This is a genomic window from Arthrobacter sp. SAFR-044 (assembly GCF_051965175.1).
Classification (GTDB): Bacteria; Actinomycetota; Actinomycetes; order Actinomycetales; family Micrococcaceae; genus Arthrobacter.
In genome coordinates this window covers 1-115343 of the sequence record NZ_JBQCMK010000003.1, presented here as the reverse complement: position 1 = coordinate 115343, position 115343 = coordinate 1, and the positions used below count along the sequence as shown (strand labels likewise).

Genomic DNA, 115343 nt, shown 5'->3' with positions numbered 1-115343 from the left:
GACAGCAAACACGCCGATGCTGATGGAGGAGTTCCAGGCCCACGCCTGGCCGCCTTGCAGGGCGCCGAGGATGAGCAGGCCGAGCGATCCGGCCAGAAGGACGGCGCCGCCGTAGTCCACCTTGTGTGTGGCCCGTTCCACGTTTTCGTGAAGGGTGCGGACCAGCATCCACCCGGCCAGCAGGCAGAGCGGCACGTTGACCAGGAAGATCCCGCGCCAGATGCCCAGCGCGGAGAAGACCCCGCCCAGGCTGGGGCCCACTACAGAGGAGATGGCCCAGACGCTGGCCAGGTAGCCCTGGACCTTGGCGCGTTCCTGCAGGGTATAGATGTCACCGGCGATGGTGACGGCGACCGGCAGTACCGCGCCGGCGCCGAGCCCCTGCAGGGCCCGGAAGGCGATCAGCGAGGGCATGCTCCAGGCGACGCCGCAGAGCACCGAGCCGAGGAGGAACAGGCCAATCCCGATCAGGATGATGGGCTTGCGCCCTGCCATGTCGGAGAGCTTGCCGTAGATGGGCACGGACACCGCCTGTGCCAGCAGGTACGCGGAGAAGAGCCAGGGGAAGGACGCGAAGCCGCCCACGTCGCGGACAATCGACGGTACCGCCGTCGCCACGATGGTGGAATCGATGGCCACGAGTCCCGTGGACAGCATCAGGGCGATGAGGATGGGACCGCGGTCGGAGCGGAACCCTACGCCGTCTTTTGCGTCGGTCATCCTAGACCGCCACCAAACCTGCGGACTGCGCCAGCAGCTCAACGGACCGCAGCCGCTCCTGGGTGCCGGGGCTCTGGTGCGCCACGATGAGTTCGTCAGCGTCGGCGTGCTTGCCGAAGCTGTCCAGGTAGTCGATCACGACGTCGGGTGTCCCCACTGCGGAGTAGGTCATCATTTGTGCCATGTGCCGGCCCTGGGGTGAGTCGAGGATCATGTCCGCCTCGTCGTCGGTGAATTCGCGGGTGCCGCCGCCGAAGAACAGGGAGACGCGCGCCCGCTTGGTGGCCTGGAACATGGCCTGCGCTTCGGAAGCGGAATCGGCTGCGATCACGTTGACGCCGGCGATCACGTGGGGGGCATCCAGCTGCGCGGACGGCTTGAACTCGCTCCGGTAGATGGCCACGGCGTCCTGCAGGGCAGCGGGGGCAAAGTGCGAGGCGAAGGCGTAGGGCAGGCCCAACTGGGCGGCCAGCCGGGCGCCGAACAGGGACGAGCCCAGAATGTAGAGCGGAACGTTGGTCCCCTTGCCGGGGGTGGCCTCCACGCCCTGGATGCGGGTGGGTCCGGTCAGGTATCCCTGCAGTTCCAGGACGTCCTGCGGGAAGCTGTCCGCGGACATGGGGTCGCGGCGCAGGGCGCGCATGGTGTTCTGGTCACTGCCCGGGGCCCGGCCCAGGCCCAGGTCGATCCGGCCCGGGTGCAGGGTTTCCAGGGTGCCGAACTGTTCGGCGATGGTCAGCGGGGAGTGGTTGGGCAGCATGATGCCGCCGGCGCCCAGCCGGATGCTTTCGGTGTGCGCCGCCACGTGGGCGATCAGCACGCTGGTGGCGGAGGAGGCGATGGAGGACATGTTGTGGTGCTCGGCGTACCAGACGCGCCGGTAGCCCAGCTTCTCGGCGCTTTGCGCCATGGCCACGCTGCCCGCCAGGCTCTCCGCCGCCGTCTGGCCTTTGCCGATGGTTGCCAGGTCAAGAATGGAGAGGGGAAGAGTCACGTCGGTTGCGGCCTTTCAGGAACGTTTCGTAAGAAGTCGCCGGCCGGATCGCGGCGGGCACTTGATGCATAACCACCGCGGGGCCCGGGTTATTTCGTCTTTGCCGGAATACTCAGCACACTGATGATGTTGCCGCCCCTATGAGCCATGATTCAACGAACCAGCTGGAACTGTCCGCAACCATCGACCTCAAGGACCTGGGAACCGTGCACCGGCTCGGTTTTGGTGCCATGCGCATCGTGGGTGACGGTGTCTGGGGTCAGCCCGCAGACCGCCGCGCGGCCGTGGCCGTGGTGCGCCGCGCCGTCGAACTCGGCGTCGACTTCATCGACACCGCAGATTCCTATGGCCCCAACATCAGCGAGGAAATCATCGCCGAGGCGCTGCACCCGTACAAGGAGGGCCTGAAGATCGCCACCAAGGTGGGCTTCACCCGCACAGGGCCCAACAAGTGGGTTCCCGTTGGCCGGCCGGAATACCTCCGCCAGCAGACGGAGCTGAGCCTGCGCAAGCTGAAGGTGGACACCCTGGACCTGCTGCAGCTGCACCGGATCGATCCCAAGGTGGACGCCGAGGAGCAGTTCGGCGTGCTGCGCGAGCTCCAGGACGAAGGCAAGGTCCGCGCCCTGGGCCTGTCCCAAGTGAGCGTCGAGGAGCTGGAGGCGGCCGGGAAGCACTTCACGGTGTCCACGGTCCAGAACCGCTACAACCTGACCGACCGCAGCTCGGAGGACGTGCTCCGTTACTCCGAAGAGAACGGCATCGGCTTTATCCCCTGGGCGCCGATTTCCGCCGGCGAGCTCGCGCAGCCGGGCGGCCCGCTGGATGAGGCCGCCAAGCGCCTGGGCGCCACTACCTCACAGGTGGCCCTGGCCTGGCTGCTGCGCCGCTCCCCCGTGATGATGCCCATCCCCGGCACCGGCTCCGTGCAGCACCTCGAAGAGAACATGGCCGCCGCCAACATCACGCTCGACGACGACACGTACGCTGAACTGGAAGCAGCAGGAAAGTAGCAAGCGGCTTCCAGCCACTCACGTCAGCAAAGACAGGAGAAACACCATGGCAAACATTTTGATGGTCGTATCGGCTGCAGATTCCCTCACCATGAAGGACGGCAGCGAACACCCCACCGGCTATTGGGCTGAGGAACTGGTGGTATCCCACCAGACCCTGACCGACGCCGGCAACACGGTCCACATCGCCACCCCCGGTGGCAGGAAGCCCACCGTAGACCAGGTAAGCCTGGCTCCCGAGTCGGCGGGCGGCGAGGAACGCGCCCAGGGCTTCCGCGACTACATCGCAAAGATCGACGGCGAGCTGGCGCACCCGCTGGTCCTCGCCGACGTCGACATTAACTCCTACGACGCCGTGGTGATGCCCGGCGGCCACGGCCCCATGGCGGACCTGTACAAGGACACCGACCTGGGCCGCATCCTGGTGGCTGCCAACAAGGCCGGCAAGGTCATCGCCCCGTTCTGCCACGGTCCCGCCGGGCTGCTGAGCGCAACGGACGACGACGGCACGTTCACTTTCAAGGGCCGGCGCCTCACGGTCTTCACCAACGAGGAGGAACTCGGCGGCGGCACCGGCGAGAACACCCCATGGCTGGTGGAGGACGCCCTCAAGGAGAAGGGCGCCGTGATTGAAAACGGTGCGGCCTGGTCCTCCAACGTGGTGCGCGACGGCAACCTCATCACCGGGCAGAACCCGCAGTCCAGCGAGGACGTGGCAAAGGAAGTCCTCGCGGCACTGTCGTAACCAGCCGGCATTGACGCACTAAAAGAGGGGGCCAGTCCGCGATGGACTGGTCCCCTCCTTGCGGCGCACGTCGTTGGGCGCCGCACTTCATGCCTCCTGGATCATCCGGCGCAGCCCCCGTTCCCGATGCTCGGGTCGATGGCCGTTATCTGCTTTTGCAGGTCTGCAAGCTGGGTCTGGAGGCCGGTTACGACCAGCTTCTGCGCATCAACCGCGTCTTTATTGGTCTTCTTCGTGGCCTGAAGGTCGCGGAGTTTTGCCTGGGCGGCGGTAAGCTGCGTGTCCACCGTATTGAGCTGGCTCTGCAAGGTCTTCAGTTTCGCTTCCGTGGCGTTGATGTCGTCGTTGAGCTGGTTGAGCTCGTCCAGCAGCGGCGCCACCCTGCCCTGCAGGGAAAGGACGTTGGCTTCAGCCGCAGAGATTTGGTCATTGAGGTCCGTAATCCGGGCAACCAGGTCGCTGCCGATCTGGTTTAGCGAGGCGATCTCACCGGTCTTCGTGGCAACGGCACTGTTCGCGGTATCAAGGGTGGCCTGGAGTCCGCTGATCTGGCTCTGCAGCGCGGAAAGCTCTGCGTTCTTGTCGTCTACTGCTTTCTTGGCTGCGGCCAGCGCATCGTTTGCCTGCGTCAAGGTGGCATTCTTCGCCTCGAGGACCGCCTTCTGGTCCGTGATGGCCTGCTGGGCCTGCTGCGAATTCTCTGCTAGGCCGGCTAGCTGGGCTGTCATACCGTTCACCACCTGCTGCTGTGCCGCCACTGCAGCTGCAGCGTCTTTTGCCGCCTGTTCCAGTGCCGGGAGCTGCCCCTGCAGGGTGTCCAGCTCGGCCTGCTCGTTGGTGACTGCCGAGTTTGCCTGGGTCAGGGCATCCTGCAGTGCTGGCAGCTGTCCCTGAAGGGTGACGATATCAGTCTGTTTTGCGGAAACTGCTGCATTTGCGGCGTCGAGCACCGCCTGAAGAGGCACAACGTTCTGCTGCAGGGCGCTGCTTTCCTGCTGCTTGGCCAGCAACTGGGAATTGAGGCTGTCCACCTGCTTCTGCAGGGTTACGAGGTCACCTTGAAGCCCGGAAATCTGTGTGTTCTTGTCGGTGATCTGGTTGTTCACTGTCGTCAGCTGGGCTTGAAGGGCGTCGCGCTGGGCGATCAGTTCCTTCTTGCCTCCGCCGTTGCCGTTGTTGTTGATCGCATCGATCTGCTTGTTGAGGGTTGCGATCTGCGACTCGAGACTGGACTTCTGCGTCTGCAGCGCAGTCAGGTCCTTTTGGGCCTGGGTCAACGCGGCCTGCGTCGTGGCCACCTGGCTCTTTAAGTTGTCAATCTGGCTCTGGAGGTTGGCGATGTCGGTGTTCACGGCAGCGATCTTGGCGTTGTTGTCGCTGACGGCCTTTGCAGCGGCCGCCGCGTTGGTCTGAAGGGTCCGCAGGTCCGCCTGAGCTGCAGCGATCTCGGCGTTCTTGGCGTCCAGGGCCGCCTTGGCGGTAGCGGCCGTGGACTGCAGGGCTGTGAGCTCCGCCTCTGCAGCGGCGATTTGGTCTGTCTTGGCGGTGACGGCGGCATTGGCGGCTGCCGCAGCGTCCTGCAGCCCCGCCAGCACGGTCTTGGCGTCATCCACCTTTTGCTGCTGGGCCTGCAGCTCTGCTGCAGCGGTGTTTCCGGCAGTCACCAGCGTGTTCAGCAGGATTTCGGCCTCAGATACCGCCGTCTCCGCAGCCTTCACATCGGAGGCAGCCTGGGCTGCCTTAGCGTTCAGTGCATCGAGGTCCGCCTGCGCCTGCTGGATCTGCGTTTCCTTGGCAGCAAGGTCGGAAGCCGCCTGGCCCGCAGTCTTCTGCAGCGCGGCAAGCTCCGTCTGGGCGGCCTCAAGGGACTGGGTGTTCGCTGCCTGCTGCGCCTTGAGATCAGCAAGCTTGGCCTTCAGATCAGCGGAGGCAGCTTGGGCCGCGGCGAGTTCATCCTGCAGCGGTGCCAGCTGGCTCGTCACGCTTGCCTGCTGTTTCTGCAGGTCGGCGAGGGAGCCCTCGGTGGTCTGCACCTGGAGGGTCAGGCTCGTTTGCTCGGCAGTCAGCCTGTCAACCTCTGCCTGTGCCGTTTGTTCCTGGCCGTCCAGCTGCGTCGCCTCCGCCTCCAGATCAGCCAGTGTTTTCTCCACGGCGGCCTTCTGCGCGTTCAAGTCATCCGCCTGTGACTGGAGCACCGCCCTCTCCGCCTGCCGGGCAGCAATGGCGTCGGCGTTCTTCCTGGCAGCGGCCTTCAGGAGGTTCTCCTGGACAAATCCCCGATGCGCGGTCTGGTTCACCACCCCCGTACAGATCCCAGTGGCGGACGTCGTCGCGGCGACGGCAGGCTGGACCAGCACCATGCTGGTGGTGAGCAGTCCGGGCAGGACCACAGCTGCAGCCAGGCGCCGAGACAGGGGGGATTTGGATGGGGAAGTGCGCATGCGAGCTCCTGATAAGACCGTTGCAGCGGTCCACTCTGGCCGCCATATAGCCCAACGGTAGGATCCGGCTACGGGGTAGAACACGCGTAATCACCACTTGTCTTTTTTCCCCAAGTACTCGCTTTCTGCTGTATGGGTGACAGGCACCTGTCCGGCGGAGTTATGACCGGCGAATATGACCGCCGCGGTCCTCCGGTGAACTGCCGTTACTCCCTGTATCCCCGGGTTTCACGGCCTTTGATTCCCCCTCCGCGGCTGCCGGATAGTGGCTGCAACGCGCACATCCCGTTGCATCTTCCACCCCCGTTCCAAGGAGGAACCATGGCCATCACCATCAGGCCGGCCGCCGTCGTGGCCCTTACCGTCTCAGCGCTGCTGGGGCTGGCTGCCTGCTCGGACCCCGGCGCTTCGGCGGCGACAGCACCGTCGTCGTCCGCCACGAACTCCGTCGGCAAAACCTTCAACCTGTCCCCGGAGCAGGACCGCTTCAAGGTCTCCGCGGACCCAGCCGCTGCTGCCCTGGTCCCGGAGGCGATCAAGGCCGACGGCAAGCTCACCGTGGTGACCACCGGCGGCGCGGCGCCGCTCAGCCTCTTCGCCACGGACAACAAAACCCTGATCGGCAGCGAGGTGGACATCGCCTACGCCGTGGGCGAGTCGCTCGGCCTGCAGGTGGAGGTCCTGCCGGTGGCGTGGGCGGACTGGCCGCTGGGCATCGAATCATCCAAATACGAGGCCGTCCTCTCCAACGTCACCGTCACCGAGGCGCGCAAGGAAAAGTTCGACTTCGCCACCTACCGCAACGACCTCCTGGGCTTCTACGCCAAGAGTGATTCCGGCATCGGCGGGATCAAGGAAGCCAAGGACGTGGCCGGCAAGCGGATCATCGTGGGCTCCGGCACCAACCAGGAAGCCATCCTGGTGCGGTGGGACGAGGAGAACAGGAAGAACGGCCTGGCGGCGGTCCAGTTCCAGTATTACGACGACGACTCGGCCTCGAGCCTGGCCCTTCAGTCAGGCCGTGCGGACCTGACGTTTGGGCCCAACGCCGCAGCCGCGTACAAGGCGGCGCAGGACGGAAAGACGAAGCAGGTGGGCACGCTGGAGGGCGGCTGGCCGCTGAAGGCCGAGATCGCGTTTACCACCAAGAAGGGCAACGGGCTTGCGGTCGCCGCGCAGGCTGCGCTGAACCACCTGATTGACGACGGCACCTACGCCAGGATCCTGGACCGCTGGGGCCTCTCCTCCGAGGCCATCGAGAAGTCCGAACTGAACCCGGCGGGCCTGCCGAAGAAGTAGGTATCCCGCCGACGAAGGAATCCCCGCCGGGTGTACCAGCGATCCGCTGGCGCCTGGCGGGGATTTTTATATGGCCCTACCAGACCGGCAGCGCAGGCACGGGGCCCGCCACCTCAACGTCTTCGGCGTCGCCGCGTGCCAGCCATTTCAAGAGGCCCTCCCGGTCTGACTCAACCCGCAGGGCGCCGTCGCCGATGACCCATTCATCGCGTTCCTCGGTAACTAGCGTCATCCCGGGCGCACCCTTGGCACGCATGGCACGCACCACGGCCTCGATGGCGTTCAGCAGCGAATCGGGGTCGGCCTCCTCGATGGTCCAGGCGGTGTCCAGGTCATGGTGGTGCACCACCACCTCGGCAATCCGCAGCGCCACAATGGAGGTTGCCGGCAGCTCCCGGCCACCCACCTTTACCTCCGGCGCCGCCAGCTCCCCGGTCAACCGCTGGGCTTCATCGGCGAAAGCGGTGGCCGAGTCCCGCACTTCAGCCAGGAGCTCCTCCCGCGGCATGGCAGCAAGGGTTGCGATAGCCTCCGCGCGCGCTTCAGGGGACGCGTACAGCTGGCGTTCCTCCCCGGAGGTGGCCCAGTCGATCAGCCCCACCAGGGCACGTCCGCTGGATGCGACGTGCGCGATGACGTGGGCACGGGTCCACCCTTCACACAGCGAAGGAGCAGCCAGCTCTTCATCGGACAAGGAGGAGACCGTGGCAAGGAACATGTCCGTCTCCCGGCCCAGGCGGGACAGGTCTGAGTGCAGCCGTGCTGGATTGATCATCCCGCCAGCCTAACCGCGGCGCCAGGCCCCCGGCCAGGGCTACGGGCCGCCTGGTTCATACTGGCCGCCTATGGACTAAGACGCGGCCTGCCAGCACCGGCGGGACGCCCTTGCCGCCGGGCGCATTGGGCCTGTTCCTGCCGGATCCATTGCAAAAACAGCCCCTTTGATACGCAGGAACGGAACAATGCACCCCCGGCGCGAAACCGGGCATTTCCCTCATATGCCGTACGTCACATTGCCTGTCAGGCTGGGTTGCCGAGGCCCCGGCGCGGATCCATCCGGTCGCCGCAACGACGCCTCCCCACCCGCCCCCTGAAAGGACCTGCGCCATGACGCTGCCGCACCCCCAATCCACGATCTCCGGAAACCCGGGAAAGGAGACCCGGACAGCCAACTGGGTGGCTTTCGTCATCTGCGCCGCCCTCCTGTTTGATGGCTACGACCTGGTGGTCTACGGCACCGTCCTTCCGGGCCTGCTCGCAGACGCGGGCCAGATCGGGCATTTCGATGCAGCCACCGCCGGGCTCCTGGGATCCTGGGCCCTCATTGGCGTGCTGGTGGGGTCGCTGGCATGCGGGGCGATCGGAGACTTCTTCGGCCGCCGCCGGCTGATGCTCGCGGGCATCGCCTGGTTCTCCCTGGGCATGTTCGCCACTGCCCTGGCCACGGACGTCACCGCCTTCGGCGCCCTCCGGTTTGCCACCGGGCTGGGCCTGGGCGTCGTTATCGCCAGCGCCGGCGCCACGATGGCCGAGTTCGCACCCGCGGGACGGCGGCAGTTCTACAACGCGATCGTCTACTCCGGGGTCCCCGCGGGCGGCGTGCTGGCGTCCGTCCTGGGCATCGCCTTCCTGGACAGCATTGGCTGGCGCGGCCTCTTCATCATTGGGTCCCTGCCCCTCCTGGTCATCCTGCCCATTGCCTGGCGGAAGCTTCCGGAATCCCCGCGATGGCTGCTGGCCCGGGGCCGGGAAGAGGAAGCCCTCGCCGCCGCCTGGCGCACCGGGGTGCCGCTCGCCGAAGAGCAGGTGATCCGGGAGGCCGGCGCCGCACCACGGAAGTCCGGGTTTGCCGCCGTCTTCTCCCGCCAGTTTGTCGTGGCATCCATCCTGCTGGGCCTGATGTCCTTCTGCGGTCTCCTCCTGACCTACGGGCTCAACACCTGGCTGCCCAAGATCATGGAAGGCTACGGCTACGGCCGGACCTATGCCCTCTTCTTCCCACTGGCCCTGAACCTCGGTGCCGTGGTGGGCGGACTGATGGCCTCCCGGATGGCCGACCGGAACGGACCGCAGCGGGTCATTGCTGCCACGTTTGCCCTCGCCACCATTTCCCTGGGGCTGATGACGTTCAGCTTCCCGTTGCCGCTGCTCTTCACCTTCATCGCCACTGCAGGGGTGGGAACCCTGGGCACCCAGGTGCTGGTCTACGGTTTCCAGTCCAACTACTTCACCACCAATGCCCGTGCGGCCGGCGTCGCCTGGTGCGCCAGCGTGGGCCGGCTGGGCGGGGTGCTGGGCCCGATCATCGGCGGCTGGCTGGCAGCGGCGGGGATCGGCGGGGCAACAGCCTTCTACATTTACGGGGCAGTGGCCCTGCTCGGGGGCGCCGTCACCGTCTTGGTACCGCGCCAACACGAGCTGCAGGAAGCCCTGCCCGCGGTTGAAGAGCAGCAAGATTACGTAGAAAAAGTATCTAAGTAGGGCTCTTTATGGTTACTCTATGACTCAATGAGGCCGCACAGCGCCTCACCCCGAATGATTGGAGAGGTGGCACCGCAATGGAGATCCGGCAGCTGAACTACTTCATTGCGGTGGCGGAGGAGCGGCACTTTGGCAGGGCGGCCAAACGCCTGCACATGGCGCAGCCACCCCTGTCCCAGCAGATCCGCCAGCTGGAAGAGCAACTGGGTGTCCAGCTTCTCAACCGCACCACCAGGCGGGTGGACCTGACGGCGGCGGGCCAGCTCCTGCTGGACCGCGGCCGTCAGATCGTCAACGACGTCGAGACGCTCCGGGCGGATGTCTACCAGGTGGGCAAGGGCGCCACCGGCGTCCTCCGGGTCGGCTTCTCCGGGTCAGCAACCTACGGCGTCATGCCCCGGATCGCGCGGCTCACCAAGCAGGTCCTTCCCGGCCTGTCGCTGGCGCTGAACGGAGAGATGCTGACGCCGTCCATGGAAGCGGGGCTGCGGAACGGGACCCTGGATGCGGCACTGCTGCGTCCCCCCGTTGCCTCCGAGGAGATCGACTACCGCGTCGTCACCCAGGAACCACTCGTCGTCGCGCTTCCCTCCTTCAGCGCCCTGGCGGTGGACCGGCCCGTGGCCATGCACGAACTGCAGGACCAGGACTTCATCGCCTACTCCCCGGAGTCCGTACTGAACCGCATTACCTCGGACCTCTGCCGCCAGGCAGGCTTCCAGCCGCGGATCACCCAGGTGGTTGGTGAAACCTCCACAATGCTGGCGTTCGTGGCCGCTGGCGGCGGCATTGCCGTCATGCCCTCCAGCGTGCGCGCCTTCCAGCTCGACGGCGTCGCGTACCGGGAAATCGACAATGCTCCGCCGGTGGAACTCGCCGTCGCCTGGCTGCGCGGCCACCGGTCCGCCCTCCTGCAAAACTTCCTGGACGTCGTGGGCACCGCAACTGCTGACGCCTCTGCTCCTGCTGATGAAAGGCTCCTCCCATCATGAAGATCGCAGCCATCGAGGCGATCCCCTACTCGATCCCGTACCGCCACCCGCTCCATTTCGCTTCCGGGTCCGTGCACGAGGCCGACCACGTCCTGGTCCGCGTCCACACCGATGACGGGCTGGTGGGAACCGCAGACACCCCGCCCCGCCCGTACACCTATGGTGAGACGCAGAAGTCCATCGTCGCGGTGGTGCAGGATGTCTTCGCCCCGCAGCTGGTGGGCATTGACGTCTTTGACCGGGAGAAGATCCAGGCCGTGATGGCGCGGACCGTCCACAACCAGACGGCCAAGGGCGCGGTGGACATTGCCGTGTGGGACGTCATCGGCAAAACCCTGGGGCAGCCCGTGACCAAGCTGCTGGGCGGCTACACCGACTCGCTGCGCGTCTCCCACATGCTCGGATTCAAACCCGCCGAGGAACTCCTGGCACTGGCCCTGGAGTTCCGGGAAACGTACGGCATCAACACCTTCAAGCTGAAGACAGGCCGCCGTCCGCTGAACCTGGACATCGAGGCCGCCAGGGTGCTGCGGGAAGGCCTGGGCGAGGACGCCGAGCTGTACATGGACGCCAACCGCGGCTGGACAGCCAACGAGGCCGCCGAGGTGCTGCGCCGCACCGCCGACCTCGGCCTGCAGTTCCTTGAGGAGCCGGACGACGCCCGCGAAATCCTGGGCCGCCGCCGCCTGGTCACCAACTCCCCCATCCCCATTGCCGCCGACGAATCCGCCGCCAACCTGGGCGAAGCGGCCCGCGAGATCCTTACCGGCGGGGCCAACCTCCTGTCCGTCAAGACCGCCCGGTCCGGCTTCACCGAAGCCGCCAAGATCGTTGGCATGGCCGAGGGCATGGGCATCGACGTCTACATCGGCAACCAGATCGACACGCAGGTGGGCACCGTGGCCTCGGTGGTGTTCGGCGCAGCCTTCGCCCACACCGCCAAGCGCGCGGCGGAGCTGTCCAACTACCTCGACATGACCGATGACCTGCTGGCCCGGCCGCTGGCGATCACCGGCGGCCGGATCCGCGTTCCTGAAGGCGCCGGCGCGGGCACTGACGTGGATGACGACAAGCTCGCCCACTACCGCACAGACTGACACCCATCCCTACCACCGAGAGGTCATCCATGAAGTACCTGGTCCATATGGACGTCAACCTGCCCGCCGGCATGCCTGCCGAAGAAGCCGCCGCAATCAAGGCCACGGAGAAGGCCTACTCCCAGGAACTGCAGCGCTCCGGCAAATGGCCCGAGATCTGGCGCGTGGTGGGCGAATACGCCAACTACTCCATCTTCGACGTCGAATCGAACGACGAACTGCACGGCATCCTGCAGGGCCTTCCCCTGTTCCCGTACATGGACATCACGGTGGTTCCGCTGGCCAAGCACCCGTCGGACGTCAAGTAACTACCGGTTAGTGCTGCGGCGTTGCCGGGTCAGTCCTTGGCCCGGAACGCCGCCGCGAGTTCGCTGCGTGACCGGATTCCCATCTTCCGGTACAGCCGCGTCAAGTGGTACTGCACCGTCTTTTCGGCCAGGAACAGGGCCCGGGCAGCTTCCTTGTTGGTTGCGCCCGCAGCTACCAGCTCGGCCACGGCCTGTTCCTGGGCGGTGAGCTGTTGATGGTGGCTGCCCACCGAAGAAAGCACCGGGTCCGCCGGGTCCGGCAGGTTCCCCACGTCCAGGCCGGTGGCCTTCAGCTCACGGTCGCACCGTTCCACGTACGTTGCCGCGCCGAGGGTGTCATACAGGTCCCGGGCAGCACGTAGCACCGAAGACGCCAGGCGGCGCTTTCCGGCCCGGCGCATGCTTTGCCCGAACGCGAAACTGATCCGCGCCCGCAGGTAGGGGCGGTTGAGCCCGCGGAGGTGCCCGAGCGCCGCCTCGAAGTACTCCCTCGCCGTGTCCGGGTCCCCCTGTGCGGCCAGCAGCCGGCCCCTGGCCCACGCCACGCGGGCCAGGTCGGAGGGGACTTCCCGCTCGCGGTGCACTCCTTCGAATGCGGTGAGGAACGTCTCTGCGGCGTCGAGCTTGTCAGTCATGACCAGCGCATTGACGTAGGTGTCCTGCCACGGCCAGAAGGACACCCGCTGATCGGTCCAGGGGTCCAGTTCGGCCAGCGGCTGCAGGGCGGCCAGGGCACTTTCGTAGTCGGCCCGTGCCTCGTGGAAGCGGGCGCGCGCCAGGCTGGCCGGGACCTGCATGGCCCGGTAGGTTCCCGGCTGCACCGCGGCCTGTGACACGTAGTAGCGTGCCCGGTCCCAGTCACCCCGCATGGACCACAGCTCGGCCGCCGTCCAGTACAGCAGCGGCCGGATCAGCGGCATCCGCGAGGTCTCCAGCCGCACGCTTGCCCGGGAGATGGTGGCGGCGGCCGCATCCCAGTTGCCCAGCACAAGGTGGGTGCGGGCCAGCCAGGCCTCGGCCCACAGGGAGATCCGCAGCGATCCCCCGCGGTATTCGGTGGGGGCGGCCGACTCAAAATTCACCAGCGCGGACTCGGCGTTGTCCAGGCGCAGGGCCAGCCAGCCGGCACCCATCTGCACCCGCTGCTTCTGCGCATTCTCGGCCGCCTGGGCAGAGGCCCGCTGGTAGGAAGCCTCGGCGTCCGCAATCCGGCCCTGGGCGTAAAGGCCCAGTCCGTAGATGGCCTCCGACTCGATGTGCGCCGGAGTTCCGGGCTCGGTCAGAGCCATGGCGCGTTCAGCCCAGCCGGTAATCATCGGACCGTCCCAGGAGGCCACCCCGTGGAGGACGAACCGCTGGGCCACCTGCGCTGCCGCGGCGGGTTCATGCTGCGGATTGCTGGTGCGCCAGGCCATCTCCAGTTGGCTTTGGGCGCTGTCATTCTGGCCGGACACCGTGGACAGGTACCCCAGCACCGAGGAGCGCAGGGGCGACGGCGGCAGGGCATCCACTGCCCCGGCCCAGGCCTGCGCCTGCGCCACGTTGCCGGAGCCCACCAGGGCATCGACGGCTTTCAGGAGCCGGAGGTTCCGGGCGCGGATATCGGGGGACAGCCGCGAGGCGGAGAACAGCGCGGTGGAGGCATCCTGCCACGCCCCGACCGTGGCCTGCCGCCGTGCGAATTCCTCCAGTTCGGCGGCCAGGGGTTCGTCGGCTGCCGGGGTGGCGGCAACGCGGTGGCCCAGCTGTTCGCCCTCGGACTGGACAACCTCGGCGGCCTTCCAGTGCAGGGCAATGCGCCGGCTGGGGACAATCTGTTCGTAGACCGCTTCCGCGGTGCCCGGTTCGAGGAAGGCGACGGCGGAGCGGGACTGGTCCACGGACAGTCCAAGCAGCCCCACGCGGTGCCCCTCATCGAGGGCCGGCATGACGGATTCCAGGCCGCCCACCCTGGCCACCTCAGCCAGCCCCGCGCCGGGGCCGAGCACCGCTGCGGCTTCCGCGGCGGCCACCAGGGCGGGGGACGCGGCAGCCAGGACACTGCGGACCCTGGCACGCACCCGGGAAGTAGGCGGCAGGGAAGGGAACCACGACTGCCAGGTCTCCGGGGGCAGTTCACGGAGCAGCTCCACGATGGACTGGGCTATCCCGCCGGTGTGCGTCACCAGGCCGTGGGCCGCCGTCGCACTGAGGTCCAGGCCGAACAGGCTCCGGGCCACGTCCTGGACCTGCTGCGGCGAGAGGGGCTCCAGCGGAATGCGGACCACCTGGTGGCCGGTGAGGAAGTCGAGCACGCCGGCGGGGACACGGGGCGCGTCTACAGGATTGAGGGTCAGCAGGAACAGGACCCGCTTGTCGTGCAGCCTGCGCATGACGAAGGTGAGGATGCGCAGGCTCTCCTCGTCGAGCTTGTGGACGTCGTCGACGGCGACCACCACGCTGCCGTGCGTCTGCAGGCCTTCGAGATGGGTGCTGAGGGTGGAGGCGTAGTTGACCACCTGGTCGGGGGTCAGGGAAGCGACGGGCCCCGGCGCGGGGGCCGGGCCGCCGTCGTAATCCTTTGCCGTCCGGAGCGGCAGGGTCCGCATCAGCTGGGAGTAGCCGGCCAGGGCGAACTGGGCCTCCCAGTCGTCCCCCATGGCGGACAGCACGCGGACGCCGCGGGCGGCCGTGCGGCAGTGGTCAAGGAAGAGTTCCAGGAGCGCGGTTTTGCCGGACCCGGACGGACCGGAGAGGACCACGGTTCCCACTTTGCCCTTGCGGACGGTGCGGAGAATTTCGAGCAGCTGCTCGAACGCCGCGGCCCGGCCCGCCAGCGGGAAGTCCTCCGCCATCTCGCCCTGGGTGGAGCCCGCTGTCATGGCCGCAATCCTACCGGAGCGGCCCGGGCGCCCCTGGTGCCGCGCGTCCAGCACCGGCCCCTACCCCAGGTCGCCGCCGGCCACCGGGAGGATGCTGCCGGTGAGGTAGGACGCCTCGTCCGAGGCAAGGAACACGATGGGCGCCGCCTGCTCGTCCAGGGTGCCGTAGCGCTTCATGAACGAGGACTCCACCGTCTGGTCAACGATGGTCTGGTACCAGTCCTTCTCAGTGGCGGATTCGGCGTCCGGCCCGCGCTTGACCTTACGCGGCGGGGCTTCCGTGCCGCCCGGGGCGGTGGCCACCACCCGGATGCCACGCCCGGCCACCTCCATGGCCAGCGACTGGGTCAGGGCGTTCACGCCACCTTTCGCCGCGGCATAGGGCACCCGGTGCATTCCGCGGGTGGCTACCGAGGAGACGTTCACGATCGTGCCGGAGCCCTGCTCGATCATGGCCGGCAGGACTGCCCGGCAGGTCCAGAGCGTGGGAAAGAGCGAGCGGCGGATTTCCTTCTCGATCTTGTCCTCGTCGTACTCCTCGTAGGGGCGGGCCCAGATGGTCCCGCCCACGTTGTTGACCAGGACGTCCACCCGCCCGTGGGCCGCGAGCGCGGCCTTGATGGCCTGGGTGGCACCGGCGAAGGTCTCCAGGTCTGCGGTGACAGCCGTGGCTGAGCCCCCCGAACCCGACGCCCTGGCGGCCTCGCCGATGCCGCGGGCAACATCGTGGACCAGGTCCGCGCGGTCCACCAGGACCACGGCGCCGCCCTCTGCGCCGATGCGTTCGGCCACCTTCTGGCCGATCCCCTGGGCGGCCCCGGTGACAACGGCGACCTTGCCGCCGAACCTGCCCGGGGTCACGTATTGCCCGGCGTACGGCGCAGCCATCAGCGGGCGGCCTTGGCGTCGATGGCCCCGGCCATGGTGTCCTTCGCGTCCTGGGCATGGGCGGTGATGACGGCGCGCAGGTGGTCCTTGTCGCCGCGTTCGAAGGCATTCACGATCTCAAGGTGGTCCTGGGTGACGCGTTCGAAGATCGGCGTGCCGGCCTCGAAGGCCGCGGCCATCTGGGCGTGGACGTCCAGGCGCCGGTAGGACTCCAGGAGCATCGGGTTGTCGCAGACCATGAAGAGGTACTCGTGGAATTCCTCGTTGGTGCGCGCGAACTCCTCGGGGTCGGTGATGTTCCCGCCCTGCACCGAGCCGGTGGTGGCTTCCGCGAGCCGGCGGAACTGGCGCAGCTGCTGTTCACTGAGCCTTCCCAGCAGCAGTTCGCTGACCGCAAGCTCTAGGCCCATGCGGGCGTCCAGCTGGGCGAAGCTGTCCTCCTTGCGGAAGTCCAGCCGGCCGGTCTCCAGCGAGGACACGGCCTCGCCGCGGCTCATGGTGTCGCCTTCGGCCTGGATCTTCCCGGCCGGTGCGGGGGCGCCGGTTTCGGCGTCGCCCCCGGTGGTCTCCTTCGGCGCGAAACGTTCGAAGTAGAAGTTGGCGGGCTTGATGCCTTCGATGTCCAGCCACTTGGAGACGGCGTTGACCATGGGCGGCGGGCCGCAGAGGTAGATGTCCACGTCGCCGTCGTTGAGGTGCTTCGGTTCGATGATCTGGGTGACGTAGCCGGTGTGCGGGGCGGAGGTGCCGGGCTCGGAGGCGATGTAGTCCCAGGTGAAGCCGGGCAGCTTCGCCTCGTAGGCGCGGAGCCAGTCCAGGCCCACGATGTCCGCCTCGCGGGTGAGCCCGTAGATGAGGTGGACCGGGGTGGACGGCGGGTTCTCGGAAAGCTTCTCCAGGATGGACAGCAGCGGGGCCAGGCCGGTGCCGCCGGCCAGGAGCAGCAGGGGCCGCTTCGGCTCGCGCAGGAAGAAGGATCCGTAGGGGCCGGTGAATTCGATGGCGTCGCCTACCGCGGCGCGGTCGCGCAGGTACTCGGACATGGCGCCCTGCGGGGTCACGCGGACCATGAAGGACGCGTCCTGGACCTCGGGGCCGCTGCTGAAGGAGTAGGAGCGCTCGGCGTCGGTGCCGGGAACCTTGAGGTTGACGTACTGCCCGGGGAGGAAGGCGAGCGCGTCGCGGTTGTCCACCTCAAGGGTGAAAGAGACCGTGGTGTCCGTGTGCCGGTTGAGCTCCTTGATGGTGGAGCTGAAGGTGGCGGCCGCCGTCTTGGCCGACTCGGACGTGGCCGGGATCTGGATGGCCAGGTCGGACTCCGGGACGGCCTGGCACGTCAGCATGTAGCCCTTTTCGAGTTCCTCCTCCGTCATGGCGTCGTCGATGAAGTCGCCCGGGTCGAAGGAGCCGGAATCGCAGAACGCCTTGCAGGTGCCGCAGGCGCCGTCGCGGCAGTCCGACGGAATGTTGATGCGCGCCTTGTAGGCCGCGTCCATGACGGTCTCATAGTCGCCGACCTTGATGACTTTCGTAACGCCGTCTTCGAAGCTGAGGGCTACTTTGTGGCCCATGGGGTCCTCCTGACTGGGCGGGCGCGTCGTCGCGTCCGGGAAAAGTTGGGGCGTGCCCGTCGGGCACAGGGGTGGGAGCTGCCGTGCGGCGCCCGTTCGTCCCGGGCGCCGGCTGCGGGCAGGTCAGATCATGTAGACGTCCACCACGTGGTGGATGTAGTCGTTCTTCAGGACCACTTTCTTCTTCAGGATCACCGGCTGCGGGCCGGAGAGGTCCAGGGTGTAGTAGCTGGTGCCGAAGTAGGTGTCCGTCGTGTTGTAGCGGAAGTAGAGGGTGAACCAGTTGAAGCGCACCTCCACCGTGCCGCCGTCGTTCGACAACACCTCGATGTCCGTGATGTTGTGGCCCGTGCGCGGCTCCGGGAGGGAAGTGGCCGATGACCTGTCGGTCTTGATCCGGAACACCCGGTCCTCGATGCCGCCGCGGTTGTCGTAGTAGATCAGGGAGATCTCGTTCTGGGGGTCCTGCGTCAGCTGGTCGTCCACGTCCCAGGCCGGCATCCAGAATTCGGAGTCCGGGTGGTAGCACTCCAGCCATTCATCGAACTGGCGGTCATCCAGCAGGCGGGCTTCCCGGTAGAGGAACGCCCGGACGGTTTCGAGGTTTGCGATCTCCTCCGCGGTCTTCAGGGCCGGGGCGGTGTGGGTCAGGTTGGTCATGGGTTCTGCGCTCTCTGTGGTTGCGGCGGGCTCTCTCAGGCAGTGACGGGAACGGATTCCAGGGCGGAACGCTCCTCTTCCTCCGCCAGGGCCCGGTCCATGACTTCCTTCCAGTACCCGTGCTGGATGGGGTAGAGCCCTTCGTCTTCGGTGCGCACGCCGGAGGCGATCACCCGGGTCATGCCCAGGGCCTGCGCCTGCTCATCCGGTCCGGTGATCTCGTGGGTGGAGCCGCGGGTCATGTCGTTCCACGGTGCGCTGGTGGCCCAGTAGGTCTTGTTGCAGGAGCGGAATTCCTCCAAGTCGTCCGGGGTGGCCATGCCCGTGGCGTTGAAGAAGTCCTCGTACTGGCGGATGCGCTTTGAACGGTTCTCCTGGGACTCGCCCTTGGGGGCGATGCAGTAGATGGTCACCTCGGTCTGGTCCGCGGAGATCGGCCGGAAGTGGCGGATCTGCGAGGAGAACTGGTCCATGATGTAGACGTTCGGGTACAGGCACAGGTTGCGGGAGATGTTGATCATGAAGTTCGCCATCTCCTCGCCGTACTTGGCCACAAGCTCGTCGCGGCGGTCCCAGAGCGGACGGTCCTGGGGGTTGGTCCATTCCTGCCACAGCAGCAGGTGTCCGTGGTCATAGGAGTAGAAACCTCCCTTGACCTTGCCCCACTTGCCGGCGTCCATGGCCTTGGTCTTATTGGCGGAGTCGCCGGCGCTGCGGCGCGCGGTGGTGGCGGCATAGTTCCAGTGCACGGCCGTGACGTGGTAGCCGTCCGCGCCGTTCTCGGCCTGGACCTTCCAGTTGCCGTCGTAGGTGTAGGTGGACGAACCCCGCAGCACTTCCAGGCCTTCGGGCGACTGGTCGACAATCGAGTCGATGACCTTGGTGGCATCGCCCAGGTGCTCCTCGAGCGGGAGCACGTCGGCCTTCAGCGAGCCGAACAGGAAGCCGCGGTAGGACTCGAAGCGGGCCACCGTGGTGAGGTCGTGCGAGCCTTCCTTGTTGAAGGTCTCGGGGTAGCCGGCGTTCCGGGAGTCCTTGACCTTCAGCAGCTCGCCGGAGTTCTTGAAGGTCCAGCCGTGGAAGGGGCAGGTGAAGGTGGTGCGGTTGTCCGTCTTACGCCGGCACAGCATGGCGCCGCGGTGCGAACAGGCGTTCACCAGGCAGTTCAGCTTCCCGTCCTTGTCCCGGGTGATCATCACGGGGGTGCGGCCGATGTAGGTGGTGAAGTAGTCGCCCACGTTGGGGATCTGCGACTCGTGGGCGAGGTACACCCAGTTGCCTTCGAAGATGTGCTTCATCTCGAGTTCGAAGATCTCCTGGTCGGTGAAGATCTCGCGCTTGGCCCGGATGACGCCGTTCTCTCGGTCGTCGATCACGGCGTCTGCAAGGACCTCGCGGGCATGGATCAGGTTCTCGGTCATGGCGTGCTCCTTCATTGGAGATTGCTGGACGGATGGGCGGAGGTCCACTCGGGAAAAGGCTTCGGCGGCGGACGTTGTCCAGCAATTCTTGCCGCTCGTGATTGGCCTCACATCAGGCAAATACCTAGGTTCCACCAAGGGTGCCTTTATGTACTGATAATGACTCAAAAGGCGCCTAGTTGATATTTGTAGCGTCCTTATCTCCGGCTTACGCTTGAGACCGAGATCACGCGGTGCGGCGCAGGGCAGGTGGAACGTCCGCCCCGCAGGCCGCGTGGGGAGCAGGAGCCCTTCCTGTCCCATTCAATGAAGAAGGTGGACATCGTCATGACCCAAACCCCAACGGACAGCCGCACTGAAAACGAAGGCACCGCCGTCGAAGCAGGCTCCAAGGCAACCGAGCGGTTCGCTGCGTCAGGCAAGCTCTCCCGCGTGGATGTATCCAAAGAACGGGTGAGCCTGCTGGCCGGCGCACTGATCAAGGCCGCCAACGACATCGTCGTCGAGCACCAGGTCACCTACGAGGAATACAACGCCCTGAAAGCGTGGCTGATCAAGGTGGGCACGGACGGTGAATGGCCGCTGTTCCTCGACGTCTGGCTTGAACACACCGTTGAGGACGTGAACTCCCAGGACCGTCCCGGCACCGTCGGCACCATCGAGGGCCCCTACTACGTTCCCGGCTCTCCGGAACTCCAGACGCCCGCCACCGTGGAAATGCGCGACGACGAAGAGGGCACCCCGCTGCGCTTCACCGGCCAGTTCACCGACACCGACGGCAACCCCATCCAGGGTGCCCAGGTGGAGATCTGGCACGCGGACGCCGCCGGCTTCTACTCCCAGTACGCCCCGGGCATGCCCGAGTGGCTGTTCCGGGCCACCGTCAAGGCCTCCGACGACGGCCGGTTCGAGATCAACACGATGCGTCCGGCGCCCTACCAGATCCCCACGGACGGCGCCTGCGGGCAGCTGATCAACGCCGCGGGCTGGCACGCCTGGCGTCCCGCGCACATCCACATCAAGGTATCCGCGCCGGGCTACGAGCCGGTCACGCAGCAGCTGTACTTCCCCGGCGACCCCCACAACGCGGACGACATCGCCTCGGCAGTGAAGCCTGAACTGATGCTGGACCCCCGCCCCCGTACCGACGGGAAGGGCGAGGAAGTAGTTTATGACTACGTCCTGGCAAAGCAGGGCCAGAAGAAGTAGCAGGCAAACTGGGAGTTACCCCCGCACGGAGGCGCTCCGGAGCTGATGCTTCGGAGCGCCTCCGGTTTTTCCGCGCCAGCCAGGAGTTCCGATGAGCCATCCCCGCCCCGACCCGGCCGCCACATCCGTCGGGTCGGCCCCGCCGGCGCCGGCGCCGGAACCCCTTCTGGAACGCCCGGGGGTCCGGCCCGCTGGTCCGCGCCGGATTCTTCGCGACCTGGGCCTGTCGTATGTCTCCAACGGGGCAATCGGGCTCATTTTCGCGGCGTCCGGACCCATCGCCGTCACCCTGGCCGTGGGGTCGGCCGGCGGCCTGACCCAGGGCCAGCTGTCGTCCTGGGTTTTTGGCATTCTCTTTTCCGGCGGGGCGGCCACGCTGCTGATGTCGCTCGTTTACCGGCAGCCCCTGGGCTTCGCCTGGTCCATCCCCGGCACGGTACTCCTGGGACCATCGCTGCAGCACCTGGCCTTCCCCGAAGTCGTCGGGGCCTTCTTCACCTCCGGCCTGCTGATCCTCGCCCTGGGCGCCACCGGGGTGGTGCGCAAAGCGATGGCGCTGGTGCCCATGCCGCTCGTGATGGCCATGGTGGCCGCGGTGTTCCTGAAATTCGGCACCGACATCGTTGCCTCAACGCAGGACAACCCGGCCGTGGCGGCTCCGATGGTGGTTGCGTTCCTGGTCCTCACCGCGGTCCCCAAGCTTGGCCGGTACCTACCGCCGGTCCTGGGCACCCTGGTGGCAGGCGGCATCGCAGTGGCGGCCAGCGGCCAGTTCCACCTGCCACCTGGCGGACCGCTCCTGGCCACCCCGGTCTTCACCGCCCCTGATTTCACGTGGGCCGCCCAGCTCGAACTGGTGGTTCCGCTGGCCCTCACCGTCCTGTTCGTCCAAAACGGCCAGGGCATCGCCGTCCTCCGCGCCGCCGGCCATCAGCCGCCGGTGAATGCCTTCGCTATTGCCTCCGGAGCGTTCTCGGTGCTGAACGCCGGGTTCGGGGCCGTTTCGGCATGCGTTACCGGCCCCACCAACGCGCTGTTGACCTCGTCCGGGAAGAGGGAGCGCCAATATACGGCCGCCGTGGCGTACGGCCTGCTGGCCCTGGTGTTCGCGGCGTTTGCCCCCACCCTGACCCGGCTGATGCTGGCCGCGCCCAAAGAGTTCGTTCTGGCGCTGGGTGGCATCGCGATGCTGCGGGCACTTCAGCAGGCCTTCGTGACCGCCTTCGCCACCAGCTTCACCCTGGGTTCGCTGGTGACGTTCGTGGTGACCATCTCGGGCATGAACCTCTTCAACATCCATGCAGCCTTCTGGGGCCTGGTGATTGGCTACGGGGTGTCCCGCCTGCTGGAGCGTGAGGACCACGCCCAATCCTGACAGCTGCACTTCCCGGCGGGTTCTTCTGCGTCAGCGCATGTCCGGTTCCAGCGCCCAGGCAAGCCGGTGCAGGAAAGTCGCGGTCCTGCTCCTGAACGCCAGCCATGCAGGCCGCTCCCACCAGGGCTTCGCGCTGATCTGCGGGGCGTGGGGCTGTGCGCTTTCACCCGTGCGGATGGCGCCCGCAAATAAGAGGGCAATGAGGCTTGCGCTTTCCATCGTTCTCCAAGCTCTACTGATCAATCCGGTGTACCACCACCGTGCCCTTCCAAATAAGGCTTCAAACACCATCTGGAGGTCCATCCCGTTGCGGGGAGAGCGTGCCGGTGCTGCGTTAGGCACGTGCAGTATTAGGCAATAGTCTGGCCAGATGGGGACCAGTGCCGTGAACTCCGGCGAACAGATGGACAGGCAGACGCGCATCCTCGATGCGGCGATGGATTTGCTGTCCCGCCACGGCATCTCGGGCGTGAGCATGCGCGCCGTGGCACGCGAAGCGGGCGTGGCGCTTGGCCTGGTGAACTACTACTACGACGACAAGACGACCCTGATCAGGGCGGCCCTGCGCCGGGTGGATGAGCACGACGTTGCGCTCGTGGCCCCCGACCCATCGCTGGCCCCCGACGAACAGTTGCGCGCGGCCCTGCGCCGCGTAGCGGGGGCGGACCTGTTGACCACGCGCTACCTTTCCCTCCGCCTGCACCTGTGGGCCCTCGCCCAAGCGGACGAGGACTACGCGCAGATCAACGCCGCCGCCTTCGACCGGTACATCGACGGGCTCGCAACACTGGTGTCCAACGCCAACCCCGGGCTTTCCTGGGAGGCCTGCAGGGAGCGGGGGGCGGAGATCGTGGTGATCCAGAACGGCGTGTGGCTGACGGCCCTTCTGGGGGTGGACAAGGCCTCCATCGAGCGAAGCATCGCCCGTACGGAGCAGATTGCGTTCGCGCCGGCCCCGGACTAAAGCGGCCGGAACCCGGAAGCCCACCTGATCGAGGGGGCTTTGGAAGGCAACAGTAGCGCCATAAACAGCATTGAACAAGCGTTCAAGAAAAGTATTGAACACTCGTTCAACGTGCATTACTGTCCTTCCTATGACTTACGCCACAGCAACGCAGGACGTCAGCGCATCCCCTGAAACCACCACAGCGTCCTCCCTGTTCATCAACGGGCGATGGGAGGCCGCGGCATCCGGCGCGGTGCGGGAGATCCGCAACCCGGCCGACGGCGAACTGGTCGCCACCGTCTCGGAGGCCGGCCGGGACGACGCTGAACGTGCCATCACCGCCGCCCGTGCCGCCTTCGACTCCGGGGCCTGGTCCAGCGTCCCGGCACCCGAGCGTGGCACCTTCCTCCTGAAGGTCGCCGCCGGCCTCCGCGAACGCCGCGAAGAGTTTGCCCGCGCGGAATCGCTCGATACCGGCAAGCGGATGGTCGAGAGCCGCATCGACATGGACGACATCGCCGCCTGCTTCGAGTACTTCGGCAGGCTCGCCGGGCAGCAGGCGGGCCGGGTGGTGGACGCCGGGGACGCCGCCGTCGTGAGCAGGATCGCCTACGAACCCGTTGGCGTCTGCGGGCTCATCACGCCGTGGAACTACCCGCTCCTGCAGGCGGCGTGGAAGATCGCCCCCGCGCTGGCCGCCGGCTGCACCTTCGTCCTCAAGCCCTCCGAACTGACGCCCTCCACCAGCATCCTGGCCATGCAGCTGCTGCAGGACCTCGGCCTGCCCGACGGCGTCGCCAACCTCGTCACCGGTGCCGGCGCACAGGCGGGCGCCCCGCTCTCGGAACACCCCGACGTCGACCTTGTCTCCTTCACCGGCGGCCTGGAAACCGGCAAGCGCATCGCCGCCTCCGCCGCCGGCACCGTCAAGAAGGTGGCGCTCGAACTCGGCGGCAAGAACCCCAACGTTGTCTTCGCCGACGCGGACTTCGATGCCGCCGTCGACAACGCCCTGAACGGCGCCTTCGTCCACTCCGGGCAGGTCTGCTCCGCCGGCGCCCGGCTGCTGGTGGAGGAATCCATCGCCGAACGCTTCGTGGACGAACTGGTCCGCCGGGCAGAGGGCATCCGCCTGGGCGGCCCCTTCGACGACGCCGCAGAAACCGGCCCCCTGATCTCCGCCGCCCACCGGGACAAGGTCCACGCCTACGTCCAGCGCGGCCTCCAGGAAGGCGCGCGGCTCCGCACCGGCGGCGCCGCACCGCAGGGCGAAAAGTACGACGCCGGCTTCTACTATCAGCCGACCATCCTGGACCGCGTCTCCCGCGGCATGTCCGTGGTCACCGACGAGGCGTTCGGCCCGGTGGTGACGGTGGAAACCTTCCGCACCGAGGACGAGGCCGTGGCCACGGCGAACGACACCATCTACGGCCTGGCCGGCGCGGTGTGGACCCAGGACGCCGGCAAGGCGCAGCGCGTGGCGTCCCGCCTGCGGCACGGCACCATCTGGATCAACGACTACCACCCCTACCTCCCCCAGGCCGAGTGGGGCGGCTTCGGCCAGTCCGGCGTCGGCCGCGAGCTGGGCCCCACCGGCCTGGCCGAATACCAGGAAGCCAAGCACATCTACCAGAACACCAGCCCGCAGGTCACCGGCTGGTTTGCTGACCACGGCAAGGAGAACTAGATGCACTACGACAACATCGAGGACGCGACAGAACGCGGGTTCGACTACGTCGTCATCGGCGGCGGTTCCGCGGGCGCGGCCGTGGCAGCACGGCTGAGCGAGGATGCGGAGGTGACCGTGGCCCTCATCGAGGCGGGCCCGGACGACCGCAATATCCCCGAGATCCTGCAGCTGGACCGCTGGATGGAACTGCTGGAATCCGGTTACGACTGGGACTACCCCATCGAGCCGCAGGAGAATGGCAACTCCTTCATGCGCCACGCCCGCGCCAAGGTGATGGGCGGCTGCTCCAGCCACAACTCCTGCATCGCCTTCTGGGCCCCGCGCGAGGACCTGGACGAATGGGAGTCCAAGTACGGCGCCACCGGCTGGAACGCCGATGCCGCCTGGCCGCTGTACAAGCGGCTGGAAACCAACCAGGACGCCGGGCCCGACGCACCGCACCACGGGGACTCCGGCCCCGTGCACCTGATGAACGTGCCCCCGGCGGATCCTGCCGGCGTCGCCCTCCTGGACGCCTGTGAACAGGCGGGCATCCCCCGCACGAAGTTCAACACCGGCACCACCGTGGTCAACGGCGCCAACTTCTTCCAGATCAACCGCCGCGCGGACGGTACCCGCTCCTCCAGCTCCGTGTCCTACATCCACCCCATCGTGGACCGCCCCAACTTCACCCTGCTGACCGGCCTGCGCGCCCGCCAGCTGGTGATCGACGCGGACAAGCGCTGCACCGGCGTGGACGTGGTGGACGGTGCGTTCGGCCGCACCCACCGGCTCACCGCGCACCGGGAAGTCATCGTGTCCACCGGTGCCATCGACTCCCCCAAGCTGCTCATGCTCTCCGGCATCGGCCCGGCGGCGCACCTGGCCCAGCACGGCATCGAGGTCCTGGTGGATTCCCCCGGCGTCGGCGAAAACCTGCAGGACCACCCCGAGGGCGTGGTGCAGTTCGAGGCCAAACAGCCCATGGTGCAGACCTCCACCCAGTGGTGGGAAATCGGCATCTTCACCCCCACCGAGGACGGCCTGGACCGCCCCGACCTGATGATGCACTACGGCTCCGTGCCGTTCGACATGAACACGCTGCGACACGGCTACCCCACCACAGAGAACGGCTTCAGCCTCACCCCCAACGTCACGCACGCCCGCTCCCGCGGGACGGTCCGGCTGCGCAGCCGCGACTTCCGCGACAAGCCCATGGTGGACCCGCGCTACTTCACGGACCCGGACGGCCACGACATGCGCGTCATGGTGGCCGGGATCCGCAAGGCCCGCGAGATCGCCGCCCAGCCCGCCATGGCGGAATGGACCGGCCGGGAGCTCTCGCCCGGAATCGGGGCGCAGACGGACGAGGAGCTGCAGGACTACATCCGCAAGACCCACAACACCGTCTATCACCCCGTGGGCACCGTCCGCATGGGCCCGGCCGACGACGGCATGTCGCCGCTGGATCCCCAGCTGCGGGTCAAGGGCGTCACCGGCCTCCGGGTCGCCGATGCGTCCGTCATGCCCGAGCACGTCACCGTCAACCCCAACATCACCGTCATGATGATCGGCGAGCGCTGTGCTGATTTGATCCGCGCCGACTATGCCGGCGCGGACGCCCTGGAAGAGAAGGAGCTCACCACGTCCCTCGCCTGAACGGCGGGTCACAAGGGGCCGCATTCCTCAACGATGACGGCCCCGCAGAACGTTATCTTGCCGCACCCCAGGGCGGCCGGTCACATCGTGCTTTTCTGATCTAGGAGTCCAATTTGGAACCCAGCAAGAGTATTGATTCAAGCGGCATGGACGAATTTGGCTACACCCAGACCCTCGACCGGAGCATCGGCAAGTTCGCCAGCTTCGCCGCGGGTGTCAGCTATATCTCCATCCTCACCGGTGTTTTCCAACTGTTCTACTTCGGCTTTTCCATGGCCGGACCGGCGTATGCCTGGTCCTGGCCCATCGTGTTCGTCGGCCAGCTGATGGTGGCCCTGTGTTTCGCCGAGCTGGCCGGCCGCTACCCTGTTGCGGGCTCGGTCTACAACTGGGCCAAGCGGCTGTCCTCCGGAACCTCGTCCTGGCTGGCCGGCTGGCTGCTGCTGTTGTCCTCCATCATGGCGCTGGGCTCGGTGGCACTGGCGCTGCAGATCACCCTCCCCCAACTCTGGGAGGGCTTCCAGTTCGTCGGGGACGGCACCGGGCCCTATGACTTCGCCATGAACGGCGTGGTGCTGGCCACCATCATGATCACCATCTCCACGCTCATCAACGCCTTCGGCGTGAAGCTGATGACCAGGATAAACAGCATCGGCGTCTTCGTGGAGCTGGTCGCCGCCGTCCTGCTGATCCTGGCACTGGGCTGGCACGTGGTGCGGGGGCCGGAGGTCTTCTTTGATACGGCCGGTTTCGGGGAAGGCAAGGACCTGGGCTTCTTCGGCGTCTTCCTCATCGGCGCCATGGCCTCCGGCTATGTCATGTACGGCTTCGACACCGCCAGCTCGCTGGGCGAGGAAACCAAGGACCCCAAGAAGACCGCTCCCAAGGCCATCCTGCGCGCCGTTACGGCGTCCTTCCTGCTGGGCGGCGGAATCCTGCTGTTCGGCATCCTGGCCGCACCGGACCTCAGTGACCCGCAGATCGGCTCCCCCGACGGCGGTCTGCAGCACATCGTCCTTTCCGTCCTGGGCGGCCCGTTCGGCAAGGCCTTCCTGGCCTGCATCGTGGCGGCTGTGGTGGTCTGCACCCTGGCCGTCCACGCCGCCGCCATCCGCATGATGTTCGCCATGGCCCGCGACAACAACCTGCCCTTCAGCCGGCAGCTCAGCAAGGTGGATCCGGTCCGCAGGACGCCCACAGTCGCGGCCATCGTCATCGGCGTCATCGCCGTCATCCCGCTGCTGGTCAACGTGATGCAGCCGGCCATCTTCACCATCCTGTCCAGCATCAGCATCGTGCTGATCTACCTGTCCTACCTCCTGGTCACGGTCCCCCTGCTGCGCAAGCGGCTCGCCAGGAAGTGGCCCATCCTGGATGACGGTTCCGAGCCCGGGTTCTGCATGGGCAAGTGGGGGCTTCCCGTAAACATCCTCGCCGTCCTGTGGGGTGCGGCGATGACGGTGAACCTGGTCTGGCCCCGCCCGGAGATCTACAACTCGGTGCCGCCGTTCGAGTGGTACCTGCAGTGGGGCGGGGTGTTCTTCGTGGCCGCCGTGGTGATTGGCGGGGCCATGCTCTACCGCCTGAAGATCCGCCATCAGACCGGGGTGCTGGCCGAACACGCCGCCGCAGTCGCCGCCCATCCGTCGTCCAACGACCCCCGGTTCGACGCCACCGAGGACGCGGTGCCAGCCAACGCAGTCCTGGCAACCGAGGGCTAGCAACACCACAGCAGAACGGGCCGACGTCGGCACCCACCCGGGTGCCGACGTCGGCCCTTCCTGCGTCCCCGGACGCTGCCATGTTGAGCGCCGGCGTCACACAACGGAACGGCCATCGGATCCGGACCGGCAACGCCCTACCCTTGACAGGTGACTTTGACTAAGATCCGTACCGCCGCCGCGGGCTCACTCGCCGCCGCCGGTCTCCTGCTTACCCTTGCCGGCTGTTCCACGCCGGCGGCCAACCAGCCCAGCTCCTCTGCGCCTGCCTCTTCAGCAGCGGCTTCCTCCAGCGCCAGCGCCGCCTCAACCTCTGCCGGTCCCTGCGCCGGCGTGAAGGTCATCGTCGATTCCGGCGCCCTGAAGCAGTCCGCCGCCGACACCTCCACCTGCGTGTCCGTGGACGGACCCACCGTGGCCGCCAAGGTCCTCGAACAGGCCAAGATCAAGACCGAGGGCACCGCCAAGTACCCCACAAGCTTCGCGTGCCGCGTCAACGGCGTGCCCGCCGCGGACTTCGACATCAAGCACAAGGGTGGCACCACCCGTGAAGCGTGCGATGACAAAAACACTGTCTCGTATTGGGCGCTCTGGGTGAAGCCCGCCGCCGGCACGTGGGCTTACGCGCAGGAAGGCCTGGACAGCCTGAAGCTCAACCCCGGCGAGAGCCTTGAACTGCTCTACACGGTGGACAACGAACCGGCAGCCCCCGCGGCATGACCTTCCGGCCCGCGCCGTTGCGCGCAGCGGCGGTTCTCGCTGCTGTGTTCATCGCGGCGCGGGTCGCCTACCGGGTCCTTTTCAACGGGACGGCCACCGGTTCCCCGGTCCTGCTGGACCTGCCCGCGCTGCGGCTTCCCGCCCCGTACGCCCATGTGGTGTTCCTGGGCCCCATCACGGCCCCGGGGCTCTGGGCGGCAGTGCTGTCCGCGCTCCCGATCGCCGCAACGATCCTCGGCTTCGGCCTGCTCAATGCCTGGGTGGATGTATCCCGCGGCTTCGTCCGGCTGGCCCGGGGCGGCCCCCTGCAAGGCGTGGCCCGGATGCTGGTGGTGGCCTGGGCCGCGCTCCCCGCGCTGGCGGAGGCCGTGGCCTCGGTGCGCCTGGCGTTCCGGCTGCGGGGCGAACGCTTCGGCCCGCGCGCCCTGGTCCCCGTGCTCGAACGGACCCTGGAGCACGCCGCCCGCATTGCCGCGGCCCTGGAGCTGCGCGGCTTCGGCAGCCGGGCATTTCGCCAAGGACGTCACGACGGCGGCGCGCCGCTTCTGGTGCGCGACGCACATTTCCGCATCGCTGACACGCGCATCCGGGTTGACTCGTTTGCACCGCCGGCCGGGTCCGTCGCGGTGATCACCGGGCCCACAGGCTCCGGCAAGTCCACCATCCTGCGCGGCCTCGCGGGCCTCCTTTCCCATGTGGACGGCGGCGGGCTGACCGGCACCGTACAGATAGCCGGGACGGACCGCGCCGACGCTCCCCCGCGCGATACCGCGGGGTTGGTGGGCGCCGTCCTGCAGAATCCGCGCGCAGCCTTTGCGACCACCCGGGTCCGGGACGACATCGCCCTGGCGCTCGAGCTCCGCGGCGTGCCGTCCTCCGCCGCGAAGGCCCGGGTGCTGGAGGTGGCCGATCGCATCGGGGTCTCCGCGCTGCTGGACCGGGACGTCAGCACCCTCTCGGCAGGCGAGGCAACGCTCGTGGCCATCGCCGCCGCCGTCGTGGACCAGCCCCGGCTGCTGCTGGTGGACGAACCCCTGGCCGACCTGGACGCCACGGCACGCAGCCGCGTCATCACCGTGCTCAGCACCCTGGCCCGCGAACACGGCGTGTGCATCATCGTGGCCGAACACCGGGCCGCGGCGCTGGCTCCGGTGGCTGATTCCTGGTGGACCATCGAGGGCGGCGCGCTGGTACCGGGCACCGCTCCCTCCCCCTCCGCTCCGGCCACCACCGCTCCCGCCGGCTCCTGGGCGGCGGCCGCTCCCGACCACGCCCGCACCCCTGTCCTGACGGCGACCCACCTCGAGGTACACCGGAAAGGCGCGACGCTGGTCCGCGACGCCTCGCTCGCCCTGCACCGCGGCGAGATCGTGGCGCTGGTTGGGCCCAACGGGGCCGGGAAGTCGTCCCTCCTGGTGGCGCTGGCCCTCGGCGAAGGTACAGGGACAACGTCCGACGGCGGCAGGGTCGCCCTGGTGCCGGACGCCTCGGACGACCTGTTCACGAGGGATACGGTCGCGGGCGAACTGAGGTCGGCGGAGCGGCGGCTGGCGCGCCGGAAGAACGGCACGGCGGTTGCTGCTGGTACCGCCGCGGCCCGCCTTGCCCGGCTGCGGGGAGGCGTCCATATGCCGATCGGCAACCAGCATCCGCGGGACCTCTCCGCCGGCGAGCGCAGGATCCTGGCCATCGCCCTGCAGACCATGGATGACCCGGATGTACTGCTCATCGACGAGCCCACGCGCGGACTCGATCCGGCCGCACGGACTGCAGTGGCGGCGGCTCTGCAGACCGCGGCAGAGGACGGCGCGGCGGTCCTGATCGCCACGCACGACCTCGACTTCGCCCACGGCCTGGGAGCCCGAATCCTGCCCATGCGGAACGGCGTGGCACCATCCGTGGAACCTGTCCCTGTCCCGGAACCGTATGTCCCTGCACCGCGCGTCCAAACATCCGTGCCCGCTCGTGCCGAAGCGCAGGCGGGGGCGTCCACCGCTGAACCGGCAGACGTACAGGGCGCCAGGAGGCCCCACCGGGTCCGGTTGCCGCGGAGCGCCGAGCTTGCTGTCCTCGCCCTCGCCAACCTGGCTGCCCTGGCGGCGTTCTGCTGGCCGCTGCTGGCCGCGGCACTCCCCCAGGACGCTGCCGCCGCCACCCCCTACATTGCCCTGGCCATCGCACCCGTGGCAGCGGTCGCCGTCCTGCTTTCCCTGGACGGGTCCGTCCGCTCGGCGCACACCGCGGCGCTGCTGGGTGTGCTGGCTGCCGTCGGTTCCGCCGTGCGGGTGGCGAGCACCGGCGTCGGCGGCGTGGAAGCAGTGTTCATCCTGCTGATCCTGGCGGGCCGCGCGTTCGGTGCCCGGTTCGGCCTGCTGCTCGGTGCCGCAACCATCGCCGTCTCCAGCGCGCTCTGGGGCGGGATCGGGCCGTGGACCCCGTTCCAGATCTTTGCCTGCGCGTGGGTGGGCGCGGGCGCTGGCCTCCTCCCCCGCCGGGTGCGCGGCAAAGCCGAACTGTGGATGCTGGCGGCCTACGGGGTGGTGGCGTCCTACGTGTTCGGGCTGCTGCTGAACCTGTGGTTCTGGCCCTTCGCGGTGGGCGCCGGCACCGGCATCTCCTACGTTGCGGGCGCACCGCTGGGCACCAACCTCAGCAGCTTCCTGCTGTACTCGCTGCTGACGTCGACGGCGGGCTGGGACACCCTGCGCGCGGTCACCACGGTGATCGGCATCGCCGTGGTAGGCCGCGCAGTGCTCGCCTCCCTGCGGCGGGTGAAGCCGGTGTCGGATGGGATGGCAGGATCCCGTGGACATACTGTGCACGCGCCGGCACCGTCGGACGCTGCAACGAACCAGCAACAGCTGACCCCTTAGCGTTTGTTGAGCGACTGAAACACCAAATGAGTCAGTAGCCGGCCGATTTCCCCCTGCCGAAAATAGGGGAGTTTTGCTACCGAATTCGTTCTTTCCCCGGATTAGCTTGTACGTAGTCGTCTTCCGCGGCTGCGGGCCGAGCGTTAGGACCAATTCCAATGAAGCTCAGAAAACTTCCAGTCCTGCCAACCTTCCCCACTGTAATATCTGTTTCCTTGTTCGCGTTGTTGCTGGCTGGATGTAGCGCCCCCGCTGCCTCTCCGCCTCAGAATAATTCGCCCACAAGTTCCGGGACCGTGACGCAACAACCGACATCAACCAGCCCCGTTCCCAGTTCCCCGCCGACGACAGCGGTGCCAACTTCATCCAGGCAGGCCGCGCCGATGTCCTGGCCCGAAGTCGTGGCCGACGTGCGCACCGGGGTGGGACAACTGAGCGTCACAGGCTGCTCCGTCAATTCCACGGGCACCGGATTTTTGGTCGCTCCCGATCTTGTGGTGACAGCGGCCCACGTCGTTGCCGATGCTGCAGCTATCAGCGTCGACTTCGACGGCACGTCAGTGGGTGGTGTGATCTTGGGATTCAACGAGCTTGCAGACCTGGCACTGGTTCGCTTGGAAACCGAAGCGGCGGGCCATCAGTTCCAGTTTCAACTTTCCGAACCGCCAATTGGAACTGAAGTCGCAGCCCTCGGCTTTCCTCGGGGAGAGTCGCTGACCCTTACCCGCGGAGTCGTCAGCGGGCTGGACCGTGATGTGAACTTTGGAACCGGCGTGATCGGCAACATGCTGCAGACTGACACCGCCATCAACCCAGGGAACAGCGGCGGCCCCCTGCTCGACGTGAAAGGCAAAGTCGCAGGAGTCGTCAGTGCAACCAGGAAGGACTCGGAAGGAATGGCCTATGCAGTCACCGCGCCGAGAGTCGCCGAAGCGGTATCAGAATGGCAGCAACGGGCAGTACCGATGGCCCCCGTTGATTGCGGCAGGGCCCCCGCGCCGAATTCCGGCATATTCCCCATGAAAGTCAGTTCGAATCATGATCAGGCCAACAACATTGGCCAAGCCTTGTTACTGCACGGCCAAGGCATCAACCGCGGCGCATACGCTGCGGCATTCAAGCAGTTCACGCCCGAACTGGGGGCAAGTTTCGGTGGCGAGGCGAAGTGGAGTGAAGGACTCGGCTCGTCTTACTGGACGGATCTCGACGTCGTCAGCGTGACAGGGGCAGGAGATGCCCTGCAAGCAAACGTTCGCCTGCAAACACGGCAGGACGCCGGCCATGGAGTCGATGGACAAACCTGTTCCAATTGGCGAATCTCGTACACCATGAAGTGGGACGGCAGCGGCTGGCGCATAGCCGGGACTTCCTTGCCTCAAGGCAAACCGCAACCCTGCAACTAGAACCGCCGCCACGAGAGTCATTGGGACGCCGACAGCGAGGAAGACGAAGAGCCGTCATAGGTTGCGGCGACAAAGAGGATCAAACCGATGAACCAGCCAGAGCAGGCCCTTCAACGTGAAGAACCGGCGCCAGCTCACACCTTGAAGTACTTGGCCTCCGGGTGGTGGAACACGAATGCGTCGGTGGACTGCTCGGGGTGCAGCATGAGCTCGTCGCTCAAGATGACGCCCATGCGCTCAGGCTTCAGCAGCTCGGTGACCTTGCGGCGGTCCTCCATGTCGGGGCAGGCGGGGTAGCCCAGCGAGAAGCGGGCGCCGCGGTAGTCGAGCTTGAAATACCCTGCCGTGTCCTTGGGCTCCTCGGATGCGAAGCCGAGCTCCTTGCGGATGCGGGCGTGCCAGAACTCGGCGAGCGCCTCGGTGAGCTGCATGACCAGGCCGTTGAGTTCGTAGTAGTCGCGGTACTGGTTGGCGGCGAACATCTTGGAGGTAAACTCTTCGATCTTGGAGCCGGCGGTGACCAGCTGCACGGGCAGCACGTCGATCTGGCCGGACTCGCGGGACTTCACGAAGTCGGCCAGGCACAGGTGCCGGTCGCGGCGCTGGCGCGGGAAATCGAACCGCAGGCGGTCGGTGCCGATCGGGCCGCCCGAACCACCGTCCGGGGCGAGCAGCCCCGCCTGCCCCAGGACGCCGTCGGGATCCTCGCCGTGGTGCAACACCACTACCTGTTCGCCCTCGGAGACTACGGGGAAGTAGCCGTACGCCACGGAGGCGTCCAGCATGCCTTCACCGAGGATGCGGTCCAGCCAGTAGCGCAGGCGCGGCCGGCCTTCGCGTTCCACCAGTTCCTCGTACGAGGCGCCGTCCTCGCCGCGGCCTGGCTTGAGGCCCCACTGGCCCATGAAGGTGGCGCGCTCATCGAGGAACGCCGAGTAGTCGTGAAGCGAGACGCCGCGGACGATGCGGGTGCCCCAGAACGGCGGCACGGGCACGGGGTTGTCGCTGGCAACGTCGGACCGGCCGGGCATGGCTTCGGGTTCGGTGACCGTGAACTTCGCCCCGCCCTTGTGGATGCGCTTCTTCAACGGCGGCAGGCCGACGTCGTCCGGTGATTCACCGCGGGCAACGCGCACCAGCGGTTCCATGAGGGAGAGGCCCTCGAAAGCGTCCTTGGCGTAGCGGACCACGCCGTCGAACTGCTCCGCGAGGTCCTGCTCCACGTAGGCGCGGGTCAGGGCTGCGCCGCCCAGGATGACGGGCCACTTCTTGGCCAGGCCGCGGGACTGCAGCTCGGCGAGGTTTTCCTTCATCACCACGGTGGACTTCACCAGGAGCCCGGACATGCCGATCACGTCAGCATTGTGCTCCTCGGCGGCGGCGATGATCTCGGCGATGCCCTGCTTGATGCCGATGTTGACCACTTTGTAGCCGTTGTTGGTGAGGATGATGTCCACCAGGTTCTTGCCGATGTCGTGCACGTCGCCGCGGACGGTGGCGATCACCATGGTGCCCTTGCCGGAGGAGTCCGACTTCTCCATGTGCGGCTCGAGGAGGGCTACTGCGTTCTTCATGACCTCGGCCGACTGCAGGACGAAGGGCAGCTGCATTTCACCGGCGCCGAAGCGTTCACCCACCACCTTCATGCCCTCGAGCAGGTGGTCGTTGATGATGCCCAGCGGGGTCATGCCTTCGCTGCGGGCCAAGTCCAGGTCCGCTTCGAGGCCCTTGCCTTCCCCGTCGATGATGCGCCGTTCCAGGCGTGCGCCCGTGGGCAGTGCCGCGAGTTCGGCGGCGCGCTGGTCCTTGAGCGCTGCGGTGTCGACGCCGGCGAACATGTCCAGCATGATGGCGAGCGGATCGTAGGTGGTGTTGCCGTCGGCGTCGTATTCACGGCGGTCCCAGACCAGGTCCAGGGCCACCTTGCGCTGGTCTTCCGGAATAGAGGCGAGCGGGACGATCTTGGCGGCGTCAATGATGCCGCTGGTCAGGCCCGCTTCGGTGGCCTCGTGGAGGAAGACCGAGTTCAGGACGATGCGCGCGGCCGGGTTCAGGCCGAAGGAGACGTTGGAGACGCCGAGCGTGGTGTTGATGCCGGGGTACTTGGCGGTGATCTGGCGGATGGCCTCGATGGTTTCGATGCCGTCCCGGCGGGTTTCCTCCTGGCCGGTGGCGACAGGGAAGGTGAGGCAGTCCACGATGATGTCCTCGACGCGCATGCCCCACTCGCCCACCAGGGAGTCGACCAGGCGGGAGGCGATGGCCACCTTGCCTTCGGTGGTGCGGGCCTGGCCCTGCTCGTCGATGGTCAGGGCGATAACCGCGGTGCCGTGTTCCTTGACCAGCGGCATGATGCGGGCGAAGCGGCTGTTGGGGCCGTCGCCGTCCTCGTAGTTGACCGAGTTAACCACGGGGCGGCCGCCGATGAGTTCCAGGCCGGCCTGCAGGACGGGCGGTTCGGTGGAGTCGATGACCAACGGGAGGGTGGAGGCCGACGCGAAACGCGAGAGGATCTCCTTGACGTCGGCCACGCCGTCGCGGCCCACGTAGTCGACGCAGACGTCCAGCAGGTGGGCGCCGACGCGGATCTGTTCGCGGGCGATGTCCACGCAATCGTCCCAGCGTTCTTCGAGCATCGCCTGGCGGAAGGCCTTGGAGCCGTTGGCGTTGGTGCGCTCACCGATGGCCAGGTAGGCGGACTCCTGGTCGAAGTTCACGTGCTGGTAGAGGGAGGCGACGCCGGCCTCGCGCTCAGTGGGGACGCGCGCGGGGGCGGGCTTACCGCCGTTGGAGGCAACGGCGTCGTCCGCGGTCTTGCGGGTGCGGAAGGGCGCAAGGCGTTCGACGACGGCGGCCATGTGTTCCGGCGTCGTACCGCAGCAGCCGCCCACCAGGCCCAGGCCGAATTCGCGCACGAACTGCTCGTGCGCGGTGGCGAGTTCGGCGGGCGAGAGCGGGTAGTGCGCGCCGTTGGCGCCGAGGACGGGCAGGCCGGCGTTGGGCATGCAGGCGATGGCGACGGAGGACTGCTTCGAGAGGTGGCGGAGGTGTTCGCTCATCTCGTCCGGGCCGGTGGCGCAGTTCAGGCCGATGGCGTCGACGCCGAGCGGCTCCAGGGCCGTGAGTGCGGCGCCGATTTCGGAGCCCATGAGCATGGTGCCGGTGGTCTCCACCGTCACTTCGACGAAGATGGGCAGGCGGATGCCCTTGGAGACGATGGCCTGCTTGCAGCCGTTGACGGCGGCCTTGGTCTGCAGGAGGTCCTGGCTGGTTTCGATAAGGAAGGCGTCCGCTCCCCCGTCGATGAGGCCCTCGGCCTGGAGGGCGAAGGTCTGCTTGAGGTAGTCGTAGCTGGTGTGGCCCAGGCTGGGGAGCTTGGTGCCCGGGCCCATCGAACCGAGGACCCAGCGCATCCGACCGTCTGTTGCCTCTGCTGCCTCGGCGCGTTCGCGGGCGATCCTGGCGCCCTTTTGTGCGAGCTCCTCGATGCGGTCATCGATGCCGTAGTCGGAGAGGTTGGACCAGTTAGCGCCGAACGTGTTGGTCTCCACGGCGTCGATGCCGGTGGCGAAGTAGGCGTCGTGGATGTCCGCGATGACGTCCGGCCGGGTGTCGTTGAGGATCTCGTTGCAGCCCTCCAGGTTCTGGAAGTCCGTGTCGAGGGACAGGTCCCGGCCCTGGAGCATGGTGCCCATGGCGCCGTCGGCAATGACCACCCGGTGGTTCACGGCGTCCAGGAGTTCCTGGGAACGGGCGGGGCGGGGGACGGACTCGATGTCCAGTGCGAAACGAGGCATTTAAACAGGTTACGGGCGGGGGCGCCTGCGGTGCGCTGTGTGTCCGTGTACTACGGTGGCTGTGCTGGGATCTAAGACGGGTCCGGGACGGTCTTGTAGCCCTTTAGTCAGTCCTCGAGGACGGCCCGAGCGGCTGCAGTGTCGTGGAAATCGGGCGACTGCTGTTCCTGTTCTTCGATCTTGCGGCGGTAAAAAATCGTGGGCCGCTTGTTTCGTGATCCCCAGTGCTTCGCCGATCTGGGCCCATGTCGCGCCACCCTCACGGGCAGATTTCATGACATACCAGCGCCTGGCCGTGAGCAGCTCGACTGCCTTGGCATTTGCCCGCAGGGCCTCTAGCGCGGCCACTTCCGATACCTCCGTCAGAAAATGTGCTGCAGCTTCCCGCGCCTGATCGCTGGCTATGGAGGAAAAGCCAGGCGACGACTCGCCACGGTTGAAGTCTTCCCAAACTTTGAGCAGCTCATGGACGTCACCGCTGTTGAGAGCCCGCTCCACTGACTCCGCATCCATGGCGTCAAGGTAGCTTGACGTCCCTCGAAGGTCAAGGGGAGGTGCCGACTCTTTCTAAAGTGCGGCAGCTGGCGCCGTCACTTCCTTGTCCCATTCGGCGACTATGCCTGTCGCTGGGGGGGAACGCCCTGGCAGGTTGAATTATGGCTTGGTATAGAGCAAGCGCATCTACATCTCTCGCGTCGACAGAAGCCTCAGCATTAGGGCCGATAAACGCGATTCCCTAAAGGCCGCTTAGCGCCCCGATGATCCTTCGCCCCCGCCCGGTGGCGCGGACTCACTCCGCGGCGGCGACCCCGAGGTCAGCGGCGTGGCCGTTGATGGTGCGGGCCAGGTCGATGTCGCGGCTGGTGATCCCGCCGACATCGTGGCTCGAGAGCGTGACGCCTACCTCGGGATAGGTCAGGGTGAGGTCGGGGTGGTGGTTGGCCTTCTCGGCGGAGGTGCCGATGCGGTTCACGAGCTCCAGCCCGGTGGAGAACTTCCGGGTCTTGAAGGTGGCGGTGAGGGCGTCGCCGGTCATGCGCCAGCCGGTGAGCCCGGCTTCGGTGAGCTCGGCGGCGGACAGCTTCCGCTGGGGATCAGTCATAGTGTCATCATGGCTCCCGAGGGCCTCCATGGCTACCCCGCGGGCACCACGCCTCCAGCGGTGATTACAGCGCCGGCCCGCTGGTAAAAAGTCCGCAATCCGCGGAATGCGGCCTTTTCGTCTAGCTCCCCCAGTGCCTGTCTAGAGCCGATAGCCGACGTTTCGTCATCCTAGGGGAGTGGCGCCTTTCGCATGCGCACATAGAAGCCTCTGACTCTGAGCGGTGGTGCTGTTTCTTGTCCGAGGAGATCAGATGGATGGTTATGGGTGACCAGCGTCAGATAGCCCGAACCCTATGGCGATCTGGCACATATCGACCTGTGGATCTTTGCTGGAACCACAGCGGGTTCCGGGACTAGCCAGGGGGTAAACCTCGCGTGTACAGGCCGGGGTAGTCGATGATGAACCCGTCAGGATCGACTTTGATTTGGCAGTTGAAGTCGCTGTCCAGTGACTCATAGAGGTATAGATTGACGGATGTTCTGGTGTACGCCTGCGGGTCTGGCAGCACCCGGAGCGAGGGGACGTCGATATAGGCCGTGGTGATCTCTGCCCGGGACCCAATGGCGAGGTTGAGTCGCCGAACCGGCAGAGTGTTCGTGAAGGGGCTGAATGCCAAGTCGATGTCAATTGCGCCCTCCAGGTCGGGGCGTAGCTGGCCATTGACGCTCCAGGTTCCGTCGCTCCTCCGCTGGACCTCAAGTCGCCGATCGTCGTGACAACGCAGCGTAAGCTCACGAAAGACCCACTGGCCATCAAGGGTTGCCTCGTAGTCGCAGCGCCCCTCACGGGAGGTGATGATGGATCGAGCCTGGAGTTTTCTGCCCATCGTGAACTGGAGACGTTCGATGCTGCGCGTCTTGATGCCGTACCAGGTGTAGCCCACAGTCAACCTCTCCCTCCGCTTCCGTGATAGCAACAGTCTCTATCGAAGTTGCAGGACGGGGTAGTCGTAGGAACACCTAGCCGGGGCGGCTATCAGGACCAGCACGCACAGGGGAAACATTGGCGGGCGCCGGCTGCATCTCACTGCCGCGTGGAACCACAAAAAAGTAATGGACGAAGGCAGTGAAAACCTCGCCCGGTACCTGAAGGCGCGGCTGGTCAGCAACGAATCACGTGAACTAGAGCCCGGGTCCCCGGAATCGCTTCGCTAGCGGACACCGGGCGGGATCAGTGGAAGAGCCATTCCAACCCTGCCGTCGCGCTCTTCCAGCCATTGGCTGGTGTGTAGAGAGCGAGGACCATACCTTCACCAAAGCCAACTCTCCTGTCCGGGGCCTGTCGCAGGGCCGCCCTGATGCATTCCAGGCCCTGTATTGCACCGCTCGCCTTGACGATGGCGTCAGGGATACTCGTCCCTTCCACTGTGAACCAGCCAACGCTTCCCTTGGTCGCGTATTCGAGGAAAAACGGTGCGAAAGGGAGTGCGTCGGTGGCCTCAGGCGGGCGCGCAGAAGGGACGACAGCCGGTTCTTTGGGCATCTCTGGCAACTTTGCTTCTCGAAGTGATACGGGAGGCCCCCAAAAATACGGTCGGCCGGTCACGGCCCGGAGTATGTCGGCCAGGATCAGCCACTGCCCGGGGCAGCATCTTGACGCAGTGTGGGCTGGCAGGCACGGGCCTTGGGGGAGGGACCGCCTGCCAGCCCCGCGTCGCATCCGCGGGGATCGGATACGAAGCGACAGCCAAAACGCCGTGCAAAAATTCTGCCAACCCGACGGACCCCTAACATCCGAAGTTCCCGTTGAACGGGATAATTAGAGTCGGCGGGAACTGAGGAGGCTTTCCGGGCGCGGCTCGCTGACACCGGTTGCATGTTCGGACTTCATGGCTGCGGATATTGCGAACGAGGCTGACCGTAGCACTGCTACTGTCAGCGGGATCTGGGCGTCTTCTTCGGGGATGACCGCTGTCAGTGCGGCGGGAAGCCCGTCAGAGTCGTCACCGAGGACAGGAACGGAAACCGCGATGGTTCCTTCGGTGACGATGCCTGGACGGGTGAGGTATCCCGCCTGGCGGGCCTGCGCCAACACCGGCCGCAGGTTTTCACCCTCGCCGGGCGTTGAGGCGAGGAACGACTCCTGGTAATCAGGGGGCTGATGGGCGAGGAGAACCAGCCCCGATGGCGTACTCGTCAACGGCAGGCGCGCCACCTTCTGAGTGATGTTGGTAGCCGTCGAACCGCGTGATATCCGCTCCAGGTACAACGTCTCACCTTTATCCAAGACCGCGAGGGTGATTTGCGCCTTGAGTACTGCGTGCACCGATTCCATCAAGGGAACGGCAGCGTTGCGTAAACGCACGAACGCCTCTGTCGGTCCGGGTGCACCGCGCTGCCGGATGAGGGGTCCGGGACAAAGGAGCCCGTCGGCGGTTCGTTCCAGGAAACCGTGGGCCAGCAGATCAACCACAAGCCGCTGGGCCGTGGACAATGGAAGACCGGTCCGTAGCGCGACGGAGGTCAGATTCAGGAATTCGTGGTCGTGGTCAAACGCGGCAACGATGCGGGCAAGCCGGGCGACCACCGACTCACCGCTCGGCGAATTAGCCATACGAGCTCAACCCTCCAATGACGACAGCAACGAATGGAATCCGGCCCCGTTCCTAGTCCGTGCCCACGACAAAAAATCGTGCTTATCAGCCATGGCCCCAGTATGCCCCGCCATTACCGGCGGCACGAAGACTCCAGGAAAAGACTGTCCGGCATCCTGACATGCCCGGTCCTTCGCGAGAGGGCAGCACCGGATGCCGCCAATTAGGAAACTAGCCTTCCGGGTACTACTTTTGCTTCTGGCCAAGCGCACGTTTCCCCCAATGTGTGGTGCAGCTAAGAAGGACCCTCGCGGATCGAGTCAAGGACGCGAGGGTCCTTCGCTACCGGCGCCTGGGGAGTCGCCGCGCAGGGGCGTGCAGTTCTCCTGCTGTCGGCGTCTCTGCGATGATCGGCAACGCCACGGTCACGGGAACCGGACTCGGCTCCCAAGGCAACCACTACATCTACAAGGAGAACGGGCAGAGCATTTTCAACCCCGACGGGAGCGCCACCGCCCAAGTTATGGTCTGGCTCATCAGCAAAGGGTCAGGGCTCGACAGCCGGGCCTTCTTCAGGCTCACGGTCTTCCCGGACGGAACATTCGACCTCACGACCGACGCCTCCTGCCCTGCCTGAGCCGCCTGTCCGGACGTTCCAGGGACTGCGATGGCAATCTCATGCAGGCCAGTGCGAACTCCTTCTTCTAGGGCGCTGAAACCCCGGGCGGGGCTTGCTTCTAGCTCAAACGCTCATCGCTCCATAGATTGGCCGTCCGAGACCGTCGCTTGGTTTAAGAGCTTCTTGACTCACGACACGGTGACCAGCTGCCGGCCAGCCCGAACACTCTGCCGTTGCGCCATCGGACTGTTTGCTAGTGAACAGGTCGTTCCGAACGTTAACTATTCCGCCCCATTTCGTGAGCTCCACGGCACATTGCTCGCTTACACCGCGCAAGATTGGAGAGGTGCCTCAGTTGGGCTGAGGCTCTTGACCCAACGAGCTTTAGAACACTACGGACTGAGAATTCCTTACCTCGATGGACTTCTTGAAGCTTGTACCACAGCAATGACCGGAAAAGAGGACGCGTTGCTTCCGAGATTGGGTGGATCCTCGCTGGACGTCGGCTCGTCCCTCCACCTCGGAGATGTAGCGTCGAAGACATCGAACAGAAGTGGGCTCTAGTTGATCTAGCGGATGCCTTCGCCACAGAGGAACTGGTCCAGTATTCAAGCTGTGCTCTAGGTTTCCCGACTCAGGTGACGAGCCGTGAACCTGCAGCCTCTTGGTTGTGTAGTGTCTTGGAGGGCTTAATCCTCGAACGTCTCGCTTCGGGTAAGTTGATTGCTGCGGCTCGTACTATGCGTCTTCGAGGTCATTTGTTCGGCAACTCCGACAAGTTCGGCGAGTCGTTTATGGATACACTTTCGATTCACGCACGAATCCGAGGAGGCTTCGGTGCCGTGGCGGTTCTCCTACCGGATGTGGACATTTCCGTGCGTGAAGCCTGGATGGCGCGTGAGGTCTTCCTGCCGACAACACTAGAGGTGATGTGGGCAGCGGCGTCAGTGAGAGCTCCGAACTGGTCCCCCTTCTTTGAGTCAGAGAGTACTTCGCGTCTACCTCATGGTGATTCTGGCAGGGCATAGACCCAATTTTTTGCGCTTGGCTTCTGAGCAGCGCTACTGCATGTCGGTCGGTGACCGACCAAGCCCTGCTGCTGTGCGGGGCGATGCAGCCACGGAAACCATTCCCTGTTAGCAATTCTGGAGGGTTCCGGCCCGGGAAGAGCCCTCCGGGATAACAGGATGCCCGGGCGGTCTACACCCAAACCTGACGTCAGAGTGAGCGGACAGAGACGTAATTCTTGATACTTCCGCCTCTAGGTCTCAGACCAGAATCTGACACAACGTGTGGATCCACACCTACCCAAGCTCAACTGAATGGAATGAAGCTGCTATCGTCCAAGTCTCTACGAAGGGGGAATAGCCGAATGCAGGCAGGGGATTGGGTATCACTTGGGGCTGCAGTCGTGGCAGTTGTGGCATTGATCTGGACAAGGGCACAGGCACAATCAGCAAAGATGCAAGCTGAGTCTGCCAAACAGCAAGTAGCCCTGGCGAAGCGGCAGACCGAGATCCAAGAACAGCTCTACCGCGACCAGCAGCAGCCCTATCTGTGGATCGATTTCCGGGTTGATCCGGTTTCCTATTACCTGATCGATCTCGTGTTAAAGAATGAGGGGCCCACCGTTGCAACCAATGTGCGAGTGACTATGGACCCACCTATCCAACGCTCGTCCGCCTTCACGATGGACGAGAGCCTTCTGGACCTCCCGGGCTTCACAAACGGGTTCGCCTCGATCCCGCCTGGCCGGGAGATGAGGTGGAGTCTGGGGACGCACGTCGAAATTTTCGAAGAGCGTACTTTCCACCGGCACACAGTGACGATTGCATTCGATGGTCCCTTCGGGCCAGCGGAGCCGCTTGTCTACGTCCTGGATTATGCAGACGCAAAAGCGATGTCACTGCGCGACCCTGGCAACCTAAAGTCGATGACAGAGGCGCTCACTAAGGGTAACCGGGAGCTTACGCGAATCCTCGGCCGCGTCGAGCACGCCCTTCGAACGGACGACCTGCAGGACTAGCAGACGGACACGATGCAGGTATCCACTCCCCCAGCCTTACAGAATCTGCATTATCGGCGTGCTGAAATGGACGGGGGAGAGGGCTTCGAAAGGGGCTTCGCCTGATTTCCAACCGACACGCCTCTAGGACAATTGGCGACGGCTTTAGCGAATTGCGGCTCGATTCCAGCCTCGGGAGTGGCCCGGAAAGCGGGCTCGGGCTGAACGTCGAATAGGAATCAGATGTGGCAGCGGTTCGTCCGTGATGGGGAGGAAGAACGCGCCTTGACGCAGGCTCCCGTTATCTCTGGCTCTTCGTGGGCATCCGTTTCTACCGCGTGCTCGGGCCGTGGGAAGTACATTGGATGTTCTCCAACTTCTCTGCAGCCAGGAGGGAGGCAAGTTCTTCAGTTGGGCCGCCGGCCCAAACAGACCAGAAGAACGTCCCGACAGCGAGGGCTGCCATGGTCAGGATGTCAGTTTGATTTCCCAGCGCGGGCTCGCCTAGGGGGCCGAACTGTCCATAGTAGGCAATAAGGAGCGTCGTCAGGAAGGTGACGACTATCCACAGGCCGCCGCGGATGTGACCCCGCCCCTTCGTGTTGCTCGACAGGTACAGGCCGCCTAGAAATAGCCCAGCGACTATGACCATGGCGCTGAAATAGATGGGGAAAGACCATGAGCCCGGGGCTTGTTCCTGGTTCCGGGTGAACAACCAGCCGCCGGCGGCCGCTACCCAGATCCACGCGACAGTGAAGCCTGCGGAGAGCAGCCAGCTGGGCAGAGGACGGCTCCACCCGCTCCGAACGCTTGCGTAGCCGCCGTAGAGCGGAAGCGCGAAGAATACGACGGTGAAAAGGTTGATGAGAGAGACCCAGCCGGCGAAGTAGATCAGCAACAGGCTGGCTACGTATCCGGCGAGGGCCCAGAAGGTGGCGGCCTTGAGCCGGAATGGGCGTGGGAGCTCAGGTGCGGTGCGCCGAAGGACAACGAGCACTGGCCCACCCATTAGGTAACTCAGTGTCAGGGCGATCGAAACCTGACCAACGAAGGAGTACCAGCTTGGGGCCGGAAAGAAGAAGAACATCCCCAGAGCTGTGCATATGGCCAGCGCCACGATGGGTGTGCCGAACCGGTTGATCCGTTGAAGTGCTTTGGGCAGCTCCCCATTTACCGACATGGAGTACGTGGACCGTGCGCCAATGCCCAGCCACACCCAGCCCGTGGCCATTGGCGAGAGTGCTGCGTCCGAGAGCAGGACCACGGAAAACCACGCGAAACCGGCGGCGGTGACGGCGTTGAGCAACGGCGCGGAAGCCCAGTGGCTTCCAAGGAGAGCGTGCCAGTCCCCTGACGCTACGTTGGCCGCGTCCCAGTTCACGGCTCCCACGAATCCGATCTGCAGAAGTATGTAAATCACCAGGGGAATCAACAGTCCTCCGACCACGATGGCGATCGGGATGTTCCGCTGTGGATTGATTGCCTCGCCGCCGAAGTCAAGAATCTGGCGGAGGCCGGAGTAGGCGAACACGATGCCGCCGCTGGCAAGTGCGCCGAGGATAGCGCCTGCACCTTGAGGGGCGAAGCCACCGCCGATGGTGAAGTTCGCGGAGGAAAAAGCGAAGAACATCAGCGTCGCTGCCACGAGTGGGATCACGAGCTTCCAAATAGTGATGTATTTGTTCGACTCGCTCAGGACTTTCGCGCCAAAGGAATTGAGGATGAAGAAGACAATGAGGAGCCCGAAACCTGCCACGATTCCCCGGGGCCATGACAGGATCATCGTCCCGTCGCTTTCGGTGAGGAGTCCTAGTTCAGGCCAGTTGCCCCCGACGTACGTGAGGATTGCCTGGACTTCAATAACGGGCAGTGCCAGCGCCGCAATCAGGTAACCCCACCCGTTGAACCAACTCAGGAATGCTCCGTGGGTGAGTCTGGGGTAGCGGACGCCTGCGCCCGAGCGCGGGAGCATGGTTCCCAGCTCCATCCATGCCGCTCCGATGACGCCGAAGAAGACGGCGCCCAGTACCCAGGTGATAATCGAGGCAGGTCCGGCGATACTTGCTGCGGCGAGGGTGGCCAGGAGCCAGCCGGAACCGATTTGAACGCTGACAGCAAGCGCGATCAGGCCGAAAAGTCCGATCTGCTTCTTCAGCTGGGCGTCGCTCGCCTCATAAGCTTCCCTCATGGGCGCATTATTTTTCGAGTGTCCATATGACTCCTTTGTCCTACCAGTATCCGGCTTCCGGACTTCACGCGATGTAGACGTTTCAGCTGTCGATTCGGCTTTGACTGCGCTTGCTGGCTGGCTTTGTTCCTGGCACTTCCCCTGCCGCCGCTTTTGGGGTCGGTTGATCCGGCCGTTCCAGGAAATGCCAAGGACGTCCTTCCGGCGTGGAACGTCTTTCAGGTTTATAAGAAATGGCGGTCCTGGGGTGCGCCACGGGAGGCGCGTCTAAGGAGTGCCATCTGCGTGAGGTCGTCGACGACCTGGTTGACGCGGGTTCTCCGGGCCTTGCTGCCGAGGGAGCGGCGCTGTTTGCCTGCGGCCAATACACGGGCCTGTTCCCGAGCGGTGGGAATCGCGTCCGTCCCCGGGGCGTGTGTAAAGGGATGGTAGAAGAGCGGCAGATTCGATCTGTCCTGCTCGTACTCAGACATTGTTCTCACGTTTTCAGTCCATTGTCGTCACGAAACATGGTGCTGCCTATCGCAGGGATAGGCAGCACCACAAGGATCTACGTCTCATAGGCACCCTGGGCCTAAGAGCACGCCGGCCCGCAGATTTTTTCAGTGTGTCATGGCGGTGAAAGCCTGATCGTAGATGGCCAGCGCCTGCTTCACCTCATCTGCCGTGACGACGGCGGGCGGCACCACGTGGAGGCGGTTGTCGGCCAGGAACGGCAGCAGGCCCAGGCGGAGCAGTTCAGCCTTGAGCCGGCCCATGTACTCTGCGTTGACAGGGGTGCGGGAGTCCCGGTCCTGGACGAGTTCCAGGGCCCAGAAGACGCCGCGGCCGCGGACTTCTCCGATGACGCTGTGCTTTTCGGCCAGTGCGAGCAGGCCGGGTTCGAGGTGGTCGCGGCCGATCCTGGCGGCATTGCCGACGATGTCTTCTTCTTCGAAGGCTTCGATGGACGCCACCACCGAGGCCGCGGCGAGCGGGTGCCCGGAGTAGGTGAGCCCGCCGGGGAAGACCCGCTCATCGAAAGTGGCGGCGATGTCGCCGGAGATGATGACGCCGCCTACGGGGACGTAGCCGGAGTTGACGCCCTTGGCGAAGGTGATGAGGTCCGGGGTGACGTTGAAGGCGTCGAAGGCGAACCAGTCGCCGGTGCGGCCGAAGCCGGCCATGACCTCGTCGAGGATCATCACGATGCCGTATTCGTCGCAGAGCGCCCGGACGCCTTCGAGGTAGCCGGGTGTGGGGACCAGGATGCCGGCGGTGCCGGGGACGGTTTCCAGCAGGATGGCGGCGATGGACTGCGGGCCTTCGGCCTGGATCACCCGACGGAGGTGGTGGAGGGCGCGCTCGGTTTCCTGTTCGGGGGTTTCGGCCCAGAACTCGGAGCGGTAGAGGTAGGGGCCGAAGACGTGGACGTGGCCGCGGGAGTATTCGTTGGGGATGCGCCGCCAGTCACCGGTGGCAACGATGGCAGCGCCGGTGTTGCCGTGGTAGGAGCGGTAGCGCGAAAGGACTTTGTCGCGGCCGGTGTGCAGGCGGGCCATCCGGATGGCGTTTTCGTTGGCGTCTGCACCACCGTTGGTGAAGAACACCTTTTCCATGTTGGCGGGTGCGTGGGACAGGATCTTGGCTGCGGCGGTGGCCCTGACGTGATTTGCGGCCGCGGGTGCCACGGTGGCCAGGGTGGTGGCCTGCTGGGCGATGGCGGCTATGACTTTGGGGTGCTGGTGGCCGATGTTGGTGTTGACGAGCTGGCTGGAGAAGTCCAGGTAGGTGTTGCCGTCATGGTCCCAGACGGTGCTGCCGGATCCGCCGGCGATCGCCATAGGGTTCAGGGACTTCTGCGCGGACCAGGAATGGAAGACGTTGGCCCGGTCGAGGGCTACGACGTCGGCGTTGCTGAGGGATACAGCGGCCGACGTCTTGGCGTCTGCTGCGGGCAGGAGTGCCTGGTTGGCGACCATGGCGTTTCCTCTCGGTAAGTGGAATGGGAAGTTCCTTCATCATCCGCTTTCCGTCAGGGCTAGTGCCGTATACGTTTGTACAACCCATCTGTTTCTGTTCGACGTTTTCACACCGGGGATCAACATGCCGCCAAACCTTAATATCCTCCTCCGCAGCCGCTCGTTGAAGTTGCGGCTGGTGGTGCCGGACCTCGGGGCACCTCGCCTTGAGCAGTCAATCAGTTGGGTGCACAGCTCTGACCTGGCGGACCCCACCCCGTTCCTGGACTCCGGCCAGCTGTTGCTGACGGACGGTACCCAGTTTCCCGTCGAGGGTGAGTTCGGGAAGGGGTATGAGCACTATGTGGGCCGGCTTGTGGAGCATGGCATCGTGGGACTGGGCTTTGCCACCCAGGTGGTCCACGGGACGTTGCCTCCAGGCCTCGAGGAAGCCTGTAGGGATCAGGGCCTTCCGTTGGTCGAGGTACCGGACCGGACACCGTTCATCGCCATTATCCGCACTGTTGCGGACTATCTGGCGCGGGAAGAGCACGCACGTGCCGAGTGGTCGCTGCAGGCCCAGCGTGCCATCTCGCGGGCAGCCCTGCGGCCCGACGGGTTGACCTCGATCCTCGGTGAGCTCGAGCGACAGCTTCACAGCTGGGTGGCCCTGTACGATGCCGCGGGCAACTATGTGCGCATGCCCCGCAACCGTCCCGTCCCGTCGGAGATCGCGGCTGGAGTAGGCCGGAAGGTACGGCAGGCGCTGGAATTAGGGACCCGCTCGGCCTCGCACTTCGACGTTGACGGCCAGTCGGTGACCCTGCAGACTCTTGGCCGCAAAGACAACCTGCGCGGCGCCCTCGTGCTGGGTGCCATCGAGCCCCTGGACCCGGCCCGGGCGGACATCGTCAACAGCGTGATCGGCCTGGCAAGCCTGGCCCTGGAGCAGGCGCGGACCCTGGACACGGCACGGAGGCACCTGCGCGCCGGTGTCTTTGAGCAGCTGCTGGCGGGCAGCACCGACGTCGCATTCCGCACAGCCCGCCAGGTGTGGGGCCAGCTGCCACGGGATCCGCTGATGGTGACCGTCTCCCGGCAGGAGAGCCCGGCGCCAAACCTGTTGGAGGCCTTGGAGCTGCTGGCGGACGACCACCGGGGTGCCGTGTTCTATGCGCTGCGGGGCGAGGTCCTGGTGATCCTGGCGGGCCAGGCCCACCAGGGGAAGGTTTTGGAGCTGCTGGGGCGCCACGGCGCGACGTGTGGTGTCTCGGCCGAGGCACCAATGGAGGGGCTTGCCGGTGCCCTGGAAGAAGCCACACGTGCGTTGCGGCGGGCAGCTGAAGTGGGCAGGGCCGTCGTCGAATTTTCCGAGCTCTCGACAGGCGGCATGCTGGGCCTGCTTCGCGAGGAGAAGGCCGGCCCGGTGGCCCGGGGGTTGCTGCAGCCGCTGATCAGCCATGACGCGGCCGAGCAGACGGAACTGCTGGAAACCGTACGGGAATGGTTTGCCAATAACTGTGCCTGGGACAAGACAGCGCGCCGTCTGGGAGTGCACCGCCATACGCTCAGGAACAGGATTGATACTGCCGGCCGAATCCTTGGACTGAACCTGGACAGCATGCAGGACCGCCTGGAGCTGTACGCGGCTGTTCAGTTCCTGGAATAGGCCGGAAACGAAGGCGAGGACCTCCGGCAGGTGTGCCGGAGGTCCTCGCTGTCAGGGCCCAGTGCCAGGTGCTGACATCCTGTGGGTGCTGCCCTAGTTCTGCGGGAAGCCCAGGTTAATGCCGCCGTGGCTCGGGTCGAGCCAACGGGAGGTGATGGCCTTTTCGCGGGTGAAGAACTGGAAGCCCTGGAGGCCGTAGGCCTTGGAGCTGCCGAAGATGGAATCCTTGAACCCTCCGAAGGAGTAGTACGCCACCGGAACCGGGATTGGCACGTTGATACCCACCATGCCCACTTCCACCTCGTTCTGGAAGCGGCGGGCCGCGCCGCCGTCGTTGGTGAAAATAGCCGTGCCGTTGCCGTACGCACTGGAGTTGATAAGGTCAAGACCCTCTTCATAGCTGTGGACGCGGACCACCGCCAGGACCGGGCCGAAGATCTCCTCGGTGTAAGCGCGGGAGGTGACCGGGACCTCGTCGATCAGGGTCGGGCCGAGCCAGAAGCCGTTCTCGTCGCCGTCCACGTTGATGCCGCGGCCGTCCGCCACAACCTTTGCGCCATCCTCAACGGCAATGTCGATGTAGGACGCCACCTTGTCGCGGTGCTGCTTGGTCACCAGGGGGCCCATGTCGCAGTTGCGGCGTCCGTCACCGATCTTCAGGGTCGCCATCCGGGAGGTGATCTTCTCGATCAGTTCGTCAGCGACGGGCTCGACGGCGACGACGACGCTGATGGCCATGCAGCGTTCACCGGCGGATCCGAAGCCGGCGTTGATGGCGGCGTCGGCAGTCAGGTCGAGGTCGGCATCGGGCAGGACCAGCATGTGGTTCTTCGCGCCGCCCAACGCCTGGACGCGCTTGCCGTTTTTGGCTGCAGTTTCGTAAATGTACTGGGCAATGGGGGTGGAGCCCACGAAGGAGATCGCCTTGACGTCGCGGTGCTCGAGGAGTCCGTCGACGGCTTCCTTGTCTCCGTGCAGGACGTTGAACACGCCTGCCGGAAGGCCTGCTTCGGTGAACAGTTCGGCGAGCCAGTTGGCGGCGGAGGGGTCCTTCTCGCTGGGCTTGAGCACGACGGTGTTGCCGGCGGCGATGGCGACAGGCAGGAACCACAGGGGAACCATGGCCGGGAAGTTGAACGGGCTGATGATGCCCACGACACCGAGGGGTGCCTTGGTGGAGTAGACGTCCACTCCGGTGGAGACGTTTTCGGAGTGCTCGCCCTTGATCAGGTGCGGGAAACCAGTGGCCAGTTCCACGACCTCCAGGCCGCGGGTGATTTCGCCCAGCGCGTCCGAGACGACTTTGCCGTGCTCAGCGGTGATGATCTGGGCGAGCTCGCCTTTGCGCTCGTTCAGCAGTTCGCGGACGCGGAACAGGATCTGCTGGCGCTTGGTGATGGAGAGGTCACGCCAGGCAGGGAAGGCTTTGTGGGCGGACGAGATGGCGGTTTCGATGTCCGAGGCATTCGCCAGGGCGACGCGTTTGGTTTCGATGCCGCGGGCCGGGTCGTAGACCGGGGCGGTGCGGTCCCCCGAGGAAAGGGCCTCGGCGCCGTCGATCCAGTGGGACAGGACGGGAAGTTCTTCGTTCGCGGTCACGCTGTTGCTCGCTTTCAGTTCAGGGAGTGTTGCCGGAGCGGCTTTGCAGCAACGGTACGGGGACGCCGCACGCTCGCGGGGACTCCATTTGGAGCTTGGTGCCGTTTCGGCTCGACACATGTATAGGCGGCCGCAGCCAGCGGACGTCCCTACCGTGGAGGCCACAGCAGGATCAAGTCTTTGAGGAGCCCAATGAAACGACGCAGCCACTTCCCTTCTGTACCCCCAGGCGCCGCCCGTACCGGGGAACACTGCCCCCAAACCGGATGGTGGAACCCGGCCGGGGAAGAGGCAACCAAAGCTTCCCTCCCAGCCGCCGCCGAGGCACGCTTCATAGGAGAGGGAAGCCTCATGCCGCCCATCAATGGCCTGCCCGGGACATGGGTGCCCCGCTGGCTCCGGGCTGCAGTTGCCCGTTCCAAAGACTCGTTCGATATCCCTGTATACGCGAAGTCGGAAGAGCGGTAGAGTTTGTCTGACAATCTGCACACGCAGTAGTCGACTTTCGAATGTATTGGGGAAGCTCATGGCGGAATCAAACATGTCAGCTGCGGCACTTCCTCTGCGGATGTCCCCGGTGGCCTCGGTGTCGCGCAGGGATGGCGTCGTCAATGAGATCCGGCGCGCCGTTGTGCTTGGCACCATCAAGCCCGGCGAGAAGCTCACGGAGGTCCAGCTTTCCGAATGGCTCAACGTCAGCCGGCCCACTGTCCGAGAAGCCCTCAACCAGATGGCCCAGGAAGGACTCCTGGTCCAGGAGCCGTACCGCGGCCTCAGAGTGGCAACCCTGGACGCAGCAGCCATCATGGACCTCGCCAACACCCGCATGGCCTTGGACATGCTGGCCGCCACCGCGATCGTGGAGGATGACTCCGGGCGCCGCATGAAAATGGTGGAGGACAGCTGGGCCGAGTACAGCCGCGTGGAGATGGATCCGGACCCGGTCATCCGGCACGAAAGCCACGTGTCATTCCACCGGAGCCTGTGGGCCGCCTCAGAGAACGCGCTGCTGCTGCGACTCTGGCCGGTCACCGAAGCGCACCTGACCATCATCCTTGCCCAGGACCAGGCGGCACGGGCAGACCCCGTCCGCGCGCACCGGGTCCACGAAAAGCTGGTTCAGGCCCTTCGAACCCAGGACCTCGACGTCATCCGGAAAGCCTTCAGCGAACACACCATGCGCAGCGCGGAGGAACTCATCCCGCTGCTGGGCAGCGCAATCCCACAGAAAGAGAGCTAACCCATGAAGATTCTGATCGTAGGCTCGACCGGCCTGCTCGGGTCCTCGGCCGCCTCGGCCCTGCGGGACCGGCACGAGATCATCGAAGCCTCACGCTCCGGGCAGGTCACGGTCGACCTCACCGAACCGGACTCCATCCGCCGGATGTTTGACCAGGTAGGCCGCGTGGACGCCGTCATATCCTGCACCGGCTCCGTCCCCTTCAAGCCGCTCGAAGAACTCACGGACAAAGACTTCCGGGCCGGCTTCGAGGACAAGGTCCTCGGCCAGGTCAACCTGGTCCAGATAGGCGTGGAGTATGTGAACAACGGCGGCTCCTTCACACTGACCAGCGGGGTGCTTGCCCGTGAACCCATCCTGACCGGTGTCGCAGCCTCCCTGGCCAATGGCGCCCTGGAATCCTTTGTCATGGCGGCCGCGGCCGAGCTGCCGCGCCGTATCCGCATCAATGCCGTCAGCCCCTCGGTCCTCGCCGAGGCCACCGGCTACCACGACTACTTCCCCGGATTCCAACAGGTTCCCGCGGAAACGGTGGGGCGCGCGTACGTAAAGTCCGTCGAAGGCATCCAGACGGGACAGACGTACGCCCTGGACCAGTAGACAGGCAGCGCGCGCACCCCTCCCCCGGGCAACCCCCGCAAAAGCCGGTCTTCACCCTGTGAAGGCCGGCTTTTGCTGTTTCCAGTGGCAGTCCTCTGCGGCGCGGTCATCAGGAATTTACATTCGCGGTCTTCCTCACCCCCTCGCCGGCCCCGGCCCCGGAAGCACGCGGAAGCCGCGTTACAGCTTTATTTCCTTCACACTCTCCTTTTTTGCAGCAGCCACTGGACGTGGCGCCGGTCACAGGTTTACTCTTGAAGCACGAAGCTGATTGTAAGACAATAAAACAACCAAACGACCTTCGGATGGCAACATCTTCAGCCATTCGCCCCCAGGACAGCACGGCAGCATGGTGGCCGCGTCCGATCAGAAAAACTTCCATCCAGTCGGCATATTTTCCTTTGTTTTTCCCGCCGGCCCCCTGACCCGTTTCCTGTAAAGAGGGTTTTAAAATGACCAAAACAAGCAAGATTGTCCTCGCCATCCTGGCCGTCCTGGTCCTCGGGGGGATTGGCGGCACATTGGGCGGCAAAATGTTCGGCGGCAACAGTGCCACGGCAGCGTCATCAGTCTCCGCCCAGGGCTCCTTTATCGATGACATCAAAAAGCGCGGCGAGCTCCGCGTCGGCGTGGCCATCGCCCCGCCCATGACCACCCAGCAGCCGGACGGGACCCTCGGCGGCCCCAACCTCATTCCCCTCGAGGAACTGGCCAAGCAGCTGGGCGTGAAGCTGGTTCCGGTAGCCGCGGAGTGGAAGAACATCGTGGCAGGCTTGCAGGCCAACCGCTACGACTTCGCTGCAAACCTGGACTACACGGTGGAACGGTCACTGGCGATCTCCTTCACCAACCCGGTCTACGAATACCCCGGCGTGTTCGTCGTCAAGGCGGATGCCCCATTCACCACCAGCGACCAGGTCATCAGCAGCGGCGGACAGATTGCCACCGCCCAGGGCGCAGCACCCGAGGCGACGCTGAAGGGCCTGACCGGGAACATCATGCCGATGGACTCCTACTCCAACGCCATCTCCGCTATCCAGGCAGGACGCGCGGTGGCAGAATTTACCGACCTTCCCACCGCAGAGTCCCAGGCACAGGCCGACTCTTCCCTGAAGATCATCGTCCCCAAGCCTGAAATCTACTCCGGCACCGCCGCCTACGGGGTTCCCGCCGGCGTCGACGCCCGGTCCATGCAGATCGTGAACATCGCCATCGAGCGCGCCCAGAAGAGCGGCACTCTGGCACAGGCCTACACCAAGGTCAACTACTTCGAGGTCAACAACCTCGGCGACCTCGCCAAGAAGTGATCCGCCAGGAACAACGCGGCCAAGGAGCCAAGACATGAACTACAACTTCGACTGGAACGTGGTGGCCAACGCCTTCCCTGCAATGATGCAGGGGCTGGGTCTCACCCTCCAGATCACTGTGATCACCATCGTCATCAGCATGATCCTCGCGGTGCCCCTGGCAGTGGGCCGCATGTCGAAGATCGAGGTGATCCGCTGGGCCGCCCAGGGATACATCGAGATCTTCCGCTGCACCCCGCTGCTGGTCCAACTGTTCTGGATCTTCTACGCACTGCCTGCCCTCACCGGGGTTACGCTCCCCGGATACGCGTCGGCTGTCATTGCCCTCACGGCGAACCTCACCGCCTTCATGGCCGAAACCTACCGCAGCGGTTTCCAGTCCGTTCCGGTTGAACAGGTCGAAGCCGGCAGGATGCTGCAGCTGAGCCGTTTCCAGCAGCTGCGCTACATCATCGTCCCGCAGGCCCTGCGCCAGCAGCTGCCGGTCATCCTCTCCCTGAACATCTCCCTCTTCAAGGACACGGCGCTGGTCTCCACCATTGCCGTCTCGGACCTGATGTTCATCTCCAACACGATTTCTTCCCAGACCTACCGGGCCCTGGAAGTCTTCACCCTCGCAGCGGGCGTCTACTTCGCCATCGCCTTCCCGATTTCGCTGATCACCAGCTCCATCGAACGCAGGATGCAGAACAGCTCCGGCATGGGTGCCCCGGCGCCCAGGAGGCTCGCATCGCGAATGATGCCCGGAACCCGTCCGGTGGTGCCGGCATGAGCCATTCACTGAGCACCGGGCTTCCTCCGGTCCAGCAGCAGAAGGACAATGATGGAACCGAACAGAAGGGCATCAAGGTGACAGCGCTCGAGGCCACCCCCCAGCTCACCGGGAATCGGCAGGTCCTGGTGGAAGCCCGCGGCCTCCAAAAAGCCTTTGGACCCCGCCAGATCCTCAAGAATGTCGACTTCGAGATGAACAAGGGCGACATCACCGTCATCATCGGCAAGAGCGGCTCCGGCAAATCCACCCTCCTTCGCGCCCTGGCCGGCCTCACCGACCCGGACGAGGGCCAGATCCTGATCGACGGGCACACGGTCTTCGCGGACCAGAAACGCACCAAGGAATGGGACAACATCCGCTCCGAAGTGGGCATGGTCTTCCAGGCCTACACGCTCTGGCCGCACATGAACGTGCTGGACAACCTCGTCCTTGCCCCCCGCAAGGTTCGCGGCGCCGCCGCCTCGGAATCCCGCGACCGGGCCGAAGCCGCCCTGGGCGAAGTAGGCATGGCCCACCACATCCTCAGCAAGCCCACCCAACTCTCCGGCGGTGAGCGCCAGCGCGTCGCCATCGCCCGGGCCCTGATGATGAAGCCCAAGCTCCTGCTCTGTGACGAAATCACCTCCGCCCTGGACCCACCCGTCGCGGCAGAAGTACTCGACGTCCTGCGCCGGCTCAAGGAAGAGGACGGCATCGCGGTCGCCCTGGTCACCCACGACATGGCCTTCGCCTCCAAAGCCGCGGACCGGGTGGTGTTCTTCCACAACGGCGAAATCGCCGTCAACGCCACCCCGGAGGCCGCGTTCGACAAGTGCGATAACGAAGACCTCAAGAAATTCGTGGACGCCGTCCGCTTCTAGGCCCACCGGTCCGGAACAGCCCCTCTGCCCCGGACCAAGAAAGGAACCATTGTGCACACCGTAGTGATTGGTGGCGGCGTCATCGGCCTCACCCAGGCCTACCACCTCGCCCGCGAGGGCGAGGACGTCACCGTCATTGACGCCCGGGCCACCGGCCTGGGCGCGTCGAAAGTCAACGCGGGGTGGATCTGCCCCGCGGAATCGGCACCCGTGCCCGGACCCGGCGTCGTCCTCAAATCCATGAAATGGATGCTCCGCCCGGACAGCCCGCTCTACATCCGGCCGTCCCTGAATCCAGCCTTCATAGGATTCATGCTGGGCATGTGGCGCAAGTCCAACGCCCGCGACCAGCGCGCCGGCTTCGAGGGCCACCTCCGGCTTGCCGCCGACACCCTGCAGATCTTTGACGAGTACCGCGCCGACGGCATGGACTTCGAAATGCACACGAACGGGCTGCTCATGGCATTCATGGAGCAGGACAACTTCGACCACCACGTCGACAACCTCGACCTGGCATCCCAGTACGGACGCCAGCCACGCGTACTGGACCGGGACGCGGTGCACGAGCAGGAACCACTGCTCACCGACGAGGTCCTGGGCGGCATCTACTTCCCGCAGGAACGCCACGTGGATCCGGGCGCAATGGCCACCGCGCTGCACCAGCGGCTGGTGGCAATGGGTGTCAAGATTATCGAGAACGCCCCCATTGATGCCGTGGACCGCAACGGGGACCGCGTCACCGCAGTACACAGCCGCGGCAACCGTTACACGGGCGACAACTTCGTCCTCGCTGCCGGCGCCTGGAGCGGAAACCTGTCCAAGCAGTTCGGAGTGCCCCTGCCCGTCCGTCCCGGGAAGGGGTACAGCGTGGAGGTTCCCGCCCTGGGCCTGCGCAGCACCGTCAACCTCTGGGACGCCAAAGTGGCGGTCACCCCGTTCAACGAACGCCTGCGCCTGGCCGGCACCATGGAGTTCGGCGGCCTGGACGAGAAGATCAACCAGGTCCGCGTCGATGCGATCCTGCGGGCCCCGGCGAAGTACTTCCGCAACTGGGAGCCGCCCGCGACCAAGCCGACGCCGATGGCCGGCATGCGGCCGATGACACCGGACGGGCTCCCCGTGATCGGAAATCTCGGACACCTGCAGAACACGTACGTTTCCACCGGCCACGGCATGATGGGCATCACCCTCGCCCCCGGAACGGCTTCGGCACTGACGGATCTGATCGTCCGCGGGAGGATGGCACCCACCCTCCAGCCCTTCAGGGCCGACCGTTTCCGCGGCGTCCAGCGCCAGCCAGTCCCGGTTCACTAGTACCGGACCCCCAAATTTCCTGCCGCCCAACAGCGGCCTGACCACCTTTTGAAAGGAAGCACCACACCATGTCTGCACGCACCAAGAAGGAACTCCGCGGCATCCTCGCCGCCGTCACCACCCCGTTCACCGAGGACGGCTCCGCCATCGACGAAGCGGCTCTGCAGCGCCAGGTGGAGCGCCTGGTCACCGCCGGCATCCACGGCCTCGTCCCCACGGGTACCACCGGTGAATTCACCACCCTCTCCCCCGAGGAGTACCGCCGCGTCATCGAGCTCTACGTCAAAGGCGCCGACGGACGCATCCCCGTAGTCGCCGGCATCGGAGCGCTCTCCACCCAAGGCGCCATCGACCTGGCCCAGCACGCCGAAGCCGTCGGCGCGGACGCCATCATGCTGGTCCCGCCGTTCTACGACCCCCTGGACCTCAGCACCCTCAAGACGTTCCTCTCCGCCGTCGCCGCGTCCATCAACATCCCGATCGTCTACTACAACGTCCCCGGTGCCACCGGCATCCAGCTGACCGCCGCTGAACTGGCCGAGCTCGGCCAGATCGACGGAGTGGACTACATCAAGAACACCTCCGATGACGCCGTGGGCCTGGCCGAACTCCTCGCCAACCACACCGACAGCATCAAGGCCTTCAACGGCTGGGACACCCTGACGTTCTTCGGCATCGCCTCCGGCGCCGAAGCCTCCGTCTGGGGCACCGCCGGCATTGTGCCCGAACTCGCCGTCGAATTCTGGGAGACCCTGGCCGAACAGAAGGACCTGGTCCGCGCCCGCGAACTATGGAAGCACCTGTGGGCCATCAGCGACTTCCTCGAGTCCGTCAACTACGTGGCCGGCATCAAGGCAGGCCTGGAACTCATCGGCGAACCTGTCGGCCCGGCCCGCCTGCCCATCCAGCCGCTGCCCGCCGAGGAACGCGAGCGTTTCGCCGGCATCCTGCGCAACGCAGGCGTCCTCCCGGCAGTAGCAGCATGACCGCGCGCTCCGCCACCAAACTCGCCCTCGACGCCATCGAGGTCCACGCCGAAGGCGAGCCGGGCCGGATCCTGACCTCCGCCGCGTCCCTCGTGCAGGGCGAGACGATGGCGGAGCGCCTGCAGTACTGCAAGGACAACCTGGACTGGCTGCGCCGGCTCATGCTCCATGAGCCGCGCGGCTACCCGGGCCTCTGCTCGGTGATCCTCCTGCCTCCGGTCAACGAAGGCTCCGACTTTGGCATCGTGGTCCTGGAACAGGGCGGCTTCACCCCGATGTCCGGATCCAACACCATCTGCGCCGTCACCGCGGCCCTGGAGGAAGGCATCGTGCCGGTCCGCGGACCGGAAACCGTGGTCACCATCGACACTGCCGTCGGTATCGTCCAGGCAATCGCCAAGGTCCAGGACGGCAAGGTCCTCTCGGTGACCGTCGTGAACGTCCCGGCGTTCGTCGTCGAACTCGACTTCCCGCTCGAGGTGCCGGAGTTCGGCACAGTGCCCGTCGACGTCGTTTTCGGCGGCCAGTTCTTCGCACAGGCCAAGGCAGCGGACCTCGGCTTGGAACTGCACCCGGACAACGGCAAGGAACTTGCCCGCGCCGGTGCCTTGATCAAGATGGCCGCGCTGGAGCAGATCGCCTGCGTCCACCCGGACAATCCGCTGATTTCTGGGGTCAACCTGGTCATGCTGCACACCGGCGACCGCGTTCCCGGCCGGCAGGACCGCAACACCGTGGTGCTGTCCAACGGCAAACTCGTCCCGTCGGACCCGTCCACCTGGACTGGTGCGCTGGACCGCTCCCCCTGCGGGACCGGCACATCGGCCCGGATGGCAGCCCTGCACGCCCGTGGGCAGCTGGCCATCGGCGAAGACTTCTCCCACCACAGCATCATCGGCAGCGAATTCATCGGGCAGCTGACAGGAACAACGACGGCGGGCGGCCGCGAAGCGGTCCTTCCCACCATCCGGGGCCGCGGCTGTGTGACCGGCCGCACCCAATGGCTGCTGGACCCCACCGACCCCTTCCCCTCCGGCTACACCGTCGGCGACATCTGGGCCCCGGGCGCCTAAAGCACCCACTTAGACACTTTTCCGAAACAACTGAAAGCAGGAGTTGTGAGCCAGTTCATTAACGGCAAACTCGCCGACGGCAGCACCAGCGAAACCGTGGACGTCATCGACCCGTCCAACGGCAAAACCATTCGCACCATCACCCTGGCCGGAAGCGACGACGTCAAACAAGCTGTGCAGGCAGCCCGCGACGCGTTCCCCGCCTGGTCCCGTGCCACCCCCGGTGAACGGTCCGCCGTCCTCACCAAGTTTGCCGCGCTCATGGAAGAACGCGCCGAAGAATTTGCCCAGCTCGAATCCCGCCAGGCCGGCAAACCCATCCGCCTCACCCGCGAATTCGACGTCCCCGGCACCATCGACAACATCGCCTTCTACGCCGGCGCAGCCCGCAACCTCGAAGGCAAAGCCACCGGCGAATACTCCCCCGACCACACCTCCTCCATCCGCCGCGAAGCGATCGGCGTGATCGGTTCCATCTCACCCTGGAACTACCCGCTGCAGATGGCCGCCTGGAAGATCCTGCCCGCCGTCGCCGCCGGCAACACGATCGTCCTCAAGCCTGCGGAGATCACGCCGTTGACCAGCCTGCTGTTCGCAGAAGTGGCCACCGAAGCAGGCGTCCCTGACGGCGTTATCAACGTCCTCACCGGCCGCGGCTCCACCATCGGTGCCGAACTGCTGCGCCACCCGGACGTGGACATGCTCTCCTTCACCGGGTCCACCTCCGTAGGCCGGACCGTCCTGGACGCCGCAGCCACCACCGCCAAGCGCGTCCACCTCGAGCTCGGCGGCAAGGCCCCCTTCGTCGTCTTCGACGACGCGGACCTTGAGGCAGCCATCCATGGTGCCGTCGCCGGATCACTGATCAACACCGGGCAGGACTGCACGGCCGCCACCCGCGCCATCGTCCACCGCTCGCTCTACGAGAAATTCATCGAAGGCGTCGCCGACCTGTACGCCAAGGTCAAGCTCGGGCCCACTGCCGACCCCGCCACCGACCTCGGCCCGCTCGTCTCCCGCAAGCACCAGGAAACCGTCGCGGGGATGGTGGACCGGGCCCGCGGCTACGCCCGCGTCATCGGCGGCGGCATCCCTGAAGGGGACCTGGCGGGAGGCTCTTACTACCGGCCCACCCTGGTCGCCGACGCCACCCCGGACAGCGAAATCTTCCGCGACGAAGTCTTCGGCCCCGTCCTTGCCGTCACCCCGTTCGACACCGACGACGAAGCCATTGAACTGGCCAACGACACCCCCTACGGCCTGGCCGCTTCGGCATGGACCAAGGATGTCTACCGTGCCCTGCGAGCCACCCGCGAAATCCGCGCCGGCGCCGTCTGGGTCAACGACCACATCCCGATCATCAGCGAAATGCCACACGGCGGCTTCAAGCAGTCCGGCTTCGGCAAGGACATGTCCACCTACTCCTTCGACGAATACACCGTGGTCAAGCACGTCATGTTCGACCTCACCGGACAGCAGGCCAAGGAGTGGCACCGCACCATCTTCACCCTGGAGGGGTAGGCAGAATGACGACGACGGGACGTGGGCGCCGCTTCGACGGCAAGACCGCACTGGTCACCGGGGCTGGCGGCGGGATCGGATCCGCCATCAGCCGCCGGCTGGCCGCCGAAGGTGCCCACGTGTTCGTGGCCGATGCCAATGAAACAGCCGCAAAGGAAGTAGCCGACGACCTGACGGGTGAAGGTTTCTCCGCCGAGGCGCTGGTCTTCGACCTTCTCGACCCCGAAGCGTCAGCGGCGGCCGTCCAGCACATCGTTGATGCCCGCGGCCGGATTGACGTGCTGGCCAACAACGCCGGCGTTAACCGACGCGGGGACCTGCTCTCCCTTTCGGAGTACGACTGGGACCTGTCCTTTGCCGTCAATGTGGACGCACTGTTCCACCTGTGCCGTGCGGTGCTGCCGCACATGATCGGCGCAGGTGGGGGTGCCATCGTGAACACGGCTTCCCAGTGGGGCCTGTACCCGGCGCCAGGACACATCGCCTACAACGTCTCCAAGGCCGCCGTCGTCGCCTTCACCAAAAACCTGGCCCGCGACTACGCCCCGAACAATATCCGGGTCAACGCCGTCGCACCCGGCGAAGTGCACGCGCCCATGCTCGAAGCCGGGCTCGCCCGCAGCGGCCGCACTGTGGCCGACCTTGACGCCCTGGTCCCGTTCGGCCGGATTGGCAAACCGGAGGAAATCGCCGCCTTGGTGGCCTTCCTCGCCTCCGACGAAGCCCCCTACATCTGCGGCTCCGTCATTGAAATCACCGGCGCCCAGGCCGTTGCATGACCGGGCCCATGGACGGGAAGACCGTCCTGGTGACGGGAGCGTCGCGCGGCATCGGCCGCGCGACAGTTGAAGTCCTGCACCGCGAGGGCGCGCACGTCGTCCTCCACTACGGGAACGACAAGGATTCCGCCCACGCCACCGCCGACCGGCTCGGCGACCGTGTCCACCTGGTCCAAGGCGATCTTCGGAACCCGGCGGAGCGCGAACGGGTCTGGACGGAGGCTGCCGCCTGGCGCGGCGGCGTCGACGTGCTGGTCAACAACGCCGGCGCCTGGCTCGCCTCACACATTGATAACGACGGCGAGTGGCAACAGGGCTGGCAGGCTAACTACGAACTGAACCTCCTCGCCCCGGCAGACCTGTGCCGGCAAGCCATCCTCGGATTCCGGGAGCGCGGTGGCGGGATCATTATCAACGTGACCAGCCGCTCCGCCCACCGCGGGGACGACGCAGAACACCTCGCCTACGGTGCTGCCAAGGGCGGCCTGCTTGCCCTCACCAAGGGAATCGCCCGCGGCTACGCGAGGGAGAACGTCCTCGCCTACGCGATCGCCCCGGGGTGGGTGGCCACCGACATCGCAGGCGACCTCGCCACGGACCCCGCCGTCCTTGAAGGGCTTCCGTTAGGTGAGGTCACTCCGCCCGGTGAGGTCGCGGAGGTTATTGCCTTCCTCGCCTCCGGCAAGTCCCGACACACCACCGGCGCCACCATCGACATCACCGGCGCCGATTACGTGCGCTGAAAACGCCCACCACCTTCATCGTCCTTGACCTAAAACCTTCGAAAGGAAACCCATGAACCAGCGACACGTTAAGGACTGGCGCACGCTCGAAGGCGCGAATGTTGAAATCCGCTATCAGGGATCCATCGTCTGCAGTGGATTCGTCGATGCTGTTACGGATGACGGCTCCATCCTCTGGATCCACTCAACCGTCGAGGGCCGGCAGCTCTTTGAGAAGGCCAGCTTCTACCAGGTCTGGGCATGCGAAGAGCGAACCGGGTTCCACTACCAGGTATCGATGAGCGAACAGCCGGAACGTGACCCGCTGCCGGCCTCCTGAAATGGACGCGCCCGGTCGATGACTGATTCCCTGAGGTGCCGTTCACTGCACGGGCGCCTACCCTTCTTTCCGTGACTGTGGGGTTGGAGCTTGCAGCAGCAGGCATCGCAGGGTGGCTGCGGCCAGCCTCGGTCCTGCAAGGACGGGATTGCCGAGGTGCGCGGAAAGGGTTTTGCGGCCGGGGAAAGCCAGTACTGGGCCAGCAGGACGGCATCGTATGCAGAACCTTGTTCCTCGCAGGCATTTTGCAGCGTTCTGGCGAGGAGGGCATAACGTTCTACCGCGTCATTAAGAGGCCCAATGTTGGATGCCAGAATCAAGATCCTCTCGTAGGGGCCTTTGAGGACGGCAAGGAAGGCGCTTTCACAGCCGCATCTTTGGCAAAGATGAATTCTCCTGCGGCCCGGGCGTGGAGAGTTGTGGTGTCGATGATGTCGGCATCATTGAGCTGGTCCGCGACGATAGTCATGTCAGTGCATGCCAGGAGGATGGCCTGCGCGCCTCGGTCACGTAACTGGGCTGCGGCGCGTTTGAGGACAGCGGAGGCATCTCCGTCGGTTATACCCTTGACCAGTTCGTTGAAGATCACCTGGTCGATGTGTGCGGCGGTTGCACGGTCGGGGTATTCAATGCTGAAACCGGCTGCTGGGAACACCTCCTCGTACAGGCCTGCTGATTGCGTGAGGCTGGTGCTGAGGATTCCTACACGCTGCAGGTGGCGACGTTGCAGTTCCTGTGCCACCACGGCGCGGATGTCGAGAACAGGCAGTGCTGTCTCCGCTTCCAAAGCTTGAACAGCACTGTGGCTTGTGTTGGAAGTCAACACTAGAAAGTCTGCCCCTCCTGCAGCAAGGTGCTTGCCGGCGTCGATCAGAAGCGCGTTGAGCGCTTCGAGGTTTCCTGCACCAACGGCGCGGGCGGCTTCTTCGAAGTTGATGGTCCATAGCAGTGAGTTCGGAGTGTGGGCCGGGTCCACGTTTGCCGCTGACTGAGTCATCTCGAGGTAGTAGACGCAGTTCGTTTTGGGCGCCAGGCCGATGAGGCCAGGGATTTTCTTTCTCATGGTGAGGTTCCTCGTCGTAGATGCGCGTGGTGGTGATCCTGCTCCAGCTGGCAGTGATTCTCCACCCGACAGTGAAGTAGACGTAGTCGATCACCGCTGGTGAGAATTCCGACCGTCGTGTACGGGAGAGCCTGTCAGGCGTCGTGGTTGGTCTCGAGTAGCCCGACCAGTCGATCCAATGCCTGCTCCGACCCGGTACCTTCGGTCCGCAGAATCACCCGGTCACCGTACTCGAGGCCGAGGCTCATAAGGGAAAGAACTGACGTAGCATCCATTGCTTCGTCAGCAGGCTCTTCCTCGCGTCCGATGGTGATGTCCAAGCCGTCGTATTCGTTTGCTGCTTCCACAAAGACTGTTGCGGGCCGGGCGTGTAAGCCAGACGTGCTCGCGATGATGGCAGTGCGTTCGAACATGTAACTCTTCCGTTCAGTTGTTGAAGAAATTGGGTGATTACTGCAGCCGGAGGTCTTCGACCATGCGGGCTACATGCAGCGTCAGGTAGGTGACTTCGTCTTCAGTAAGCGGCTCGCCCAGGCGCAGCTCGAGCACCGCCTGGAGCTTCAGCGCCGTACCGTAGGCCTCGGGATACGACTCACGGATCGCTTTGCTCAGCGCTGTCGCGCCGTCGTTTAGTTGTTGACCTGTCTGAGCACGGACGAAGAAATAGCGTAAATGGGTGATGAAGCGCGCGGCATTTACAGTGTCGCGATCGAACGGTCGTTCGTAGGCCTGCTCCAGGACCTCGAATAGCTGGGTGAAGACGCCGGTCATTTGGTAAGTGAGCGACAGGTCTCCGGTAGCGAACCCTGCGTTGACAAGATGCAGGGCGATGGGCACTGCTTCGGCCTCGGGCAGGGCTTGTTCAATGCGGGTATTGACGAAATCAAGGACGCGTTGGGCTGTCTTTAGTTCCTCCGGGTAGAGGTGGGACACCTCGCCCCGGAGAGGGTATTCGAGGTCGATGCCTTGACGTATCCGCTTGATCGCGAAGCTGATGTGGTCGGCAAGGCCGACAACCGTGGTGGAGCTTATAGTGTTTGGCAGGTCTTTCCGGGCTATCTGCAGTGCTTCGTCCGCGAGCAGGAGGTGCTCGGGAGGTATTGCTGCCACGAGTGCACCGAAGTTGTCCGCGTCCCGGCCATCCTCGGGGACGAAGACACGAATAACTTTGCTCTCATCTACAGGTTTGCCTGGTTTGGCTTGAAACCCCAGACCGCGCCCCGTGAGGATGACTTCGCCCTTGTCTGGGGTCCGGGCGAGGACGACGTTGTTGTTGAAGACGCGCAAGACCTCCATGTCGCCCTCCTTTCGTTGAGTGCCGGAATCTCTGCTGTACTGGCCGGAGGCAGGAAACCCCACTTCCGGCCAGTATTACAGGCTGCCAGTGAGACTGGCCTAGTTCTTGAGGCTGGCGCCGTTGGTCGCGATGACGTCCTTGTACCACTTGAAGGATTTCTTCGGGTAGCGCTCCAGGGTGCCGGTGCCGTTGTCGTTGCGGTCCACGTAGACGAAACCGTAGCGTTTGCTCATTTGCGCGGTGGAGGCACTGACCAGGTCGATGCATCCCCAGGCGGTGTAGCCCATGAGGTGGACGCCGTCTGCCACTGCTTCCCGGGCCTGCACCAGGTGGTCGTTGAGGTAGGCAATCCGGTAGTCATCGATGACCGTTTTTTGACCTTCAACCTCCACCAGTTGATCTTTCGCGCCGACGCCGTTTTCCACAATGAAGAGCGGTTTTTGCCACCGGTTCCAGTAGTCGTTCAGGGCCACACGCAGGCCCTGCGGATCGATTTGCCAGCCCCACTGGGAGGCCTGCAGCGTCGGATTGACCACCCCGCCCATGATGTTGCCAGGACCAGTGACCTTCTTGCTCGGATCAGCTGTCTCGCAGACGCTCATGTAATAGCTGAACGAGACGAAGTCCACCGTGTTCTTCAGGTCCTCGCGGTCCCCTTCGGTGATGTCCAGCTCGATGCCGTTGTCCCGGAAGTGCCGCAGCAGGTAACCCGGGTACTCGCCGCGGCAGTGGATGTCGCCGAACGCGTAGCTGTCCTGCGCGGTGTGCATGGCTGCAACGACGTCGGAGGGGTCCGGGGTCAGCGGGTAGACCGGCAGCGCCAGGATCATGCACCCCACCTGCGCCTCCGGCATCAATTCGTGGGCCAGTTTGGTGGCGCGTGCCGATGCGACCAGCTCGTGGTGAATTGCCTGGTAGAGGTCCTGCTTGGTGAGCTGATCCTTCGGCGCCGGGATGCCGCCGGACAGGAACGGTTCGTGCAGCACGGAGTTGATCTCGTTGAAGGTCAGCCAGTACTTGACCCGGGACCCGAAGTGTTCGAACAGGGCGAGGCAGTAGCGCTCGTAGAAGCCGATGAGTTCACGGTTGGTCCAGCCGTTGTACTTCCGGGCCAGGTGCAGCGGGGTTTCGTAGTGGCTGATGGTGACCAGCGGTTCGATGCCGTGCTTTTCCAGTTCGTCAAGGACTCTGGAGTAGTAGGCCAAACCTTCGGCGTTAGGGGTTTCTTCATCACCGAGCGGGAAGATCCGGCTCCACGCGATGGAGAAGCGGTACACCTTGAAGCCCATCTCGGCGAAGAGGGCGATGTCCTCCTTATATCGGTGGTAGAAGTCGATCGCCACCTGCTTGAGGTTGTCCGGCGTCGGTTCTTCCGTGGGGGTTTCCGTGATGCCCTTGGGCATCACGTCCTGGATGGACAGACCCTTGCCGCCCTCGTTGTAGGCTCCTTCAACCTGGTTGGCGGCGGTGGCGCCGCCCCAGAGGAATCCTTTGGGGAAAGTGGTGGTCACAGCTGTGGATCCTTTCAAGCAGGAACTGGGAAAGTGGAAGTGAAGAAGGAGTCAGATCTGGACCGTGATCGCGGCGTCCCCTAGGGCCAGTTTCCCTTCGGTGACCGGGTCGACGTTTTGGAGCTGGGCGGTGTTGGTGACCATCACCAGGGTGGTGGTGTCGTAACCGGCTTCGGCCACCAAAGAGAGGTCTACGACCGCGAGCAGGTCGCCGGCGCGGACCTGCTGGCCTCGGGTCACGGCTGCTTCGAAGCCGCGGCCCTGGAGCTGGACGGTGTCGATGCCGATGTGGACCAGGACCTCCACGCCGTCATCTGACTTGATGCCGAAAGCGTGGCCGGTCTTCATGGCTGCCTTGATGGTCCCCGTGATCGGCGCGTGGATGCGGCCATCGGCGGGCACAATGCCCAAGCCCTTGCCCATCGCGCCGGAGGCGAACACCTTATCCTGAACATCTGCCAAGGCCACCGCCTCACCCGTCACCGGCGCCAGTACCTCCACGCCGGGGACTGCGGAAACCTGGACGGGCTCAGCTGCCGCCTGCTTATCCCCGGACGTTCCGGGAACGGAAGTGCCGGCGTCGGCCGCTGCTTCTGCCTCGCGGGGGCCAAAGAGGAAGGTCAAGGTGAAGGCCAGGGCGACCGCGACGCCAGTGCCGAGGAAAAGAAGGGCGATGTTGCCCACCGAGGTGAATGCAGGCAGGCCCAGCAGCGACGGGAAGACAAAGGACGTGGCACCGGTGCCCCCTGCGGCCACGATGGCGCCACCCACAACACCACCGGCGATACCGAAGTAGAACGGCTTCTTCAGGGGCAGGTTCACACCGTAGATGCCGGGTTCTGTGATACCGGCGAGGAAGCCCGAGAGAGCCGCAGGACCAGCCACGGCGCGGCGGGCCTTGTTGTGGGTACGAAACATGACGGCGAGGGTGGCTGCTGCCTGCGCGAGGACGGCCGGCAGCAGCGGGCCGAACAGGAGGGAGTGGCCAGAAGTGGCGATCTCATTGAGCATGCCGGGGACGAAGCCCCAGTGCAGGCCGAAGAGGACGAAGACCTGCCAGAAGCCACCCATGATTGCCCCTGCGAGCCACGGCGCGAAGGTGAACGCTGCGCCGATGCCGGCAGACAGCCCCTTGGCTGCGAAGGTTGTGACGGGGCCGACGGTGATCAGGACCAGTGGGACCATGACCAGAAGGGTCAGCAGCGGGGTGGTGAAGTTTCGGATAGCGGACGGAAGTACGCGGGTCAGGAAACGCTCAAGGTAGCCCTGCAGCCACACGGCGACGAGGATCGGGATGACCGAACTGGTGTAGTTCATCATCACCACCGGGATACCGGCAAAGCTCACAGCGTCTGGCTTTGCGGCAAGGGCAACGATGCTCGGGTAAACCAGTGCCCCGGCAATCGCCATGGAGGTGAACTGGTTGGTCCTGAACTTTTTGGCGGCGGTTACCGCCAGGAACAGGGGCAGGAAGTAGAACAGCGCGTCAGCGGTGGCAGCCAGGATTACATTGGTCTGGGATGTGGGATCGAGCCAGCCAAGTTGAATGGCCAGGCTCAGAAATGCTTTGAGCAGGCCTGCGGCCGCGAGTGGCCAGATGACGGGCGAAAAAATTGAGGAGATCAGGTCAATGAAGCGGCTCAAAAGGTTGCCCTTCGGCGCCGGTTCCTCGTCTGCCGCGCTGTCATCAGTGAGTTTGGTGATTTTTCCGAGCTCAGCGTAAACGGTGGGTACGTTGTCGCCGATTACCACTTGGTACTGGCCGCCGGCCTTCATGACGGTGATCACGCCGGGGAGCTTCTCGACCGCTGCTGTATCTGCTTTCGTCTCGTCCCGCAGCTTAAGCCGGAGCCGGGTAGCGCAGTGGGCGGCACTGACGATGTTCTTCTCGCCGCCTACCCCCTGCAAAATGTCGCCGGCCAAGGACCGGTAGTCCACACTTGCCATGTCAGACCTCTCTGTCTATTTTTGGGCACAAAAAAAGACCCGAGACGCACATAGTGTGCTTCTCAGGTCTTGCCCCGTTTCCGAGTAACAATCCTGCCGACGAAAACCGTCGCTAACATCAGAGCGTACAGGTGATTCCAGTCACGCGCAACACGACCCCTTTGAAAGCGAAGTTATGTGGTGTTGGGGCTACGTTGTCTGGCTTCCCACCGTGCCTGCTGCATGTAAACATCAAATTCGTGGAATTCTATGATCCGGCGCTGGCCAGTGGGGGTGACGATCCAGAAGAGCTCCTTCTCCGGCATGACTGCTTCGGCGGCGCCAAACACCTCATGAGTTCCTGGCGACGAACCCCCAGACTGCTGCCGGCGGACCGAGGCTCGGACGCCCAGGGGGTGTACAGCAGTTCTCCCTCGGCATGCGCTGGAACGTTCAAGATTGAGGCTGTACTGGATGGGCGAGACTGGTCTCGGCCACTTCCTGGCTACTCGATTGAGCGCCGGACAACGGGCAGCGCCCTGGAGGCAATTACTTCCTTCATCACGATGGTGGAGTTGAGGCTTTGCACGCCCGGCAGGCGGCTTAGCACCTTGTCATACAGCTTTTGGTAGGCCTCGCGGTCCGCCGCAACGATGCGGATCATGTAGTCCGGCTCCCCGAACAGTCTTTGGGCCTCAATGATTTCCGGAACATGGCTGATCGCGGCATCGAACTCATCCAGCACGTCAGGACGGGTGAGCGTTGCGAACGCAACGACTTCAAAGCCGAAGCCGGCCGAAGCTGCGTCCACGACCGCACGATAGCTGCGTATGATTCCGCGCGCCTCCAGATCCCGCACGCGCCGCTGGCAGCTCGACAGGCTCAACTGCACAAGCCCCGCCAGTTCAGTGAACGATATTCGCCCTTCAAGCTGCAGCAATGCAAGAATCTCCCGATCTATCCTGTCCATGCCTCAAAATCTAGCATTTATATGAGGTTTTGCCGGAGAAGTTGCAAACACGTTGCACGGCTTTCGTCTTAGTGTGAACTGCATCGCAAATACACCACTAAGGAACGCTTCGTGAGTACCATGCCTGACACAGTTTTGATCCCTTCCCTTGATACCGCGCCGACTTCGATATTCGACGAGGTCGTCGAACGGGGCACCTCCAACTCGATGAAGTGGGCCTATAAGCACGCTCTTCTTTCTGCGGACGAGGCCGCAGCAGATCCGCTGCCCATGTGGGTGGCCGACACTGACTTCAAGGCCCCCCGGGTCGTGCTGGATGCACTGCATGAGGCTGTCGAGCATGGCGTGTTCGGCTACCCGGGCGGGGCCACGAAGAGTTACCTTGATGCTGTCACCGGTTGGCAGGCCAAGCGCTTCGGCTGGGAGGTCGACCAAAAGTGGGTCCTCCAGACTTCGGGCATCATCACGACCCTCAAGACTGCGGTGCAGGCCTTCTCTGCGCCGGGCGACTCTGTCCTCATCCAGCCGCCGGTCTACGCGCACTTCCACAACGACATGCTCATGAACGGCCGGCACCTTGCCTTCGCACCGCTGTCTAGGGTCGGAGACCGGTATGAGCTGGACGCGACGGTGTTCGAGGCCGCTATCCGGCCTGATACCAAAATTTTCATCCTCAGCAACCCCCACAACCCGACCGGCAACGTGTGGACCGAAGACGAACTGCGCACGATGGGGGAGATCTGTGCTCGCCACGGCGTGATCGTCATCTCCGATGAGATTCATCAGGACCTCATCATGGATCCCGCTAAGCGCCACATCCCCTTCGCGTCCCTCAGCGAGGAGTTCGCTCAGAACAGCATCACCTGCACTGCGCCGAGCAAGACTTTCAATCTCCCCGGGTTGCAGAGTGCCAACGTCTTTGTTCCCAACCAGCGGATGCGGGAAGAGCTCGCCCGCCAGTATGACCGGAACATGTTCCCACTGGTCAACGTCCTTGGCATGGTTGCCGCAGAAGCTGCTTACGCCCACGGCGAGGCCTGGGTGGACGAGATGGTGGCTTATGTCCGGAGCAACCATGAACACTTCGCCGCGTCGATCAACAGCGCGCTTCCGCAACTGAAGGTCCTGCCGGCCGACTCGCTCTACCTGGCCTGGATGGACTGCCGGGGCCTTGGCCGGAACGCGGAAGAGCTGGACAAGTTCATGCTCACCAAGGCCCGCCTCTGGCTGGACAAGGGCCAGAAATTCGGTCTCGAAGGACACGGCTACATGCGGGTCAACCTGGGTTGCCCACGCAGCACTGTCGACGAAGCCATTAACCGGCTCACCGCAGCCCTCATCAGCAACTGAAAGAAGAGAATTCCATGACCATCACCATTGAACACCGTCTGTCCGAACTCGGCGTCGTCCTCCCCGCCCCTGCACGGTCGGTAGCCAACTACCAGCCCTACGTCCGCACCGGGAACCTGCTTTTCACCTCCGGCCAGCTGCCGATGCGCGACGGTGCCTTCACGTCAATGGGCAAGCTCGGCGAAGGCGTCGACATCGCCGCCGGTCAGGAAGCCGCGCGCTGGTGCGCTGCGAACATCCTCGCCCAGGCCAAGGACGCCCTGGGCGACCTGGCGAAGATCAAGCGCCTGGTCAAGATCACTGTCTTCGTCGCCAGCGCGCCGGCCTTCACCGACCAGCACCAGGTCGCCAACGGTGCATCTGATTTCCTGGTCGAGGCGCTCGGCGAGGCAGGAAACCACGCCCGCTCCGCCGTCGGGGTTCCCTCGCTGCCGATGGACGTCCCGGTCGAAATCGAAGCCGTCCTCGAACTCCACTGATTCAACCGCGGGACACTCCCGCATCAAACTCATTCACCAAGTACGCACTGGCGACCGCACACCACTGACGACCCAAAGGCATGCCAGAAACCATCTGATCCCCCAAGCCCCTTCAAGGAAGAAGAGCGCTATGAAATCTCCCCAACGCGTTCAGGCATATGAAAAAGAGAACCTGAAACGGGATCTCAAGAGCAGGCACCTGCAAATGATTGCCATCGGCGGGGCCATCGGAACTGGATTGTTCTACGGCTCCGGCTGGGCCATCCAGACCGCAGGCCCAGCCATCATCATCACCTACATCGTCGCCTCAGCCGCCATCTACTTCGTGATGCGCGCCCAAGGCGAAATGTCCGTCGAGGAACCCGTCTCCGGCGGATACATCTCCTACTCAAGCCGCTACATCCACCCCTTCATGGGATTCCTCAACGGATGGAACGCGTTCATTTTCCTCCTCGCCACCAGTGCGGCCGAACTCAATGCCCTGGGCAAATATGTCCAGTACTGGGTCCCCGATATGCCGATCTGGGTCACCGCGGCGATCGCGGTACTCATCATGTTCGTCATCAACGTCGTCGGCGTGAAGTTCTATGGCGAGGCAGAATTCTGGTTCGCCATCATCAAGGTGGTCGCGATCGTCGTCCTGATCATCTTCGGTGCTGCAATGATCTTCTTCGGGCTCGGGAACGGGGGCCAGCCCCTCGGACTGGGCAACCTGACGGAACACGGAGGCTTCTTCCCCAACGGCATCAGCGGCTCCATCCTGTCCGTCGTGATGGTCGCCTTCGCATTCGGCGGCATCGAGAACCTGGGTCTGACCGCCGGCGAAGCCAAGGACGTTGAAAAGACAATGCCCAAGGCCGTAAATGCCACGTTCTGGCGTCTGATGATCTTCTACGTTGGAGCCATCACCATCCTGGTCACCATCTTCCCCTGGACCTCCCTGACCGGAAAAGGCAGCCCGTTCGTCGAGGTCTTCACAAGGATTGGCATCCCGGCGGCCGCAACGATCATGAACCTCGTGGTGATGACCGCAGTGCTCTCCGCGGTGAACTCCAGTATCTTCACCAACAGCAGGACCTTCTACAACCTCTCCCTCCAGGGCAAGGCCCCGGCGTTCCTCGGCAAGGTCAACAGCAAGCAGGTCCCCTCCGGCGCCGTCATCGCCGTCTTCGTCATCATGCTCGCCGGTGTGGGTCTGAACCTGGTCATGCCGGATCAGGTCTTCGAGATCTTCTCCTCGGTGACCACCTTCGGACTGATCTGCGCCTGGGGCTCGATCGCGCTCAGCCACCTTCGGTTCCGGAAGCTGCGCATCCAGAACGGACAGGCTGACGCGATCAAGTACAAGTCGCCCTTCTACCCCTACGCCGATTACATCGCGCTCGTATTCGTTGCCGTGATCCTGGTCTGCATCGCCATCCTGCCGGACATGCAAGTCTCACTGATCGTCTCTGTGGCCTGGGTCGTGGTAGTCGCCGTCGCCTACAGGGTCTACCGCAAGCGGCAGTCCCCCGAGAAAGTCGAAACCGCTACCGAGGACTCCGTACCCGTCCCCGACCACATGGGCAGCTGACCCCGCCGCCCGTTACTCCTTACCTCCAATAGAAACCACTCACAGAAAGTTGTCTCCATGACGTATCACGACCACAATGACCGCCAGTTTTTCCGGAACCTTCGCCAGGGTGCTCCCGCCGCCGTCGACGCCTTCCAGGCGCTCGACAAGGCAGTCTTCGAAAACCCGGACAACGTCATTCCGCTCAAGTACACCGAGCTCATCGCCGTCGCCGTTGCGTTGGCTACCCAGTGCCCCTACTGCATTGAGGCACATTCAAACGCCGCCCGCCAGGCCGGGGCCACCGAACAGGAGCTCGCAGAGACCATCATGACAGCCACTGCGCTCAGGGCAGGCGGCGGTCTTACCCACGGCTGGCAGGCCCTGAAGTTCTTCCAAGGTGAAGACGCCGCTTCCAGCCCAAGCGTCCCAGCGGCATCCTTGTCCTGAGCAACCTCACGGCTAGAGCCCGCGTCCCGGAAATATCCGGGGCACGGGCTTCAGCCCGTTCACTACCGACCGATCCCCAGCAGAGAGAACACCGGAATGACCGCCTTTCCACTGACCCCCGCACCAAGCCCGTTGCCCCCCAATGACAGGGTGGCTGTCCTGGCGGACCCCGGATTCGGAAACCACTTCACCGATCACATGGCCACTGCCTCCTGGTCCATGACGGACGGCTGGCACGACCAGGAAGTCGGCCCTCTCCAAGCTTTTAGCGTCCACCCGGCGACGTCGGTGCTGCACTATGCGCAGGAAATCTTCGAAGGACTGAAGGCCTACCGCCACGCTGACGGCTCGGTCTGGCTCTTCCGTCCCGAAGCCAACGCCGCCCGATTCGCACGATCCGCCACACGGCTTTCGTTGCCTGTCCTCGATGAGGAACTGTTCCTGGACGCCGTCACGGAACTCGTCCGGGCCGACCACGCCTGGGTCCCCGAGCATGGGAAGGAGCACAGCCTCTATATCCGGCCGTTCATGTTCGCCTCGGAACCATTCCTTGGCGTCCGAGCCGCGGCCGAAGCAAAGTTCTGCGTTATCGCCTCCCCCGCCGGCCCCTACTTTCCTGACGGGCCCACGGGAATCTCCCTGTGGGCCAGCCGGACCCAGACACGCGCAGCCAAGGGGGGAACCGGGGACGCGAAATGCGGCGGAAACTACGCCACCGGGCTCGCCGCCCAGGCCGAAGCCCGCGCCAACGGATGCGACCAAGTCCTCTACCTCGACGCCGTCGAACACGAATGGCTTGAGGAATCAGGCACCATGAACCTGTTCATCATCACAACCGACCGCGAACTCATCACCCCTGGCTTGGGCACCATTCTGGAGGGCGTGACCAGGGACAGCATCCTCGCTCTCGCCGAAGAACACGGACTAACGCCGGTGGAGCGGCGCATCGGACTGAGCGAAGTGCAGACGCGCTGCGCGGACGGCACCATCACCGAGATCTTCGCCAGCGGCACCGCAGCGGCCATCACCCCCGTCGTGTCAATCCAAGGCGAAGACCTAGATATCACCATCGGAACCGGTGAACCGGGCCCGAACACCCTCGCCATCCGTGAACACCTCCTCGGGCTCCAGTACGGCGACCGGCCCGATTCGAGGGGTTGGCTCCAGCGGGTGATCTAGCACGTTCAGAAGAACGCAGGGATAGAGATACGGAACCGAAGAAGAAGATGACCAGGACCCAAATATCCACGTTGCCCGCCAGCCACATTGAAAGCGCAGGACAGGACGTGGAGCGCCTCCAGCGCCGCACGATGGTCGTCCTTTCGGCGATGCAAGTCGTGGGCACGGTCGGTGTTGGCATCGCTCCTTCCATCGGCGTGCTCCTGGCCGGCCAGGTCACCGACAACGAAGCATGGGCCGGGCTGGCCCGTACCTCAAGCACACTCGGCGCGGCCTTGCTGGGCTTTCCCCTGGGCAACCTTGCGGCACGCCGAGGGCGGAGAGTTGCACTGGCGAGCGGGTGGTGGGTTGCTGCGGCCGGCTCCGGCCTTCTTGTCGCTGCCGCTCAATGGAGCCTGGTCGTTCCCTTATTCATAGGCTTGCTGCTTATCGGAGCGGGCTCCGCGGTCAGCTTGCAGGCACGGTTTGCCGCAACAGATCTTTCCACCCCCCGTCACCGCGCACGGTCGCTAGCGCTCATTGTCTGGGTGGGCACCATCGGCAGCGTCCTCGGCCCGAACCTTGGGGTGCCCGGTGAAGTCATCGGCCGTGCAACGGGCCTGACGGTGTTCGCTGCAGCGTTCCTGATCGCCTCAGGATGCCTCGCCGCTGCCGGAGGCCTTGTTTTTACGCTGCTGCGGCCCGACCCCCTTCTGCTCGCCCGAGCCCATGCCGTCAACGAGTCCGGTTGCCCGGGCAGCCGCGCGGTGGCCGCCCCGCCTGCAGGGCGTGGCCGGCCCCGGGCCATGCTGGCCGAGCTCCGGCGGAACCCGCCCGCGCGGCTGGCCGTCGTAGCGATTCTTACCTCTCAGCTCGTCATGGTGGCGATCATGACGATGACGCCGGTGCACATCGAGCACGAAGGCGGATCGGTGACGTTCATTGGCATCACGATCAGCCTCCACATCGTGGGGATGTATGGGGTTTCCCCCATTGTGGGCATCGCGGCGGACCGGATCGGCCACCGCCTGACTATCGCAACCGGTATCGTCCTCCTTGCGGTTTCTCTGACGATCGGCATGATCAAGTCGAACGACATGGGATGGATGATGGCATCGCTGATCCTGCTCGGCCTTGGCTGGTCCTTCGGCAACGTCGGAGGTTCCGCCCTGTTCAGTGTGGCGGTATCCGGCCAGGCACGGGCCGCCTCACAAGGAGGCCTCGATGCCCTTTCCAACCTTTTCGGAGCCGCGGCCGCCTTCACGGCAGGTCCGATCCTGATGTTCACCAGCTTCTCAGCCTTGGCGGCCATCGCCATCATTGCTCTGATACCTCTGACCGCGCTCACGGCCATCGCCCCGAAAGGAATCCCGTCCTGACCCACCCGAGATCTCACCCTCCAGTACTTCGAGCGGATCGTCTCCGCCGACGGCATCGTGCTGGCCGATTTCTGGGCCTCATGGTGTGGGCCTTGCAGGGCGTTTCGGCCCGGTGTTTGAACAGGCCTCCGAGCACAAGCCCCGACATCGTCTTCACCAAGCTACGGAAGCTGAGCCGGAACTCTCATCCCGGGCACAGATCAGCTCGATTCCTGCGCTGATGATCTTCCGCGACGGGATCCGCCTCTATTCACAACCAGGGGCGCTGCCTGCTGTTGCGCGGGACTCACTGACGGAGCAGGTGCGCGCCCTCGATGTGGACGCCGGCCGGGCACAAAATCCCGGACAGGCAAGAGGAGACACCGAACGACTCCCTCCAGTCGTAGGCCCCAGCCTGAGTACGAGCTCGGGAGCAGTGGCCGGCCTCAGAGTCCAAGGGAACTCCGTTCCCAGAAGCCCTCAGCGATAGCCTGTGCTTATGGGTGAACGAGTGAGCATAGAAGGCCTGCGGTACGCGCGGGCCGTCGCGGAAACGGGGTCTTTCAGTGCCGCAGCGAGGACGTGCGGAGTGACCCAACCCGCCTTGTCGAACGGGATCGCGAAGCTGGAGGCATCGCTGGGAGAGAAGCTGTTCGATCGTTCCCCCCGCGGTGTAGCACTCACCAGATTCGGAGACACGATGCTGCCGCGCATCGAGCAGGCCCTCAGAGCATTTGACGACGTCCACGCAGAAGCCGCGAGGTGGAACGAGCCCTTACCTGAGACGATCCGCCTCGGCGTTTCTCCCCTGATCAACCCAAAGCTCGTGGCCAGCGCCTACCGGGCCGTCTGCGACGAGCCCGGGGAGGACGCGCGCAAGCAACTGGTGCTGCGAGAAGCAAACATGAGCGAACTGCGCGGTGCCCTCGTGGACGGCGACCTGGACATCATCATCGTTCCCTCCGTGGCGCCGATGCCCCGCTACGAACACAGGGTCATCGATTCCGAGCCATTGGTCCTGGTGGAAACCCGGCCAGGCGCAGGACGGGCCCGCGTAGAGGACCTCGCGGGAAAACAGCTGATCCTGATGCCTGACACGTGCGGCCTTACCGCCTTCACCCGCAGCCTGATCCGCGAGCACGACCTCGCGATCACCGCCTACCCGGGCGAGGCCGGCACTTACCGGGTCCTCGAGGAATGGTCGCAGCTCGGGCTCGGGTCCGCCATGCTCCCGAAGTCGAAGCTTGCTGCCGCCGATACGACGTACCGCGAAATCCTCGATACCGACGGAAGCGTCCTGGAGATCTTCTACGAGACGATCTGGAGCCCCCACTCCCCCATTGCCAACCAACTCGTCCATCTCGCAGGCCGACTTGTCGAGCACAACAGCTGATCAAGCCTCGGACCACGCAGGCATAACGATAGGTTATGTCCGTATTCATTACCGTCCTCTACCGTGGAGGCGCTGCTGTTCATAGCGTTGGGAAGGCGCAGCCACCTGCTGCGAATCCTTTACGACTATTGGAGCTCAATATGGCCTACCTGGAAATCACCCTGAAGATCGACGATGCCGACCGCGAGGCCGCGGCCGCCGTGTACGAGAAGTTCAAGCAGCCGTTCCTGGACACCGTTGGCGGTGCCCAAAGCAAACAGCTCCTGGTGCGCGAGGAAGACGTGCAGGTCCTGCACGGATTCGGCTCCACTGACTGCGCGCAAAAATATCTGGCCACTGATCTCTTCACCCAGGACGTCGTAGTCGCGCTCGCTCCCCTGCTTAAGGCCGAGCCGGAAGTCCGGATCTACGAGACCGTCTGACGCTCGCCCTCGTTCAGGACCGGACGGTCCGGACGCCGCGGGCGGAGTCTTGGGCCCTGCGGAACTGACGTTCCACCGGAGGGAGTGGGCATCGCTGGTGTCCCACTCCCTCCGCCCGGTCAGCGCCACCCAGAAGAAGCCCCCAGCACCTGATGAAAGGACCATTGGTGTCCACCACCCCCGTTACGCCCGGACTGGCGGCCATGCAGGTCGCGGAACCCGGCCAGCCGCTGAACCTCGTTCACAGGGCCCTGACCGCGACCCCGCCTGGCCACGTACGGGTTGACGTTGCCGCCACAGGCATGTGTCACGCCGATATCGGCACAGCACGCGCCAGGGGGAAGGGTGTCACCTTTCCTGTGACGCCCGGCCACGAAGCCGCCGGGACTATCGCAGAGATCGGTGAAGGCGTCACCAGTTGGGAATCTGGGAACCGAGTAGCTGTGGGCTGGTTCGGTGGCAGCTGCGGCCAATGTACATATTGCAGGCGCGGTGACGTCGTTCACTGTCCGCAACGGAAGATCCCCGGACTGTCCTACCCCGGCGGATGGGCCCAGACCATCACCGTCCCGGCAGACGCCCTCGCCAGGATCCCCGACGGCATGGCATTTACCGAGGCGGCACCAATGGGCTGCGCCGGGGTCACCACCTTCAACGCTCTCCGCGAAGCTTCCGTCCCGGCAGGCGGGACCGTAGCGGTCTTCGGCATTGGCGGCCTCGGACACCTCGCCATCCAGTTCGCCGCGAAAATGGGCTACCGCGTTGTTACCATCGCCAGGGGCGAAGAGCGCACCAAATTTGCCCACCAACTCGGCGCGCACCACTACATCGACAGCACCGCCGAGGACCCGGGAACGGCCCTCGCTGCACTCGGAGCCGCGGATCTGATCCTCTGCACTGCTCCCACAACCGGGCCCCTGGAAGGCCTCCTGCACGGACTCGCCATCCGAGGACGCCTCACCATTATTGGAGTGGACGCAGCCAGCCTCTCCATTCCGGTCGGACAACTCGTCATGAACGGGCAACTCATCACCGGCCACCTCACCGGCAGCGCTCTAGACACCGAAGAAGCCATGCGGTTCGCGCAGCTCAACGACGTGAAACCCATGACCGAACAGATGCCCCTTGCCCAAGCGAACGAAGCTCTCACCCGTCTTGCTGCGGGCGAAGCCCGCTTCCGAATTGTCCTCGACCCGACGGATGCCCCATGACCTCTCCGGATGCCTCTTACGACGTCGTCGTCATTGGAGCCGGGCTCGCTGGCCTCGTGGCAACGTACGAACTCCTCCACGCCGGCCACAAAGTCCTGTGCGTCGAAGCCCGCGACCGTGTTGGAGGACGGGCATTCAGCATCAACTCCGCAGAGGCGGGCATCGACCTCGGCGCTACATGGTTTTGGGAGAACGAACTGCGGGTCCGATCGATGCTCGAAACCCTCGGGCTCGCGAGCTTTCCCCAGTCATTGGCGGGAGACGCACTCTTCGACACCGGCCAGGATGGAAGCCGGCGGCTGCACGGCAACCCTGTTGGCTCCCCATCTCTCCGCTTCGAACGCGGAGCACATTCCCTCCCCATCGAACTGGCCCGCCGTCTTCCGGAAGGATCGCTCGCCCTGAACGAGCCTGTCGAAGCAATCACCGTCGATGGCGATGACGTCCAGATACGCACCCACAGACGGGAGCTGAGCGCACAACGTGTTGTCCTCGCCGTCCCACCCGCCCTGGCAGCGGAGTCTATTGAGTTCGTCCCAGTCCTCCCGCACGACCTCAAAGAGCTTTGTAAGCGTACTTCGGTGTGGATGGGCGGAATGATCAAGGCCGTCGCGGTCTACCCCGGCCCGTTCTGGCGCCGCATCGGCCTCTCCGGATCCGCCATCAGCCACAGTGGTCCTTTCCGTGAATTCCACGACCACAGCGGACCGGGCGGGGAGCCTGCAGCGATCTTCGGATTCGCTCCCTGCGCAGGACTCCCCCGACAAGGAACCAACGCCATTGCGCACGCATTCAACGACCAGCTTGTACGGCTGTTCGGCGCCGACGCAAGCAATCCCACCGAAATTCACGTCATGGACTGGAGCGCCGAGCCCTACACACAGCCGAGAAACCAGGAAGATGCGGGAACAAGCAGCTACGGCAACCCACTCTTCCAACAGCCCATCCATAACCGCGTACACTGGGCGTCCACCGAGACCGCGACCGCGTACGCTGGCCACCTCGAAGGAGCAGCTATCGCAGGCCGCAGTGCCGCTCAGGCGATCACTATCTCAAGGGATACCCGTTCCATGACCTCGCCCGAAATGAGATTTCATACACCGCCTACGGGCATCCCTTCCCCGGAAGTGAGTGCTCCTAAGTTGAACCGCGGCATCAGTTGGCGTACACCCCAACCTGACGTCAGGTTGGGGTGTAATTTTGCGTCAGAATAGGGCCTGTTGGGCACTTTGCGGACGGATACGACCAACAGTCTTAGGGTCCAAACTGACATGTTGGACTTTAGAGGAGTCTGCAGGTGAGGCTGCCAGGCAGGCGTACGACCCTAGCGTGCGCTCTTACGTCGCCGGGTGGTTTCCTCCCCCTGGTGTCCATCCCAGAGCCGGACCCAGTTTCCCTGCCATATCAGTAAGAATCTGCACATAGTCCTCGTGGTCAAAGCTGAACGGAAGGGCGAAGGCCACCTCGTCCACTTCCTGGAAGCCGGCGTGCGCGTACAGCTGCTCGGCGATCTGCTCGCTGGTGCCAATGAGATCAGCCGCGAACATCATGCCTTTCGGCCCCTGCGGAGCAGCAGTACGCGGGGTGCGTTCGTCCACATACCGCTGGTACTTCTCCCGCTGAGCAGGAGTCGCCGAGTCAGTCGGGATAACCACCAGACCCTGCGAAACACGCGCCCCAGCATGCCCCGTCAAAGCTGCAGCCTCACGGAACGCCCGGATCTGCGACTGCTGGACCAGGGCGAAGTCCGGCTCCTGGTCCTTGTCCGGGAAGATCACGCTGCTGGAGAGTAGATTGAAACCGTTAGCACCGGCCCACACCGCTGACTTCGTGCTGCCGGCCCCGTACCAAAGGCGGTCCCGCAGCCCGGGCGAATGAGGCTCAACGCGGTTGGAGAACTCTTCCACCACGCCCTGCTTGCCCGAGAACTCGCGCACCGGCTCACCCGCCACCAACCGCGCAAACCGCTCCACCCGGGCGTAGCTGAAGTCCTGCACCTCCGCGGTATCGGGATACAGTTCATGCTTCACGGTCTCGTACTGCATCGGCTCCCCCACGCTCACCCCGGGGTTGAGGCGTCCCCCGGCGAGCAGGTCCACGGTGGCCAGGTCCTCGGCCAGCCGCAGCGGGTTTTCCCAGCCCAGCGGAGTCACGGCCGTGCCCAGCTCGATCCGGGACGTGCGCTGGCTCGCCGCAGCCATCACCGCGACCGGGGACGAGATCCCGAACTGCAGGTGGCGGTGGCGCAGCCAGGCGCTGTCGAACCCCAGCCGCTCCCCCAGTTCGATGATCTGCAGCATGGACTCGTGGCCGGCCGCCGGATCAGCGGGATCGAACAGGCCAATGGTCAGGAACCCCAGCTTCCGCAGGGGATTGGCGGGATGCGGCATCGGCTTCCTTCGGGAGGGCGGGTGACTGAACCTCAGAATATGCGGCCCGACCCAGCGTTCTCCTGAAGCATGGCGGAACGTGACGATCTGTCAACGGAGCATGTGCGCTGCCAATGTTGACGTAATGCTTGACTCCCCCTCGTGATTCACCTTACAGTTGTGCAAGTTATACGAATAACTAGCTAGAACTTCAAGCGACCCGAGGAGGTGCCCATGGCTGGATCACGGCCAAAGTCAGGACCGACAATGCACGACGTCGCTGCTGCCGCCGGCGTCTCGCAGGCCACAGTGTCCCTGGTACTCAATTCGGCTTCAGGATCGCGGTTCTCGGAAGAGACCCGCAAAAAGGTCCGGGACGCCGTGAACCAGCTTGGCTACCGAACCAACGCTCACGCCAAGACACTGCGCGAAGGCGTGGCCGGCATGATCGGGTTCATTGGCGATACCGTTGCCACCACCCCTTTTGCCGGCGCCATCATCGAAGGCGCACAGCAGCGGGCGTGGGAGGACGGGCTGCTCCTGCTGACCGTCAATACCGGCGGCGACAAAGAGCTTGAGGCCGCGTCCCTGGACGCGATGCTCTCCTACAAGGTTGCCGGAGTGGTCTACGCGGGCATGTACCACCGCCGCCTGGATGTCCCGGAAGCGTTAGCCGGCATCCGATCCGTGGTGCTGAACTCACAGGACCGGGCCGGACGGGTTGCGAGCGTGGCTCCCGACGAAGTCAAAGGCGGAAATGCAGCCACCCGTCGACTGCTCCAAGCCGGTCATTCCCGGATCGCGATGATCAACATCGAGAGCCTTGAAAGTGAGCTGCCCGCCGCCGTCGGACGTTACGAGGGTTACCGGAAAGCACTTCAGGAAGCAGGGGTGGAACTGGATCCGGATCTGGTCCGCTTTGGCAGTGGCGGCGAGGAAGACGGCTACAAGTACGCGATGGAGCTGCTGACCTCCAGCAACCCGCCCACCGCGATTTTCTGCGCCAACGACCGCGGCGCCTGGGGCGCCTACCAGGCGGTGTCGGATTTGCGCCTGTCGATTCCTGGGGATGTGTCCATTGTGGGCTTCGATAACCAGGCAACATTGGCGCCGTTCCTCCGGCCGGGCCTGACCACCTTTGAATTGCCGTTCGTCGCCATGGGCCGGCGCGCGGTCGAGCTGATTCTCCAGGACGCGGAACCCGATGGCCGGGTCGAGCTCATGGACTGCCCTCTTATCGAACGGAACTCTGTGACTCATCCAAAGGAGATGCCATGAGCAGCCGCACCATCCCGGCGCGGCGGGGCCGTCCAGCTGCGACGCCGCTGCCGCAACGGAAAAATTCTCTTTCGCTCCGCCTCAAAAGAATTTCTCGGGCCTGGCAGTTATACGTATTACTAGCACCCGCCGTCGTCTACATCCTGGTCTTCAAGTACTGGCCCATGTACGGCGTGCAGATCGCCTTCAAGAATTACAACCCCGTGGACGGGTTCACCGACAGCCCATGGGTGGGCCTGACGCACTTCATCAGGTTCGTGAACTCCTACCAGTTCGGCCAGGTGGTCGGAAACACCCTGTGGATCGCCATCCTCGGCCTCCTGGTTGCTTTCCCCATCCCGATCATCCTGGCGCTGCTGGTCAACCAGCTGCAAAGCGAGCGGTTTAAGAAGTTCACCCAGACCGTGCTGTATTCGCCAGCCTTCATCTCCACCGTTGTGGTAGTGGGCATCATGTTTGTCCTCCTCTCCCCCAGATCCGGCTTGGTGAACAATGCCATCCAGCTGGCCGGCGTCGAGCCCGTCTTCTTCATGGGTTCAGCGGAGTGGTTCCGCCCCATCTATGTCATCTCGGATGTCTGGCAGAACGCCGGCTTCTCGATGATCGTGTACCTGGCAGCCCTCGCAGCGATTGATCCGGCACTGCATGATGCGGCAAAGGTTGACGGCGCGTCCAAATTGCAGCGCATCCGGCACATCGACCTGCCCGGCATCATGCCGGTGGTAACCATCCTGTTCATCCTCGCTATCGGCAACCTCCTGAACGTTGGTTTCGAGAAAGCGCTGCTGATGCAGACCCCGTTGAACATCTCTTCCTCGGAAATCATCCAGACCTACGTCTACCACGCAGGGCTGCAGCAAGCGCAGTTCAGCTACTCGGCCGCCATCGGCCTGTTCAACTCCCTCCTCAACCTGGTGTTGCTGCTCGTCTTCAACACGATCGCGCGCCGGGCCAACCAAGCGACCCTGTGGTGATGCCGATATGTCCGTGACTGCCAACCCCCGCACCATCGAGAACCCCACCCGGCCCGTCAGCCCCGGCCAGCGAAAGCAGAGCCTGCGTGAGAAGTACGGTGACCGTGCCTTTAGTATTGGCGCCGCCGCTGTCCTGCTGCTGTCCATCCTCGCCGTCGTTTACCCGCTGTACTTCATCGTCATCGCCTCCGTCAGCGACCCGAACGCAGTCTACGAAGGCAAGGTCTGGCTCTTCCCCTCGGGGATCACCACCGAAGGGTACGAACGGATCTTCGCCGACAGCCGGATCTGGAATGGACTGGGCAACACCCTCATTTACACCGTTCTGGGCACCGTCATCAGCGTCTCCACCATCCTCTGTGGCGCCTACGCCCTGTCCCGCAAGGACATGCCCGGCCGGAAAATTCTGATGTTGCTGTTCGTCATCACCATGTTCTTCGACGGCGGACTCATCACTAAGTACCTGGTGGTCCGCGACCTGGGCATGCTCAATACCGTCTGGGCCGTCGTACTGCCCGGAGCCGTAGGTGTCTGGAACCTGATCATCGCCAGGTCCTTCTTCGAACACACCATTCCGAATGAACTGCGCGAAGCCGCCCAGATGGACGGGGCAACCGACTTCAAGTTCTTCTTCAAAATGGTCCTCCCCCTGTCCAAACCACTGATCATGCTCATGATCATGATCCACGTCGTGGCGCACTGGAACTCGTTCTTCGACGCCCTGATCTTCCTCAACGACGACTCCAAGTACCCGCTGCAGCTTGTCCTGCGCAACATCCTTATCCAGTCCGACGTCTCATCCACCGGTACCACCGGCGGGGACATCGCCTCCTATGCCGCCGCGCAAAGGATCGCAGAGCTCACCAAGTACGCCATGATCGTCGTCTCGAGCCTGCCCCTCATGATTGCCCTGCCATTCATGCAGAAGCACTTCACCAAGGGCGCCATGATCGGCGCAGTCAAATAGCCCTCCCCACGTACCACGCCCAGGCAACCGCCCCCGGGCAACCAGCACCCCACCTCAGAATAGGAATGACCCATGGCCTTCAGCCGTAAATACGCTGCCCTCGGCGCTATCTTGGCCGGAACATTGACGTTCACCGCCTGCTCCGGCGGCGGCTCCCACTCCACGGAGGTCAAAGACGCCTCCGCCGACTTCGGTTTCCAGGAAACCGGCTTCCCGATCGTCAGCAAGCAACTGGACCTGAAGTTCTCAGGGACCAAGACCGCCCTGGCGCCGGACTACAACACCATGACGGTGGTGAAGGACTGGGAAAAGGCCACCAACATCCACATCAACTGGGAAAACCTCCCAGAGTCGGTGTTTCAGGAGAAGAAGAACCTAATCCTCGCCAGCGGCGACCTGCCCGACGCGTTCTTCAACACCGGCCTGACCGACGCGGAGATCGCCACCTACTCTGCCAGCGGCACCCTCATCCCACTCGAGGGCCTCATCGAGAAGAACGCCCCCAACCTCTCCAAACTGCTCTCCGAACGGGCCGACATTAAGGCCGCCATCACCTCCTCGGACGGGCACATCTACTCCCTGCCTTCAGTCGAGGAACTCGGCCTGGTCCAGTTCCCCCACGCCCTGGCCATCAACACGTCATGGCTGAAGAAACTGAACATCCCGATGCCCAAGACCATCGGTGAGTTCCATGACGCGCTGCTCGCCTTCAAGAACCAGGACGCCTCCGGGACCGGCCGCACCATCCCCCTGAGCTTCATCCCCGGCTCCTGGTGCGGAGACATTGTTGACCTGATCGCCGCCCTGGGCGGGGTGCCGGACAACATGGACCACCGCATTGTCCAGGACGACAAGGTCATCTTTACGGCCACCCAGGACGGCTACAAGAAGGCCCTCCAGACCCTGCACGAGTGGTACCAGGAAGGCCTGATCGATCCCGAGTCCTTCTCGCAGGACGACAAGGCCTACCTGGCCAAGGGCAAAGCCGCGACCGAAAACCTCGGCTCTTTTGTGTGGTGGGAAATCCCCGAGATGGTGGGCGCAGACCGCACCAAGGACTATGCCCTCGTCCCCGTACTGGAAGGGGCTGATGGCAAGCGGATCGCCAGCCAGTCGAATAACCAGGAAATCGCCCGCGGTGCCTTCGCCATCACCCGGGCAAACAAATACCCGGCTGCCACCATGCGGTGGGCCGACAACCTTTACGACCCCATCCAGTCAGCCCAGGCCAACTGGGGTCCGATCGGCGAGACCCTGCAAAAGGACGCCAGCGGCCTGCTGACCCAGGTGCCGGCGCCGGCAGGCACCAGCGAAGGCGAACGCCGCCAAAAAGTTGCCCCCGGCGGCCCGAAGGCCAACACCGCTGAAAACTTCAAGACTGTCGTCGCCCCGGAACCGCGGGCAGCGGAACGCCAGAAGACCGTCAACGAGCTCTACAAACCCTTCGCCGGCAATGACGGATACCCGCCGGTGGCCCTGTCAAACGAGGAACTCCAGCAGATCAGCACCATCCAGACTGACGTCACTTCCCTGGTGAAGCAAAACACTGCCAAGTGGATCGTCTCGGGAGGTATCGAGCAGGAATGGGACGGATACGTCTCCCAGCTCAAGAACGTCGGAGTCGACAAGATGATCGAGGTCTACCAGCAGGCCTACGACCGCTACAAGAAGAACTCCTAGCTCCAACCAGTGGGGTGGGCCGGCTCCAGAGCGGCCCACCCCACTGCCGGGTACCCGTATACGCGGATGCTCCCAAAATCTGAACCTGCACAGAAACGAGACACAGCCTTCATGACTGCCGCCACCGCCACGACAGCCGAAACGTTCCGGCCGGCCCTGCACTACGCCGCACGGAACACCTGGCTCAATGACCCCAACGGCCTGATCTTCCATGAAGGCGTCTACCACCTGTATTACCAGAACAACCCCCTGGACAAGGTCTGGGGAAACATGTCTTGGGGACACGCCACCTCAACCGACCTGCTCACCTGGACAGAGCACCCCGTCGCCATCAGCTGCGACGAGAATGAGGACATCTTCTCCGGCAGCATCGTCTACGACCGGAGCAACACCAGCGGTTTCGGCACCGAGGCCGTCCCCCCGCTCGTGGCCATTTACACCAGCGCCTTCAAACCCGGCTCCGGGCATGAGGGCGTCCAGGCGCAGTCCCTGGCCTACAGCCTGGACGGCGGCTACACCTGGACCAAGCACACGGGCAGCCCGGTGCTGGACCGCCATTCCGCAGAGTTCCGCGACCCCAAAGTCATAAAGTACGACGGCGGTGCGGGCACCTACTGGGTGATGGTCGCCGTCGAAGCCAAAGACTTCCAGGTGGTCCTGTACAAGTCCGACGACCTGAAGAACTGGGAACTGCTGAGCACCTTCGGCCCGGCGAACGCCACCGGCGGCGTCTGGGAATGCCCCGACCTTTTCCAGTTGCCCGTGGACGGAGACCCGGAAGACCTCAAGTGGGTCCTGACCGTCAACCTCAACCCCGGCGGACCCAACAGCGGCTCGGCCGGCCAATACTTCGTCGGCGATTTCGACGGGACCACCTTTACCTCTGCCACAACCGTCACCGAAGGCCAGCAGGACCCCAGCAGGCTGGCTGAATATCAGTGGCTCGACTGGGGGCGGGACTATTACGCCGCCGTCTCCTTCAGCGACGCCCCCGACAACCGCCGCCTCATGATCGCCTGGATGAACAACTGGGAATACGCCCAGCGCATCCCCACATCACCCTGGCGCAGCCCCATGTCCCTGGCCCGCGAGGTGACGCTCGCAGCCGTTGACGGCAACCTTCGCCTTGTCCAGCAACCAGTGGGCGACTGGTCAACCCGGGCTGACTCCTCCCGGGATTTCAGTCTGTCCCGAACCACTATCTCCGACGCCGTGCAGCTCCTGGATGGCGCCGCCGGCGCAGTCCAGCGCATCGAAGTCACGTTCACCCCCGGAACTGCCGGCGAATTCGGCCTCATTCTCCGTGGCGACGGCGTGGTCGGAACCCGTGTGGCGGTCCGCCCTGAAGAAGGATTTCTGGTCATTGACCGGCGGCAATCGGGCCAAACGGACTTCCACGAATCCTTCCCATCCATCGATACCGCCCCCGTCAGCACAAAAAACGGTTCCTACCAGCTCACCATTTTCGTGGACCACTGCTCTGTCGAAGTCTTTGCCCAGGGCGGCCACGTCACCATGACCGAACTGATCTTTCCGGCAGAGACCAGCACCGGCCTGGCTGTCTACGCGACCGGCGGCTCAGCAACCATCAACCGCCTTCAGGTCACACAGTTCGCATAGGACGCGGGAAGCCGGGAATGACAGAAATGCACGAGTACGGGAAGCCGAACCCCGCACCCCAGGCGCTGGACGCCGTCGTCATCGGGGAAGCCCTGATTGACATCGTCACCACATCCGATGGCACCAACGAGCACCCCGGCGGATCCCCCGCCAATGTGGCTTACGGCCTGGCCCGGCTGGGAATCAACACCGGGCTGCTCACCGCCATCGGCGATGATCCCCGCGGCGCGGCACTCGAGCAGCACCTTGCCGGCGGCGGAGTGAAGCTCATGCCCGGCTCCCGCTCACTGGAGAAAACCTCGACGGCGGCAGCCACCATCACCCCGGATGGCTCGGCCAGCTACGCCTTCGATATCACATGGGACCCCGCGCCGCTCGACCTGTCACATACCCCGCCCAAGGTCCTTCACACCGGCTCCATCGCAAGTTCCCTGGCCCCGGGCTCCAAAAGCGTCAAAGCCATCCTCCAGCAACTCCGCGACAAGTGCACCATCACCTACGATCCCAATATCAGGCCGGACCTGCTCGGCAGCCAAGCCGAAGAACGACGCAATTTCGAAGAGCTGGTCTACCTCGCAGACGTGGTCAAACTCAGCGACGAGGACGCTGCGTGGCTCTACCCGCACAGGGACGTGGAACAGGCAGCCGACCACATCCTGGGCCTGGGAGCGGACCTGGCCGTCATAACCAGGGGTTCGTCCGGCTCGCTGCTGGCTGCAACATCAAGCCGCGTCCACGTCCCGGCCGTGAAGACCATCGTCGCGGATACCATCGGCGCCGGTGACTCCTACATGTCCGCACTGATTCTGGGACTCCTCAACCGTGGAGCCAACGGTTACGCACCCTCCGTCCTGGAGCAGCTGGGGCGAACGGCCGCCGCGGCGGCGGCAATCACGGTGTCCAGGCCCGGCGCCAATCCCCCGACCGCAGAAGAGCTCCGCTCCCGGCTTCAGTAGACTCGCCACAAGCCAGCGACGGCGCCGGCACGGGAGGAACATATGTCACTGCAGGAAATCGAGTTCACGTCGGCCAACGGCCGCGACACCATCCAGGCGTGGGTCTACGAACCCATCGGCCAGCCCAAGGCGATCGTGCAACTGATCCACGGGCTGGGCGAGCACTCCCGCCGCTACCTCCACCTGATCTCCACCCTGGTGGACGCGGGGTTCATCGTGGTGGCCGGCGACCACTCCGGGCACGGCCGCACCGCAATGCAGCAGGGCACCTGGGGCGACGCCGGCGAGGACGCCGCCAGCGTAGTGGTTGCCGATGAGGTCACCCTCCAGGCCAAGGCCAAAGAAGCCCTCCCCTCGCTTCCCTACGTCGTGTTCGGCCACAGCTGGGGCTCCATGATTGCCCGCGGGATGGCCGTGGACCCGCGGACACAGCTGTCCGGCCTGGTCCTCTGCGGCATCGCCGCCCAGATGCGCGGCATCGAGAAAATGGTCGACCGTCCCGAACTGGCCAGGCTTGCCTCCGGCGAGCGCGGTGCAGAGCCGGCACCCCAGGAACTGGTGGCCCAGTTGTTCGACGGCTTCCTGGGCCGCTTCGGCGAAGGTGCCGGACCTACCGCTTGGGTGGCGCTGAATGCGGACGTGGTGGCCGACCACGGCCGGGACCCCTTCAACAACTTCGGCGCACCCCTGAGCGCCCGCTTCCTGCAGGGCTTCGTGGACCTCTACGACCAGGTCACCTCCGACGACTGGTACAAACAGCTCCCCGCCGAACTCCCCGTCCTGATCCTCGCCGGCGACCAGGACCCCGTGACCAACTACGGCGAGGGCGCCTACCACGTGGCCAACCGCCTGGCCGATTCGGGCCACGCGGACGTCCGCACCCGCGTCTTCCCAGGCGTCCGGCACGAGGTGCACAACGAACCCACCACCCGAGCCGAGACGGAGCGCGAGACGGTCGAGTTCATCCAGCGAGTCGTCGGCAGCTGACGGTCCCCAAGCACCTCCCGCGGAAGGTACGACGACGGCACTCGCCCGCGCCGTCGTCGTCCCTTCCAGCCCGGCAAATTCAGCCCTCTGCTGCTTGCTTCAACAGCTTCCGGATCCGTTCCACTGTCGTGTCGATGCCTCCCGTCGACTCGACCATCAGGCCGGATTCGTCGTTGTGGAGTTCCTCCAGGGTTTCCAGCTGGGAGGTGAGCAGCGACGCCGGCATGAAGTGGCCGGGGCGTTGGGTGAGGCGGTCCTGCAGTGCCGGCCTGTCGGCTTGCAGCAGGATGAACGCCGTGTCCGGCGCGGCCGCACGGATGGCATCCCGGTAGCTTCTTTTCAGAGCTGAGCAGGCAACAATGGTTGCGTTTTCCGTGCTGGCGGACAGCTGGGTACCCACGAGGTGGAGCCACGGCCACCGGTCCTCATCCGTGAGGGGAACACCTGCGGCCATTTTTCTGACGTTTGCTTCGGGGTGCAGGGTGTCGCCATCGATGAAGCTGGCCCCGAGCTGGCTGGCGAGCGCCTGGCCCACGGAGGATTTTCCGGCACCGGAGACCCCCATGACCACGATGCTTTGGGGCATTAGAGGGCGCCTTGCCGGGCGGTGCCGGCGGGAATGGGAACCAGGCGGGTAACCTCGACAGGCTCCGCCAGGAGTCCTTCGAGCGAAGCGTTGAGGCGCTTGACGGCGTCCCCGACTCCGTGTGCGTCGAGCAGTTCAGCCGTCTCCCACTTCTCGATCATCACAATCTGGCCGTTGGGCGCGTCGTGGATGGCGTACAGGAGGCATCCGGGTTCTTCGTGGACCTCGGCGATGGCGGGCTCGAGGGCTGCGACAACCTGGTCGCGGGCGCCGTCGTTGGGTGTGAATACTGCTGTGACGACGATGGTCATGATGGTTCCTTAACTCGATTGTTGGTAATGCTGAGGTAGATGCCAGTGTGGTCAAGATCCCCGAGGCCATCGGTGACCATTGTTTGGAATTCCGTTCTAAGAGTGGTGGCGAGGGGCAGCGAGAGCCCGGCGTCCGCCGCGGCCTCCGTGACGAAACGCAGGTCTTTGAGCTGGTTCTTTGCCGAACCGCCGCCATGGAAATCCTCTGCGATCCAGCGGGCGCCTTTTTGTTGGAGGACCTCGGAGTTGGCCAGGCCGCCTTTGAGGATTGCCTGGACCTTTTCCAGGTCCAGGCCCGACGCCTTCGCCAACGCCATCGACTCGGACAAGGCGGCGACCGTCGCCGCCACCACGATCTGGTTGCAGGCTTTGACGATGGCCCCGGCCCCCGCCTCCCCGAACCACAGGACGGTGGAGCTGTAAAGCTCTAAAAGCGGAGTAAGCCATTGGACGACGCCAGCTGGCCCACCCGTCATGATGCTCAGCCGGCCCTGCTCCGCCCCGATGGTCCCGCCGCTGAGCGGTGCATCGATCACGATTACGCCGTAGAGGGACTTGCAGCGGGCGGCGAAGGCGGCGACCGCCGTGGGTGACACGGTGCCGTGGATGACCAGGACAGGTTCAGCCACGCCTGCGTGTGCCCATCCCGCGAGCAGGCCGTCCTCCCCTTCCAGGAGAGCTTCGACCTGGGGCAGGTCCGGCAGGACGGTGAGGACAACATCCGCGGCGGCATCGGCCGGCCGCGGGGCTACTGTCCCTCCTTCGATGGCTTCGGCCTTGTGGAGGGTCCGGTTCCACAGAGTCAGAGGAACCCCGCGGTCGATAAGGTTCCTGGCGATGGGGGCTCCCATGGGGCCGGTGCCGAGCAGTGAAACCGAGGTGCCAGGGTCAAGGGGTGAGGAAGGTCTGATTTCTGTCATGGATTAGAAGGGGATCAGGCCGGCGAGGGCGGGAAGGAAGGTGCTGAACCAGGGCACGGCGGCGAGGACGAGGAGGCCCACGAACACCGCCACCAAGTACGGCCAGAAATGCTTGAGGCTGTTTTCCACGGTTTCGCGGGCAGTGGCACAGGCGACATAGAAGCCAACCCCTGCCGGCGGGGCGAAGGAGCCGATGCCCATGGAGATGATGAGGACCATGGCATACTGCACAGGATTCACGCCGAAGTCGGTGGCGATCGGCAGGAGCAGCGGGGCGAAGATGAGCACCGCGGGGAGGCCTTCGAGCAGCTGGCCCATGATGACCAGCAGCACCACAGTGAAGAGCATGAACAGGATGGGAGAGTCACCCAGCCCGGACATCAGGTCGTGGATCTGCTGGGAGACGCCGGCCAGGGCGAGGGTCTGGGCCAGGGGTGACGCTGCCGCGATGATGAACAGCACCATGCCCGCCGTCGTCGTCGTTTCGCGCAGGGTGTCGCCGAGCAGGCGCCTGCTGCCGCGTCGGTAGGCTGCCGCGAGTACAAAGGCGTAGGCGACGGCGACCGAGGAAACTTCCGTGGGGGTGGCGAATCCGCTCAGGATCCCGACCACCATGCCGACGGGCAGCAGAAGCGTCGGCAGGGCGAAGAAGGTGGCGGAGCCGCGGGCCCGCCATGTGGCCTTGGCGCTTGGAACGCCTCCCTGCTTGCGCGCCCTCAGGAACACCATTGCCATGACCACCAGGGCGAGGAAGGCTGCCGGCACGAAGCCTGCCAGGAACAGGGTGGTGGTTGAGATGGTGGTTATGGAGCCCAGGATGAGCAGGACGATGCTGGGCGGAATGGTTTCGCCCATGATGGCAGACGCCGACAGGACGGCCACCACTTCGCCCCGCGGGTATTTACGTTCTTCGAGCATGCCGCGCATGGTGGTGCCAACGGCTGCTACGTCAGCGACTTTGGAGCCGGAGATGCCGGAGAAGATGTACATGGTGACCACCACCACCTGCAGCAGGCCGCCGCGGAGATGGCCGATCAGTGCGTCGACGAGCTTGGCCAGCGGCAGGGTAAGGCCCGCGGAGTTCATAACCGTACCGGCCAGGATGAAGAACGGGATGGCCAGCAGGACGAAGCCCTTGGCGCCGGAGGCCATGCCGATGGGGATGGCGCTGACGTCGGAAATGCCGCCCAGGTACAGGTAGATTCCGGAGGCGAGGGCCAGGACAAACGCAATGGGCAGTCCCAGGAACAGCAGGCCGAACAGGGCCACGAGGACCACCACGAGCAGGACGTTCGGGGAGGCGTAGTAGAACAGCGGCGGCGAGACGAGGACGACGGCGACGAGGGCCGCCGCGATTCCGGCACCAACGGCGGCGGGACGCCAGGGCTGCCGCCGGAGTTTGACGAGGGCAAACCACGCGATGAGGACCATGCCCACCGAGAAGGGCATATTGACCCAAAACACTGGCAGCTGAAGGATGGGGGTCTTTTCCTCAAGCTGCTGCACGAGGGTGGGAACGAACAAGGCAAGCGCACCGGCGCTCATGACAAAGACGAGCCAGTCCACAAGCGCCGCGAGGTAGGGCTTCCAGGTTGCGGGCAGGCGCATGATGAGCGCCTGGACGGACATGTGGGCGCCCTTCGGGTAGGCGATCGCACCCCCGATGAAGGCAATAGTCAGCAGGGCAATTTCGGACACCTCCTGTGTCCAAAGCACTGAGTCACCAGTGATGACACGGACGGTGATGTTCAGGAGAATGACCACGAGCTCCGCGAGAATCGCCGCCCCCACAACCCATTCGAGCGTCTTGTCGAGCCATGCTGCGCCGCTCCAGCGGGCTGGCACGTGGTCGTGGTGAAGGATTTCCTCCGCTTCGAGGGGAAGGACTTCCTCGTAGTCCTGGGGAGCAACGGTGGGTTTCATGGTGTTCCAGACTGTCGACATTGATAGCGGGATTTCGGTGGAGAGTGGGTGGGAACCCCTGGGAGGGCTCCCACCCGCCGTCGTTACTTCTTGCCGGCGAAGGCGATGGCCTGGTCGAAGAATTCCTTGCCGATGAGCTTGGAAAACTCCGGGTAGAGACTTTGGGAGGTGGCCTTGAACTCAGCGAGTCCGGACGCGCTGAGCTCGTTGGCCTTCATGCCCTTGGCCGCCAGCTCATCCAACTGCTTCTTGGACTGTTCCTCGTCGTAGCCCGTCTTGAAGGTTGCCGTTTCCTCGGAAGCGGTGGTGAGTGCCTTCTTCTGGTCATCCGTCAGTGAATCCCACTTCTTCGATGACAGGGCCAGCACCCAGGCGTCGTTGATGTGGTTGGTCATGGAGACGTATTTCTGCACCTCGGAGAACTTGTTCGTCCAAGGAACCTCAATCGGGTTTTCCTGGCCGTCGATGGTTCCGGTCTGCAGGCCGGTGAAGACTTCCGAGAAGGCCATGGTGGTGGGGCTTGCCCCCAGCTTTCCGAAGAAGTCGGTCCACAGGGTGTTGCCCGGCACCCGGATCTTCAGCCCCTTCAGGTCGGACGGCTGTTCAATCGCGCGCACAGAGTTGGTGATCTCCCGGCCGGTCCGGGTCAGGAAGGAGAGCGCCACAGTGTCCTTTGCGGCAAGCTTGTCCTTCAGGACCTTTCCGGGTTCCCCGGCGAGGAACTTTGCTTCTTCCTTCGTGTCCGCGAACAGGTAGGGGATGCTGATGCCGTTCATCTCCGGCACCACCGAGGCGTACACGGAGGTGGACAGGATGAGCCCGTCGAGCGATCCGCCCTGAAGCCGGGTGACAGCGGCATTCTGGTCTCCGCTGAAGCTCGTGCCGTTGGGTACCACGGTGACCTGGACGGAACCATTGGAGGTCTTCTTGACCTGGTCGGCAAAGTGCTGGGCGCTCACGCCGACGGAGGAGGTCAGCGGATCCGGGATGGAGAGCTGGATCTTGGCCACCGGACCGGTCTGGCCGGCGGGGGTTCCGCCGGCACAGCCGGACAGCAGGGCGGCAGCCAGGCTGGTAGCCAGTACCCCGGTGATGGCGCGGGTCTTGAGGTTCATTCGATGCCTTTCTTCATTGGAAGGATGCGGTGCTGCGCGGCAGCCACGGCGGACGGCCGAGGGCAGCGGGTTGGCTTGGAGCCAGGGGAACTGGTTCAGGAGACAGTGACGGGGGTGGCGATGAGCGCTTCGGTTTCCCGGCGGAGTTCCAGCGCCTGGGACAGGGAGTCATCAATGATGACATCGTCCCAACCAACGATCGCTCCCTTGGGCACATCGTTACGCAGCTCCACATGGTGTGCCAGGGCGACCGGCAGGGCGCCGGTAGCAACCGAGTGCTTCGCGGAAACCAGCTTGCCCCAGACCGTGAAGCCACCCTCGCCGTCGAGGAATTCCCCGGCCTTGAGATCCTTCTTGGCGGTGGCCACCACGTCACCGTAGAAACCGACCGGCCCGCCGGTGGGGATGCCGCGGAGGGCTGCGTTGGCAATGGACATGTTCAGTTCGAGGCCGACGTAGTGGTACGGGCGGTACAGGGCGGCGTACTGGCCGGTGGGGTCCGGGTGCCAGGGGTATTCGTTGAAGCAGCCGGAGACGTAATCGTTGGTTGCCTTGACCACGACGAAGACGCCTTCCTGGGTGTTGTGGCTGATCCAGCTGCCGTCGCGGTTGACGCTGGACATGACGTCGACGCTTCCCTCATGGGCAAGGGAACCACCGACGGCGGCAGGGCGGCAGATCGTCGCGATCTCCTCAACGTTGCCGGGCGTGAAGCTCAGGCCGGAATCGGAGGGTGCGAGCCCTGCTCCGTTGGCAACCGCTGCCATTTCGATGGCTGCCTTGGTCCCGTCGCGGAAGGAGGTGTGCATGTAGGGGTTCAGCTGGCCGGAGTCCGTCAGTTCCTTGGAGAACTCCCAGTTTTCCCAGACGTTGTCCGGGTTCATCTCGTGGTAGTGCTCCAGGTATTTGGCGCCCTTGCCGGCGCAGACCACGTCAAAGCCGCTGGTGCGGGCCCAGTCGACGAGTTCCATGATGAGGGCCGGTTGGTCCCCATAAGCCATGGAGTAGACGACCCCTGCTTCCTCGGCCCGCTTGGCCAGCGCCGGGCCGGCGAGGGCATCGGCTTCGACGGTGACCATGATGATGTGCTTCTTGGTTTCGATCGCCTTCAGGGCGTGCTTGATGCCGACGATCGGGTTGCCGGTGGCTTCGACAATGACGTCAATGTCGACGTCGAACAGCTCATCGGCATTCGCAACGATGGCCGTGGATCGGTCCCGCAAAGCTGTGGCGATGTCCGGAGCAACCTGCGCTGCAGGCCACTCCACCAGCTCGAAGGCGCCTTGGGCCCGCTTGACGTTGATATCGGCGATCGCGACGACGTGGATGCCGGGAATGTTGTTGGCCTGGGCCAGGTACATGGTCCCGTAGCGGCCGGCGCCAATCAGTCCAACACGGATGGGACGCGCTTGCTGCTCGCGCTCGCTGAGGAGTTTATGAAGGTTCACGGAATCTCTCTAAGGGGTGCCTGGCGAAAGAAAGCACCTCCGGCAGGCCGGATGGCACAACTTCTTTGTCGCATTCGGTAGGGAAAACTATCCGGAGTGGAACCGGTTCCACTTTTGTACCAGCCGCTGGTAAGCTGTGTCAACGATCACCTTCCCGGCCCTTCGTAATGAAGCGAACCGGCAAAGGGATGGCGTAGGTAATGACGACGAGGGCTTGTGTCTCAAGGAGGAGCGGTGCGCAAAGCGCCTACTATTCGCGATGTGGCGGCGGCTGCAGGAGTGTCCGTCTCCGTGGTCTCACGGGTCCTTAACCCGGATTCGGGGCCGGTGGCGCCTACTAAAAGGCAGGAAGTCCTGCGGGTCATCGACGAACTGGGGTACCGGCCCAGGGCGGCCGCGCGAGAGCTCAGCGCGGGGCACGCACTCACCATCGGCCTGGTGGTCACCGACCTCTCCAACCCGTTTTTCGCCCGCCTGGCCGACAGGATCGTCTGGGAAGCGCGCAGCCATGGCGTCCAGGTGGTGTTGATGACCACGCAGGAAGATCCGCACCTGGAGGCGGACTCCCTGGACACCCTGCTCGACCGGTCCGTGAGCGGCGTTATTGCCACTCCCACCGGGGGCAACATTGAAAAATGGAGGCGCCTGCGGGACCTCGGCGTCAACGTCGTCTTCATCGACCGTGCCATCGAGGAACTCGAAGACGTCGACGTCGTGAGCATCGAGAACTTCGACTCGGCCCAACGCTCAACCGAGCATCTCCTAAGCCTCGGCCACACCCGGATCGGGCTGATCACGGGCCCGCTCACCACCTCCACCGGAAGTGCCAGGCTGAACGGCTACAAGGCCGCCCACCAGAACGCAGACCTGCCCGTAGACCCCACGCTTATCCGTGACGTGCCTTTCCGCGGGGACGCTGGTGGCGGCGCCGTCGGATCACTGCTTGCGATGCGTCAACCGCCAACGGCACTCATCGTTGCCAATACCGCACAAGTGCAAAGTGCCGTCCGGCGGCTCGTCCAGATGGGCATCGACATCCCGGACGAGCTTTCCCTCATTGTCTTTGACGACAATCCCTGGACCGAACTGACCACTCCCCCGTTGAGCGTCATCCGCCAGCCGCTCGACATGCTTGCCGTTCACGCCATCGAGCTGGTCCTCGGGCGGATGCAGGGGAAGCTGCCGGATGGGGCACGGCGCATCGAGGTCAAAGCCGACTACCTGCCGCGCAACAGCTGCGCACCCCTCATCCTGTCAAGCGCTCGCTAGGGTCCGATTCGGCGAAGAGCTCTTTGCGCGGTTCCGGTCCAGGATCAGCGCGAGGGCAATTCCGAACATCCAGACGTCCTTCGCCAGCGCGGTGCCTTGCCGGCTTGGCCGGATCCCGTCCGCCAAAGTCATTTCCGGAATTCTTCGATACATGGTGAGAAGGGACCCGGAGAAGAGGCCAAGGCCCAGCCCGGCCAGCCGGCTCGGCACGAACGGCGCCAGGAGCGTTGCGCCCAAGGTCATCTCGGCGTAGCTGAGCAGCTTTCCAAACGTTTCCGGCTCCATCCGGGCCAGCTGCGGGTACACCTTGGCCCCCATGCTCTGCATTTGCGCGGCGCTGTCCTTGTCCAGGTTCCGCTTGCTGTAGCCGGCGTTCAATATGAAGGCTCCGGTGGCCAGGCGGAGGGGAATGTGGCTCAGTTTCATCATTAAAGTTTAGTCCTGCATCTCCGGACCGGCCTAGGAACTATACGCCCACTGCTCCCGCACCGTCAGCTGCAGCCTGACGGTCCCAAGCGAAGCACCTTCCATGGAAGGGTCGACGACGGCACTGCCAGCGTGGAGGCTCTATTCCATTGAAGGGCAGACCTCCGAACCGATAACAAACCAAGGGGTCAAGAAGCTCTCTGTGTGATCATCCAGCGAATACCCCCCTTTTGCAGAGAACCCCTAAAAGTAACCCGCAATTACAGGTCCGCTATTGCAAGTCTGCCCCCTACTGCGGACCATATCTGCATAAGCCTGGGGGATCGGTTCAGTGCTTATGACGATACGGGTGAGACCATGCGTAGAAGTAGAGTCCGACAGCGAGTGTCGGAAGGAATCGTCATCGGACTAATCGTCGGCGTAATCACCTTCCTATTTACAGCGTGCTTTGAGCTGCAACGAGCAAACAACGACCAACGAATAGAGAACTTGCGTTTTGTCAGGGAACGCTCTTCTGATGATCCGAACCTTCCTCGTCCGTTCAGAGGCCTGGATCTTGAGAGGCAAAACCTGTCGGGCCTGAGACTTCCGGGTGCGCAACTGGTTAACGCAAACCTAAACGACGCGGACCTGAAGTACGCCTTCCTTCCGGCCGCCGGATTTAATGCGGCCCATCTCGAAGGAGCAGATCTGAGTGATACCACGTTGCACGAGACCAAGTTCATCGCCGCGCACCTGAAGAGCGCCAAGATAGTTCATGCATATGCCATTTCAGCATCCTTTAAAGGGAGCGACTTATCAGGCACTGATTTCAGCAGAAGCTCTCTCCAAGGGGCGGATTTCACCGACGTAAAAAATTTGGATAGCGCCGCCTTGTCTGACGTTTGCTGGGACTCCTCAACCATCTGGCCTGAGGGCTTCACTCCTCCCCCAAGTGCGGAAGCAGTCAACTGCCCCTCCTGAAGCCTGCCTGGCGAGGAACTACGCCCACTGCTCCCACACCGTCAGCTGCAGCCTGACCGTCCCAAGCGAAGCACCGCTGGAAGGGTCGACGCTGGCACCCGCCTCAGCGCCGTCGTCGTCCCTCCCAGCAAGGCCGGCCCTTCCAGCCAAGCGAGCCCAGTGCATCAGGCGCGGACCGCCTGGGCAGGCGTGTCGCAAGTGCGCACCGGCGTCTCCAGCCCCAGCTGCTCCCGGAGCGTGCTGCCCCGATACTCGGTGGGGTACACGCCGCGTTCCTGCAGTTCCGGCACCAGGTGGTTCACGATGTCATCCAGTCCCGTGGGGACCAGCCACGGCGAGATGTTGAACCCGTCCACGGCGCCCACCCGCGCATACTCCGCCAGCTGGTCCGCCACCGCGGTGTAGGAGCCGGTGAAGGTGGAGTCGATCCGCGCTGTCTTTGAGGTGACGAACTGCCGGATGGACAACCCCTTGTCCTTCGCCTCCGCCCGCCACTGGTCCGCCAGCTGCCGGGCCTTGGCACCGTGGAAGCCGCTGCCGCGCGTCTCGGACGTCTCCTCCACCACCGGATCGATCTCCGGCAGAGGCCCGTCCGGGTCGTACGACGACAGCTCCCGCCCCCAGAACTGCTCCAGGTACGCAATGGCCTGCTGCGGGCCGATCTGCAGGCTCCGCACCCACTCCTTCGTTTCCGCTGCCTCGGCTGCGCTGGGCGCCAGGATGAACTCGCTGGCCGGCATGATCTGCACGGCGTTCGCAGCGCGGCCGGCGGCCAGGGAACGCTCCACCAGGTCCTTGCGGAACTTCACGGCGTCGTCGAACTTCGGGTGTGCCGAGAAGATCACGTCCGCCTGCCGGGCCGCGAAGTTTCGGCCCTCCGGCGAATCCCCGGCCTGGAACAGCACCGGCCGGTACTGCGCACTGCGCGGCAAGCGCGGCGTCACATCCACCGTGTAGTGCTGCCCCTCATGGAGCACCCGGCGGGCGGGACCATCCGGAGTCTCCCAGGAATCCCAGATCCGCTTGGCCGTTTCCACGAACGCCTCCGCATGCTTGTACCGGTCCGCGTGGTCCAGGTAGCCGCCGCGGCGGAAGTTCGCCCCGGTCCAGGCGTTGTCAGTGGTCACGATGTTCCACGCCGCGCGCCCACCGGAGATCAGGTCCAGCGAGGCCAGCCGGTGCGCAAGGTCTGCGGGATCGTTGTACGTGGTGTTCTGGGTGGCCACCAGGCCGATGTTCCTGGTCACCGACGCCAAGGCGGCGAGCATGGTCTGGGCGTCCGGGCGCCCCGCCACGTCCAGCGCATGCGGACGGCCCAGGTGTTCCCGGAGGCGGAGTCCCTCGCCCAGGAAGAACGCTGCGAACAGTCCCCGTTCGGCGGTCTGGGCGATGCGGCGGAACGACTCGAAGTCCGTCTGCGAGCCTGATTCGGGGGCCTTCCAGATGGTCCCGGAGTTGACGCCCTGGAAGAAGACGCCGAACTGGATCTGACCGGACGAAACGAAGACCTCGGATTTAGCACGGGTGTGCTGTGTCATTGGATTTTTCCCTTACTTTCCGGTGCCGGCAACGGCAGATGCGTAGCGGCTGGCAGGGCGCGCCAGGCCCAGCAGGTCGCGGAAGGTCCCGTCCTGCACCACCGGACGCAGCGCGCCGCGGCGGCGGAGCTCCGGCAGTACCAGCCGGCCCAGCTCTTCCAGGTCAACAAAGAGCGACGCCGGATGCAGCCGCACGCCGTCGGCCTCCTTAAGGAGGTCCGCGAGGAAGTCCGCGAGACCGGCTGCAGAACCCACGAAAGCCGCCCGGCCGCCGTCGAACGACACACTCCGCACAGCCGCGGCCTGCCCGCGGGAATCCACGACGACGTCGAGCTCGGCAACCAACGCAACGCCCGTGCCCGCCCGGGCCCGCACGTCGCGGACCTCGATGGCGAGGAGCTCAGCCGTTGGCGCGGACACCAGCACGGCATCCACGGAGTTCGCCGGCACAAGGCCCTCACCGATCAAGGAAGCCGGGACCAGCACCGGCAACTGCCCCTGCAGCGGCCGCGGAATGATGGACGGCCCCTTCACGGAATACCCCGCGCCGGCAAAGCCGGCAGGCGTCTCGAAATCCACGTAATGCAGCTTGTCCACGTCGATGTACCGCCCGGTGGCAACATCCCGGATCACGGCGTCGTCCTCCCAAGAATCCCACAGCCGCCGCGATACCTCGATGGACGCGGCGGCCTCCTGCCCCAGCGCGGCACCTGTGACGGAAGAACGTCCGACGGCGGCAGCGGCCTCAGGCGATTCCGCGGCGGACACAATCCACCCGGCCCGGCCGCCGGAGACATAATCCAGGCTGGCCAGTTGCGTGGAGACGTGGAACGGCTCCGTATATACGGTGTCCACCTCCGGGACCAACGCAATGGTTCGGGTTACGGGCCCGGCGAACGCCGCGCGCTGCAGCGCGTTGGCCCGGCCGCGAGCGGGCGCATCGGTGAAGGTGGCGGCATGGAAGCCCGCCGACTCGGCTGCCAGCACGGCGCGGGTGAGGTCCGCGCCGTCCCAGCCGGCGCCGTCGAGCTCGATCGCCAGGAAGCCCGGCTGGCTGGTGTCTTCAGCGTTCATGATGCCTTTCCTGCCTGTGAGGGAGCGGCCGTAGCCTGTGTGGCCGCGTAGTTTTCCGCTGTGATGGTTTTGGATTCCGGCAGCGCCTCCTCGGACAGGCCCCAGCGCTCCAGCACCTTGCCGTAGGAGCCGTCCTTGATGACGGAGTTCAGGGCCTCGGTAATCACCGGCGCGAGCCCGTTGCCGCGCAGCGTGGTGGCAGCCACCAGGGTCTCGGACGGCCAGCCGGCGTTGACCTTGCCCACCACCTTCAGGTCGTCACGCGTGTTCTCCCGGTACACGGTGGACGGGTAGGGCGCGATGTTCAGGTCCGTGCGGCCGGAGGACAGCGCCAGGATGGTGTCCGCGTCGGACGAGTAGTACTGCAGCGTGGCCGCCGCCTTGCCCTTGGCCTCGAGTTCCTTGTTCCAGGCCAGCAGGATCTTCTCCTGGTTGGTGCCGGAGCCCACCGAGACGCGTAGGCCGGAGATGTCATCGGCGCCCTTGATGTCGTAGGTGGAGGACTTCTTCGCTTCGAACCCCATGTAGGCGGCGCGGTAGCTGGCGAAGTCGAACAGCTTCACCCGGTCCTTGTTCACGCCCACGTTGGAGAACACGGCCTCGAAGTCGCCGGACTGGGTCTTCAGCGGCCAGTTCTCCCAGGACGTGACCTGGACGTCCAGGTCGAGGCCCAGCTTGTCCGCTACCAGCTGGGCGATGTCCAGCTCGGAGCCGATGGGTGTCTTGTCGTCTGAGGCGTGGAAGGACAGCGGGATGGACCCGGCGGTGGTGGCGACGGTGAGCTTGCCGTCCTTGCTGATCAGTTCCGGGACCTTGGCGGCGAGCGCGGCGTCCTTGTCAGCCCGGATCCGCTGCTGGTCCGGCGAGGTGTTGTAGACGACGCCGTTGCGGGCCGTCGTCGTCTGTGCCCCTGCGCTGGGGTTGCCGGCGGCGGAGGCGCCGGGGTCAGTGCAGCCGGCGAGCGCGGCTGCGCCCAGGAGTGCGGTGCCAAGGAGGACGACGGCGGGACGCACCGCGGGTGCGCGGCGGCGGCCGCTGATGGGGAAAGCCATGGGAGTTCCTTAGATGTTGAAGGCCGGTTCGAGCACCTTGGAGAAGAAGCTCCGGGTGCGCGGTTCCTGGGGGTTGCTGAAGATGTCCTGCGGGGTGCCCTGTTCCACGATCTGGCCCTGGTCCATGAACACCACGGTGTCCGCCACGTCCCGGGCGAAGCCCATCTCGTGGGTGACGATGATCAGCGTGGTGCCGGACGTGGCGAGCTCGCGGATGACGTCCAGGACCTCGTTGACCAGCTCCGGGTCAAGGGCGGAGGTGGGCTCGTCGAACAGCAGGATCTTGGGGTCCAGGGCCAGCGCGCGGGCAATCGCCACGCGCTGCTGCTGGCCGCCGGAGAGCTGGCGCGGGTAGGCGTCAGCCCGGTCCTTGAGGCCAACCCGGTCCAGCAGTTCCAGGCCGCGGCGGCGGGCTTCCGCCTTGGAGCGTCCCTGCGCTACGACAGGGGCCTCCGCCACGTTCTCCAGCGCGGTGAGGTGCGGGAACAGGTTGAAGCTCTGGAACACCATCCCGATTTCGGTGCGCTGCTTGAGGACGTCCTTTTCGCGGAGCTCATGCAGCCTGTCACCGCGGACCTCGTAGCCCACCAGTTGGCCGTCGATGGTGATGTGGCCGCCGTCGACCTTTTCCAGGTGGTTGATGGTGCGCAGCAGGGTGGACTTGCCGGATCCGGAGGGGCCCACGATCACGGCCACTCCCCCGGGTTCCACCCTGAGGCTGACGCCTTTGAGGACTTCGGTAGCGCCGAAGGATTTGCGGACGCCGGTGAGTTCCACCAGGCCGCGCGTAGCGGTGGGGGCGGTGAGGGTGTCAGTCATCAGGAGTTCCTCCGGGTGGGGACAGCGGCGTGGGTGGCGAAGAACGTGCGGGCCTTCTGCAGGGGCGTCAGCGGCAGGTTCCGCACCGCGCCCTTGGAGTAGTGCCGCTCGATGTAGTACTGGAACACGCTCAGCACGGAGGTGATCACGATGTACCAGAGGGTGGCCACCAGCAGCAGCGGGAGGACCTGCTGCGTGCGGTTGTAGATGACCTGCACCGTGTAGAACAGCTCGGAGTAGGCCAGGACGTAGACGATCGAGGTGCCCTTGACCAGGCCGATGATCTCGTTGAACGCGGTGGGCAGGATGGCGCGCATGGCCTGCGGCAGGACGATCCGGGTGGAGCGGCGCCAGGCCGGGATGCCCAGGGCGGCCGCGGCTTCCAGCTGGCCCTGGTCCACGGACAGGATGCCGCCGCGGATGATCTCCGCCGAGTATGCCGCCTGGTTCAGGGTCAGTCCCAGCACTGCTGCCGCGAACTGGCTGATCAGTGTGGTGGTCTGGACCTCGAAGAACCGGACATCGGTGAACGGGATGCCTAAGCTGATTTTCTCGTACAGGTAGCCCAGGTTGTACCAGAGGAGCATCTGCACCAGCAGCGGCGTGGACCGGAAGATCCAGGAGAACGTCCAGGACACCGAGACCAGCAGCGGCGACGCTGAGAGCCGCATCAGGGCCAGGATGAACCCCAGCACGAACCCGAGGATGCCGGAGATCGCGGTCAGCTTGAGCGTTTCCACCAGCCCGTTGACCACGGACTGGGCGGTGAACCACTGCGCCACCACGCCCCACTCCCAGCGCGGGTTGGTGGCCAGGGACCAGGCCACCGCCAGGACGCCAAGCGCGACGACGGCGGTCCCCACCCAGCGCCACGGATGCTTTGCTGCCACTACCCGGTAGGACGAGTAGTCCGGGGCCTCCCGGGCGGCCGCCCCACCTTCCGGCCGTCCGGTTTTCGGTGGCGCTTCCGCCGGCGGTGCCGGCTGCGGCTGTTGTGACTGCGCCACCGTCGTTGCTGCTGAACTCATGTGCCACCTCGCTTCTCGTCGTGGGATCAGGTCGGGCCGTTTCCCGGGGGCTGGGACCGAGCGGCCCGTTGCTGGCTGCAAATCTAGGACCGGCCGGAACGGGCCAGCAAGGCGCGCAGTTGCATAAGTTCACGGGGCTTCGTGCGGCGTCATGAGTCGGTTTTTTGCGTCCCGTAACGTGCCATGACGCGGGATTAACGGGCGTGACCAGGCGCTCGACCGCCGTCGACACGGCTGCCTAGCATGGGCACTCAATCCAGCCCCGGCCGTCAGGAGCACCCATGCCAGCCACCATCCCGGCGATCGTCTTCATTGGCGGCGGACCACGCACGGCGGGTGTGCTCGAACGGATCGCCGCCAATAGGCCTGAGGTCTTCGCGGGCCCGCTGCAGATCCATGTGGTGGAGCCGCATGTGCCGGGTTCGGGCCGCATCTGGCGCTACGACCAGGACCCAGGGCTCCTGCTGAACTCCATGGCGGCGGACATCACCATGTTCACGGACGCGTCCGTGGAGTGCGAGGGCCCCGCCGCACCAGGTCCAGGGCTCGCCGAATGGGCCGCCGGCGTGCTGGACACCTCCATCCTCGACGTCCCTGACTTCCCGCAGCAGCTCCGGGACCAGCTGCGGTCCCTCACCGGCGCCACCTTCCCCACCCGTCAGCTGCAGAGCCAGTACCTGGAGTGGTTCTTCCGCCGGACTGCCAAATCGCTAGGTCGCAGTGTGACGGTCCACCGGACCACCGCCCTCGGCATTGCCGCTGTGGATGGCGGCCATGAGGTGGAGCTCGCCAATGGCCGGACGCTGCACGCTGACATCGTTGTCACCGCCGTGGGTCACACGGACTCCCGCCCCGACGCCGTCTCCGCCGGGTTCTCGGACTTCGCCGCCCGGCACGGCGGCTACCACGCGGCACCCAGCTACACCACCGACGTCGACTACTCCCCCATCGCCCCCGGGCAGGACGTGATCGTTGCCGGGATGGGCCTGGCGTTCGTTGACCTGCTTGTCCTCCTCATGGAGGGACGCGGCGGCAGGTTCGAGGAAACGGACGACGGCGGGCTGCGCTACCTTCCGTCCGGACGTGAACCACGGCTGTGGGCAGGGTCGCGCCGCGGGGTGCCGTACCACTCGAAGATTTCCTCGACCCTGCGCGGCCAGGCTCCGGGACCGCTGCGCTTCTTCACTGCTGCCGCCGTGGATGCCCTCCTGGACGCCCACGGCGAACTGGACTTCCGTGAACACCTGTGGCCGCTCATCGCGAAGGAAGCCGGCTACTACTACTACCGGGAACTCCTCACCGGCAGCCCCGAACGGGGTGCCATGGAGTGGGAGGTGTTTGCCGCCCGCTACTCGGAGGTGGACTGGTACAGCGGCGGGCGCGCGGACCTCGTGGCGGCCGCCGTGCCGGACCGGGGCCTGCACCTGGACCTGGAGCGGCTGGACCGGCCCTTGGGTGGTGTCCGCTTTGCCGGCCACCAGGATGTACAGGATGCCGTGGCCGGGTACATAGAAGATGACCTGGCCCTGCGCGACAGCCCCGACCATCCGGAAACCCTCGCACTGTTCCTCGCCCTGCTGCACGTGTACATGGAGGTGGGGCGCGTGGTCCCGGCGGAGCGCCTCAACGCGAAGTCCCAGCAGGTCATTCACGGCTGGTGGCATGGCTTCTTCAGCTTCGTGGACTCCGGTCCGCCGCCGCACCGCCTCCGCCAGATACTGGCGCTGCACCGGGCCGGACTGCTGCAGTTCCTCGGCCCCGGCCTGGACGTCGCGGCCGACGAAGCCACCGGAAGGTTCCGGGCTACATCACCCCAATCCGGGGTTTCGGTTTCCGCCACGGCGCTGATCGAGGCGCGGCTGCCGGCCACCTCGGTGGCCCGCTCCCTCAACCCGGTGCTTTCCTCGCTGTATCGGAGCGGACTGGGCAGCGAGCAGCAGCTGCTGACCTCGGATGGGATCCACTCCACCGGGAAGCTGCTGGTCTCCTCCGGGCACCACCTGGTTGACGCGGATGGCCGGGCCCAGGCCACCCTCTTCGGCGTCGGGCCCGGAACATCCGGCTGGGGTGCCGGCGCCTTTGCCAGGCCCAACACCAACGCGGCGCCCTTCCGCGAGAATGATGCCCTGGCCCGCACCATCCTCGGCCTTGCCCGGGACGTCGCTGCCCGGGCCACAATTACTCCAGAACCAGCCGCCGTCGGAAAGAGTTGACCAGTGACAAGGAATGACCAGTGACCGCAGAACCCTGCCTCCGTCCCGTCCCTCTCAGCCCCAGGCCACTGGATTCCGCCAGGCTCTCGGTCCTCAGACTGCCCATGGATGATCCCCGGGTCCGGCCGCTCCTGGACGAGCTCGCCGTCGAATATGACACCCGGTACGGGGACCTGTCCGGGCGCACGGCCGCCGCGGACGAGCTGAACCGCTACCCCGCGGCCGAATTCGAGGAGCCGCACGGCGCGCTCCTGGTGGTCCAGGAGGACGGCGAGTCGATCGCCGGAGGCGCGTTCCGCCGCTACGACGAAACCACCGCGGAACTGAAGCGGATCTGGACACACTCGGCCCACCGCCGTCGTGGTCTGGGACGCTTGGTGCTGGCCGAACTCGAAGACCTCGCCGCCGCCCGCGGCTACTCCAGGCTGTACCTGACCACCGGGCCACGGCAGCCCGAGGCCAAGCACCTGTACTTGAACGCCGGATACCAAGCGCAGTTCGACCTGGACGCCGACCCGGAAACCATCGGGCCGCTGGCGTTCACCAAGGACCTGCCGAAAAATTGACTGCCCGGTCTGCCCGCGAGGCGGGGCAGCCGCCGCTAAGCTGGCGCCATGGCCACCAAAACCACAGCAGAGAAGCTTGCCACCATCCAGCAGGGCTACACGCTGGAAGGCGCCACGATCGAACTGGGGGCCGCCATCATCGACGGCGAGCTCCACAAGGACGCGCCGGTGCGGCTGCCGCTGGCCATGATGAACCGGCATGGGCTTGTGGCCGGCGCCACCGGTACCGGCAAGACCGTGACGCTGCACATGATGGCCGAGCAGCTGTCCACGGCGGGCGTGCCCGTGTTCCTGGCCGACATCAAAGGTGACCTCTCCGGCCTGGCGACGGCCGCCGTCGGCAGCGACAAACTCAGGGCCCGTACGGACAGCATCGGCCAGGCGTGGGAGGGCAAGACCTTCCCCGTGGAGTTCCTGGCGCTCGGCGGCGACGGCAACGGCGTCCCGGTCCGCGCCACCGTGACTTCGTTCGGTCCCATCCTGCTGTCGCGGATCATGGAACTGAATGACACGCAGGAGTCCAGCCTGCAGCTGGTGTTCTATTTTGCGGACAAGAACGGCCTGGAGCTGATCGATCTCAAGGACCTCCGCGCCGTGATCCAGTTCCTCACCTCTGACGAGGGCAAGGACAAGCTCGAGGAACTCGGCGGCCTGTCCAAGGCCACCGCCGGCGTCATCCTGCGGGAGATCGTGAACCTGGAGGCGCAGGGGCTGGAAAAGTTCTTCGGCGAGCCGGAGTTCGACACCGCCGAGCTGCTGCGGACCGCCCCCGACGGCCGCGGCGTGGTCACCTGCCTGGAGCTCCCGACCCTGCAGACCAAGCCCATGCTGTTCTCCACGTTCCTCATGTGGCTGCTGGCAGACCTGTTCGAGGACCTCCCCGAGGCCGGCGACCTGGACAAACCCAAGCTCGTGTTCTTCCTCGACGAAGCCCACCTGCTGTTCAACGGCGCCACCAAAGCCTTCCTGGACGCCATCACCACCACCGTCCGGCTGATCCGGTCCAAGGGCGTAGGCATCTTCTTTGTGACCCAGACTCCCAAGGATGTCCCCGCCGATGTGCTGGGGCAGCTGGCCAACCGGGTCCAGCACGCCCTGCGCGCATTTACCCCGGAGGACGCCAAGGCCCTCAAGGCCACGGTGTCCACCTTCCCCCTGAGCGACTACGACCTGGAAGAGACGCTGACTTCGGCGGGCATTGGCGAGGCTGTCATCACCGTCATGAACGAAAAGGGCGCGCCCACTCCCGTGGCGCTCACCCGGCTGCGGGCCCCGGAATCCGTCATGGGCCCCAGCGAGGACGCCCTGGTCCGGAGCACGGTGGCGGGTTCGGCGCTGCTGGGCAAGTACGGAACTGCGGTGGACAACCCCTCCGCCTATGAGAAGCTCACCGGCAAGGCCGCCGCCTCCACAGGACCGGCGGCACCTGAGCCTGACCGGGCACCTGCCACTCCTTCAGCTCCGGGCGCTCCGGGCGCGTACGACGTTGACGCCGAGGCCCGCCGGATCGAGGAGGAGATCCTGGGCAGGCCCAGCAGCAGGCCCGCGCAGGCACCCGAACCCCAATACAGTGAGCCTCAATACGACGAACCGCGGGCCTCCGAAGCGCGGGAGTCCAAGCCGCGGGCCAAGGCCACCCGGACGCGCCAGCCCCAGCCCCAACAGCCCGAGCCGCAGCCGGGCGGCATGATGGGCGACCTGGGCGGCGTACTCGGGGGTGCCCTGGGCGGCGGCCTGAAGAGCATGGCGCGGTCCATGGGTACCCAGTTGGGACGTGAACTGCTCCGCGGAGTGTTCGGAACCTCGTCCCGGCGACGTCGCCGCTGACCCCGCCACCGGTGTCCGGGGAGGCTGCCCAGGGTTCCTGTTGAGGCTGTCCCGGGTGCCGCCGTCGGGCGTTAACCGGGTGGTGCCGTGCACATTAGGGGGGACACCAACTTTAGAGTGCGTCCGCACTGACGTTACTGTGTAGAACGTGCAGATGAGTCAAGCGTTGGTGAGGATCGCGGCCGGATGGCTGCTGGGCCTCATGCTTGCCGTCGCCGGAGCCATTGTGGCCATCAACGTTGTGAACAACACCGTGGCCAGCCCGCAGCAGCCTGTCAGGGAATACCTGGACGCGCTCAGGAGCGGGGACGGCGGACGTGCGCTGGGGCTCCTCCGGGCCGCGGTTCCGCCCAGCAACGCCGCCATGCTGGACGGCACCGGCTTGCAGACGGCAGCCTCTCGCGTCACGAATGTGTCCATCGGGGACCCCCAGGAACGCCCGGGAAACCAGGTCATGGTCCCGATGGAATACACCATTGACGGCAGCCGGCTGCACACGGAATTCCTGCTGCAGAAGACCGGTACCGAGTGGCTGTTCTTCAACACGTGGGCATTCGTCCCGTCACGGCTGCCCACCGTAGATATCACCGTGGTCAATGGCAACGAGGCCGTGGTCAACGGCGTTCCGGTGAACATGCCCAACGGCCGCAATTCCTTTGCCGTGTTCTACCCCGGCGAGTACGAGGCCTCCCTGGACGGGCAGTACTTCTCGGCTCCCGCCACGCGTGCCACCGTCACCGCCAAGGACGCCCCGGTGGCGCCGCTGAACCTGCTGACCCAGGCCACTGACAAGCTGAAGAACGATGTTGCCGCCAAGGTCAGGGAATTCCTGGACGGCTGCGCGGCCGAAGCCATCAAGGAGCAGAAGCTCCAGCCGGACTGCCCTTTCTATTACGCCAGCAACAACCGGGTCCAGGACGGCAGCATCCGGTGGAGCGTCACCGAATACCCGAATGTCTCGGTGGAGCCTTTTGACGGCCGATGGGTGGTCTCGCCGCTGGACGGCAAAGCCAAAGTCGAGGCGCTCCAGCAAAACGCCTTCACCGGGGCCTGGTACCCGCTGGACGCCGAGGTGGACTTCAGCTTCACCACCCGCCTGGACGTATCGGGCGACACGGTCAAGGTCACCCCGCAGCTGAGCTTCTAGCCCTGTCCCTGCCACCTGCGCCAGACTGGCCCAGTTTTGAAGCCATGCGGGACGGGTTGTTCACTGTCCTAGGCCCAATCCAGCCGAAATCTGGGCTGGTTTGGCAGAGGCCACCGCAGTGAGCCCCGGGCCAGCACCTCCCGGACCTGCGCCAGGACGGAGTCAGGCGCATAAACCACGTCATCGTAGAAGAACCTAAGCACAGGCAATCCGTGACGGACCGCCTGGTTGTCCCTGCGGCGGTCCTTTTTGAATTGCCGGGGTTCAAGGTGGAAGGCGATTCCATCGATTTCCACAATCAGGAAACCCTCCAGCAGGAAGTCCACCCGGCCAATGCCGTCTATCCACACCTGCGTCTCGGTGGCTATGCCGGCTTCCCTGAACAGCACCCGGGCCAAGGTTTCCAGGAGAGAGTCTGCGCCGCGTTCAACCTGTGACACCACGTTCCGTGCCTTGCCGGACCGGTTGCCGTTCAGATGGCGGAACAGGAAGGACGGCTCAATGTCCCCTCTGTTGTAGGCGCACTCCACCATGACCAGCGACTCGAGTTCAGGCAGGCACAGCAGCGCGTGCAGCAGGACGTCGGGCAGTGCGGCAAGGGTCCGATGATGGGCCTGCTGTGTCAACGGAAGTCGGTGGCTGACACAGCGGGCTGCACTTCTCCCGTTGCTCTGCCAGTAGTGGGGCCGCGGCGGGGGTTGAAGCTGCCAGAGACCGTACTGCGAGGCGGCGGACGCGCAGGTCAGGAGGCTCCGGGCCAGTCCTGCTGCCACCAGTTCGGCGTCAGCACCGGGAAGGGCCAGCAGCCCGCGCTCCAGCCGCACCACATGGCCGCTACGGATTGCGCGTCGGATGTCCGTATCCGTTGCACCGGCGGCGATAACGTCACGCCGCAGCAGCACTCCTCCAGCCGATTTGAGGATTTCCGCAGGTTCCATCACGCCACGATGTCTGCTCCGTGTGGCCGGCGACAGGCATCACGGGCGCCATGTGGACAAACCGCTCCCCAGACCAGCCCAGTTTTCGGGCTGCTGGAACAGAACCGGCCCGGTCTTCAGGCCTTAACAGTCTGAAAACCGGGCCAGTGCGGCACAACCTTCGCCGGGTCAGTCCATCCCGCGCAGGTCGAGGACCAGTTCGGTGTCGCCGTCGGCCTGCAGGACTACCGGGATGCCCCAGTCCTGCTGGTACAGGTGGCACGCGGCGTGGTCCGGGATCTCGCCGTCCTCGGTTTCGGGGCCGTCGCAGGCCGCGGCGCGGGCGGTAATGTGCAGCACGCCTTCCGGAACGTCCGCGGACAGCTCCAGGGTCCGCAGCAGGCCCACGGAGGTTCCGCCACCGGATACCAGTAATTCGGGCGGCGTGGAGGAGATCTTCAGCTGCGTGGGATCGCCCCAGCGGTCATCGAGCTTCTGCCCGGTGGGAGCCGTGAAGCGGACGGTCAGGTCCAGCGTGCCCGGCGCCACGGGGCTCTTGGGCCGGTGGGTCTGGGAGGCGCCCTCATCCACCTGCTGCGCTTCCTTGGGGATGGGAACGTACACCAGCTGGTGCTTGTTTGCCTCGACCACCACCAGGAGGGGCTCCGAGCCCGCGGACTGGGTGTGGTCCACAATCACGTCGGACGGTTCGGACAGGCCGCGGGCCAGCGTGGACACGGTGCCGGACGCGGGGTCGTAGCGGCGCACGGCGCCGTTATAGGTGTCCGCGATCGCCACGGAGCCGTCCGGCAGGACGGTCACGCCGAGCGGGTGCTGCAGCCGTGCCTCGGCGGCGGGGCCGTCGCGGAAGCCGAAGTCGAACAGGCCCTTGCCTACGGCGGACTCCACGGTGATGGACGCATCGTCAGCGATAACCAGCTTGCGGAGTGCCGAGGTTTCGGAGTCTGCCACCCAGATGTTGCCGTCCGCATCCTCGGCCAGGCCGGAGGACTGGGCGAACCAGGACTCGTGGGCGGGACCGTCGAGGAGCCCTTCCAGGCCGTTGCCGGCGATGATCGATACGGCGCCGGTGACGGGGTCGAAGCTGAAGATCTGGTGTGTCCCGGCCATGGCCACTACCACCGCATTGAGCTTGCGCGACCACACCACATCCCACGGCGAGCTCAGCGCAACTTCCAGCGGGTCGGTGCCCAGCGAGCCGCTGAAGCCCGCGCCGTCCTCATCCACCCGCGCCGGGCCGGTTTCCAGCAGGCGCTGGATGCCGTTGCCGGCCAGGGTGGAAGCCTTGCCGTCCGTGAGCGACAGTCCCCGCAGGCGGTGGTTGACAGAGTCTGCAATGACGACGTCGTAGCCCGCCTTGGCTGCCACGTCTTCCGGGAGCAGGACCAGGCCCTGGGGCTCATTGAACTGGGCGCTGGCGGTGTCCCCCGCGGCGGGTCCGTCGGCGTAGCCCTTGGTGCCCGATCCGAAGGTGGCCAGGACGGTTTCGAAGTCGGTGCCGAGCTCCACCAGGCGGTGGTGGCCGGTGTCGGTGACCAGCCAGGATCCCTTGTCGGCAGCAACGGACGCCGCGGCACCTGCTGGCGCGCCGCCGTCGGCCGTTCCAGCCGTGGACCCGCGCCCCGGCGGGAGGAAGAGTGCCTTGCCGGGGAAGCGCAGGGTACCGGACGTCGCCTCGGGGGCCACGTAGGGGCCGGAGCCGCGGTGCAGGGTGCCCTTGGCCTCGTGCTCGGCGATGAGTTCGGGGATCAGCACCGCGAGCCCGTCCGCGTGGCCTTCGCCCGAAAGGTGCGCCACGATGTAGCCCTCGGGGTCGATGACCACCAGGGTGGGCCAGGCGCGGGCGGTGTACGCCTTCCAGGTGTCCAGCTCGGGGTCGTCCAGGACAGGGTGGTGGATCTCGTACCGCTCCACCGCTGCGGCCAGGGCCACCGGGTCCGCCTCGTGCTCAAACTTGGGCGAGTGGACTCCCACGGTGACCAGGACGTCCGAGTACTGCTGCTCGAGCGGCCGCAGCTCATCGAGGACGTGCAGGCAGTTGATGCAGCAGAAGGTCCAGAAATCGAGGAGCACGATCTTGCCGCGCAGGGCTTCAAGGTCCAGGGACTTGCCACCGGTGTTCAACCAGTTGCGGCCCACCAGTTCGGAGGCCCGGACCCGGGCATGGGTGCGTACGGTTTCGCTCATCAGCGTCCTTCCAGCTTGTTGCGTTCAGCCAGCTTGGCGTCGCGTTCGGCCAATTTGGCAAACATATCGTTGTAAGCGGTCAGATCGGCGTCGTTATTCCTGTCCGCCGCACGGTCAACCCGTTTGGTCTCCCGCTGGTCCGACCTGGACCACATGACGGCGACGCCTATCGCCACCAGCAGCGTTGGCACCTCGCCAATGCCCCACGCCACCGCGCCGCCGGCCTGCTGGTCAAGGAGGGCCGATGGTCCCCAGGTACGGCCCAGGTTGCCGAAGTAGTCCGCTGCCATCAGGCCTGTGCCGCCCATGATGGACACACCGAAGAAGGCGTGGAAGCCCATGGTGGCCAGGAGGAGCAGCAGCCGCATGGGATACGGGGCCCGGCGCGGCAGCGGGTCCGTACCGATCATGCTCAGCACGAAGATGTATCCGGTGAGCAGGAAGTGCAGGTTCATCAGTTCGTGGCCCACGTGCTCGCGCATGGCGAAGCCGAACAGGTCCGAGTAGTAAAACAGGATGATGGAACCGGCAAAATTGGCAGCCGCGAACAGCGGATGGGTGACCAGCTGCGAGAACTTCGAGTGGACGAAGACCAAGAGCCACTCGCGGGAGCCGCGGGAGCCGTCGCCGCGGGCGGGCAGGGCACGCAGGGCCAGGGTCACCGGCGCACCCAGCACCAGGAAGATCGGGGCCACCATGGTCAGCGCCATATGGTCCACCATGTGCGCGGAAAACAGGATGCGGCCATAGACCGACGGCGGCCCGGACGTGATGTACGTCAGCACCACCAGGCCGATGACCCAGTTCACGGACCGGAACCACTGCCAGGAGTCGCCGCGCCGGCGGACTTTGGCAACGCCCAGGAAGTAGGTGACCAGGCCGAAGAGGGCCACGCCGACCCAGATCCAGTCCAGGCGCCACTCAGTGAGCCAGCGTTCCGGCGTGAGCTCAGGGGGCAGGTCGTAGCCGCTGAGGATGAAGGCCGGTGAGGCATTGGGCGCCAGTTCCGTTGGCTGCGGTGGGGCTGAACGGCCCAGGGCCACGGCGATGCCCGACGTGGCGCCCATGACCAGCAGCTCCGCCAGGACCAGTTGCCACAGCACCCGCCGTGAAGACATGGTGGCCCCCTTGCGGCCCAGCTGCGGGATGACCCACTGCCGGTGCATGAAGCCGATGCCGCCGAGGACCACTGCCGCTGCTGTTTTGGCCAGGATCAGCTGCCCGTAAGCGGAGCCGAAAAGATCCGACCAGCTGGTGACGCGGATGCTGGCGTTGATGATTCCCGAGGCGAAGACCAGGACAAAAGCGAAGCCAGCCAGGGTCGAGAAGCGGCGCAGCGTGGGCTCGGTGATGTCTGTTGCTGTCCCCGGTTTGCTGCCTGTCAGGATGCCGGACAGCAGGGCCAGGATGATGATGCCGCCCACCCAGGTGCTGACACCGAGCAGGTGCAGTCCGAGCGAGTTGATGGCGCCCTCGTGGTCCGACGAGCTGGAGGAGTGTCCGATCAGGGCCGTGGGCACCAGGCCGATGAGGGCCAGGATGAGGGTAAGGGCCAGGCCGCCGAGGGACCGGACGCCGAACAGCGCGGTTGTCACCACTGCGGCAATGATGGTGACGGCAAGCCAGGCCCGGCCCGTATCGATGTCCGTCATGAAATAGACCAGGGCCTGGGTAAAGGCGGGATCACCGGACAGCCCTTGACCGGCGACGTCTGCGTAGGTGAGCACCAGGACCGCGATGGCGGACAAGGTCCACACCGCGCCCGCGGCGGCAGCCACAGCCAGCACGCGGGTGAACGCGGGATGCTCGGCCGCGCCGCCTGCGGGTGCTTCCCGGCCCCGGCCACGCGCGTTGAGGTTTTTCGGGAGGATGCCGACGGCGAAGATCAGGCCGCCGACGACGGTCGCCAGGGACACGTTGTGGATAGCCTTGCTGATGGGCAGCCCCCAGCGGACCAGGGCTCCCGGATCAGCGACGCTGCGGGCCGCTGCTGCACCGGAGAAGATCAGTGCTGCCGCGAGGCCCAGGAAAAGCGCTGCCAGGCCTGCCAGCTGCCAGGGCACGGGGATCCCCCGGCTTCCGGCGTCCCGGACCGCAGCTCCCTTGCCAGGATTGGTCTGGGGAGGTGTGGAACGTGGTTTTGCGGCAGAAGACACCGTTCCATTGTCCGCTACGCCCGCCCGGGCGGCGAATCCGGGTTAAACGCCAAGGAGCGGCAACCTGTGGGGTTGCCGCTCCTTTTCCGGCCGGCTGTGTGCCGGCCGGGAATAAGCTCTACTTCTTGGAGACTGCGGCCTTCAGCTTGGAGCCGGCGGTCAGCTTAACGCTGTGGCCTGCTGCAATCTGGATGGTTTCGCCGGTCTGGGGGTTGCGGCCGGTGCGCGCTGCGCGGTCGGTACGCTCAACGGCGAGCCAGCCCGGGATGGTGATCTTCTCGCCGGCGGCGACAGAAGTCTCGAAAACCTCGAACAGTGCGTCGAGGACGGAGTTGACGGCAGCCTGGCTGGTGCCGGCCTTGCCAGCTACCTCTGCAACAAGTTCACTACGGTTCTTAGCCATTGATGTCCTCCTGGACGGTTCTGATTCTGGAGCCTGCACACGGCATGCGCGCAGGCCACTGTTCGAAAACTTACCAGCTTGGGCGGTTGCGGGCCGCAAATTCCGCGTGTTTCCGCCACTTTTTGAGGTTAATCACCGATTCTTCGGGCGTTTTCACCTTCTTCAACCCATCACGGGCATCGCGCAGCACAGCGGTCCACGCTTGGGTAACAGGTAAGTACGACGGCGGCCGGCACCTCCCAGCCACTGGCCGCCAAGATCAATGTCCAGAAGGCCCGCGACGTGCGGTGTTGTGGTGGTTAAAGTCGGAGGGCCCTGACATTCCTTGTCAGGGCCCTCCATTAATGATGTTCCGGCGGTGACCTACTCTCCCACACCCTCCCGGGTGCAGTACCATCGGCGCTGTGGGTCTTAGCTTCCGGGTT

At 64.9% G+C, this 115343-nt stretch carries 96 protein-coding genes and 1 rRNA gene (1 of these 97 running past the window's edge); 55 read left to right on the top strand and 42 right to left on the bottom strand.

All coding sequences use genetic code 11. The annotated features are described in order from the left end of the window. On the bottom strand, positions 1-720 hold the beginning of the coding sequence (locus tag ACTHQS_RS05595; RefSeq protein ID WP_440166837.1) for an MFS transporter. It extends 750 nt beyond the left edge of the window; the window shows 720 of its 1470 coding nt (coding positions 1-720); the start codon lies at positions 718-720; its stop codon lies off the left edge, out of view. A 1-nt stretch (position 721) separates the two neighbouring features. After that, positions 722-1714: an LLM class flavin-dependent oxidoreductase gene (locus ACTHQS_RS05590; protein ID WP_440166835.1), complete on the bottom strand. Its 993-nt coding sequence runs from the start codon at positions 1712-1714 to the stop codon at positions 722-724. Positions 1715-1854: 140 nt separating this feature from the next. Here ACTHQS_RS05590 and ACTHQS_RS05585 point away from each other — a divergent pair, with 140 nt between their 5' ends. Next, positions 1855-2727 carry an aldo/keto reductase gene (locus tag ACTHQS_RS05585; RefSeq protein WP_440166834.1) on the top strand — a complete coding sequence of 291 codons (873 nt, stop codon included), beginning with the start codon at positions 1855-1857 and terminating at the stop codon, positions 2725-2727. A gap of 46 nt (positions 2728-2773) precedes the next feature. Continuing rightward, a complete protein-coding gene (locus ACTHQS_RS05580) occupies positions 2774-3472 on the top strand; it encodes a type 1 glutamine amidotransferase domain-containing protein (RefSeq protein WP_440166832.1) in 699 nt (232 codons plus the stop codon). Positions 3473-3573: 101 nt separating this feature from the next. Here ACTHQS_RS05580 and ACTHQS_RS05575 read toward each other — a convergent pair whose 3' ends face one another. Then, entirely contained in the window at positions 3574-5913 is a 2340-nt protein-coding gene (locus ACTHQS_RS05575; protein WP_440166830.1) for a chromosome segregation ATPase, read from the bottom strand. A gap of 321 nt (positions 5914-6234) precedes the next feature. Between ACTHQS_RS05575 and ACTHQS_RS05570 the strand changes: the two genes are divergently transcribed. Then, complete coding sequence (locus ACTHQS_RS05570; RefSeq protein ID WP_440166828.1) at positions 6235-7212, top strand: ABC transporter substrate-binding protein; 978 nt, start codon at positions 6235-6237, stop codon at positions 7210-7212. Between the two features lie 76 nt (positions 7213-7288). Here the strand turns inward: ACTHQS_RS05570 and ACTHQS_RS05565 are convergent, their stop codons facing one another. Beyond that, positions 7289-7987 carry a maleylpyruvate isomerase family mycothiol-dependent enzyme gene (locus tag ACTHQS_RS05565; protein WP_440166827.1) on the bottom strand — a complete coding sequence of 233 codons (699 nt, stop codon included), beginning with the start codon at positions 7985-7987 and terminating at the stop codon, positions 7289-7291. A gap of 332 nt (positions 7988-8319) precedes the next feature. On the opposite strand from ACTHQS_RS05565, the gene ACTHQS_RS05560 reads away from it, so the two are divergent. The 4 genes from ACTHQS_RS05560 to catC all read left to right on the top strand — a co-directional run bounded on the left by ACTHQS_RS05560 (position 8320) and on the right by catC (position 12090). Continuing rightward, entirely contained in the window at positions 8320-9693 is a 1374-nt protein-coding gene (locus ACTHQS_RS05560; protein WP_440166825.1) for an MFS transporter, read from the top strand. 77 nt (positions 9694-9770) lie between these two features. Then, positions 9771-10685 (top strand): LysR substrate-binding domain-containing protein, encoded by a 915-nt coding sequence (locus tag ACTHQS_RS05555; RefSeq protein ID WP_440166822.1) that lies wholly within the window; start codon positions 9771-9773, stop codon positions 10683-10685. Beyond that, on the top strand, positions 10682-11782 hold the full coding sequence (locus ACTHQS_RS05550; protein WP_440166820.1) for a mandelate racemase/muconate lactonizing enzyme family protein: 1101 nt from the start codon (positions 10682-10684) through the stop codon (positions 11780-11782). Before ACTHQS_RS05555 ends, ACTHQS_RS05550 begins: the two co-directional genes overlap by 4 nt. Positions 11783-11811: 29 nt before the next feature. Then, positions 11812-12090, top strand: a complete 279-nt coding sequence (catC, locus tag ACTHQS_RS05545; protein ID WP_275180556.1) for a muconolactone Delta-isomerase — start codon at positions 11812-11814, stop codon at positions 12088-12090. 29 nt (positions 12091-12119) lie between these two features. Here the strand turns inward: catC and ACTHQS_RS05540 are convergent, their stop codons facing one another. The 5 genes from ACTHQS_RS05540 to benA form a co-directional block, all read right to left on the bottom strand. Beyond that, entirely contained in the window at positions 12120-14951 is a 2832-nt protein-coding gene (locus ACTHQS_RS05540) for an AAA family ATPase (protein WP_440166818.1), read from the bottom strand. A gap of 60 nt (positions 14952-15011) precedes the next feature. Then, on the bottom strand, positions 15012-15839 hold the full coding sequence (locus tag ACTHQS_RS05535; protein WP_440166816.1) for a 1,6-dihydroxycyclohexa-2,4-diene-1-carboxylate dehydrogenase: 828 nt from the start codon (positions 15837-15839) through the stop codon (positions 15012-15014). After that, positions 15839-17410 carry a benzoate 1,2-dioxygenase electron transfer component BenC gene (benC, locus tag ACTHQS_RS05530; RefSeq protein WP_440166814.1) on the bottom strand — a complete coding sequence of 524 codons (1572 nt, stop codon included), beginning with the start codon at positions 17408-17410 and terminating at the stop codon, positions 15839-15841. The genes ACTHQS_RS05535 and benC overlap by 1 nt, the downstream gene beginning before the upstream one ends. 123 nt (positions 17411-17533) lie before the next feature. Then, the gene (gene benB / locus ACTHQS_RS05525; protein WP_440166812.1) at positions 17534-18070 is read right to left on the bottom strand and encodes a benzoate 1,2-dioxygenase small subunit; all 537 of its coding nucleotides are present in this window, start codon (positions 18068-18070) and stop codon (positions 17534-17536) included. Positions 18071-18105: 35 nt separating this feature from the next. Then, positions 18106-19491, bottom strand: coding sequence for a benzoate 1,2-dioxygenase large subunit (gene benA / locus ACTHQS_RS05520; RefSeq protein ID WP_440166810.1), 1386 nt, complete (start codon positions 19489-19491; stop codon positions 18106-18108). A gap of 327 nt (positions 19492-19818) precedes the next feature. Here benA and catA point away from each other — a divergent pair, with 327 nt between their 5' ends. Both catA and ACTHQS_RS05510 read left to right on the top strand, forming a co-directional pair. Continuing rightward, a complete protein-coding gene (gene catA / locus ACTHQS_RS05515; protein ID WP_224023546.1) occupies positions 19819-20700 on the top strand; it encodes a catechol 1,2-dioxygenase in 882 nt (293 codons plus the stop codon). A gap of 91 nt (positions 20701-20791) precedes the next feature. After that, the gene (locus ACTHQS_RS05510; RefSeq protein WP_440166808.1) at positions 20792-22075 is read left to right on the top strand and encodes a benzoate/H(+) symporter BenE family transporter; all 1284 of its coding nucleotides are present in this window, start codon (positions 20792-20794) and stop codon (positions 22073-22075) included. A 30-nt stretch (positions 22076-22105) separates the two neighbouring features. On the opposite strand, the gene ACTHQS_RS05505 is transcribed toward ACTHQS_RS05510, so the two are convergent. Beyond that, positions 22106-22294, bottom strand: coding sequence for a hypothetical protein (locus ACTHQS_RS05505; protein ID WP_440166806.1), 189 nt, complete (start codon positions 22292-22294; stop codon positions 22106-22108). A 151-nt stretch (positions 22295-22445) separates the two neighbouring features. Here ACTHQS_RS05505 and ACTHQS_RS05500 point away from each other — a divergent pair, with 151 nt between their 5' ends. The 7 genes from ACTHQS_RS05500 to ACTHQS_RS05470 all read left to right on the top strand — a co-directional run bounded on the left by ACTHQS_RS05500 (position 22446) and on the right by ACTHQS_RS05470 (position 33066). After that, positions 22446-23039: a TetR/AcrR family transcriptional regulator gene (locus ACTHQS_RS05500; RefSeq protein ID WP_440166804.1), complete on the top strand. Its 594-nt coding sequence runs from the start codon at positions 22446-22448 to the stop codon at positions 23037-23039. Between the two features lie 130 nt (positions 23040-23169). Continuing rightward, a complete protein-coding gene (locus ACTHQS_RS05495; RefSeq protein ID WP_440166802.1) occupies positions 23170-24708 on the top strand; it encodes an aldehyde dehydrogenase family protein in 1539 nt (512 codons plus the stop codon). Next, complete coding sequence (locus tag ACTHQS_RS05490) at positions 24709-26349, top strand: GMC family oxidoreductase (RefSeq protein ID WP_440166800.1); 1641 nt, start codon at positions 24709-24711, stop codon at positions 26347-26349. Between the two features lie 146 nt (positions 26350-26495). After that, positions 26496-28070, top strand: a complete 1575-nt coding sequence (locus tag ACTHQS_RS05485; protein ID WP_440167411.1) for an APC family permease — start codon at positions 26496-26498, stop codon at positions 28068-28070. A gap of 150 nt (positions 28071-28220) precedes the next feature. Further along, positions 28221-28790, top strand: a complete 570-nt coding sequence (locus ACTHQS_RS05480) for a hypothetical protein (protein ID WP_440166798.1) — start codon at positions 28221-28223, stop codon at positions 28788-28790. Further along, on the top strand, positions 28787-31663 hold the full coding sequence (locus ACTHQS_RS05475; protein WP_440166797.1) for an ATP-binding cassette domain-containing protein: 2877 nt from the start codon (positions 28787-28789) through the stop codon (positions 31661-31663). The genes ACTHQS_RS05480 and ACTHQS_RS05475 overlap by 4 nt, the downstream gene beginning before the upstream one ends. Before the next feature lie 383 nt (positions 31664-32046). Further along, entirely contained in the window at positions 32047-33066 is a 1020-nt protein-coding gene (locus ACTHQS_RS05470) for a S1C family serine protease (RefSeq protein ID WP_440166795.1), read from the top strand. Positions 33067-33200: 134 nt separating this feature from the next. Here the strand turns inward: ACTHQS_RS05470 and metH are convergent, their stop codons facing one another. The 4 genes from metH to ACTHQS_RS05450 form a co-directional block, all read right to left on the bottom strand. After that, a complete protein-coding gene (gene metH, locus ACTHQS_RS05465) occupies positions 33201-36863 on the bottom strand; it encodes a methionine synthase (RefSeq protein WP_440166793.1) in 3663 nt (1220 codons plus the stop codon). 790 nt (positions 36864-37653) lie between these two features. Then, on the bottom strand, positions 37654-37965 hold the full coding sequence (locus ACTHQS_RS05460) for a 4a-hydroxytetrahydrobiopterin dehydratase (RefSeq protein WP_440166791.1): 312 nt from the start codon (positions 37963-37965) through the stop codon (positions 37654-37656). Positions 37966-38320: 355 nt separating this feature from the next. After that, the gene (locus ACTHQS_RS05455; RefSeq protein WP_440166789.1) at positions 38321-38851 is read right to left on the bottom strand and encodes a putative glycolipid-binding domain-containing protein; all 531 of its coding nucleotides are present in this window, start codon (positions 38849-38851) and stop codon (positions 38321-38323) included. 875 nt (positions 38852-39726) lie between these two features. Next, positions 39727-40521 (bottom strand): IclR family transcriptional regulator, encoded by a 795-nt coding sequence (locus tag ACTHQS_RS05450; protein WP_440166787.1) that lies wholly within the window; start codon positions 40519-40521, stop codon positions 39727-39729. Between the two features lie 386 nt (positions 40522-40907). On the opposite strand from ACTHQS_RS05450, the gene ACTHQS_RS05445 reads away from it, so the two are divergent. Both ACTHQS_RS05445 and ACTHQS_RS05440 read left to right on the top strand, forming a co-directional pair. Beyond that, positions 40908-41138: a hypothetical protein gene (locus ACTHQS_RS05445; RefSeq protein WP_440166786.1), complete on the top strand. Its 231-nt coding sequence runs from the start codon at positions 40908-40910 to the stop codon at positions 41136-41138. A 1354-nt stretch (positions 41139-42492) separates the two neighbouring features. Further along, the gene (locus tag ACTHQS_RS05440) at positions 42493-43146 is read left to right on the top strand and encodes a hypothetical protein (RefSeq protein ID WP_440166784.1); all 654 of its coding nucleotides are present in this window, start codon (positions 42493-42495) and stop codon (positions 43144-43146) included. A gap of 310 nt (positions 43147-43456) precedes the next feature. Here ACTHQS_RS05440 and ACTHQS_RS05435 read toward each other — a convergent pair whose 3' ends face one another. Then, on the bottom strand, positions 43457-45313 hold the full coding sequence (locus ACTHQS_RS05435; protein WP_440166782.1) for an APC family permease: 1857 nt from the start codon (positions 45311-45313) through the stop codon (positions 43457-43459). A 602-nt stretch (positions 45314-45915) separates the two neighbouring features. Then, positions 45916-47274 carry an aspartate aminotransferase family protein gene (locus ACTHQS_RS05430; RefSeq protein WP_440166780.1) on the bottom strand — a complete coding sequence of 453 codons (1359 nt, stop codon included), beginning with the start codon at positions 47272-47274 and terminating at the stop codon, positions 45916-45918. A 124-nt stretch (positions 47275-47398) separates the two neighbouring features. Here ACTHQS_RS05430 and ACTHQS_RS05425 point away from each other — a divergent pair, with 124 nt between their 5' ends. Continuing rightward, positions 47399-48922 (top strand): PucR family transcriptional regulator, encoded by a 1524-nt coding sequence (locus ACTHQS_RS05425; protein WP_440166778.1) that lies wholly within the window; start codon positions 47399-47401, stop codon positions 48920-48922. 93 nt (positions 48923-49015) lie between these two features. Here ACTHQS_RS05425 and ACTHQS_RS05420 read toward each other — a convergent pair whose 3' ends face one another. Beyond that, positions 49016-50521, bottom strand: a complete 1506-nt coding sequence (locus ACTHQS_RS05420) for a CoA-acylating methylmalonate-semialdehyde dehydrogenase (RefSeq protein WP_235008751.1) — start codon at positions 50519-50521, stop codon at positions 49016-49018. Between the two features lie 526 nt (positions 50522-51047). Between ACTHQS_RS05420 and ACTHQS_RS05415 the strand changes: the two genes are divergently transcribed. Both ACTHQS_RS05415 and ACTHQS_RS05410 read left to right on the top strand, forming a co-directional pair. After that, positions 51048-51761, top strand: coding sequence for a GntR family transcriptional regulator (locus ACTHQS_RS05415; RefSeq protein WP_440166776.1), 714 nt, complete (start codon positions 51048-51050; stop codon positions 51759-51761). Positions 51762-51764: 3 nt separating this feature from the next. Further along, a complete protein-coding gene (locus ACTHQS_RS05410) occupies positions 51765-52361 on the top strand; it encodes a short chain dehydrogenase (protein WP_440166774.1) in 597 nt (198 codons plus the stop codon). Positions 52362-52470: 109 nt separating this feature from the next. Here the strand turns inward: ACTHQS_RS05410 and ACTHQS_RS05405 are convergent, their stop codons facing one another. Continuing rightward, a complete protein-coding gene (locus ACTHQS_RS05405) occupies positions 52471-52830 on the bottom strand; it encodes a hypothetical protein (protein ID WP_440166772.1) in 360 nt (119 codons plus the stop codon). Between ACTHQS_RS05405 and ACTHQS_RS05400 the strand changes: the two genes are divergently transcribed. From ACTHQS_RS05400 to ACTHQS_RS05355, 10 genes are all read left to right on the top strand, one after another. Beyond that, positions 52814-53668 (top strand): substrate-binding periplasmic protein, encoded by an 855-nt coding sequence (locus ACTHQS_RS05400; protein WP_142118070.1) that lies wholly within the window; start codon positions 52814-52816, stop codon positions 53666-53668. The genes ACTHQS_RS05405 and ACTHQS_RS05400 overlap by 17 nt on opposite strands. A gap of 34 nt (positions 53669-53702) precedes the next feature. Beyond that, positions 53703-54440, top strand: a complete 738-nt coding sequence (locus ACTHQS_RS05395; protein ID WP_142118072.1) for an amino acid ABC transporter permease — start codon at positions 53703-53705, stop codon at positions 54438-54440. Beyond that, a complete protein-coding gene (locus ACTHQS_RS05390; protein WP_440166770.1) occupies positions 54437-55303 on the top strand; it encodes an amino acid ABC transporter ATP-binding protein in 867 nt (288 codons plus the stop codon). Before ACTHQS_RS05395 ends, ACTHQS_RS05390 begins: the two co-directional genes overlap by 4 nt. A gap of 51 nt (positions 55304-55354) precedes the next feature. Next, positions 55355-56617: an NAD(P)/FAD-dependent oxidoreductase gene (locus tag ACTHQS_RS05385; protein WP_440166768.1), complete on the top strand. Its 1263-nt coding sequence runs from the start codon at positions 55355-55357 to the stop codon at positions 56615-56617. A gap of 68 nt (positions 56618-56685) precedes the next feature. Then, positions 56686-57603 carry a dihydrodipicolinate synthase family protein gene (locus ACTHQS_RS05380; RefSeq protein WP_440166766.1) on the top strand — a complete coding sequence of 306 codons (918 nt, stop codon included), beginning with the start codon at positions 56686-56688 and terminating at the stop codon, positions 57601-57603. Then, positions 57600-58676, top strand: coding sequence for a proline racemase family protein (locus tag ACTHQS_RS05375; protein WP_440166764.1), 1077 nt, complete (start codon positions 57600-57602; stop codon positions 58674-58676). Before ACTHQS_RS05380 ends, ACTHQS_RS05375 begins: the two co-directional genes overlap by 4 nt. Before the next feature lie 45 nt (positions 58677-58721). After that, positions 58722-60197, top strand: a complete 1476-nt coding sequence (locus ACTHQS_RS05370; protein WP_440166762.1) for a gamma-aminobutyraldehyde dehydrogenase — start codon at positions 58722-58724, stop codon at positions 60195-60197. 5 nt (positions 60198-60202) lie between these two features. After that, positions 60203-60976: an SDR family NAD(P)-dependent oxidoreductase gene (locus ACTHQS_RS05365; protein ID WP_440166760.1), complete on the top strand. Its 774-nt coding sequence runs from the start codon at positions 60203-60205 to the stop codon at positions 60974-60976. Further along, positions 60973-61719, top strand: a complete 747-nt coding sequence (locus ACTHQS_RS05360) for an SDR family NAD(P)-dependent oxidoreductase (RefSeq protein ID WP_440166758.1) — start codon at positions 60973-60975, stop codon at positions 61717-61719. Before ACTHQS_RS05365 ends, ACTHQS_RS05360 begins: the two co-directional genes overlap by 4 nt. Before the next feature lie 52 nt (positions 61720-61771). Next, positions 61772-62038: a hypothetical protein gene (locus ACTHQS_RS05355; protein ID WP_440166756.1), complete on the top strand. Its 267-nt coding sequence runs from the start codon at positions 61772-61774 to the stop codon at positions 62036-62038. Between the two features lie 316 nt (positions 62039-62354). Here ACTHQS_RS05355 and ACTHQS_RS05350 read toward each other — a convergent pair whose 3' ends face one another. The 6 genes from ACTHQS_RS05350 to ACTHQS_RS05325 all read right to left on the bottom strand — a co-directional run bounded on the left by ACTHQS_RS05350 (position 62355) and on the right by ACTHQS_RS05325 (position 68805). Beyond that, positions 62355-63101 carry an aspartate/glutamate racemase family protein gene (locus tag ACTHQS_RS05350; RefSeq protein ID WP_440166754.1) on the bottom strand — a complete coding sequence of 249 codons (747 nt, stop codon included), beginning with the start codon at positions 63099-63101 and terminating at the stop codon, positions 62355-62357. 134 nt (positions 63102-63235) lie between these two features. Beyond that, positions 63236-63514 carry an HPr family phosphocarrier protein gene (locus ACTHQS_RS05345; protein ID WP_440166752.1) on the bottom strand — a complete coding sequence of 93 codons (279 nt, stop codon included), beginning with the start codon at positions 63512-63514 and terminating at the stop codon, positions 63236-63238. 37 nt (positions 63515-63551) lie between these two features. Beyond that, positions 63552-64397 (bottom strand): PRD domain-containing protein, encoded by an 846-nt coding sequence (locus ACTHQS_RS05340; RefSeq protein ID WP_440166751.1) that lies wholly within the window; start codon positions 64395-64397, stop codon positions 63552-63554. Positions 64398-64496: 99 nt separating this feature from the next. Then, a complete protein-coding gene (locus ACTHQS_RS05335) occupies positions 64497-65909 on the bottom strand; it encodes a glycoside hydrolase family 1 protein (protein ID WP_440166749.1) in 1413 nt (470 codons plus the stop codon). A gap of 51 nt (positions 65910-65960) precedes the next feature. Next, a complete protein-coding gene (locus tag ACTHQS_RS05330; protein WP_440166747.1) occupies positions 65961-67856 on the bottom strand; it encodes a beta-glucoside-specific PTS transporter subunit IIABC in 1896 nt (631 codons plus the stop codon). A 484-nt stretch (positions 67857-68340) separates the two neighbouring features. After that, on the bottom strand, positions 68341-68805 hold the full coding sequence (locus ACTHQS_RS05325; protein ID WP_440166745.1) for an Lrp/AsnC family transcriptional regulator: 465 nt from the start codon (positions 68803-68805) through the stop codon (positions 68341-68343). 120 nt (positions 68806-68925) lie between these two features. On the opposite strand from ACTHQS_RS05325, the gene ACTHQS_RS05320 reads away from it, so the two are divergent. The 11 genes from ACTHQS_RS05320 (at position 68926) to ACTHQS_RS05270 (ending at position 79392) form a co-directional block, all read left to right on the top strand. Further along, positions 68926-70155 (top strand): MalY/PatB family protein, encoded by a 1230-nt coding sequence (locus ACTHQS_RS05320; protein WP_440167410.1) that lies wholly within the window; start codon positions 68926-68928, stop codon positions 70153-70155. A gap of 14 nt (positions 70156-70169) precedes the next feature. Beyond that, positions 70170-70634, top strand: a complete 465-nt coding sequence (locus ACTHQS_RS05315; RefSeq protein ID WP_440166743.1) for a RidA family protein — start codon at positions 70170-70172, stop codon at positions 70632-70634. A 130-nt stretch (positions 70635-70764) separates the two neighbouring features. Then, positions 70765-72207: an amino acid permease gene (locus ACTHQS_RS05310; RefSeq protein WP_440166741.1), complete on the top strand. Its 1443-nt coding sequence runs from the start codon at positions 70765-70767 to the stop codon at positions 72205-72207. Between the two features lie 57 nt (positions 72208-72264). Continuing rightward, positions 72265-72636 (top strand): carboxymuconolactone decarboxylase family protein, encoded by a 372-nt coding sequence (locus ACTHQS_RS05305; protein ID WP_440166739.1) that lies wholly within the window; start codon positions 72265-72267, stop codon positions 72634-72636. A gap of 96 nt (positions 72637-72732) precedes the next feature. Continuing rightward, on the top strand, positions 72733-73815 hold the full coding sequence (locus tag ACTHQS_RS05300) for a branched-chain amino acid aminotransferase (protein ID WP_440166737.1): 1083 nt from the start codon (positions 72733-72735) through the stop codon (positions 73813-73815). A gap of 107 nt (positions 73816-73922) precedes the next feature. Continuing rightward, positions 73923-75173 (top strand): MFS transporter, encoded by a 1251-nt coding sequence (locus tag ACTHQS_RS05295; protein ID WP_440166736.1) that lies wholly within the window; start codon positions 73923-73925, stop codon positions 75171-75173. Positions 75174-75230: 57 nt separating this feature from the next. After that, positions 75231-75293, top strand: coding sequence for a thioredoxin domain-containing protein (locus tag ACTHQS_RS05290; protein ID WP_440167409.1), 63 nt, complete (start codon positions 75231-75233; stop codon positions 75291-75293). A gap of 358 nt (positions 75294-75651) precedes the next feature. Next, positions 75652-76545 carry a LysR family transcriptional regulator gene (locus ACTHQS_RS05285; protein WP_440166734.1) on the top strand — a complete coding sequence of 298 codons (894 nt, stop codon included), beginning with the start codon at positions 75652-75654 and terminating at the stop codon, positions 76543-76545. Between the two features lie 140 nt (positions 76546-76685). Further along, positions 76686-76967: a hypothetical protein gene (locus ACTHQS_RS05280; protein ID WP_142118113.1), complete on the top strand. Its 282-nt coding sequence runs from the start codon at positions 76686-76688 to the stop codon at positions 76965-76967. Positions 76968-77134: 167 nt separating this feature from the next. After that, positions 77135-78178, top strand: a complete 1044-nt coding sequence (locus tag ACTHQS_RS05275; RefSeq protein WP_440166733.1) for an alcohol dehydrogenase catalytic domain-containing protein — start codon at positions 77135-77137, stop codon at positions 78176-78178. Further along, complete coding sequence (locus ACTHQS_RS05270; RefSeq protein ID WP_440166732.1) at positions 78175-79392, top strand: flavin monoamine oxidase family protein; 1218 nt, start codon at positions 78175-78177, stop codon at positions 79390-79392. Before ACTHQS_RS05275 ends, ACTHQS_RS05270 begins: the two co-directional genes overlap by 4 nt. 123 nt (positions 79393-79515) lie before the next feature. Here the strand turns inward: ACTHQS_RS05270 and ACTHQS_RS05265 are convergent, their stop codons facing one another. Beyond that, positions 79516-80568 (bottom strand): LLM class flavin-dependent oxidoreductase, encoded by a 1053-nt coding sequence (locus ACTHQS_RS05265; protein WP_440166731.1) that lies wholly within the window; start codon positions 80566-80568, stop codon positions 79516-79518. A 246-nt stretch (positions 80569-80814) separates the two neighbouring features. Here ACTHQS_RS05265 and ACTHQS_RS05260 point away from each other — a divergent pair, with 246 nt between their 5' ends. The 7 genes from ACTHQS_RS05260 (at position 80815) to ACTHQS_RS05230 (ending at position 89009) form a co-directional block, all read left to right on the top strand. Further along, positions 80815-81825 carry a LacI family DNA-binding transcriptional regulator gene (locus ACTHQS_RS05260; RefSeq protein ID WP_440166730.1) on the top strand — a complete coding sequence of 337 codons (1011 nt, stop codon included), beginning with the start codon at positions 80815-80817 and terminating at the stop codon, positions 81823-81825. Continuing rightward, positions 81822-82799: an ABC transporter permease gene (locus ACTHQS_RS05255; protein ID WP_440166728.1), complete on the top strand. Its 978-nt coding sequence runs from the start codon at positions 81822-81824 to the stop codon at positions 82797-82799. Before ACTHQS_RS05260 ends, ACTHQS_RS05255 begins: the two co-directional genes overlap by 4 nt. Positions 82800-82806: 7 nt before the next feature. Next, positions 82807-83766 carry a carbohydrate ABC transporter permease gene (locus ACTHQS_RS05250; protein ID WP_440166726.1) on the top strand — a complete coding sequence of 320 codons (960 nt, stop codon included), beginning with the start codon at positions 82807-82809 and terminating at the stop codon, positions 83764-83766. Positions 83767-83838: 72 nt separating this feature from the next. Beyond that, positions 83839-85446: an ABC transporter substrate-binding protein gene (locus ACTHQS_RS05245; RefSeq protein ID WP_440166723.1), complete on the top strand. Its 1608-nt coding sequence runs from the start codon at positions 83839-83841 to the stop codon at positions 85444-85446. A gap of 111 nt (positions 85447-85557) precedes the next feature. Further along, complete coding sequence (locus ACTHQS_RS05240; RefSeq protein WP_440166721.1) at positions 85558-87066, top strand: glycoside hydrolase family 32 protein; 1509 nt, start codon at positions 85558-85560, stop codon at positions 87064-87066. A gap of 26 nt (positions 87067-87092) precedes the next feature. Next, complete coding sequence (locus tag ACTHQS_RS05235; RefSeq protein ID WP_440167407.1) at positions 87093-88022, top strand: carbohydrate kinase family protein; 930 nt, start codon at positions 87093-87095, stop codon at positions 88020-88022. A gap of 42 nt (positions 88023-88064) precedes the next feature. Continuing rightward, a complete protein-coding gene (locus ACTHQS_RS05230) occupies positions 88065-89009 on the top strand; it encodes an alpha/beta fold hydrolase (RefSeq protein WP_440166719.1) in 945 nt (314 codons plus the stop codon). Between the two features lie 79 nt (positions 89010-89088). On the opposite strand, the gene ACTHQS_RS05225 is transcribed toward ACTHQS_RS05230, so the two are convergent. From ACTHQS_RS05225 to ACTHQS_RS05200, 6 genes are all read right to left on the bottom strand, one after another. Then, complete coding sequence (locus ACTHQS_RS05225; protein ID WP_440166717.1) at positions 89089-89595, bottom strand: gluconokinase; 507 nt, start codon at positions 89593-89595, stop codon at positions 89089-89091. Continuing rightward, a complete protein-coding gene (locus ACTHQS_RS05220) occupies positions 89595-89906 on the bottom strand; it encodes a putative quinol monooxygenase (RefSeq protein ID WP_440166715.1) in 312 nt (103 codons plus the stop codon). The genes ACTHQS_RS05225 and ACTHQS_RS05220 overlap by 1 nt, the downstream gene beginning before the upstream one ends. Further along, a complete protein-coding gene (locus ACTHQS_RS05215) occupies positions 89903-90826 on the bottom strand; it encodes an NAD(P)-dependent oxidoreductase (RefSeq protein ID WP_440166713.1) in 924 nt (307 codons plus the stop codon). The genes ACTHQS_RS05220 and ACTHQS_RS05215 overlap by 4 nt, the downstream gene beginning before the upstream one ends. A 3-nt stretch (positions 90827-90829) precedes the next feature. Then, on the bottom strand, positions 90830-92749 hold the full coding sequence (locus tag ACTHQS_RS05210; protein WP_440166711.1) for a TRAP transporter large permease: 1920 nt from the start codon (positions 92747-92749) through the stop codon (positions 90830-90832). 83 nt (positions 92750-92832) lie between these two features. Beyond that, a complete protein-coding gene (locus ACTHQS_RS05205; RefSeq protein WP_440166709.1) occupies positions 92833-93864 on the bottom strand; it encodes a DctP family TRAP transporter solute-binding subunit in 1032 nt (343 codons plus the stop codon). 95 nt (positions 93865-93959) lie between these two features. Further along, complete coding sequence (locus tag ACTHQS_RS05200) at positions 93960-95312, bottom strand: NAD(P)H-dependent oxidoreductase (protein ID WP_440166707.1); 1353 nt, start codon at positions 95310-95312, stop codon at positions 93960-93962. A 234-nt stretch (positions 95313-95546) separates the two neighbouring features. On the opposite strand from ACTHQS_RS05200, the gene ACTHQS_RS05195 reads away from it, so the two are divergent. Continuing rightward, on the top strand, positions 95547-96581 hold the full coding sequence (locus ACTHQS_RS05195; RefSeq protein WP_440166706.1) for a LacI family DNA-binding transcriptional regulator: 1035 nt from the start codon (positions 95547-95549) through the stop codon (positions 96579-96581). Here the strand turns inward: ACTHQS_RS05195 and ACTHQS_RS05190 are convergent. Next, positions 96567-97007, bottom strand: coding sequence for a hypothetical protein (locus tag ACTHQS_RS05190; RefSeq protein ID WP_440166704.1), 441 nt, complete (start codon positions 97005-97007; stop codon positions 96567-96569). The two genes, ACTHQS_RS05195 and ACTHQS_RS05190, sit on opposite strands and share 15 nt — an antisense overlap. A gap of 384 nt (positions 97008-97391) precedes the next feature. Here ACTHQS_RS05190 and ACTHQS_RS05185 point away from each other — a divergent pair, with 384 nt between their 5' ends. Further along, positions 97392-97970: a pentapeptide repeat-containing protein gene (locus ACTHQS_RS05185; RefSeq protein WP_440166702.1), complete on the top strand. Its 579-nt coding sequence runs from the start codon at positions 97392-97394 to the stop codon at positions 97968-97970. A 164-nt stretch (positions 97971-98134) separates the two neighbouring features. On the opposite strand, the gene ACTHQS_RS05180 is transcribed toward ACTHQS_RS05185, so the two are convergent. Genes ACTHQS_RS05180 through ACTHQS_RS05160 form a run of 5 tightly spaced genes read right to left on the bottom strand, consistent with a single transcriptional unit; the run spans position 98135 to position 103481 of the window. Then, positions 98135-99508, bottom strand: coding sequence for an NtaA/DmoA family FMN-dependent monooxygenase (locus ACTHQS_RS05180; protein ID WP_440166700.1), 1374 nt, complete (start codon positions 99506-99508; stop codon positions 98135-98137). A 12-nt stretch (positions 99509-99520) separates the two neighbouring features. After that, positions 99521-100582, bottom strand: a complete 1062-nt coding sequence (locus ACTHQS_RS05175) for an LLM class flavin-dependent oxidoreductase (RefSeq protein WP_440166698.1) — start codon at positions 100580-100582, stop codon at positions 99521-99523. Then, positions 100579-101634, bottom strand: a complete 1056-nt coding sequence (locus ACTHQS_RS05170; protein WP_440166696.1) for an ABC transporter substrate-binding protein — start codon at positions 101632-101634, stop codon at positions 100579-100581. Before ACTHQS_RS05170 ends, ACTHQS_RS05175 begins: the two co-directional genes overlap by 4 nt. Before the next feature lie 9 nt (positions 101635-101643). Further along, on the bottom strand, positions 101644-102453 hold the full coding sequence (locus tag ACTHQS_RS05165) for an amino acid ABC transporter ATP-binding protein (RefSeq protein ID WP_440166694.1): 810 nt from the start codon (positions 102451-102453) through the stop codon (positions 101644-101646). Beyond that, positions 102453-103481 carry an amino acid ABC transporter permease gene (locus ACTHQS_RS05160; RefSeq protein WP_440166692.1) on the bottom strand — a complete coding sequence of 343 codons (1029 nt, stop codon included), beginning with the start codon at positions 103479-103481 and terminating at the stop codon, positions 102453-102455. The genes ACTHQS_RS05165 and ACTHQS_RS05160 overlap by 1 nt, the downstream gene beginning before the upstream one ends. Before the next feature lie 281 nt (positions 103482-103762). Here ACTHQS_RS05160 and ACTHQS_RS05155 point away from each other — a divergent pair, with 281 nt between their 5' ends. From ACTHQS_RS05155 to ACTHQS_RS05140, 4 genes are all read left to right on the top strand, one after another. Continuing rightward, positions 103763-105694: an FAD/NAD(P)-binding protein gene (locus ACTHQS_RS05155; protein ID WP_440166690.1), complete on the top strand. Its 1932-nt coding sequence runs from the start codon at positions 103763-103765 to the stop codon at positions 105692-105694. A gap of 20 nt (positions 105695-105714) precedes the next feature. Next, on the top strand, positions 105715-106260 hold the full coding sequence (locus ACTHQS_RS05150; protein ID WP_440166688.1) for a GNAT family N-acetyltransferase: 546 nt from the start codon (positions 105715-105717) through the stop codon (positions 106258-106260). Positions 106261-106308: 48 nt separating this feature from the next. Continuing rightward, a complete protein-coding gene (locus tag ACTHQS_RS05145) occupies positions 106309-108087 on the top strand; it encodes a helicase HerA-like domain-containing protein (protein ID WP_440166686.1) in 1779 nt (592 codons plus the stop codon). A 154-nt stretch (positions 108088-108241) separates the two neighbouring features. Next, positions 108242-109234, top strand: coding sequence for a hypothetical protein (locus tag ACTHQS_RS05140; RefSeq protein WP_440166684.1), 993 nt, complete (start codon positions 108242-108244; stop codon positions 109232-109234). A 68-nt stretch (positions 109235-109302) separates the two neighbouring features. Here ACTHQS_RS05140 and ACTHQS_RS05135 read toward each other — a convergent pair whose 3' ends face one another. The 5 genes from ACTHQS_RS05135 to rrf form a co-directional block, all read right to left on the bottom strand. Next, complete coding sequence (locus ACTHQS_RS05135; RefSeq protein WP_440166682.1) at positions 109303-110172, bottom strand: type IV toxin-antitoxin system AbiEi family antitoxin domain-containing protein; 870 nt, start codon at positions 110170-110172, stop codon at positions 109303-109305. Between the two features lie 168 nt (positions 110173-110340). After that, positions 110341-112359, bottom strand: a complete 2019-nt coding sequence (locus ACTHQS_RS05130; RefSeq protein ID WP_440166680.1) for an NHL domain-containing thioredoxin family protein — start codon at positions 112357-112359, stop codon at positions 110341-110343. Continuing rightward, positions 112359-114515: a cytochrome c oxidase assembly protein gene (locus ACTHQS_RS05125; RefSeq protein ID WP_440166678.1), complete on the bottom strand. Its 2157-nt coding sequence runs from the start codon at positions 114513-114515 to the stop codon at positions 112359-112361. Before ACTHQS_RS05125 ends, ACTHQS_RS05130 begins: the two co-directional genes overlap by 1 nt. A 118-nt stretch (positions 114516-114633) precedes the next feature. Beyond that, positions 114634-114918 carry an HU family DNA-binding protein gene (locus tag ACTHQS_RS05120; RefSeq protein ID WP_011693739.1) on the bottom strand — a complete coding sequence of 95 codons (285 nt, stop codon included), beginning with the start codon at positions 114916-114918 and terminating at the stop codon, positions 114634-114636. 350 nt (positions 114919-115268) lie between these two features. Further along, positions 115269-115343: ribosomal RNA gene (gene rrf / locus ACTHQS_RS05115) — 5S ribosomal RNA — on the bottom strand; the annotation flags it as partial.

Bases quoted from the DNA above. Each gene is read 5' to 3' on its own strand.
- ACTHQS_RS05585 (WP_440166834.1), top strand. From the start codon at position 1,855: ATGAGCCATGATTCAACGAACCAGCTGGAACTGTCCGCAACCATCGAC.
- ACTHQS_RS05580 (WP_440166832.1), top strand. From the start codon at position 2,774: ATGGCAAACATTTTGATGGTCGTATCGGCTGCAGATTCCCTCACCATG.
- ACTHQS_RS05575 (WP_440166830.1), bottom strand. From the start codon at position 5,913: ATGCGCACTTCCCCATCCAAATCCCCCCTGTCTCGGCGCCTGGCTGCA.
- ACTHQS_RS05570 (WP_440166828.1), top strand. From the start codon at position 6,235: ATGGCCATCACCATCAGGCCGGCCGCCGTCGTGGCCCTTACCGTCTCA.
- ACTHQS_RS05565 (WP_440166827.1), bottom strand. From the start codon at position 7,987: ATGATCAATCCAGCACGGCTGCACTCAGACCTGTCCCGCCTGGGCCGG.
- ACTHQS_RS05560 (WP_440166825.1), top strand. From the start codon at position 8,320: ATGACGCTGCCGCACCCCCAATCCACGATCTCCGGAAACCCGGGAAAG.
- ACTHQS_RS05555 (WP_440166822.1), top strand. From the start codon at position 9,771: ATGGAGATCCGGCAGCTGAACTACTTCATTGCGGTGGCGGAGGAGCGG.
- ACTHQS_RS05550 (WP_440166820.1), top strand. From the start codon at position 10,682: ATGAAGATCGCAGCCATCGAGGCGATCCCCTACTCGATCCCGTACCGC.
- catC (WP_275180556.1), top strand. From the start codon at position 11,812: ATGAAGTACCTGGTCCATATGGACGTCAACCTGCCCGCCGGCATGCCT.
- ACTHQS_RS05540 (WP_440166818.1), bottom strand. From the start codon at position 14,951: ATGACAGCGGGCTCCACCCAGGGCGAGATGGCGGAGGACTTCCCGCTG.
- ACTHQS_RS05535 (WP_440166816.1), bottom strand. From the start codon at position 15,839: ATGGCTGCGCCGTACGCCGGGCAATACGTGACCCCGGGCAGGTTCGGC.
- benC (WP_440166814.1), bottom strand. From the start codon at position 17,410: ATGGGCCACAAAGTAGCCCTCAGCTTCGAAGACGGCGTTACGAAAGTC.
- benB (WP_440166812.1), bottom strand. From the start codon at position 18,070: ATGACCAACCTGACCCACACCGCCCCGGCCCTGAAGACCGCGGAGGAG.
- benA (WP_440166810.1), bottom strand. From the start codon at position 19,491: ATGACCGAGAACCTGATCCATGCCCGCGAGGTCCTTGCAGACGCCGTG.
- catA (WP_224023546.1), top strand. From the start codon at position 19,819: ATGACCCAAACCCCAACGGACAGCCGCACTGAAAACGAAGGCACCGCC.
- ACTHQS_RS05510 (WP_440166808.1), top strand. From the start codon at position 20,792: ATGAGCCATCCCCGCCCCGACCCGGCCGCCACATCCGTCGGGTCGGCC.
- ACTHQS_RS05505 (WP_440166806.1), bottom strand. From the start codon at position 22,294: ATGGAAAGCGCAAGCCTCATTGCCCTCTTATTTGCGGGCGCCATCCGC.
- ACTHQS_RS05500 (WP_440166804.1), top strand. From the start codon at position 22,446: ATGGGGACCAGTGCCGTGAACTCCGGCGAACAGATGGACAGGCAGACG.
- ACTHQS_RS05495 (WP_440166802.1), top strand. From the start codon at position 23,170: ATGACTTACGCCACAGCAACGCAGGACGTCAGCGCATCCCCTGAAACC.
- ACTHQS_RS05490 (WP_440166800.1), top strand. From the start codon at position 24,709: ATGCACTACGACAACATCGAGGACGCGACAGAACGCGGGTTCGACTAC.
- ACTHQS_RS05485 (WP_440167411.1), top strand. From the start codon at position 26,496: ATGGACGAATTTGGCTACACCCAGACCCTCGACCGGAGCATCGGCAAG.
- ACTHQS_RS05475 (WP_440166797.1), top strand. From the start codon at position 28,787: ATGACCTTCCGGCCCGCGCCGTTGCGCGCAGCGGCGGTTCTCGCTGCT.
- ACTHQS_RS05470 (WP_440166795.1), top strand. From the start codon at position 32,047: ATGTCCTGGCCCGAAGTCGTGGCCGACGTGCGCACCGGGGTGGGACAA.
- metH (WP_440166793.1), bottom strand. From the start codon at position 36,863: ATGCCTCGTTTCGCACTGGACATCGAGTCCGTCCCCCGCCCCGCCCGT.
- ACTHQS_RS05460 (WP_440166791.1), bottom strand. From the start codon at position 37,965: ATGACTGATCCCCAGCGGAAGCTGTCCGCCGCCGAGCTCACCGAAGCC.
- ACTHQS_RS05450 (WP_440166787.1), bottom strand. From the start codon at position 40,521: ATGGCTAATTCGCCGAGCGGTGAGTCGGTGGTCGCCCGGCTTGCCCGC.
- ACTHQS_RS05445 (WP_440166786.1), top strand. From the start codon at position 40,908: ATGATCGGCAACGCCACGGTCACGGGAACCGGACTCGGCTCCCAAGGC.
- ACTHQS_RS05440 (WP_440166784.1), top strand. From the start codon at position 42,493: ATGCAGGCAGGGGATTGGGTATCACTTGGGGCTGCAGTCGTGGCAGTT.
- ACTHQS_RS05435 (WP_440166782.1), bottom strand. From the start codon at position 45,313: ATGAGGGAAGCTTATGAGGCGAGCGACGCCCAGCTGAAGAAGCAGATC.
- ACTHQS_RS05430 (WP_440166780.1), bottom strand. From the start codon at position 47,274: ATGGTCGCCAACCAGGCACTCCTGCCCGCAGCAGACGCCAAGACGTCG.
- ACTHQS_RS05425 (WP_440166778.1), top strand. From the start codon at position 47,399: ATGCCGCCAAACCTTAATATCCTCCTCCGCAGCCGCTCGTTGAAGTTG.
- ACTHQS_RS05415 (WP_440166776.1), top strand. From the start codon at position 51,048: ATGGCGGAATCAAACATGTCAGCTGCGGCACTTCCTCTGCGGATGTCC.
- ACTHQS_RS05410 (WP_440166774.1), top strand. From the start codon at position 51,765: ATGAAGATTCTGATCGTAGGCTCGACCGGCCTGCTCGGGTCCTCGGCC.
- ACTHQS_RS05400 (WP_142118070.1), top strand. From the start codon at position 52,814: ATGACCAAAACAAGCAAGATTGTCCTCGCCATCCTGGCCGTCCTGGTC.
- ACTHQS_RS05395 (WP_142118072.1), top strand. From the start codon at position 53,703: ATGAACTACAACTTCGACTGGAACGTGGTGGCCAACGCCTTCCCTGCA.
- ACTHQS_RS05390 (WP_440166770.1), top strand. From the start codon at position 54,437: ATGAGCCATTCACTGAGCACCGGGCTTCCTCCGGTCCAGCAGCAGAAG.
- ACTHQS_RS05380 (WP_440166766.1), top strand. From the start codon at position 56,686: ATGTCTGCACGCACCAAGAAGGAACTCCGCGGCATCCTCGCCGCCGTC.
- ACTHQS_RS05375 (WP_440166764.1), top strand. From the start codon at position 57,600: ATGACCGCGCGCTCCGCCACCAAACTCGCCCTCGACGCCATCGAGGTC.
- ACTHQS_RS05365 (WP_440166760.1), top strand. From the start codon at position 60,203: ATGACGACGACGGGACGTGGGCGCCGCTTCGACGGCAAGACCGCACTG.
- ACTHQS_RS05360 (WP_440166758.1), top strand. From the start codon at position 60,973: ATGACCGGGCCCATGGACGGGAAGACCGTCCTGGTGACGGGAGCGTCG.
- ACTHQS_RS05355 (WP_440166756.1), top strand. From the start codon at position 61,772: ATGAACCAGCGACACGTTAAGGACTGGCGCACGCTCGAAGGCGCGAAT.
- ACTHQS_RS05350 (WP_440166754.1), bottom strand. From the start codon at position 63,101: ATGAGAAAGAAAATCCCTGGCCTCATCGGCCTGGCGCCCAAAACGAAC.
- ACTHQS_RS05345 (WP_440166752.1), bottom strand. From the start codon at position 63,514: ATGTTCGAACGCACTGCCATCATCGCGAGCACGTCTGGCTTACACGCC.
- ACTHQS_RS05340 (WP_440166751.1), bottom strand. From the start codon at position 64,397: ATGGAGGTCTTGCGCGTCTTCAACAACAACGTCGTCCTCGCCCGGACC.
- ACTHQS_RS05330 (WP_440166747.1), bottom strand. From the start codon at position 67,856: ATGGCAAGTGTGGACTACCGGTCCTTGGCCGGCGACATTTTGCAGGGG.
- ACTHQS_RS05325 (WP_440166745.1), bottom strand. From the start codon at position 68,805: ATGGACAGGATAGATCGGGAGATTCTTGCATTGCTGCAGCTTGAAGGG.
- ACTHQS_RS05320 (WP_440167410.1), top strand. From the start codon at position 68,926: ATGCCTGACACAGTTTTGATCCCTTCCCTTGATACCGCGCCGACTTCG.
- ACTHQS_RS05315 (WP_440166743.1), top strand. From the start codon at position 70,170: ATGACCATCACCATTGAACACCGTCTGTCCGAACTCGGCGTCGTCCTC.
- ACTHQS_RS05310 (WP_440166741.1), top strand. From the start codon at position 70,765: ATGAAATCTCCCCAACGCGTTCAGGCATATGAAAAAGAGAACCTGAAA.
- ACTHQS_RS05305 (WP_440166739.1), top strand. From the start codon at position 72,265: ATGACGTATCACGACCACAATGACCGCCAGTTTTTCCGGAACCTTCGC.
- ACTHQS_RS05300 (WP_440166737.1), top strand. From the start codon at position 72,733: ATGACCGCCTTTCCACTGACCCCCGCACCAAGCCCGTTGCCCCCCAAT.
- ACTHQS_RS05285 (WP_440166734.1), top strand. From the start codon at position 75,652: ATGGGTGAACGAGTGAGCATAGAAGGCCTGCGGTACGCGCGGGCCGTC.
- ACTHQS_RS05280 (WP_142118113.1), top strand. From the start codon at position 76,686: ATGGCCTACCTGGAAATCACCCTGAAGATCGACGATGCCGACCGCGAG.
- ACTHQS_RS05270 (WP_440166732.1), top strand. From the start codon at position 78,175: ATGACCTCTCCGGATGCCTCTTACGACGTCGTCGTCATTGGAGCCGGG.
- ACTHQS_RS05265 (WP_440166731.1), bottom strand. From the start codon at position 80,568: ATGCCGCATCCCGCCAATCCCCTGCGGAAGCTGGGGTTCCTGACCATT.
- ACTHQS_RS05260 (WP_440166730.1), top strand. From the start codon at position 80,815: ATGCACGACGTCGCTGCTGCCGCCGGCGTCTCGCAGGCCACAGTGTCC.
- ACTHQS_RS05255 (WP_440166728.1), top strand. From the start codon at position 81,822: ATGAGCAGCCGCACCATCCCGGCGCGGCGGGGCCGTCCAGCTGCGACG.
- ACTHQS_RS05250 (WP_440166726.1), top strand. From the start codon at position 82,807: ATGTCCGTGACTGCCAACCCCCGCACCATCGAGAACCCCACCCGGCCC.
- ACTHQS_RS05245 (WP_440166723.1), top strand. From the start codon at position 83,839: ATGGCCTTCAGCCGTAAATACGCTGCCCTCGGCGCTATCTTGGCCGGA.
- ACTHQS_RS05240 (WP_440166721.1), top strand. From the start codon at position 85,558: ATGACTGCCGCCACCGCCACGACAGCCGAAACGTTCCGGCCGGCCCTG.
- ACTHQS_RS05235 (WP_440167407.1), top strand. From the start codon at position 87,093: ATGCACGAGTACGGGAAGCCGAACCCCGCACCCCAGGCGCTGGACGCC.
- ACTHQS_RS05230 (WP_440166719.1), top strand. From the start codon at position 88,065: ATGTCACTGCAGGAAATCGAGTTCACGTCGGCCAACGGCCGCGACACC.
- ACTHQS_RS05225 (WP_440166717.1), bottom strand. From the start codon at position 89,595: ATGCCCCAAAGCATCGTGGTCATGGGGGTCTCCGGTGCCGGAAAATCC.
- ACTHQS_RS05220 (WP_440166715.1), bottom strand. From the start codon at position 89,906: ATGACCATCGTCGTCACAGCAGTATTCACACCCAACGACGGCGCCCGC.
- ACTHQS_RS05215 (WP_440166713.1), bottom strand. From the start codon at position 90,826: ATGACAGAAATCAGACCTTCCTCACCCCTTGACCCTGGCACCTCGGTT.
- ACTHQS_RS05210 (WP_440166711.1), bottom strand. From the start codon at position 92,749: ATGAAACCCACCGTTGCTCCCCAGGACTACGAGGAAGTCCTTCCCCTC.
- ACTHQS_RS05205 (WP_440166709.1), bottom strand. From the start codon at position 93,864: ATGAACCTCAAGACCCGCGCCATCACCGGGGTACTGGCTACCAGCCTG.
- ACTHQS_RS05190 (WP_440166704.1), bottom strand. From the start codon at position 97,007: ATGAAACTGAGCCACATTCCCCTCCGCCTGGCCACCGGAGCCTTCATA.
- ACTHQS_RS05180 (WP_440166700.1), bottom strand. From the start codon at position 99,508: ATGACACAGCACACCCGTGCTAAATCCGAGGTCTTCGTTTCGTCCGGT.
- ACTHQS_RS05175 (WP_440166698.1), bottom strand. From the start codon at position 100,582: ATGAACGCTGAAGACACCAGCCAGCCGGGCTTCCTGGCGATCGAGCTC.
- ACTHQS_RS05170 (WP_440166696.1), bottom strand. From the start codon at position 101,634: ATGGCTTTCCCCATCAGCGGCCGCCGCCGCGCACCCGCGGTGCGTCCC.
- ACTHQS_RS05165 (WP_440166694.1), bottom strand. From the start codon at position 102,453: ATGACTGACACCCTCACCGCCCCCACCGCTACGCGCGGCCTGGTGGAA.
- ACTHQS_RS05160 (WP_440166692.1), bottom strand. From the start codon at position 103,481: ATGAGTTCAGCAGCAACGACGGTGGCGCAGTCACAACAGCCGCAGCCG.
- ACTHQS_RS05155 (WP_440166690.1), top strand. From the start codon at position 103,763: ATGCCAGCCACCATCCCGGCGATCGTCTTCATTGGCGGCGGACCACGC.
- ACTHQS_RS05145 (WP_440166686.1), top strand. From the start codon at position 106,309: ATGGCCACCAAAACCACAGCAGAGAAGCTTGCCACCATCCAGCAGGGC.
- ACTHQS_RS05140 (WP_440166684.1), top strand. From the start codon at position 108,242: ATGAGTCAAGCGTTGGTGAGGATCGCGGCCGGATGGCTGCTGGGCCTC.
- ACTHQS_RS05135 (WP_440166682.1), bottom strand. From the start codon at position 110,172: ATGGAACCTGCGGAAATCCTCAAATCGGCTGGAGGAGTGCTGCTGCGG.
- ACTHQS_RS05130 (WP_440166680.1), bottom strand. From the start codon at position 112,359: ATGAGCGAAACCGTACGCACCCATGCCCGGGTCCGGGCCTCCGAACTG.
- ACTHQS_RS05120 (WP_011693739.1), bottom strand. From the start codon at position 114,918: ATGGCTAAGAACCGTAGTGAACTTGTTGCAGAGGTAGCTGGCAAGGCC.